The sequence below is a fragment of the Peribacillus sp. RS7 genome (assembly GCF_041956845.1).
Taxonomy (GTDB): domain Bacteria; phylum Bacillota; class Bacilli; order Bacillales; family DSM-1321; genus Peribacillus.
Genome location: NZ_CP168135.1, coordinates 4,612,393 through 4,727,735 on the forward strand (window position 1 = coordinate 4,612,393; position 115,343 = coordinate 4,727,735).

The 115,343-nt window shown below is 37.7% G+C and carries 106 protein-coding genes, 15 pseudogenes and 1 riboswitch (1 of these 122 running past the window's edge); of the genes and pseudogenes, 91 read left to right on the plus strand and 30 right to left on the minus strand.

What is annotated here, in order from left to right:
* From ACDZ29_RS22955 to ACDZ29_RS22985, 7 genes and pseudogenes are all read left to right on the plus strand, one after another.
* Window positions 1-321: the 3' portion of an aldehyde dehydrogenase family protein gene (locus ACDZ29_RS22955; RefSeq protein ID WP_375088780.1), read on the plus strand. The gene continues 1,122 nt to the left of window position 1, outside the view; only the last 321 of its 1,443 coding nucleotides appear in the window; the start codon falls outside the window, past its left edge; its stop codon occupies window positions 319-321.
* A gap of 18 nt (window positions 322-339) precedes the next feature.
* Window positions 340-1,545: a hydroxyacid-oxoacid transhydrogenase gene (locus ACDZ29_RS22960; RefSeq protein ID WP_375088781.1), complete on the plus strand. Its 1,206-nt coding sequence runs from the start codon at window positions 340-342 to the stop codon at window positions 1,543-1,545.
* A gap of 103 nt (window positions 1,546-1,648) precedes the next feature.
* Window positions 1,649-2,905, plus strand: coding sequence for an iron-containing alcohol dehydrogenase (locus ACDZ29_RS22965; RefSeq protein ID WP_375088783.1), 1,257 nt, complete (start codon window positions 1,649-1,651; stop codon window positions 2,903-2,905).
* Between the two features lie 132 nt (window positions 2,906-3,037).
* Window positions 3,038-4,333 (plus strand): MFS transporter, encoded by a 1,296-nt coding sequence (locus ACDZ29_RS22970; protein ID WP_375088784.1) that lies wholly within the window; start codon window positions 3,038-3,040, stop codon window positions 4,331-4,333.
* A 58-nt stretch (window positions 4,334-4,391) separates the two neighbouring features.
* On the plus strand, window positions 4,392-5,855 hold the full coding sequence (locus ACDZ29_RS22975; RefSeq protein WP_375088785.1) for an NAD-dependent succinate-semialdehyde dehydrogenase: 1,464 nt from the start codon (window positions 4,392-4,394) through the stop codon (window positions 5,853-5,855).
* A 233-nt stretch (window positions 5,856-6,088) separates the two neighbouring features.
* Window positions 6,089-6,325 carry a hypothetical protein gene (locus ACDZ29_RS22980; RefSeq protein WP_375088786.1) on the plus strand — a complete coding sequence of 79 codons (237 nt, stop codon included), beginning with the start codon at window positions 6,089-6,091 and terminating at the stop codon, window positions 6,323-6,325.
* 111 nt (window positions 6,326-6,436) lie between these two features.
* Window positions 6,437-7,093: pseudogene (locus tag ACDZ29_RS22985) on the plus strand (GntP family permease); the annotation flags it as partial.
* 204 nt (window positions 7,094-7,297) lie between these two features.
* On the opposite strand, the gene moaA reads toward ACDZ29_RS22985, so the two are convergent.
* Both moaA and ACDZ29_RS22995 read right to left on the minus strand, forming a co-directional pair.
* The gene (gene moaA / locus ACDZ29_RS22990; protein WP_375088788.1) at window positions 7,298-8,311 is read right to left on the minus strand and encodes a GTP 3',8-cyclase MoaA; all 1,014 of its coding nucleotides are present in this window, start codon (window positions 8,309-8,311) and stop codon (window positions 7,298-7,300) included.
* Window positions 8,312-8,743: 432 nt separating this feature from the next.
* Window positions 8,744-8,962 (minus strand): hypothetical protein, encoded by a 219-nt coding sequence (locus ACDZ29_RS22995; RefSeq protein ID WP_048683094.1) that lies wholly within the window; start codon window positions 8,960-8,962, stop codon window positions 8,744-8,746.
* Window positions 8,963-9,232: 270 nt separating this feature from the next.
* Between ACDZ29_RS22995 and fdhF the strand changes: the two genes are divergently transcribed.
* Genes fdhF through ACDZ29_RS23015 form a run of 4 tightly spaced genes read left to right on the plus strand, consistent with a single transcriptional unit; the run spans window position 9,233 to window position 13,173 of the window.
* Window positions 9,233-12,214, plus strand: coding sequence for a formate dehydrogenase subunit alpha (gene fdhF, locus ACDZ29_RS23000; protein ID WP_289324954.1), 2,982 nt, complete (start codon window positions 9,233-9,235; stop codon window positions 12,212-12,214).
* Window positions 12,189-12,707, plus strand: coding sequence for a DUF1641 domain-containing protein (locus ACDZ29_RS23005; RefSeq protein WP_057219147.1), 519 nt, complete (start codon window positions 12,189-12,191; stop codon window positions 12,705-12,707). The genes fdhF and ACDZ29_RS23005 overlap by 26 nt, the downstream gene beginning before the upstream one ends.
* Complete coding sequence (locus tag ACDZ29_RS23010) at window positions 12,707-12,940, plus strand: heavy-metal-associated domain-containing protein (protein ID WP_048683086.1); 234 nt, start codon at window positions 12,707-12,709, stop codon at window positions 12,938-12,940. Before ACDZ29_RS23005 ends, ACDZ29_RS23010 begins: the two co-directional genes overlap by 1 nt.
* Before the next feature lie 38 nt (window positions 12,941-12,978).
* Window positions 12,979-13,173 (plus strand): hypothetical protein, encoded by a 195-nt coding sequence (locus ACDZ29_RS23015; protein ID WP_375088789.1) that lies wholly within the window; start codon window positions 12,979-12,981, stop codon window positions 13,171-13,173.
* Between the two features lie 247 nt (window positions 13,174-13,420).
* Here ACDZ29_RS23015 and ACDZ29_RS23020 read toward each other — a convergent pair whose 3' ends face one another.
* The gene (locus ACDZ29_RS23020) at window positions 13,421-14,476 is read right to left on the minus strand and encodes a P-loop NTPase (protein WP_375088790.1); all 1,056 of its coding nucleotides are present in this window, start codon (window positions 14,474-14,476) and stop codon (window positions 13,421-13,423) included.
* Between the two features lie 469 nt (window positions 14,477-14,945).
* On the opposite strand from ACDZ29_RS23020, the pseudogene ACDZ29_RS23025 reads away from it, so the two are divergent.
* From ACDZ29_RS23025 to ACDZ29_RS23035, 3 genes and pseudogenes are all read left to right on the plus strand, one after another.
* A pseudogene (locus ACDZ29_RS23025) lies at window positions 14,946-15,038 on the plus strand (glyoxalase); the annotation flags it as partial.
* A 135-nt stretch (window positions 15,039-15,173) separates the two neighbouring features.
* Window positions 15,174-15,506 (plus strand): DDE-type integrase/transposase/recombinase, encoded by a 333-nt coding sequence (locus ACDZ29_RS23030; RefSeq protein ID WP_191930425.1) that lies wholly within the window; start codon window positions 15,174-15,176, stop codon window positions 15,504-15,506.
* Window positions 15,507-15,555: 49 nt separating this feature from the next.
* Entirely contained in the window at window positions 15,556-15,732 is a 177-nt protein-coding gene (locus tag ACDZ29_RS23035) for an IS3 family transposase (RefSeq protein WP_375088791.1), read from the plus strand.
* Between the two features lie 172 nt (window positions 15,733-15,904).
* Here ACDZ29_RS23035 and ACDZ29_RS23040 read toward each other — a convergent pair whose 3' ends face one another.
* The 3 genes from ACDZ29_RS23040 to hxlA all read right to left on the minus strand — a co-directional run bounded on the left by ACDZ29_RS23040 (window position 15,905) and on the right by hxlA (window position 17,971).
* Window positions 15,905-16,621, minus strand: coding sequence for a 3-ketoacyl-ACP reductase (locus tag ACDZ29_RS23040; protein WP_375088792.1), 717 nt, complete (start codon window positions 16,619-16,621; stop codon window positions 15,905-15,907).
* 137 nt (window positions 16,622-16,758) lie between these two features.
* Window positions 16,759-17,316, minus strand: a complete 558-nt coding sequence (gene hxlB, locus ACDZ29_RS23045) for a 6-phospho-3-hexuloisomerase (RefSeq protein ID WP_375088793.1) — start codon at window positions 17,314-17,316, stop codon at window positions 16,759-16,761.
* Between the two features lie 7 nt (window positions 17,317-17,323).
* Window positions 17,324-17,971, minus strand: coding sequence for a 3-hexulose-6-phosphate synthase (gene hxlA, locus ACDZ29_RS23050; protein WP_048686234.1), 648 nt, complete (start codon window positions 17,969-17,971; stop codon window positions 17,324-17,326).
* A gap of 222 nt (window positions 17,972-18,193) precedes the next feature.
* Between hxlA and ACDZ29_RS23055 the strand changes: the two genes are divergently transcribed.
* The 4 genes and pseudogenes from ACDZ29_RS23055 (at window position 18,194) to ACDZ29_RS23070 (ending at window position 21,497) form a co-directional block, all read left to right on the plus strand.
* Complete coding sequence (locus ACDZ29_RS23055; protein WP_063593816.1) at window positions 18,194-18,559, plus strand: helix-turn-helix domain-containing protein; 366 nt, start codon at window positions 18,194-18,196, stop codon at window positions 18,557-18,559.
* A gap of 474 nt (window positions 18,560-19,033) precedes the next feature.
* A pseudogene (locus ACDZ29_RS23060) lies at window positions 19,034-19,542 on the plus strand (type 1 glutamine amidotransferase domain-containing protein).
* Window positions 19,543-19,638: 96 nt separating this feature from the next.
* Window positions 19,639-20,355 carry an SDR family oxidoreductase gene (locus tag ACDZ29_RS23065; RefSeq protein ID WP_375088794.1) on the plus strand — a complete coding sequence of 239 codons (717 nt, stop codon included), beginning with the start codon at window positions 19,639-19,641 and terminating at the stop codon, window positions 20,353-20,355.
* A 251-nt stretch (window positions 20,356-20,606) separates the two neighbouring features.
* Complete coding sequence (locus ACDZ29_RS23070; protein ID WP_289324962.1) at window positions 20,607-21,497, plus strand: aldo/keto reductase; 891 nt, start codon at window positions 20,607-20,609, stop codon at window positions 21,495-21,497.
* Between the two features lie 188 nt (window positions 21,498-21,685).
* On the opposite strand, the pseudogene ACDZ29_RS23075 reads toward ACDZ29_RS23070, so the two are convergent.
* A pseudogene (locus ACDZ29_RS23075) lies at window positions 21,686-22,267 on the minus strand (recombinase family protein); the annotation flags it as partial.
* A gap of 126 nt (window positions 22,268-22,393) precedes the next feature.
* Between ACDZ29_RS23075 and ACDZ29_RS23080 the strand changes: the two are divergent.
* Window positions 22,394-22,828 (plus strand): OsmC family protein, encoded by a 435-nt coding sequence (locus ACDZ29_RS23080; RefSeq protein ID WP_289324963.1) that lies wholly within the window; start codon window positions 22,394-22,396, stop codon window positions 22,826-22,828.
* Window positions 22,829-23,090: 262 nt separating this feature from the next.
* Here ACDZ29_RS23080 and ACDZ29_RS23085 read toward each other — a convergent pair.
* Window positions 23,091-23,204 (minus strand): annotated as a pseudogene (locus ACDZ29_RS23085) (6-phospho-3-hexuloisomerase); the annotation flags it as partial.
* Between the two features lie 595 nt (window positions 23,205-23,799).
* Here ACDZ29_RS23085 and ACDZ29_RS23090 point away from each other — a divergent pair.
* From ACDZ29_RS23090 to ACDZ29_RS23120, 7 genes and pseudogenes are all read left to right on the plus strand, one after another.
* On the plus strand, window positions 23,800-24,123 hold the full coding sequence (locus ACDZ29_RS23090; RefSeq protein WP_289318621.1) for a helix-turn-helix transcriptional regulator: 324 nt from the start codon (window positions 23,800-23,802) through the stop codon (window positions 24,121-24,123).
* Window positions 24,124-24,143: 20 nt separating this feature from the next.
* A complete protein-coding gene (locus ACDZ29_RS23095; protein ID WP_289324964.1) occupies window positions 24,144-25,109 on the plus strand; it encodes a TIGR03571 family LLM class oxidoreductase in 966 nt (321 codons plus the stop codon).
* A gap of 31 nt (window positions 25,110-25,140) precedes the next feature.
* Window positions 25,141-26,146: pseudogene (locus tag ACDZ29_RS23100) on the plus strand (LLM class flavin-dependent oxidoreductase).
* A 156-nt stretch (window positions 26,147-26,302) separates the two neighbouring features.
* A complete protein-coding gene (locus ACDZ29_RS23105; protein ID WP_375088795.1) occupies window positions 26,303-27,328 on the plus strand; it encodes an LLM class flavin-dependent oxidoreductase in 1,026 nt (341 codons plus the stop codon).
* A gap of 211 nt (window positions 27,329-27,539) precedes the next feature.
* On the plus strand, window positions 27,540-27,728 hold the full coding sequence (locus ACDZ29_RS23110) for a hypothetical protein (RefSeq protein WP_375088796.1): 189 nt from the start codon (window positions 27,540-27,542) through the stop codon (window positions 27,726-27,728).
* A gap of 89 nt (window positions 27,729-27,817) precedes the next feature.
* A pseudogene (locus ACDZ29_RS23115) lies at window positions 27,818-28,655 on the plus strand (alpha/beta fold hydrolase).
* Window positions 28,648-29,859 (plus strand): SpoIIE family protein phosphatase, encoded by a 1,212-nt coding sequence (locus ACDZ29_RS23120; protein ID WP_289324969.1) that lies wholly within the window; start codon window positions 28,648-28,650, stop codon window positions 29,857-29,859. The pseudogene ACDZ29_RS23115 and the gene ACDZ29_RS23120 overlap by 8 nt, the downstream one beginning before the upstream one ends.
* Window positions 29,860-30,160: 301 nt before the next feature.
* Here ACDZ29_RS23120 and ACDZ29_RS23125 read toward each other — a convergent pair whose 3' ends face one another.
* Window positions 30,161-31,399: an IS110 family transposase gene (locus tag ACDZ29_RS23125; RefSeq protein WP_289324650.1), complete on the minus strand. Its 1,239-nt coding sequence runs from the start codon at window positions 31,397-31,399 to the stop codon at window positions 30,161-30,163.
* Window positions 31,400-31,769: 370 nt separating this feature from the next.
* Between ACDZ29_RS23125 and ACDZ29_RS23130 the strand changes: the two genes are divergently transcribed.
* Window positions 31,770-33,044, plus strand: coding sequence for an IS110 family transposase (locus ACDZ29_RS23130; protein WP_375088797.1), 1,275 nt, complete (start codon window positions 31,770-31,772; stop codon window positions 33,042-33,044).
* Window positions 33,045-33,647: 603 nt separating this feature from the next.
* Here the strand turns inward: ACDZ29_RS23130 and ACDZ29_RS23135 are convergent.
* Window positions 33,648-34,067, minus strand: a complete 420-nt coding sequence (locus ACDZ29_RS23135) for a MarR family winged helix-turn-helix transcriptional regulator (RefSeq protein WP_144554001.1) — start codon at window positions 34,065-34,067, stop codon at window positions 33,648-33,650.
* A gap of 103 nt (window positions 34,068-34,170) precedes the next feature.
* On the opposite strand from ACDZ29_RS23135, the gene ACDZ29_RS23140 reads away from it, so the two are divergent.
* On the plus strand, window positions 34,171-35,157 hold the full coding sequence (locus ACDZ29_RS23140) for a YhdH/YhfP family quinone oxidoreductase (RefSeq protein WP_375088798.1): 987 nt from the start codon (window positions 34,171-34,173) through the stop codon (window positions 35,155-35,157).
* A 315-nt stretch (window positions 35,158-35,472) separates the two neighbouring features.
* Window positions 35,473-35,887 (plus strand): annotated as a pseudogene (locus ACDZ29_RS23145) (LURP-one-related/scramblase family protein); the annotation flags it as partial.
* A 187-nt stretch (window positions 35,888-36,074) separates the two neighbouring features.
* On the opposite strand, the gene ACDZ29_RS23150 reads toward ACDZ29_RS23145, so the two are convergent.
* A complete protein-coding gene (locus tag ACDZ29_RS23150; protein ID WP_375088799.1) occupies window positions 36,075-37,337 on the minus strand; it encodes a benzoate/H(+) symporter BenE family transporter in 1,263 nt (420 codons plus the stop codon).
* A 122-nt stretch (window positions 37,338-37,459) separates the two neighbouring features.
* On the opposite strand from ACDZ29_RS23150, the gene ACDZ29_RS23155 reads away from it, so the two are divergent.
* The 3 genes and pseudogenes from ACDZ29_RS23155 to ACDZ29_RS23165 all read left to right on the plus strand — a co-directional run.
* Complete coding sequence (locus tag ACDZ29_RS23155; protein ID WP_375088800.1) at window positions 37,460-38,329, plus strand: LysR family transcriptional regulator; 870 nt, start codon at window positions 37,460-37,462, stop codon at window positions 38,327-38,329.
* Window positions 38,330-38,906: 577 nt separating this feature from the next.
* Window positions 38,907-40,004: an L-dopachrome tautomerase-related protein gene (locus ACDZ29_RS23160; RefSeq protein WP_370014932.1), complete on the plus strand. Its 1,098-nt coding sequence runs from the start codon at window positions 38,907-38,909 to the stop codon at window positions 40,002-40,004.
* A gap of 216 nt (window positions 40,005-40,220) precedes the next feature.
* Window positions 40,221-40,471, plus strand: a pseudogene (locus tag ACDZ29_RS23165) (VOC family protein); the annotation flags it as partial.
* A gap of 180 nt (window positions 40,472-40,651) precedes the next feature.
* Here the strand turns inward: ACDZ29_RS23165 and ACDZ29_RS23170 are convergent.
* A complete protein-coding gene (locus ACDZ29_RS23170) occupies window positions 40,652-41,476 on the minus strand; it encodes an FAD-binding oxidoreductase (RefSeq protein WP_375088801.1) in 825 nt (274 codons plus the stop codon).
* Between the two features lie 39 nt (window positions 41,477-41,515).
* Window positions 41,516-41,685: pseudogene (locus ACDZ29_RS23175) on the minus strand (IS6 family transposase); the annotation flags it as partial.
* A gap of 598 nt (window positions 41,686-42,283) precedes the next feature.
* On the opposite strand from ACDZ29_RS23175, the gene ACDZ29_RS23180 reads away from it, so the two are divergent.
* From ACDZ29_RS23180 to ACDZ29_RS23210, 7 genes are all read left to right on the plus strand, one after another.
* A complete protein-coding gene (locus tag ACDZ29_RS23180) occupies window positions 42,284-43,048 on the plus strand; it encodes an NUDIX domain-containing protein (RefSeq protein WP_375088802.1) in 765 nt (254 codons plus the stop codon).
* 14 nt (window positions 43,049-43,062) lie between these two features.
* A complete protein-coding gene (locus tag ACDZ29_RS23185) occupies window positions 43,063-43,614 on the plus strand; it encodes a cysteine hydrolase family protein (RefSeq protein ID WP_289324974.1) in 552 nt (183 codons plus the stop codon).
* A gap of 61 nt (window positions 43,615-43,675) precedes the next feature.
* A complete protein-coding gene (locus ACDZ29_RS23190) occupies window positions 43,676-45,145 on the plus strand; it encodes a nicotinate phosphoribosyltransferase (protein ID WP_289324975.1) in 1,470 nt (489 codons plus the stop codon).
* A gap of 34 nt (window positions 45,146-45,179) precedes the next feature.
* Window positions 45,180-46,010, plus strand: coding sequence for an ammonia-dependent NAD(+) synthetase (gene nadE / locus ACDZ29_RS23195; RefSeq protein WP_289324976.1), 831 nt, complete (start codon window positions 45,180-45,182; stop codon window positions 46,008-46,010).
* Window positions 46,011-46,151: 141 nt separating this feature from the next.
* Window positions 46,152-47,177, plus strand: a complete 1,026-nt coding sequence (locus ACDZ29_RS23200; RefSeq protein WP_375088803.1) for a serine hydrolase domain-containing protein — start codon at window positions 46,152-46,154, stop codon at window positions 47,175-47,177.
* Window positions 47,178-47,425: 248 nt separating this feature from the next.
* Window positions 47,426-47,641 carry a hypothetical protein gene (locus ACDZ29_RS23205; protein WP_375088804.1) on the plus strand — a complete coding sequence of 72 codons (216 nt, stop codon included), beginning with the start codon at window positions 47,426-47,428 and terminating at the stop codon, window positions 47,639-47,641.
* 373 nt (window positions 47,642-48,014) lie between these two features.
* Window positions 48,015-48,284: a hypothetical protein gene (locus tag ACDZ29_RS23210; RefSeq protein WP_375088805.1), complete on the plus strand. Its 270-nt coding sequence runs from the start codon at window positions 48,015-48,017 to the stop codon at window positions 48,282-48,284.
* Window positions 48,285-48,456: 172 nt separating this feature from the next.
* Here ACDZ29_RS23210 and ACDZ29_RS23215 read toward each other — a convergent pair whose 3' ends face one another.
* Window positions 48,457-48,867: a hypothetical protein gene (locus ACDZ29_RS23215; RefSeq protein WP_207439889.1), complete on the minus strand. Its 411-nt coding sequence runs from the start codon at window positions 48,865-48,867 to the stop codon at window positions 48,457-48,459.
* Between the two features lie 453 nt (window positions 48,868-49,320).
* Here ACDZ29_RS23215 and ACDZ29_RS23220 point away from each other — a divergent pair, with 453 nt between their 5' ends.
* From ACDZ29_RS23220 to ACDZ29_RS23295, 16 genes and pseudogenes are all read left to right on the plus strand, one after another.
* Window positions 49,321-49,569, plus strand: a complete 249-nt coding sequence (locus ACDZ29_RS23220; protein WP_370014936.1) for a hypothetical protein — start codon at window positions 49,321-49,323, stop codon at window positions 49,567-49,569.
* A gap of 259 nt (window positions 49,570-49,828) precedes the next feature.
* Window positions 49,829-50,239 carry a DUF5082 domain-containing protein gene (locus ACDZ29_RS23225; protein ID WP_375088806.1) on the plus strand — a complete coding sequence of 137 codons (411 nt, stop codon included), beginning with the start codon at window positions 49,829-49,831 and terminating at the stop codon, window positions 50,237-50,239.
* Window positions 50,239-50,529, plus strand: a complete 291-nt coding sequence (locus tag ACDZ29_RS23230; RefSeq protein WP_053344261.1) for a YwqI/YxiC family protein — start codon at window positions 50,239-50,241, stop codon at window positions 50,527-50,529. The genes ACDZ29_RS23225 and ACDZ29_RS23230 overlap by 1 nt, the downstream gene beginning before the upstream one ends.
* On the plus strand, window positions 50,526-52,502 hold the full coding sequence (locus tag ACDZ29_RS23235; RefSeq protein ID WP_375088807.1) for a T7SS effector LXG polymorphic toxin: 1,977 nt from the start codon (window positions 50,526-50,528) through the stop codon (window positions 52,500-52,502). The genes ACDZ29_RS23230 and ACDZ29_RS23235 overlap by 4 nt, the downstream gene beginning before the upstream one ends.
* A complete protein-coding gene (locus tag ACDZ29_RS23240) occupies window positions 52,493-52,930 on the plus strand; it encodes an SMI1/KNR4 family protein (protein WP_370014946.1) in 438 nt (145 codons plus the stop codon). Before ACDZ29_RS23235 ends, ACDZ29_RS23240 begins: the two co-directional genes overlap by 10 nt.
* A 19-nt stretch (window positions 52,931-52,949) precedes the next feature.
* Window positions 52,950-53,408 carry an SMI1/KNR4 family protein gene (locus ACDZ29_RS23245; protein ID WP_289321968.1) on the plus strand — a complete coding sequence of 153 codons (459 nt, stop codon included), beginning with the start codon at window positions 52,950-52,952 and terminating at the stop codon, window positions 53,406-53,408.
* Between the two features lie 230 nt (window positions 53,409-53,638).
* Window positions 53,639-53,854 (plus strand): immunity protein YezG family protein, encoded by a 216-nt coding sequence (locus ACDZ29_RS23250; RefSeq protein ID WP_289316537.1) that lies wholly within the window; start codon window positions 53,639-53,641, stop codon window positions 53,852-53,854.
* Window positions 53,824-54,090, plus strand: a complete 267-nt coding sequence (locus ACDZ29_RS23255; RefSeq protein ID WP_375088808.1) for an immunity protein YezG family protein — start codon at window positions 53,824-53,826, stop codon at window positions 54,088-54,090. The genes ACDZ29_RS23250 and ACDZ29_RS23255 overlap by 31 nt, the downstream gene beginning before the upstream one ends.
* Before the next feature lie 694 nt (window positions 54,091-54,784).
* Window positions 54,785-55,039, plus strand: a complete 255-nt coding sequence (locus ACDZ29_RS23260; RefSeq protein ID WP_289324984.1) for a hypothetical protein — start codon at window positions 54,785-54,787, stop codon at window positions 55,037-55,039.
* Window positions 55,036-55,434: a polymorphic toxin type 15 domain-containing protein gene (locus tag ACDZ29_RS23265; protein ID WP_375088809.1), complete on the plus strand. Its 399-nt coding sequence runs from the start codon at window positions 55,036-55,038 to the stop codon at window positions 55,432-55,434. Before ACDZ29_RS23260 ends, ACDZ29_RS23265 begins: the two co-directional genes overlap by 4 nt.
* A 19-nt stretch (window positions 55,435-55,453) precedes the next feature.
* Entirely contained in the window at window positions 55,454-56,002 is a 549-nt protein-coding gene (locus ACDZ29_RS23270) for a T6SS immunity protein Tdi1 domain-containing protein (protein ID WP_375088810.1), read from the plus strand.
* A gap of 80 nt (window positions 56,003-56,082) precedes the next feature.
* Window positions 56,083-56,199 carry a hypothetical protein gene (locus ACDZ29_RS23275; RefSeq protein ID WP_375091207.1) on the plus strand — a complete coding sequence of 39 codons (117 nt, stop codon included), beginning with the start codon at window positions 56,083-56,085 and terminating at the stop codon, window positions 56,197-56,199.
* 358 nt (window positions 56,200-56,557) lie between these two features.
* Window positions 56,558-56,728: a toxin gene (locus ACDZ29_RS23280; protein ID WP_289324987.1), complete on the plus strand. Its 171-nt coding sequence runs from the start codon at window positions 56,558-56,560 to the stop codon at window positions 56,726-56,728.
* Entirely contained in the window at window positions 56,718-57,149 is a 432-nt protein-coding gene (locus ACDZ29_RS23285) for a DNA/RNA non-specific endonuclease (protein ID WP_375088811.1), read from the plus strand. The genes ACDZ29_RS23280 and ACDZ29_RS23285 overlap by 11 nt, the downstream gene beginning before the upstream one ends.
* A 21-nt stretch (window positions 57,150-57,170) precedes the next feature.
* Window positions 57,171-57,625 (plus strand): annotated as a pseudogene (locus tag ACDZ29_RS23290) (DUF600 domain-containing protein).
* Window positions 57,626-58,344: 719 nt separating this feature from the next.
* On the plus strand, window positions 58,345-59,733 hold the full coding sequence (locus ACDZ29_RS23295; protein WP_375088812.1) for a M28 family peptidase: 1,389 nt from the start codon (window positions 58,345-58,347) through the stop codon (window positions 59,731-59,733).
* 553 nt (window positions 59,734-60,286) lie between these two features.
* Here the strand turns inward: ACDZ29_RS23295 and ACDZ29_RS23300 are convergent.
* A pseudogene (locus ACDZ29_RS23300) lies at window positions 60,287-60,877 on the minus strand (transposase); the annotation flags it as partial.
* Between the two features lie 109 nt (window positions 60,878-60,986).
* Here ACDZ29_RS23300 and ACDZ29_RS23305 point away from each other — a divergent pair.
* The 4 genes from ACDZ29_RS23305 to ACDZ29_RS23320 all read left to right on the plus strand — a co-directional run bounded on the left by ACDZ29_RS23305 (window position 60,987) and on the right by ACDZ29_RS23320 (window position 62,310).
* Window positions 60,987-61,154, plus strand: a complete 168-nt coding sequence (locus tag ACDZ29_RS23305; RefSeq protein WP_375091208.1) for a hypothetical protein — start codon at window positions 60,987-60,989, stop codon at window positions 61,152-61,154.
* Between the two features lie 5 nt (window positions 61,155-61,159).
* Window positions 61,160-61,363: a DNA/RNA non-specific endonuclease gene (locus tag ACDZ29_RS23310; RefSeq protein ID WP_375088813.1), complete on the plus strand. Its 204-nt coding sequence runs from the start codon at window positions 61,160-61,162 to the stop codon at window positions 61,361-61,363.
* Complete coding sequence (locus ACDZ29_RS23315) at window positions 61,364-61,723, plus strand: immunity protein YezG family protein (RefSeq protein WP_375088814.1); 360 nt, start codon at window positions 61,364-61,366, stop codon at window positions 61,721-61,723.
* 317 nt (window positions 61,724-62,040) lie between these two features.
* Window positions 62,041-62,310, plus strand: a complete 270-nt coding sequence (locus ACDZ29_RS23320; RefSeq protein WP_375088815.1) for a hypothetical protein — start codon at window positions 62,041-62,043, stop codon at window positions 62,308-62,310.
* Between the two features lie 129 nt (window positions 62,311-62,439).
* Here the strand turns inward: ACDZ29_RS23320 and araA are convergent, their stop codons facing one another.
* The 3 genes from araA to ACDZ29_RS23335 are packed head-to-tail and all read right to left on the minus strand — an operon-like array spanning window position 62,440 to window position 66,270.
* Window positions 62,440-63,864, minus strand: a complete 1,425-nt coding sequence (gene araA / locus ACDZ29_RS23325; protein ID WP_375088816.1) for an L-arabinose isomerase — start codon at window positions 63,862-63,864, stop codon at window positions 62,440-62,442.
* Window positions 63,851-64,585, minus strand: coding sequence for an L-ribulose-5-phosphate 4-epimerase (locus tag ACDZ29_RS23330; protein WP_375088817.1), 735 nt, complete (start codon window positions 64,583-64,585; stop codon window positions 63,851-63,853). Before ACDZ29_RS23330 ends, araA begins: the two co-directional genes overlap by 14 nt.
* Window positions 64,579-66,270, minus strand: coding sequence for a ribulokinase (locus ACDZ29_RS23335; RefSeq protein ID WP_375088818.1), 1,692 nt, complete (start codon window positions 66,268-66,270; stop codon window positions 64,579-64,581). The genes ACDZ29_RS23330 and ACDZ29_RS23335 overlap by 7 nt, the downstream gene beginning before the upstream one ends.
* Window positions 66,271-66,439: 169 nt before the next feature.
* On the opposite strand from ACDZ29_RS23335, the gene ACDZ29_RS23340 reads away from it, so the two are divergent.
* The 3 genes from ACDZ29_RS23340 to bla all read left to right on the plus strand — a co-directional run bounded on the left by ACDZ29_RS23340 (window position 66,440) and on the right by bla (window position 70,084).
* Entirely contained in the window at window positions 66,440-67,528 is a 1,089-nt protein-coding gene (locus ACDZ29_RS23340) for a substrate-binding domain-containing protein (protein WP_375088819.1), read from the plus strand.
* Between the two features lie 234 nt (window positions 67,529-67,762).
* Entirely contained in the window at window positions 67,763-69,166 is a 1,404-nt protein-coding gene (locus ACDZ29_RS23345; RefSeq protein ID WP_289324995.1) for a sugar porter family MFS transporter, read from the plus strand.
* A gap of 267 nt (window positions 69,167-69,433) precedes the next feature.
* Window positions 69,434-70,084 (plus strand): subclass B1 metallo-beta-lactamase, encoded by a 651-nt coding sequence (gene bla, locus ACDZ29_RS23350; RefSeq protein ID WP_375088820.1) that lies wholly within the window; start codon window positions 69,434-69,436, stop codon window positions 70,082-70,084.
* Window positions 70,085-70,460: 376 nt separating this feature from the next.
* Here bla and ACDZ29_RS23355 read toward each other — a convergent pair whose 3' ends face one another.
* Window positions 70,461-70,706, minus strand: a complete 246-nt coding sequence (locus ACDZ29_RS23355; protein WP_375088821.1) for a hypothetical protein — start codon at window positions 70,704-70,706, stop codon at window positions 70,461-70,463.
* Window positions 70,707-70,765: 59 nt separating this feature from the next.
* Here ACDZ29_RS23355 and ACDZ29_RS23360 point away from each other — a divergent pair, with 59 nt between their 5' ends.
* Complete coding sequence (locus ACDZ29_RS23360; RefSeq protein ID WP_375088822.1) at window positions 70,766-70,903, plus strand: hypothetical protein; 138 nt, start codon at window positions 70,766-70,768, stop codon at window positions 70,901-70,903.
* A gap of 75 nt (window positions 70,904-70,978) precedes the next feature.
* On the opposite strand, the gene ACDZ29_RS23365 is transcribed toward ACDZ29_RS23360, so the two are convergent.
* Both ACDZ29_RS23365 and ACDZ29_RS23370 read right to left on the minus strand, forming a co-directional pair.
* Window positions 70,979-72,190, minus strand: a complete 1,212-nt coding sequence (locus ACDZ29_RS23365; protein WP_375088823.1) for a PP2C family protein-serine/threonine phosphatase — start codon at window positions 72,188-72,190, stop codon at window positions 70,979-70,981.
* On the minus strand, window positions 72,183-73,034 hold the full coding sequence (locus tag ACDZ29_RS23370) for an alpha/beta fold hydrolase (protein WP_375088824.1): 852 nt from the start codon (window positions 73,032-73,034) through the stop codon (window positions 72,183-72,185). Before ACDZ29_RS23370 ends, ACDZ29_RS23365 begins: the two co-directional genes overlap by 8 nt.
* A 1,458-nt stretch (window positions 73,035-74,492) precedes the next feature.
* Between ACDZ29_RS23370 and ACDZ29_RS23375 the strand changes: the two genes are divergently transcribed.
* Both ACDZ29_RS23375 and ACDZ29_RS23380 read left to right on the plus strand, forming a co-directional pair.
* Complete coding sequence (locus ACDZ29_RS23375) at window positions 74,493-74,702, plus strand: hypothetical protein (RefSeq protein WP_370014963.1); 210 nt, start codon at window positions 74,493-74,495, stop codon at window positions 74,700-74,702.
* Window positions 74,703-74,870: 168 nt separating this feature from the next.
* Window positions 74,871-75,833 carry a peptidoglycan-binding protein gene (locus tag ACDZ29_RS23380; RefSeq protein WP_375088825.1) on the plus strand — a complete coding sequence of 321 codons (963 nt, stop codon included), beginning with the start codon at window positions 74,871-74,873 and terminating at the stop codon, window positions 75,831-75,833.
* Between the two features lie 135 nt (window positions 75,834-75,968).
* Here the strand turns inward: ACDZ29_RS23380 and ACDZ29_RS23385 are convergent, their stop codons facing one another.
* The gene (locus tag ACDZ29_RS23385) at window positions 75,969-76,259 is read right to left on the minus strand and encodes a hypothetical protein (RefSeq protein WP_375088826.1); all 291 of its coding nucleotides are present in this window, start codon (window positions 76,257-76,259) and stop codon (window positions 75,969-75,971) included.
* Window positions 76,260-76,538: 279 nt separating this feature from the next.
* On the opposite strand from ACDZ29_RS23385, the gene ACDZ29_RS23390 reads away from it, so the two are divergent.
* Window positions 76,539-78,143 (plus strand): phosphodiester glycosidase family protein, encoded by a 1,605-nt coding sequence (locus ACDZ29_RS23390; RefSeq protein WP_375088827.1) that lies wholly within the window; start codon window positions 76,539-76,541, stop codon window positions 78,141-78,143.
* A gap of 248 nt (window positions 78,144-78,391) precedes the next feature.
* Here ACDZ29_RS23390 and ACDZ29_RS23395 read toward each other — a convergent pair whose 3' ends face one another.
* On the minus strand, window positions 78,392-79,126 hold the full coding sequence (locus tag ACDZ29_RS23395; RefSeq protein ID WP_375088828.1) for an IclR family transcriptional regulator: 735 nt from the start codon (window positions 79,124-79,126) through the stop codon (window positions 78,392-78,394).
* A 470-nt stretch (window positions 79,127-79,596) separates the two neighbouring features.
* Here ACDZ29_RS23395 and ACDZ29_RS23400 point away from each other — a divergent pair, with 470 nt between their 5' ends.
* The 17 genes and pseudogenes from ACDZ29_RS23400 (at window position 79,597) to ACDZ29_RS23480 (ending at window position 98,410) form a co-directional block, all read left to right on the plus strand.
* Complete coding sequence (locus tag ACDZ29_RS23400) at window positions 79,597-81,396, plus strand: acyl-CoA dehydrogenase family protein (RefSeq protein ID WP_375088829.1); 1,800 nt, start codon at window positions 79,597-79,599, stop codon at window positions 81,394-81,396.
* A gap of 56 nt (window positions 81,397-81,452) precedes the next feature.
* Window positions 81,453-82,640 carry a CaiB/BaiF CoA transferase family protein gene (locus ACDZ29_RS23405; protein WP_375088830.1) on the plus strand — a complete coding sequence of 396 codons (1,188 nt, stop codon included), beginning with the start codon at window positions 81,453-81,455 and terminating at the stop codon, window positions 82,638-82,640.
* A gap of 587 nt (window positions 82,641-83,227) precedes the next feature.
* A complete protein-coding gene (locus ACDZ29_RS23410; protein ID WP_375088831.1) occupies window positions 83,228-84,403 on the plus strand; it encodes an acyl-CoA dehydrogenase family protein in 1,176 nt (391 codons plus the stop codon).
* A 226-nt stretch (window positions 84,404-84,629) separates the two neighbouring features.
* Window positions 84,630-85,436: an MFS transporter gene (locus tag ACDZ29_RS23415; protein WP_375088832.1), complete on the plus strand. Its 807-nt coding sequence runs from the start codon at window positions 84,630-84,632 to the stop codon at window positions 85,434-85,436.
* Window positions 85,421-85,945 carry an MFS transporter gene (locus ACDZ29_RS23420; RefSeq protein WP_375088833.1) on the plus strand — a complete coding sequence of 175 codons (525 nt, stop codon included), beginning with the start codon at window positions 85,421-85,423 and terminating at the stop codon, window positions 85,943-85,945. The genes ACDZ29_RS23415 and ACDZ29_RS23420 overlap by 16 nt, the downstream gene beginning before the upstream one ends.
* 139 nt (window positions 85,946-86,084) lie before the next feature.
* The gene (locus ACDZ29_RS23425; RefSeq protein WP_375088834.1) at window positions 86,085-87,710 is read left to right on the plus strand and encodes a long-chain fatty acid--CoA ligase; all 1,626 of its coding nucleotides are present in this window, start codon (window positions 86,085-86,087) and stop codon (window positions 87,708-87,710) included.
* Window positions 87,700-88,563 carry a 3-hydroxyacyl-CoA dehydrogenase family protein gene (locus tag ACDZ29_RS23430; protein ID WP_375088835.1) on the plus strand — a complete coding sequence of 288 codons (864 nt, stop codon included), beginning with the start codon at window positions 87,700-87,702 and terminating at the stop codon, window positions 88,561-88,563. Before ACDZ29_RS23425 ends, ACDZ29_RS23430 begins: the two co-directional genes overlap by 11 nt.
* 324 nt (window positions 88,564-88,887) lie before the next feature.
* A complete protein-coding gene (locus ACDZ29_RS23435; protein ID WP_375088836.1) occupies window positions 88,888-90,072 on the plus strand; it encodes a thiolase family protein in 1,185 nt (394 codons plus the stop codon).
* Between the two features lie 134 nt (window positions 90,073-90,206).
* Entirely contained in the window at window positions 90,207-90,989 is a 783-nt protein-coding gene (locus ACDZ29_RS23440; RefSeq protein WP_375088837.1) for an enoyl-CoA hydratase/isomerase family protein, read from the plus strand.
* Between the two features lie 96 nt (window positions 90,990-91,085).
* Complete coding sequence (locus tag ACDZ29_RS23445; RefSeq protein ID WP_375088838.1) at window positions 91,086-91,517, plus strand: PaaI family thioesterase; 432 nt, start codon at window positions 91,086-91,088, stop codon at window positions 91,515-91,517.
* Between the two features lie 1,512 nt (window positions 91,518-93,029).
* The gene (locus ACDZ29_RS23450; protein ID WP_375088839.1) at window positions 93,030-93,884 is read left to right on the plus strand and encodes a hypothetical protein; all 855 of its coding nucleotides are present in this window, start codon (window positions 93,030-93,032) and stop codon (window positions 93,882-93,884) included.
* A gap of 43 nt (window positions 93,885-93,927) precedes the next feature.
* Complete coding sequence (locus ACDZ29_RS23455) at window positions 93,928-94,839, plus strand: VanW family protein (RefSeq protein WP_375088840.1); 912 nt, start codon at window positions 93,928-93,930, stop codon at window positions 94,837-94,839.
* A 526-nt stretch (window positions 94,840-95,365) separates the two neighbouring features.
* Window positions 95,366-96,418, plus strand: a pseudogene (locus ACDZ29_RS23460) (helix-turn-helix domain-containing protein).
* A 46-nt stretch (window positions 96,419-96,464) separates the two neighbouring features.
* Window positions 96,465-97,471 (plus strand): annotated as a pseudogene (locus tag ACDZ29_RS23465) (PEP/pyruvate-binding domain-containing protein); the annotation flags it as partial.
* A gap of 1 nt (window position 97,472) precedes the next feature.
* The gene (locus tag ACDZ29_RS23470) at window positions 97,473-97,694 is read left to right on the plus strand and encodes a peptidoglycan-binding protein (RefSeq protein WP_375088841.1); all 222 of its coding nucleotides are present in this window, start codon (window positions 97,473-97,475) and stop codon (window positions 97,692-97,694) included.
* Window positions 97,695-97,704: 10 nt separating this feature from the next.
* Window positions 97,705-97,890 carry a hypothetical protein gene (locus tag ACDZ29_RS23475; protein WP_375088842.1) on the plus strand — a complete coding sequence of 62 codons (186 nt, stop codon included), beginning with the start codon at window positions 97,705-97,707 and terminating at the stop codon, window positions 97,888-97,890.
* Window positions 97,891-97,990: 100 nt separating this feature from the next.
* Window positions 97,991-98,410, plus strand: a complete 420-nt coding sequence (locus ACDZ29_RS23480; protein ID WP_375088843.1) for a hypothetical protein — start codon at window positions 97,991-97,993, stop codon at window positions 98,408-98,410.
* A gap of 315 nt (window positions 98,411-98,725) precedes the next feature.
* On the opposite strand, the pseudogene ACDZ29_RS23485 reads toward ACDZ29_RS23480, so the two are convergent.
* A pseudogene (locus tag ACDZ29_RS23485) lies at window positions 98,726-99,271 on the minus strand (DUF3898 domain-containing protein); the annotation flags it as partial.
* Window positions 99,272-99,321: 50 nt separating this feature from the next.
* Window positions 99,322-100,452, minus strand: a complete 1,131-nt coding sequence (locus ACDZ29_RS23490) for a tyrosine-type recombinase/integrase (protein ID WP_375088844.1) — start codon at window positions 100,450-100,452, stop codon at window positions 99,322-99,324.
* Between the two features lie 505 nt (window positions 100,453-100,957).
* Here ACDZ29_RS23490 and ACDZ29_RS23495 point away from each other — a divergent pair.
* Window positions 100,958-101,662 (plus strand): DUF308 domain-containing protein, encoded by a 705-nt coding sequence (locus tag ACDZ29_RS23495; RefSeq protein ID WP_375088845.1) that lies wholly within the window; start codon window positions 100,958-100,960, stop codon window positions 101,660-101,662.
* Between the two features lie 427 nt (window positions 101,663-102,089).
* On the opposite strand, the gene ACDZ29_RS23500 is transcribed toward ACDZ29_RS23495, so the two are convergent.
* Window positions 102,090-102,617 (minus strand): hypothetical protein, encoded by a 528-nt coding sequence (locus ACDZ29_RS23500; protein WP_375088846.1) that lies wholly within the window; start codon window positions 102,615-102,617, stop codon window positions 102,090-102,092.
* Between the two features lie 869 nt (window positions 102,618-103,486).
* Between ACDZ29_RS23500 and ACDZ29_RS23505 the strand changes: the two genes are divergently transcribed.
* From ACDZ29_RS23505 to ACDZ29_RS23515, 3 genes are all read left to right on the plus strand, one after another.
* On the plus strand, window positions 103,487-104,722 hold the full coding sequence (locus ACDZ29_RS23505; RefSeq protein WP_375088847.1) for a hypothetical protein: 1,236 nt from the start codon (window positions 103,487-103,489) through the stop codon (window positions 104,720-104,722).
* Window positions 104,723-105,072: 350 nt separating this feature from the next.
* Window positions 105,073-105,726 (plus strand): hypothetical protein, encoded by a 654-nt coding sequence (locus ACDZ29_RS23510; protein WP_375088848.1) that lies wholly within the window; start codon window positions 105,073-105,075, stop codon window positions 105,724-105,726.
* Window positions 105,727-106,005: 279 nt separating this feature from the next.
* On the plus strand, window positions 106,006-106,317 hold the full coding sequence (locus tag ACDZ29_RS23515; protein ID WP_375088849.1) for a hypothetical protein: 312 nt from the start codon (window positions 106,006-106,008) through the stop codon (window positions 106,315-106,317).
* Between the two features lie 279 nt (window positions 106,318-106,596).
* Here ACDZ29_RS23515 and ACDZ29_RS23520 read toward each other — a convergent pair whose 3' ends face one another.
* A complete protein-coding gene (locus tag ACDZ29_RS23520; protein ID WP_375088850.1) occupies window positions 106,597-107,382 on the minus strand; it encodes an endonuclease NucS domain-containing protein in 786 nt (261 codons plus the stop codon).
* A 738-nt stretch (window positions 107,383-108,120) separates the two neighbouring features.
* Here ACDZ29_RS23520 and ACDZ29_RS23525 point away from each other — a divergent pair.
* The gene (locus tag ACDZ29_RS23525) at window positions 108,121-109,278 is read left to right on the plus strand and encodes a type I restriction endonuclease (RefSeq protein ID WP_375088851.1); all 1,158 of its coding nucleotides are present in this window, start codon (window positions 108,121-108,123) and stop codon (window positions 109,276-109,278) included.
* 313 nt (window positions 109,279-109,591) lie between these two features.
* On the opposite strand, the gene ACDZ29_RS23530 is transcribed toward ACDZ29_RS23525, so the two are convergent.
* The 3 genes from ACDZ29_RS23530 to ACDZ29_RS23540 all read right to left on the minus strand — a co-directional run bounded on the left by ACDZ29_RS23530 (window position 109,592) and on the right by ACDZ29_RS23540 (window position 111,556).
* The gene (locus ACDZ29_RS23530) at window positions 109,592-109,813 is read right to left on the minus strand and encodes a zinc-ribbon domain-containing protein (protein WP_375091209.1); all 222 of its coding nucleotides are present in this window, start codon (window positions 109,811-109,813) and stop codon (window positions 109,592-109,594) included.
* A gap of 54 nt (window positions 109,814-109,867) precedes the next feature.
* A complete protein-coding gene (locus ACDZ29_RS23535; protein WP_375088852.1) occupies window positions 109,868-110,494 on the minus strand; it encodes a zinc-ribbon domain-containing protein in 627 nt (208 codons plus the stop codon).
* 75 nt (window positions 110,495-110,569) lie between these two features.
* On the minus strand, window positions 110,570-111,556 hold the full coding sequence (locus ACDZ29_RS23540) for a zinc-ribbon domain-containing protein (RefSeq protein WP_375088853.1): 987 nt from the start codon (window positions 111,554-111,556) through the stop codon (window positions 110,570-110,572).
* A 439-nt stretch (window positions 111,557-111,995) separates the two neighbouring features.
* On the opposite strand from ACDZ29_RS23540, the gene ACDZ29_RS23545 reads away from it, so the two are divergent.
* From ACDZ29_RS23545 to ACDZ29_RS23555, 3 genes are all read left to right on the plus strand, one after another.
* Complete coding sequence (locus ACDZ29_RS23545) at window positions 111,996-112,871, plus strand: hypothetical protein (RefSeq protein ID WP_241635984.1); 876 nt, start codon at window positions 111,996-111,998, stop codon at window positions 112,869-112,871.
* A gap of 394 nt (window positions 112,872-113,265) precedes the next feature.
* Window positions 113,266-113,454, plus strand: coding sequence for a hypothetical protein (locus tag ACDZ29_RS23550; protein WP_375088854.1), 189 nt, complete (start codon window positions 113,266-113,268; stop codon window positions 113,452-113,454).
* A 226-nt stretch (window positions 113,455-113,680) separates the two neighbouring features.
* A riboswitch (cyclic di-GMP riboswitch) is annotated at window positions 113,681-113,764 on the plus strand.
* A 206-nt stretch (window positions 113,765-113,970) separates the two neighbouring features.
* Window positions 113,971-114,774: a hypothetical protein gene (locus tag ACDZ29_RS23555; protein ID WP_375088855.1), complete on the plus strand. Its 804-nt coding sequence runs from the start codon at window positions 113,971-113,973 to the stop codon at window positions 114,772-114,774.
* Window positions 114,775-115,343 lie beyond the last annotated feature (569 nt).

Consider the following 115,343-nt stretch of genomic DNA (forward strand, 5'->3'; position numbering starts at 1 on the left):
CCGGAAATGAAGGTAGTCTGCCAGGAAGTGTTCGCACCGGTGATCAGCATCATTCCTTTCGATAGCATCGAGGAGGCTTTCTGTCAGGCCAATGATACGAAGTTCGGCTTACAAGTTGGTTTATTTACATCCGATATCACTTTAGCGATGCGGGCAACACAGGAACTTCATTTTGGCGGTGTGATCATCAATGATGTTTCTACATACCGTGCCGACATCATGCCGTATGGCGGCGTGAAGGACAGCGGAATTGGCAAAGAAGGACCGCATTATGCCGTGCAAGAGATGACAGACGAAAAACTTGTCGTCATCAATCTATAGACTTTGGAGGTAAGGGATATGAGAAACACATGGGATTTTTATTCTACCGAAAGAATCGTTTTTGGAAACGGGGCGATCGGGCAATTGGATTCAATCCTGCAAAGGTTAAAGGCGAAAAACATTTTGCTCGTTACTGACCCAGGGATCAAAAACGCTGGTATCGTGGACAGAATTTCATCGTTGTTGGAGCAAGAAAATTACGAAACAGTTATCTATGACCAGGTCGTACCGGAGCCGCCTGTAGATTCGGCAATGGACTGCTATAAGTTTGCTAAATCTCAAATGGATATTGATGCAGTAATTGGCCTTGGCGGAGGAAGCAGCATTGATATGGCCAAGATCGTCGCCCTGTTGGTCGCCCATGGTGGACATCCCCTGGACTATTATGGCGGGGAAAACCAGGTTCCCGGACCAATCGCCCCTCTTGTAGCGATTCCGACGACGGCTGGAACCGGTTCAGAAGTGACATCAGTAGCGGTATTGACCGATGTGGAAAATAACCTGAAAGTTGGTATCTCGGATAACTACCTAAGACCAACCGTTGCCCTGCTTGATCCAGAATTAACGTTAGGGCTTCCCGCTTATGTAACAGCTTGTTCCGGAATTGATGCTTTATCACATGCGATAGAGGCATACACAGCCAAACCTTCTGCATATATCCAGGCAGAAGGAAACATTTTATTCCAAGGTTCAATCCCCATAAGCGATGCACTCGCCTACAGAGCTATTGAATTGATTGCAAAAAACCTGCCGCTTGCGGTGCAGCAAGGGAGCAATCTCGAGGCCCGTTCCAATATGCTAATGGGCAGCCTGCTTGCTGGAATGTCCTTTTCAAATGCAGGTACAGCAGCAGCCCATGCATTGGCTTACCCAATCGGAGGGCTTGTGAAGTCACCGCATGGAGAGGTGACCGGGCTCTTGCTTCCATATGTCATGGAATATAATGCAACTGTAGAAACAGAAAAAATGGTGAGGATTTCCCAGGCATTCAATGTGAACTCGGATGGCCTCTCCGATAAGGAAGCCGCTTTGGCTGCTTCAAAAGCTGTGCTTACCCTGCTGGGGGAAATTGGACTGCCTACAAAGCTGACGAAGATTGGGATCAAAGAAGAGGATATTCCCGAAATTGCTGAGAAGACCCTCCAGATCGATCGCCTGATTCGGAATAACCCAAGAGTGCCAACCCAGCGTAGTTTAGAAGAATTACTTAGAAAAGCTTTATAGATTGCTTGAAGGAATGGTGTCCCTGGAAGTTTAAGCATCATAACCATTCATGATGGATCTGCAGACCGGGGCGGAAAGGGTTTCACTATCTAATAGAATATAAATGGAGAGGAAGATGAAAATGTCTCTTATGCCTTTTACATATAGTATGCCGACACGGGTGGAATGCGGTAACGGAATATCTGGAAAAACAGGGGAACTAATTAAGGATTTAGGTGTATCGAGTGTGCTGATCGTAACAGATAAAGGGGTTAGAGGAGCCGGTCTCTTACAAGGCATTGAAAAATCCCTTGCCTCGGCAAACCTTTATTTTGAGATTTACGATGAGGTAGAGCCTAATCCATCAGCTCAAACAATCCAACAGGGGACAGTGTATCTTAAGCAACAAAAGATGGAGGCGGTTCTGGCTGTAGGCGGAGGAAGCAGCATTGACACAGCCAAGGGCATCGCGGCAATGGCTACTAATCCCGGCAATATCCTGGATTATGAAGGAGTTGGAAAGATTTCCAATCCTCCGCTCCCGATCATAGCAATCCCGACTACGGCTGGAACTGGCAGTGAAGCTACTAATTCGACGGTGGTAACGAATAAGGACACCTCTTTTAAATTAGGAGTACTTAGTTCACTTTTGTTTCCAAAGCTAGCTATATTGGATCCTGCTCTTACATTAAATTTGCCTCAAGAGATTACTGCAGCTACTGGTATGGATGCACTGACTCATGCAATTGAATCTTACACCTCCAAATCTGCCAACCCTGTCAGCAAGGCTTTCGCGATGCATGCCATTAAGATGATCGGTGAAAATTTAACACGATCGTACTTTGTGGGAACGGATATGGAAAGCAGGGAAAACATGCTTGTAGCCTCCTTGTTAGCTGGTGCAGCCTTTTCACAATCCCGACTGGGTAATGTACACGCCATTTCTCATACATTTGGAGGAGTCTTTAATATCCCGCATGGCATCGCAAATGCAGCACTATTGCCATTCGTCATGAGATTCAATTTGCCGGCATGTGAGGATCAGTATAGAGAAATTGCAATAGCTTTAGGAAGGGATGTAAGCGGTTTATCCAATACACAAGCAGCCGAAAAAGCAATCGAAATCATCATCGAAATGAATCGGAGCATGAATATTCCTCTAAATATTAAAGAGCTTGGAGTCTCATTGGACGTTTTACCGAAATTAGTGGAAGATTCCATGCGAAGCGGTAACGTGGTCGTTAATCCAAGGCTGACGAAGGCATCGGATATCCAACTGATTATAGAGAAGGCTTATGAGGGGGATTTTGAATGTTTTAATAATGGTAATCGAAATGCAAGCAGTGCCAAAAGTTCAGAAACGGCCATCGTGAATGTATAAAAACCATTCAATTTGAAAATCACCTGGGATTTCAGGGGATTTGGAATCAGTTTCCCCTTTTAACTTTTTTCGGACATATGGATTTCCCGCAGCATTTTTCTACCTGAATATAATTATCTAATGAGGTGACGTATGAAAAAGACCAATGGAAGATGGCTTGTAGTGGTACTCCTTTTCGTCGCAACAACAATCAATTATATGGATAGGGCAATTCTTGGCATTGCAGGACCCTCGATGATGAAGGATCTTTCGCTTTCGGCAGTCGAATTCGGGATATTGGGGTCAGCGTTCTTTTGGTCGTATGCCTTAATGCAGATCCCGGTCGGGGTAATCGTTGATAAATTGGGGGCACGCTTAACGTATTCGATTGCCATCGTTTGGTGGTCGCTCTGTACGGTGTTTACTGGAATGGGACGTTCACTTGGCGGACTGATCGGTATCCGCGTTTTAATGGGAATCGGAGAGGCGCCAGCGTTTCCAACCAATACGCGCGTTATTTCAGACTGGATGCCGTCACACGAACGGGGCATTGCAAACGGGATTTTTAATTCTGGTACAGCTATCGGGATTGGCATAACGACACCCATTTTAGCATGGATCATCCAGACTTGGGGATGGCAAGCATCCTTTGTGGTAATTGGATCCATCGGTTTTGTATGGCTGGCATTCTGGTTATTCTTTTTCAAAAACCATCCAGAGCAAAGTAAGATTGCAAACGAGGCCGAAGTAGCCTATATCAAAGGGGAGCAAACTCAAACCGAAAAAGCGACGACACTAAACATCTCGCCATTTAAATTCTTCAAATTCAGAAGTGTTTACCCTATGTTATATGGCTTGTTTGCCCATAACTATCTTACTTATTTAATGATGACCTGGCTTCCCACTTATCTTGTAGTCGAAAGGCAAATGACTCTTTTAAAAGCCGGATTTTTCACGATGCTGCCTTGGATCATGTCCTTTCTGGGAAATATTCTAGGAGGTGTGTTGTCGGATTTCTTAATTAAAAAAGGCTGGAATTCCATCAAAGCAAGAAAAACTGTTTTAACCATAGGCATGCTTTTTCCATTAGCCATAATCCCGACTATCTATACAGACAGCGCCATAATGGCACTTACGTACATCTCAATAGCAATCGGCGGTGAAGGATTGGCTGCGGGCATTCTCTGGGCCACTGTTTCGGATGTTGCTCCAAAGGGTGCGGAAGGAAAGCTTGCCGGGCTGCAAAACTTCGTGGGGAACCTCGCTGGCTGGATTGCTCCAGTCGCAACAGGGATCTTAGTAGCGAAGTTCAATAATTTCAATATAGCCCTGATCATACCTGTAGTCATTTGCCTAATTGCCGCTGTGGGGTATACCTTCGTTCTTAAAAATGAAAGGATTTCCATTAACACGGACATTGACGGGGGAACTAAAGTTTCAGGGCTCTAATCTTTTTGTGTATATAATGAAGTGCTTTGCAAATCCAACAAAAAAAGGAGACTTATTCATGCTTAAAACTAGTGGATTAATCAATTTATCTGAACTGAAAATGTATGTAAACGGTAAATGGACTGCAGCACATAACGGAGAAACTTTACCAGTAACAAATCCATCAACAGGGAAAGTGGTGGCAAAGATTCCAAATGGAGGCCGCCAAGAAACGCATGCCGCAATTGCAGCTGCTGAGGAAGCGTTTAAAACCTGGTCAAAACTGACGGCACAAGAACGCAGTAAATATCTTAAGAAATTGCATGACCTTATGCATGAATATAAAGATGAATTAGCAGAAATCATGAGTATGGAAATGGGCAAGCCCTTAACGGAAGCCCGGGGTGAAGTGGATTTTGCTGCAAGCTACCTGGAATGGTTTGCTGAAGAGGGCCGCCGGATTTATGGGGAAATGATCCCTGCTTCTGCCGCAAATAAAAGGCTATCGGTGATCCGCCAGCCGATTGGAGTGGTTGCTTCCATTACCCCTTGGAATTTCCCGTTGGCCATGATGACGCGGAAAGTAGGACCTGCCATGGCCGCTGGATGTACAGTCATTGTCAAGCCTGCAAAACAATCTCCTATTAGTGCGTTAGCGTTTGGTAAATTGGTGGAAATGGCGGGAGTGCCTGCTGGAGTGGTCAGTATCGTAACAGGGAGTGCCGGACCTATCTCGGATGAAATTTTTGAAAATCCGGTAGTAAGGAAAATTTCTTTTACAGGATCTACTGAAGTAGGCAAATTGCTGGTTACCAAGTCAGCCCCGCAGCTCAAGAGACTTTCCCTTGAGCTTGGAGGACACGCGCCGTTCATCGTCTTTGAGGATGCTGATTTGGAAGCCGCAGCAGCTGGTGCCGTTGCAAGCAAGTTCAGGAACACCGGACAAACGTGCGTATGCGCAAATCGAATTTACGTCCACCGTTCTGTCATCAATAAATTCTCTGCACTTTTTGTTGAAAAGGTACAAGCTCTAAAAGTCGGAAATAGCATCGATCCAACCGTTGAAGTCGGGCCTCTTGTCAGCAGTGATGGCCTGGAAAAGGTAGAGGAGCATGTACAAGATGCCTTGGAAAAAGGTGCCAGCCTTCTTTGTGGCGGACAAAGAGTTGAAGGGGAATTGGCTGATGGATTATTCTATGAACCGACCGTTCTGGGTGGAGTGAACAAGGATATGCTCATCACATACCAGGAAACATTTGGACCGGTCGCACCAATCATCCCGTTTGATACAGAAGAAGAGGTGATCGAGCTTGCCAACAATACAGAGTACGGGCTGGCCGCTTATTTTTACACACAGAATATAAGCAGGGGAGTCAGGGTATCCGAAGCTCTGGAGTTCGGCATCATCGGCTACAACGACGCCATTCCCACCGTTGCACAAGCCCCATTTGGCGGCATGAAAGAAAGCGGCATGGGGAGGGAAGGCGGCCATCAAGGCCTTGAAGAATATTTAGAAGAAAAATATATATCGATGGGTTTTTAAAATAGGGCAAGAAAAGGCTTAAGGTGAAGTCGAATCCTTAAGCCTTTCCTTATTTACCTCATAAAAAGTCTTAATTCAACACACGCTCCCCATTGATTAACAAACCTCAGTTACAGAACCTAAGGCCAGGTTGCTTTACATCCATAAGACAAATAAAAAATATCCTGAATTTTTGAATTGGTAACATGCAAATTCGCTTATAGACAAAATTGTGACACAAGGAAGGTGCAAAGATGAATGTTTCAGAAGCTAAATATAAAATGGACAAGTTTACCGACGAGTTTATAGATAAAGGTAATGTTAGAAAAGACTATATAGCAATAATTGGCATAGCACCAGAACTTGATTCAAATGGTAATGTCACTTATTTTACTAAAGTCAGATTCGAATGTATTAACGGAGAAAGAGGATTTTACTATGATGCAGAAGAAGAGAAAATATTAGACACATATGGATGCCATCATCCCTAACTTGATAAGACTTTCCTGTTTACTATAATTACCCTGTTCGTAAAAGTACACTTAACGGCAGTTGCTGCAGAAACAGTAATTCCATTACCGGTTCCTTTAGCTGTTAATACAAGTCCAGTACGACAAATATTTGCATTTATACCGCTAGTTTTAGTGGGTGTGGCGAATAAATTTTTTACTATTTCTATTCCGAAATGGTATCCAGAGGGATTTGACTTTTCAAAGATAGGATTAGATTTGTTTGGGAAAGTAGATCTTGCGACAGTAACAGGTATTTGGTCTGTCGAACTAGTTCTAGTATTAGGTATTATTGCAACAGTTGCTTACGATTGGGGACGTGTTACAACGGGGTTTCAACAGGGCATTAATGCCAGTATTGGTGGAGCGTAACTAGCAGCTATGAATACTGCTTCTGAATTTGGTGGGGTCATTGCTTCATTACCAGGATTCGCAACTGTACGTGATGGTATTTCACACACTTTTACGAATCCACTTGTAAATGGGGCCGTTACAACAAACGAGTTATCTGGTATTACTGGTTCTTCGTCTGGTGGAATGGGAATTGCGCTTAGTGCGATGGGAGATAAGTATATACAAGCTATTAATCAATATAATATTCCTCCCGATGTAATGCACCGTGTCATAGCGATGGCATCAAGCGGGATGGATTCGTTACCTCATAACGGCGCTGTTATTACCTTACTTGCGGTTACAGGCTTAACACACAAACAATCATATGGAGATATCTTTGTGATTACAAGTCTATAGCTTAACTGGATTAGTCTAATAATAAAAAGGAATTAGAAGATCATGATAAATTGCACTTAAAGTAACGATTCTTTACTTCAATACCAGGAGCTGATTAGCCGCTCTTTTTTTATGAAAACAAATAAGCCCTCCATAATCAAGTTTCTGAATTAGGGATGGAAACGTTGCCATCCCCCTTTATGATTGATGAGAACTTGCTGTTTGTCATCCGCCTATGAATGACATTTCGATTTTTTCCTGTTTTTTCACTGTTCCCGCTGACCGATCATCCGAATAGCGGTCGTCCCTCTGGTTCCAAAGTGAAATGATGAAGCAAGTCAATTCTTCATCTGAAATCTTGGAACGGAGCAATGACTTTAAGTCATGCCCCTTTCCATTAAACAGGCATGTATATAAACTTCCGTTAGCAGAAAGACGAGCACGGGTGCAACTGGAACAAAAAGACTCTGAGACGGATGTTATAAAACCCACTTCGGTTGTAGTTCCCTTATACCGGAAGCGTTGTGCCACTTCTCCAAAATAATCTTCTTCAACTGGTTCAAGATCAAATTTTGCTTGGAGGATTTCGAGTAACTCTTTTTTTGTAAATACATTCTTCATCTGCCAACCATTTGTATGTCCGACGTCCATGAATTCTATATAACGTAATTGAATGCCCTCTTCTTTACAAAACCGTGCCATCGGCAGAATTTGAGATTCATTGTTTTCTTTTTTCACTACCATGTTCACTTTAACTCCAAGGCCTGCTTCTTTGGCAGCAGCTATACCTTCTATGACAGGCTTTATCCCTATACCCCTGCCGTTCATCTGCTTAAAAAGTTCATCATCCAGGCTATCTAAACTGATATTCACCCTCTTTAATCCCGCTGATTTCAAATTCCCGGCTTGTTTTTTCAGAAAAACACCATTTGTAGTCAAACCGATATCTTCTATACCTTCAATTTTGACGAGCTTTGAAATAAGAGTTGTAAGGTCTTTCCGCAGTAAAGGTTCCCCGCCTGTCAATCTTAGTTTTATAACTCCCAAGCTTGCAAATATTTTAGAAAGCCTTACGATTTCCTTAAATGACAAGAGCTCACTTTTAGGCAAAAATTGAAAATTATCATGAAAAATTTCAGCAGGCATACAATACTGGCAGCGAAAGTTACACCGATCAATGACGGAAATCCTTAAATCCCTTAGTGGTCTGTCCAATGAATCTTTTATATGCCGGTTCACTTAACCACTCCCATCCCCAAGTATTAGAAAAAACAGATCATAAAAAGTGGCGCCACGGTCTAAAGCTTTTTGGCGTTCACTTTCAGTTAAAGAGCTGATGAATAGTTTTCTACTTTCAAAAAGGTTATTAATGTATATGCATCTAACATCAAATAATTAAGAGTATCAGTAAAACTTCTTACAAACTCCTCAAACTCTTTGCTTCTTTGCTTATTCTTAACCCTTTCAAAATCCTCATTACCTTCAATTTGTAGATTGGTTTAGGTTTTCTGACAGACGACTTGAAAGTTAACCGGACTACCTTAAGGTAATCCGGTTATTGTTAAAGATACAAGAAGGACCCCATCAAGATGGGGCCATTTTACTGTTTAAAAGGGCGAAAAAAAAAACTTTACTCTGGGAAATAATTCGGGAAGTGGGGACGGTCCCCTATTATGGCAGCATGTAAATGGTGTTGTGCGGTGGCTGTTCCAGTTTTGATTGTCGGAGGCGTCCTTCTTGTACAAGTTCCTGCAATCCTTTTTCGATATGGGAGATGGAGGTTTCTAGGAGGTCTGCAACTTTCACCGTAGAGATGCTCATGTATTTTGGTTTCTTTGATGAGGACATGATCATTGATTGAACTAGCTGCAAAAGAATTTCTTTTTCCATAGCTTCGGTTCGCCTGCCTTCAGTTAAATTTCTTTATATATGTAGACTCGATTCGCTATCAACAAATCATCTCCTATAAACTTGCCAAAAAAGAAAGGTTTAATACACTGTGGTTTTAGAATAATTTTTAAGGGCTGTAAAAATATATTTTATTTTATTTTATTCATATCCTTTTTGGGAATACTAGGATGAATCAACAGCATTTGCTGGTGTATGGCTTAATTATTAAAATAATTCAGCTTAACGGCAGCGAAGATAGGAGGGAATCACATGTCTGACCATTCTTTTTCCATCCGAATCAACGAAAAGGAATTAACAGCACAGCCAGGTCAAACGATATTGCAAGTCGCCCAAAGTCATGAATTGTACATTCCAAGCATTTGTTATCATCCCGATCTGGGGACGATCCAAACCTGTGATACATGTTTTGTGCAGGTGGGTGGGGAATTGGTCCGTGCTTGCTCGACAAAGGCTGTTCCAGGTTTAACGGTTGATACAATGTCAAAGTCTGTTAAGGATGCCCAGTATGAAGCGATGTCACGGATCCTAGAAAATCATGAACTGTATTGTACTGTTTGTGATAATAATAACGGCAATTGTACCGTCCATAATACTGCCGAATACTTAGAGATTGAGCATCAGAAATATGAATTTAGAGAAAAACCCTACCCTCCGGATAATTCCCATCCTTTCTATAGGTATGAACCGGATCAGTGTATTTTGTGCGGCCGGTGTGTTGAGGCCTGTCAGGATTTACAGGTCAATGAAACCTTAACTATTGACTGGGGAAGAGAAAGACCAAGGGTTATCTGGGATAATGATGTTCCAATTGATGAGTCTTCTTGTGTATCCTGTGGACACTGTGTGAACGTGTGTCCATGTAATGCTTTAATGGAAACATCCATGCTAGGTGAAGCAGGATTCTTAACAAACCTACCGGCTCCAATTTTAGAGCCTATGGTTGATTTAATTAAAGAAGTGGAGCCTGGATATAAAGAAATTTTTGCGATATCAGAAGTGGAAGCTGCCATGAGGAAAGCACGGATTAAGAGGACTAAGACGGTTTGTACATACTGCGGTGTAGGCTGCAGCTTTGAAGTATGGACAAAGGACAGGCAGATTTTAAAAATTCAGCCTACCCATGAAGCTCCCGTTAACGGTATTTCCACCTGTGTAAAAGGGAAATGGGGCTGGGATTTTGTTAACAGTGACCAGCGCTTAACCAAGCCTTTGATTCGTAAAAACGGAGAGTTTGAAGAAGCGACCTGGGATGAAGCGTTAGATCTGATTTCAAGTAAGCTTACGGAAATAAAAGAAGAGTATGGACCTGAATCCATTGGAGTGATCGCTTCTTCCAAGTGCTCCAATGAAGAAAACTTCGTGGCGCAAAAATTTGCACGTGCGGTTATCGGAACAAACAATATCGACAACTGCTCTAGATACTGCCAATCTCCGGCTACTGCAGGACTCTTAAGGACAGTAGGATTGGGGGGAGATTCTGGAACTATCCAGGATATTGAAACTGCAGACTTGGTTATTGTAATTGGTGCAAATCCAGCAGAATCTCATCCCGTCCTCGCTACACGTGTAAAACGGGCTCATAAGCTATTTGGACAAAAATTATTAGTAGCTGATATTAGAGAGCATGAGCTAGCACAACGTGCGGATTTCCTCTTGCATCCTAAGCCAAGTTCTGATTTAATCTGGATTTCTGCCGTAACGAAGTACATTATCGATCAAGGTTGGCATGATAAAGAATTTCTGGCGAATCGTGTATCAGGCGTAGAAGAATATATTAAAACACTGGATAAATTCACCATAAGCTACGCAGAAGAGATGACCGGACTTTCGCAGGAGGAATTAATCAAGGCAGCTACAATGATTCATGAAGCTAATTCTGTCTGTATCCTTTGGGCTATGGGGATTACCCAGCATTCCGGCGCAACTGACGCAAGCACTGCCATTTCAAATTTATTGCTGATTACGGGAAATTATGGCCGTCCAGGTACAGGTGCCTATCCCTTAAGAGGCCACAATAACGTACAGGGAGCCTGTGATTTCGGTACAATGCCATCATGGTTTCCTGGTTATGAGCCAGTCGGAAATGCCGAGGTTAGAGAAAAGTATGAAAAAGCATGGGGCGTTGAAATTCCAAAAGATCCTGGAATGGACAACCACCACATGGTAGAGGCAATCCACAAAGGAAAATTAAAATCCCTTTATCTATTTGGAGAAGAAATGGGGCTTGTGGATGCAAACTCGAACCATGTTCAAAGTGCATTTGAAAAATTAGACTTCTTTGTCGTACAGGATATTTTCTTCTCGAAAACGGCACAATTTGCCGATGTTGTTTTACCGGCATCACCTTCACTTGAAAAAGATGGGACATTTGTAAATACGGAAAGGCGCATTCAAAGGTTCTATAAGGTGTTTGATCCGCTAGGCGATTCGAAACCGGACTGGCAGATCTTCCAGGAAGTAGCGAACCGTATGGGTGCGAATTGGAATTATTCGCACCCAAGTGAAATTATGGATGAAGCAGCCAGTCTTGCTGTCCTATTTGCAGGTGTGAGCTATGACCGTCTTGAAGGCTTTAACAGCCAAGTTTGGCCGGTTCACAAAGATGGAACGGATACACCTCTATTATATGAAGACAAATTTGCCTTTAAGGATGGAAAGGCAAGGCTATTCGCTGTTGACTGGACTCCTCCATATATGGCAGGAGAAGAATATGATCTCCATTTAAACAATGGACGTTTGCTTGAGCACTTCCATGAAGGAAATATGACGTACCGGACAGAAGGACTTATCCATAAGGTACCTGGCACATGGCTGGAGGTATCGCACGAATTGGCGGAGGAACGCAATCTCAGTGACGGTACATTAGTTAGATTAAGTTCACCATATGGACAGGTTAAAGTAAGGACGCTTGTTACGGACCGGGTGAAAGGCAAGGAAATTTATCTCACGATGAACAGCTTTGAGGACGATGAAGCTGTCAATTACCTGACAAGTAGCTATCATGATCTAGTTACACATACTCCTGCATATAAGGAAATCGGTGTTAAAATGGAGATTTTAGAAGCAACAGGTGAACCGCCATTGCCTAAGCATAACCACCGGTTTGGTAACAGGAATCCGCAGATCAGCGTTCGGGTTGAGGAAAAGTGGCAGCGTGACGATTTTCAAGCGATAGAAGAGTTATTTGGAAATGGGGGGGAAGCATATGGCGAAAGCAATCAGGCAAATTAATAAACAGGTTCCAAATGCGATGGAAGAACAAGCTCAGTCAATCGGGGAAATATTAAAAGCTCTTGCTGATAACAAAGAAGGGATTCTTTCTGCACTCGCCATATTAAAGAATCTACAGGAAATTGGGATTCTCGATGCGCTTCATGCCATTTTGGAAAATCGTACAGACGTCGGCGTTATAGCGATGCAGCAAGTTAACCAGCCTGGTATGCATAACACCATCAAAAATGCCATTTACCTTTTCAATTTCATGGGCACCTTAAAGCCTGACCAGCTACAATCTATGCTGGGCGGTGTTACAAAAGGCCTTGACCATATGGGCGAAAGCATCAAAAACCATGAAAAACACAGCTTATGGAAATTAGGTAAAAGCTTGAGAGATCCAGAAATCAAAGCGGCGATGACAACCATGGTTGAATTCCTGCATGGTATGGGTGAATCATTTACACAGCATCCTTCACAGGAACTTCATCCAGAAGGAGGACAAGGGTGATGGAAGAACAAGGTGTTATTAAGATTCATGGACCGCTATCGGAAAAAGATTCCGACGAAATCATTCGGTCATTAAACGGTGTATGGGGCATCCTCCAGGCTGATGTAAATAAAGAAAGTGGAGAAGCAAGAATTGGCTATGACAAAAATGCCGCTTCATTCCAGGATTTTCAACAGGCCATCAGAGACTCAGGCTACGATATAAAAACGGAAAATCAAAATTCACCTCACTAAGAGGAGGAAGATTATGCAGATTTGTGAATTATGCGGCAGTGAGCAGGAAATGGAAACAGAAGAAACAGAATCAGAAAGAACCAGAATTCTTCATGTCTGTGAAAACTGTCAGAACGACAGAGCTTTCAACTATTTTGACAACTAAAAGAAGACGTGAGAAAAGGGAATCCGATTGTGGAATTCCCTTTTTTATTGGCAAGGCGGTAAGAGCAGCTGCCAGTTTGGCTGTATAAAGCTGTGAGTTAATCCAAATAGCAGTCCACATATGAGCGAGAGTACTTGAAGCTGTGACTCAGTCAGCATAAACCAGCTCAGATTGCGATATAAAGAAGTTTTAGTCACTAAAATTGCCGTATGGCCACTAAAAAATTCATTTAGAGTTATACTTTAGTCTTACCGGGTTTAACTTTACGTTCCATACCCTAAGAAACCAGAACCTTCATAAAAAAAGCGATATAAAAATCTATATCGCCTTCCATTTTATTGAGCATCCTTATATAACACATCTTCTGCCAGGGATCGGAATAGCTCTCCTACCAGTGAGTCTTCGTCATATACAGAAGTACCTGCTGCTTGTACAGGACTCGCAAAGGGGACTCGTGCGATTACATCTGTTTGAAGCCGTTCAGCCAGGCGTTCTCCGCCGCCTCTTCCAAAAAGGTAATTCCGTGTGCCATCGCTTTCTTCATAGTAGGCCATATTTTCAATTACGCCTAATATGTCATGTTTCGTATGACGCGCCATGACCCCAGCTCTTGAGGCAACATGCGACGCTACATTATGAGGAGTAGTCACAATCACTTCCTTTGCCTGCGGAATCATGGCAGCCACATCAATTGCCACATCTCCTGTACCTGGAGGCAGGTCGAGAAGCAGATAATCCAGTTCGCCCCAATGGGTATTGGCAAGGAAGTTTTGAATCCATTTATTCAGCATCGGCCCCCGCCACATAACCGGGTTATTATCCTCTGCAAAAAAACCTATGCTCATTACCTTCACATCATGACTGAGAACTGGTATTGCAGTTTTGCCGATCATAGTCGGCTTTTCATTAATCTGCATCATGGACGGGATGCTGAATCCATAAATATCCGCGTCCAAAATTCCTACCTTTTTCCCCATTCTGGCGAGGGCAGCAGCCAGGTTGATGGTAACGGTCGATTTCCCAACGCCGCCTTTGCCGCTGGTTATCGCGATAAAGCGTACCCCGGAATCATGGCGCAGCATCGACGGCATCCCGCTTTCCGTTGTTGAATTCTTCTTCAATACTTGAGTTAATGAAGCTCTTTCTTCAGGACTCATGGCCCCAAAGCTTACATACACATTTTCAGCACCAATGCCTCGAAGAGCATTTTGAACATCTTCTTTAATCTTCGCTTTTAAGGGACAGCCCTGAATGGTTAATACAACCTCAAGACTAACATCTGATTCTTCTATTTTTACGTTTCTAACCATTTTTAACTCAACAAGGCTTCTGTGAAGTTCTGGATCCTGCACACCACTTAAAACTTGCATCACTTGTTCCTGTGTAATCATTTTATAACATCCTCTAATGTTTTTATCCTCAGTATGGTCATTTTTTATAAAAAAAAGACTGAAAAGATTAGGTGTCCTTTAATCTTTCATCAAAAATTGTGTAATGTCTTTAAGGCAGCTTTTTCTTTATGCAACTAAAGGGTCAGCATTCCTGTAATAACTGAAAATGAGGTTTGAACGAAAAAAGACATCTTGATAAGATGAATGTTTCCTAAGCTGGCCAGCTAAAAAAGGACAAAACACATCTATTTGGAGGTCTACAATGAATAATAACCAAAATCATAAAACCACTCAAATGACTTCTGAAACCCTAATTGTCGGAGTAAATCCTAGCCAAGCACAATCATGTCGCGAGAGCACAGGATTTTAGAGGATTGGAACGGGGTAAAACGTGTTTCTTTGAAAATACGAAAGCAGGATTTCATTCGTTTCTAGATTGGATTAACCAACTTGTTAAAGAGTTGACCATATTCAGCTCGCTGCTCCTAAAGGTAGTGAGGACAATGCAAGAAAATTTTTAAATAATATTTTAGGTTTTGCCGAAGTTGAAAAACCTGAAGAAGGGGTCCTACCAACAAAATGCGGAAAACATACGTTAAGGAACATTTCCATCGTAATTATAGCTTTCGGTGGCATCCGTTTACTTAGACACTTTACAAATGCCAGATTGGAAGTTGCTACCACAATTGAAGGAGATTTGAAAAATATTACTAATCATAAAGAAGCATATGTCATTTCAAAAAACCTTCTTAATAGGGATTTTCATGCATCCAGATCTAATGAGAAATGGGTAACTGACATTACATATTTGATTTTTAATAGACAGAAACTTTTCCTATCCGCCATAAAAGACCTCTATAACAATGAAATCATTTCTTATCAAGTCAGCCGGAGAAACGACTTAACACTTGTAATAGTAACAATAAAAAAAGCAAAGAAAAAACGGGATGTTAAAGGAATTCTTCTGCATTGCGACCAGGGGTACCAATACACTTCCCACCAATACAATAACCTATTTGAAAAAATATAAAATGCAATCCAGTATGTCAAGAAAGGGAAACTGCTGGGATAACGCTTGTATGGAGAATTTCTTCAGCCACTTTAAATCGGAGTGTTTCTATATGAACTCCTTCGGTACCTCTGAAGAGGTTCGAGGTGCTGTAAGTATGTATATTCGATTCTATAACCATCATCATCGCTTCCAGAAAAAATTAAACAACCTGAGTCCATATCAATATAGAACTCAGGTTGCTTAATTAGTCTTTTTTATTTCTGTCTATTTGACAGGGGGCACTCCAAAATACAGAGATCATCTTCTTCAGGCTGCCTAATACCTTTTTTTAAAATGTCCTTTACAAAGGGTACACTTTACAACTAGGTTCCTGCTTCTTATCCAATATAGACAAGAAGAGTCGATCGCTTCTCAAATTAAGGATTAGTTGACCATAATCCTGAAGTCTTTACTAGGACTCTTGGATGAAGCTTTAACCCGGCTACAAGCAGCTCTGCTAAATCCTCTGATTGCATAACATTTTCAGGATTTCCACTGATAAGATTGGTTTCAATGGCCAAATCAGTTGCAACTGTACTTGGTGTTAATGCCGTTACACGGATATTATGCTTTCTTACCTCTAGCATGAGTGATTCCGTTAGTCCTAAAACAGCAAATTTAGAAGCGCTATAAGCACTTGTAACAGGTGCTCCTTTTTGGCCCGCAGTTGAGGAGATATTCACAATATCTCCTGATTTTCTTTCAATCATATCAGGTAAAACGGCTCTTGTTACATTATATACACCCATCAAGTTTACTCGGATGATCTTTTCCCATTCTTCAGGAGTTAAATCAAGAAAACCGCCAAATTTAGCTATACCTGCATTGTTGATTAAAATATCAATAGAACCTAGGTCTGATTTGATGTGTTCAACAGCATGATGAACTGCTTCAAGATCGGCTACATCTGCAGTTGCTGCTGAAACGTTCACATCATATTGCTCTAGTTCCGCGGTTACCTTTTCAAGATTTGACATCGTTAATCCAATCAATCCTAAATGAACTCCTTCTTTTGCTAAAGCAATCGCAGTAGCACGCCCGATTCCTCTGCCTGACCCAGTAATTAAAGCAGTTTTTCCTTTTAATGAAATCATGCTATCATTCCTTTTTAAAAAAATTTAGAATAATTGTTAATAATAACAAAATAATGTTTTAAAGACTAACCAAAAGACCGCAAAGTTTCTTTAGTATGTCTGCGGTCTTTTGGTTATTACATTCTTATGACTATGTTTTATTCAAGATTGGCATGTCTGCCATACATCTTATTGGTATCTAATCCCTTTTTCTCCATGAATCTCAAGATGACGGCATCATAAAAAAGTAAAAGGGTCTGCTCAAATAGTGAGCCCATTGGTTGGATGGTTTTATAATCGCCCTCTGATTGGTCTTTCGGGGATCCAGGCAATTTAATGGTGATATCTGCTAACTGTCCAATAGTGGAATCAGAGAATATCGTGACAGTTGCAATTTTACCACCAATGCTTTTTGCTTTTTCAGCCATGGAGACTAAGCTTTTCGTTTCCCCGGATCCGGATCCGATGATTAAGATATCCTCTTTTTCAAAGTTGGGAGTTACAGTTTCACCGATTACATAAGAATCAATTCCCATATGCATCATCCGCATGGCGAAGGATTTGGCCATGAATCCTGATCTGCCTGCACCGGCGACAAAAACCTTTTTCGATTCAAGTATCCCGTTGACGAGTTTTTCAGCTTCTTCATCTGCGATTAAGTCAGCTGAATGATTAAGCTCTTTTAAGATTTCTGCTACATATTGAGTCGTCTGCATCTTAGGATTAACCTGCTGTAACTGTTTGTTCTTTAATCATTTGTTGCATTTTGGCAGCAGCAGCTTTTTTATCAGCTTGTCCAGTAATCCCGCCGCCTACAATGACAAGGTCCGGATTTACTTTTATGACTTCTGGAAGTGTTTCTAATTTAATGCCGCCTGCGATGGCCGTTTTAGCATTTTTAACCACACTTTTGATGGTTTGTAGATCTTCAAAAGAATTTTTTCCGACTGCTTGAAGATCGTAGCCCGTGTGAACACAAATATAATCCACGCCCATAGTATCCACTTCTTTAGCACGTCCAGCAAGGTCTTTTACCGCAATCATATCGACAAGGATTTTTTTACCTTGTTTTTTCGCTTCTTCTACAGCACCTTTAATCGACATATCTTCAGCCGTTCCAAGAATAGTGATGATATCAGCACCTGCTTCGGAAGCTTTCATCACTTCATATCCAGCAGCATCCATAATTTTCAGGTCTGCTAATACTTTTAAGTTAGGGAATGCTTCTTTTACTGCCTTTACAGCATGGAGACCTTCGTTGATCACAACCGGTGTTCCGATTTCTACGATATCTATATGCTCCTCTACTTCTTTTACCAATTCGATTGCTTCTGGAATGTTGACTAAATCTAATGCTAATTGTAATTCCATCTATGTTTCACTCCTCATAATTTTTTAAGCTTGTTGCACAGTAGTAATAATGTCCATTGTTCACTTTCATTTCTCCGGGCAGCCGTAACCAATGCTCTTGTTAACAATGGTACAGTGTTAGTATAATGTGTATATTAAAAGTGTGGAAGTACGCACTTTATTGTTACATAGTGTTAAAAAGTATACTATGTGTTATTCTATATAGAAGTGGAGGTGAAACAAATGTCACGTATGCAGGAAAAAATGTTTAACTGTGAAAAAGAATTAACGCTTTATGTTATTGGCGGTAAATGGAAAATGCTGATTTTGTGGCATTTAGGAAAAGAGGGAACGAAGCGATTTGGTGAGCTGAAGGCTCTTATGCCGGGCATTACCCAACGAATGCTTGTTAACCAATTACGCGAGCTAGAAGAAGACCTCATTGTTGAACGAAAAGTCTATCCTGTTGTTCCGCCAAAAGTAGAATATTCATTGACCGAACAAGGAAAAAGCTTAATGCCAATACTCGATTCCATGTATGAATGGGGTAAAAACTATATGGAGAATGTGATGGATACTCCTGCCAATAAAAGTGCACCTATTAAATAGCAATCATTCTAAAAAGAGGGGATTAAAAACCACAAGTAGACTTTTAATAAGTCAAGACTTGTGGTCTTTTTATTTGCAATGATCCAGTTCATAAAGGAAATAAAGGAGTACATTCTGGAAAAAGGTAAATAATATTCCTGTGTTGTAAAGGATTTTAGCTGAACTGTTTTATAGTAAGGAATCAAGAATAATACATATTTTCAGGTGAGATGATGAAAAAATGCCAATAACAATAAAGGAATTTGGTGTGGGATAAGCAGAATTTGAAAAACACCTGAACCAGATGGCAGCAGGAGCTTTTGAGGATCCTTGTACTCCGTCCAATCCACGAGAAGTATCGGTGGAGGATATGAAAAAAATCTATATTGCGGCTTACAACGGAGATAAAATCAACTTCTAATGAAGATAATCAGAACATGGTACGAAAATGAATATTTTTACTTCTGTTCTATGATTTTAAGGAGGTTAATGAACATGAGCAAAAAAATCGCTACGCTTATAACAAACCTATTTGAAGATGTGGAGTACACTGAACCAGTACAAGCCTTTAAAGAAGCTGGTCATGAAGTTATCACGATTGACAAACAATCAGGTAACGAAGTAGTAAAAAAGGCACAACCGTAAAAATTGATAAATCCATTGATGAAGTTCATCCTGCAGACTTTGATGCGTTGCTTATCCCTGGTGGATTCTCTCCCGATTTATTGCGTGAAGACGATCGTTTTGGTGAATTTGCAAAAGCATTTATCCAAGATGGAAAACCTGTTTTTGCCATTTGTCATGGACCACAAGTGTTAATCGATACACACCTTTTAAAGGGTGTCGACATCACTGGCTATAAATCCATTCGCAACGATTTGAAAAATGCTGGTGCAAATTTTAAAGACGAAGAAGTTGTCATCAGCAAAAATATTGTAACAAGTCGAGAACCAAAAGATATTCCAGCATTTAATCGTGAATCACTTAAACTTTTAGCTAAATAATGCTGATGTAAAAACGTAAATATTTCTAACTTGCGGATTCATTAATCAGGATCCACAAGTTGGTTAAACAAACGTATGAATAAAGGAGGAATTGCGTTGTCATTAAAAGGAAAACGAGTGGTTGTTTTAGGAGGTACATCTGGTATTGGTTTAGCCGCTGCTAAGGCGTTTATCGATGAATCCGCTCAAGTTATTATTGCTGGCCGTTCTGCTTCAAAATTATCTGACGCAAAAGTGAAGCTTGGTGGTAACGTAGAGGGCTATGAAATCGACTTTCGCAGCGAGGAAAAGGTTGCAGACTTTTTCAAGAAGGTTGGGAAATTTGATCACCTGGTGGTTACAGCAGGTGAAGGCGTTATGGGTCACTTTAGCGAACTGCCTGTTGCAACCGTAAGAGAGGCTTTTGATAGTAAGTTCTGGGGGCAGTATATTTCGGTTCGCGCTGCTCTTCCATACTTGAATAATGAAAGTTCTATTACATTAACTTCTGGTGTATATGGTGTGCGTCCTCCTCAAGGTGCAACGACTCTAGCTTCCATTAATTCAGCAATCGATGGATTAGTACGAGGACTTTCAGTAGACCTGGCACCCATCAGAGTAAACGTGGTATCACCTGGTATCGTTGACACTCCTCTTTACGGCGGAATGCCAGAAGATCAAAGACAAGATATGTACCATGGGATTGCTAAGCAATTACCTGTCGGACGTGTTGCTCAACCTAAAGATATTGCTGAAACCTATGTTTACCTAGTGAAAAATGGGTTTACAACTGGCACATCGGTTCTTATCGATGGAGGAGCTCATCTGATCTAATCCATTTGATATCAAAGTCGATTGATAAATTTATTTAGAATAGATGAGGATGACTCAAAGTGTCAGACACTTATAGGCCATCCTCACTTCTTTGTTTTTTTTGCACAGACGGAAGCAGAAATGGCCATATCATGCAACAAAGAAGGATTTTTTTGGTTGCGGAAATTTTAAATATATGCGTAATTATACGAAGAGACGTTAACATTCTACTTCTATGATACCCAAATACATAAAAGAAAGGGTCGAGCCTAATGGAAGAAAAGAAAAGAGCGGAAATTAAAAATGCTTTAGCCAAACACGTGGTAACCCTGCCTGACGGCACTTCTTTACCTAGTCTAGGACAAGGAACATGGTACATGGGGGAAAATCCCCAAGTGAGAGACAAAGAAATAAAAGCCTTGCAGCTCGGCTTAGAATTGGGTATGAAACTTATTGACACTGCTGAAATGTATGGAAATGGAGACTCTGAACGCTTAGTTGGCAAAGCCATTAAAGGGCGCAGAAATGAAGTCTTTTTAGTCTCAAAAGTGTATCCCCATCATGCAGGTTTAGATAAGATTTCAAAAGCATGTGAAAACAGCTTAAAACGACTAGGAACAGACCACTTGGACTTATATCTTCTCCACTGGAGAGGACGTGTTCCTTTAGAGGATACAATTGAAGGAATGGAAAAACTACGTGAAGAAGGGAAAATTTTAAGATGGGGCGTCTCTAATTTTGACACGATTGATATGGAAGAGCTATGGAACACTAAGCATGGAAAAAATTGTGTGACGAACCAAGTGCTATACCATTTAGGTTCAAGAGGAATCGACTTCGATCTCTTACCATGGCAGCGTGAACATAACATGCCAATCATGGCCTATAGTCCCCTTGCTCAAGGAGGCTCTTTAAGAAGACAGCTTTTAAACGATTCAGCTATTCATGATATTGCTGACAAATACAATGTCCAACCATTACAAATCGCTCTTGCTTGGACCATCCGTTCGAATAACGTCATCTCTATTCCAAAAGCGGTTCAAGATGAACATGTTTTAGCAAATGCTGAAGCAGCAGCAATTGAGTTTACTGAAGAAGATCTCAGTAGAATAGATCAAGTATTTCCTAAACCTACTAGGAAAATGCCATTGGATATTATTTGAAAATTCACTTTAAAGAGGGAATATTTTTGGAGTTGCTGACAATCTAATAGGAATTTCAAAAAAACTGTGTAGAATTTATTCCATACAGTTTTTTTATCGGGGAAGTTTAATACCCTTTTCGAATTATTCCCGCATAACGTAGTAGTGCTAATTGGACGGCAAAGCCTAATCGATTGTAGTCCCGCGATGACTCGTCGATAAAAGGTATTTGGCTTTAAATCAAGACGCTTCATTCCTTCTGTCGAAGTAATAAATCCAGATTTCCACTCATCATACACCTGAATGAAATCAGCATTGATCTTGTACTTACGTCGCCCGAATTTCACTCCCTTATTCTTTGCTACTTCAATTCCTTCAGCCTGCCGTTGTCTATTTTTTTTACGTTCTTGCTCAGCGGCATAAGAAAGTAGACTTAAAAATTGGTCCTCCATTAACTTCCCAAGATCACCCATTCCCCGGAATTTCCGGCTATCAAAAGGCGTCTCATTCTCTAATACCACAATAGCTGGGTTTAACTTTCGAGTAATATACTTCCACTCTCGAATAATACCATCATAATCCCGACCTAATCGATCTAGTGCATCAAGGTATATCAAATCCCCTTCGCGAATGATTAGGAGCATCGCCTGATACTGCGGACGATTGAAATCTTTTCCACTTTGTTTATCAATGAAGATATAACGTTCTTCAATTCTAAGTTCACGAAATTTCTTAAGCTGTCGTTCTGTATTTTGATCCTTAGCTGAATCACGAACGTACCCAAATTCCAAAAATAGCCACGCCCTCCAAAATGTTCTTCTTGTCTTTTAACGAAGTGTTTGCGATACCCATCGAGTAAAAACATACGTGAATAGGCAAGATATATATGCATTTAATATATTGAAGGAGTGTTAATTATGGCTGATATGAAAATAAATGTGAATGCAATTTGGGATGGTGGGGTAACAGGGAATGGAACCCTTAAAGCGGAGTATCTGGATACAAAAATCGCTATTCCAACATCATTAGGAGGTAGTGGTAACGGAGCAAATCCAAAAGAGGTTCTCGTTGCTTCTGTAACAACTTGTTATGCAGCAACACTAACATTTGTGCTTGAAAGCAGAAAACTTCCTGTGGAAGAACTTACAGTGAACTCTGAGGCAAGTATATCTGATAATGAGTTTAAAATTATCCATTATCCTCACATCGTTTTATCTGCTGGCGCGACAGAAGAACAAATTCAATCTGCACAAAGAGCGACAGAAGCAGCAGATAAAGGGTGCGATGTCGGAAATATATTGAAAAAAGCAGATGTTAAAATTGAAGTTCAAGGTAAAGTTTCTGTGAAATGATATGATTCACCCAAAGATGTAGAAATAATCACTTTTTTGTTCAAATTTATCAATCTTCCACAATCGAGGCATTATCTAAAGTATGGAAAAAAGCCCAATTTCTCAATTTAATGCTGAGAAATTGGGCATTTTAATATTAGTATTTCCTTAACGTTGTAAATTTGCGTTTTGCTGGTGGTCCCCTTTATAAAAAATAAAAAGGAGCTAGTGTTATGCAGTTACCTGAAGACTTTAAAAATTTTTTAGGCATAAACCCATCTACTATCCCCATGTGCATCATTCGCATGGCAAAGGATTTACCCATAAGCCCGGATCTTCCTGCACCCGCTACAAAAACAATCCCATTAACCAGTTTTTCAGCTTCTTCGTTAGCTATTAAGTCTACTGAACGATAGTTTTGTACAGAAAGTCAATACTTTTTGAACATTGAATGTCTTCCTGCCCTGTTCCAGCACATAATTTATGTGGAATCTCATCACTTTCCTCTATAAATTCCTGTGCACTTCTACACTTGTTAATCCATTTTACAATATCATCCTGAGAGGGTTTACTCTTTGACTCAATAAAGACTGCTTCAAAACGTTGTTTACAAGGATCCCAAACGAAGCAACAGAATCCATAGACATTGTATCGTCATCTATAACATCATTTTCATCAGAAGTTTCTTCACCTATCCTTTTAAAGTCTTGATTTTCAAAGCTATATACCAACCCAAACCATTTAAAAGATGGGCAAAATAATCCTCATCTCTTTGCCACCTGTTCTCTAAGCTAATTTGTGTAGTTCCTTTATAAAGCCGTTTCCTAGCCCTGTCTAAAGCATAAAATTTGATTTTGGGTATAAAGGAAAATAATATAGAGATATCGCAAATTATCAATTTCCTTTTGTTCGATTAGTTTATACGCATTCCAAGCAAAATAGATTTTAATAAGATCAGAAAGGGGCGGGCACCGTTGAATCGGGAATCAAATATGATAAATGACGAACAGGCAGTTGAAATTTTCAAGGCTCTGTCAAATCAAATAAGAGTAAATATTCTGCAAATGTTGAAAGAACCTGATAATAACTTTTCCCCGCAGGCCCATGTCATCAAAGAAAAAAGCTTTGATGGCGGGGTTTGTGTTAGTGATATTCGCAGCAAAGTAGGACTATCACAGTCCACTACCTCCCAGTATTTATCTATCCTATTGCAAAGCGGTCTGGTGGAAATGAAACGAATCGGACAATGGACTTATTATCGACGCAATGAGGAAACCATTAAACAGTTTGAAAAGTATATAGGCTTAAAAATATAACCTTTTAAGGAGGACCAAGAGTGAGTTTTCAAAATCATCGTGCCTATAACAGCATGTACCAGAAAGACAAAATGACACTCGGATTTATCCTCCCGACTGCCAGGATGTCTAAAAATCCGATTATGGAGAATCAGCTGGAGCTTGCCCGTAAAATTGAGGAATATGGCTTTGCTTCATTATGGCTCCGTGATATTACGATGCAGAATTTGAATATTGATGATAACGGCCAAAAGTTCGATTTATGGATTTATTTGACGTATCTTGCTGCCTATACGAAGCACATTGCGTTAGTGACAGGAAGTGTAGTTCTCCCTTTGCGCCACCCCGTCAGGGTAGCCAAGGAAGCTGCATCAATCGATCAATTGTTTCCAGGTCGATTGATTATGGGAGTGGCATCAGGGGACAGGGAAAAAGACTTTACAGCTTTAGGGATATCTAAGCAAGAAAGCGGTCCGTTATTTAAAGAAAATTTCGAAATTCTCGACCGGCTGTTAAAAGAGGATCAGCCGACAATCCACAGCAACGCCGGGCTGATCGATGGTACAGATATGAGGTTAATCCCAAAGCCTGTATCTCCGATTCCGACCATGGTGACTGGATTTAGCAATCAGTCTATCAATTGGATAGCCAGGAATGGGGATGGGTGGCTTCAATACCCAAGAAGCATTATTCAACAGGCGCAGCTTATCCAGGATTATCGTGCTTTAACTGAAGTTCATGCTCCAGGAGATTTTAAACCCTTCTCTCAAAGCTTGTTCATCAATTTATTGGAAAATCCCGATGAAATGTCTGTACCCATACCCTTAGGCTATTCCGTGGGAAGAAACCGTTTAGTTGATCTACTTCATCAATTTCAAGCGATTGGTGTCAACCATTTGGCGTTTGTTCTGTATTTTTCCAAGCGCCCTCCAGAGGAAGTAATCCAGGAACTTGGAGAATTTGTTTTACCTTACTTTCCAACCCATAAAGGTACAGGCCAGCTTTAAAAAATTTAATTGTATAAAAGGAGGAAGAATTATGACAAAGAAAATAGAACTTTCAGTGCTAGATCCCTCCCCAATTGTCGAGGGAGGATCAGCCGAACTTTCCCTTCAAAACACGCTTGATCTAGCAAAGAAAACAGAGCAGTGGGGATATAAACGGTTTTGGCTTGCTGAACATCATAATTGGGCAGGAATGGCGAGTTCAGCATCCCCGATCGTAATTGGACGAGTAGCCTCTGTCACGGAAAAAATGCGTATTGGATCAGGCGCAATGCTGCTTTCCCATTATTCTCCTCTTTCCGTGGTGAGCAATTTGGAACATTAGAAACCTTCTTCCCTGGCCGAATCGACCTTGGATTGGGGCGGGCACCTGGCACCGACCAATATACAGCAAATGTATTGCGGCAGCGGGTTGCTGGTGAACCTGAATTTGATGCTCGGCTTGAGGAGCTTATCGCATATCTTTATGGTACAGGAACAGCCACTAAGAATGGTTCATTTAGCATTCACGCCATTCCCGGCGAAAAAAAAATGTGCCAATTTGGCTGTTAGGTTCAGGGTTTTATAGTGCACAATTGTCTGGAATACTTGGGTTACCATTCTCTTTCGCGGGACATTTTGCTCCAGGTAACATGATGGAGGCCATAAAACTGTACCGGGATTATTTTCGTCCGTCTCAATTTTTGGAGGAGCCTTATGTACTGTTAGCCGTACAAGTGGTGGCTGCTGATGAGAAACAGGAGGCACAAAGGCTTGCCACTTCGATGTATCAAAAGTTTCTTTTGTTAACCCGCGGACAGCCTTCGCCCATTTTGCCACCAGTTGATAATATGGACAAGCTTTGGAACGATAATGAACGCAGGGCGGTTGAAGAACAGCTTTTCACTTCCATCATCGGGGACCCTGCAGGTGTGAAGCAGCAGCTCCATGAGTTAATAGAAAAGACTGACGCTGATGAAATTATGGCTCATACAGAGATTTTTGATCATAAGGCACGGCTGCGCTCTTATGAAATTTTGGCTCAGGCTGCAGTAAATTAAACATTGTCTAGTCTAATAAAGGATGTATTTTCTGCAGATATTAAATCAGTTAAATTAATGTGATTTAGATTGAAGCAGTAAAAGAAGACAAAGAATACAACCTGTAAATTCTTTTATAGGTTTGAAACGAAATTTTTAAAGAAAGAAGATGAGCATATGCCTGAAAATAATACAAAACAAATTACGGATATTCCATTCTCGGTCCTGGATCTCTCTCCAATTGCAGATGGAAGGACGCCGGCTGATTCTTTTCGCAATACTTTGGAGCTGGCCCGGCTCGCTGAAAAGCTGGGGTATAACCGATATTGGCTCGCTGAGCATCATAATATGCCATTTATCGCCAGCTCTGCAACATCGGTAGTCATTTCCCATGTTGCAGCAGGTACATCAAAAATCCGGGTAGGTTCAGGCGGCATTATGCTGCCGAATCATGCACCTCTTGTTATTGCTGAGCAATTTGGTACTCTGGAATCATTATATCCAGGACGTATTGATCTTGGCTTGGGCCGTGCACCAGGCACTGATCAGCTTACCGCACGTGCATTAAGACGTGACTTGAGAAGTTCAGGAGAAGATTTCCCTGAGCAGCTGGCTGAGCTCCGGAATTACTTTGACCCTTCCCTGGCACAAGGATATAGTCATGTTAAAGCAATTCCGGGTGAGGGATTAAACATACCTATTTGGCTGTTAGGTTCGAGCGGATACAGTGCCCAGCTGGCAGGAGAGCTTGGACTGCCGTTTGCATTTGCGAGCCATTTCTCGCCGCATAACACACTGCCGGCTATCCAGCTGTACCGCCGTTCCTTTAAGCCTTCTAAAGTACTGGACAAGCCGCATGCAATTGTAGGGCTAAACATCATTGCGGCCGATACAGATCAAGAAGCTGAGCGGCTCGCTACAACATTGCAGCAGCAGTTCTTGAATTTGATGCGCGGGAAGGAAGTCCCATTGCAGCCGCCAGTGGATAATATTAATGATATAGCGAGCGACTATGAAATAGCCGCCCTTGAGAATCAATTAGGAACTTCGATTGTCGGCAGTCCTCAAATCGTAAAAGAAAAGCTGGAAAAGGTTCTGGATGAAAGTCAAGCCGATGAAATTATGGCAATCGCCCAGGTTTACGATCATAAGGCCCGCCTCCATTCCTATGAAATATTGGCAGAAATTACTCAGCTAAAATAGGTCAAAACTGGCAACACCATGGAAGAAACGTTGCAATTAGTGGACTAGTTAGCGGACCAGGACCTGGATTATCTCCATATTTCTGTCGGCGGCTTTTGGAACGGATCAATCTGTGATGATAACAATCAGACATCCCGAGTTGTTATGATCCATGAGCGTGTCGGCGATCGTGTTCCTGTGATTGGTGTTGGGATGCTGCGGACACCATGAGATGAAAGCATTTGAAACAGGTGTACCTTTATTCGCTTTAGGGAGGGAATTGATTTTTTCATTTCTTCCCTCTTCTATTTCTTTAAAACCACGTTTAAACATACAAGGCGATTTTACTGTATGGGAGAAGTTGCTTGATAGTCGAGATAATGAGGTTTTAAGTAATATAAGTAATCCTGATAAAAAGTGATAAGTGAGGAAGAGTATAATATGAGGATGGATTAGACAGTTTGAAAAATGTTATATTTTTTACAGTTATGATAAGAAAGGGGCTTTATTATGAACCCAAATATCCTAAACCGAAATAATGTAAATATCAAAGGTAATGGAGAACAAACTATGATATTCGCACCAGGTTTTGGATGTGACCAAACGGTATGGAAATCTGTATCTGAATCATTTGAAAGTGATAATCAAATTATTTTATTTGATTATGTTGGGATGGGTAAATCAGATGTAAAGGCATTTGATCCGAATAAATACAGCAAACTTTCCGGTTATGTCCAAGATGTGATAGATGTTTGTTCAGCCTTAAATCTTAAAAATGCAATATTTGTTGGTCATTCCGTTTCAGGAATGATTGGTTTACTCGCATCACTACAACATCCAGAGTACTTTTCCCGTCTTATTTTGATCGGTCCATCCCCTTGTTACCTTAATGACCTCCCTGAATTTTGGAGGTTTTGAGAAAGAAGATTTGATAGGCTTAATTGATATGATGGATAAAAATTATATCGGCTGGGCAACTTTTTTTGCTTCAACCGTTACAAATAATCCCGGTCGGCCAGATGTTGCAAACGAGCTGGAAAATCGCTTTTGTTCTACTGATCCCGTCATTGCTCGTAAATTTGCAGAGGCTTGTTTCTTTGCAGATAACCGTGAGGACTTGCCAAAAGTTACCGTACCTTCTCTGATCATGCAATGTTCTGAAGATGTAATTGCTCCTACCGTAGTAGGTGAGTATCTGAGTCAACATGTACCCAAAAGTACGATTACATATATGAAAGCAGCAGGACACTGCCCGCATATGAGTCATCCTGAAGAGACGGTTCAATTAATCCGTGATTATTTGGGGGAATTTCCTAGTAAAGTTGTTTTGAGCCCGGCTTATGAATGAGCAATTAAACCATGCTCCTTGTGGTTTCGTTACACTTTCAAAGGAGGGCATTCTTTTATCTATTAATCAGACATTAGTACAATTGCTTGGATATAGTTCAGAGCAACTGGTTGGACATCACATCAATGTAATTCTTGCTAAATCTGCCCGGTTATTTATTCAACTTTATTTCTTTCCATTAGTAACCGTTCAACATCGAATAGAGGAAATGTATCTCTCGCTTACAAATGTAAGTGGAGAGGAAATACCAGTTCTGATTAACGCCACCCTCAGCCAAGATACGGATAACCAAGTTATAACGTGTGTCGTTATACCTATGCAAAGAAGAATCGAATACGTAAACCAGTTAATTATATCAAAAAAACTCGCTGAGGATGCTCTAAAGGAAACAAGTGAAGCTAATTCTAAATTGGAGAAAGCCCTTAAGGACTTGGAGGAAAATCAGCAGAAACTTTTGGAGGTTAATAAACAGAACGAAAAATTCAAAAGAGATACTCATAATGAATTGAAACTAGCGAAGAAAATACAAGAAAGGTCACTACCTGAAACTATTTCTGATGATCACATTGAGATTGAATCATATTATTTTGCATCGAGGGAATTGTCAGGTGATATTTATGGTTGCTATCAAATAAATAAACATCGGTATGGAATTATTTTATTAGATGTAATGGGACATGGTATTTCTTCCGCACTTATAACCATGTCTCTTCAATCTTTATTCCAAAGGTTGATTACAAAAGGAGCTGCTACTAATGTAGTTATAAAAGAATTAGATGATCATTTACATACTTTGTTCCATAACAATCAAGATTCCTGGCATTATTGCACGGCTATTTATCTTATTATTGATACCGACAAACAAACTATTGAATATACGAATTCTGGTCATCCACCAGCTATTTTTCAGAATTCTGCAGGGAATCAGCTAGAACTACGAGCAACCTCGCCCCCAATAGGAACATTTGAGGGAATACAGTTTAAAATAGAAACATTTAATTATGATAAAGGTAGCAAGATCCTTCTATACACAGATGGTGTCTCGGAGCCTCTTGGCTTCCACCGGTTGGGTTCCTTGTTAATGGAGCACTCATCTGATTCTTTGATTGGGTTAAAAGAAAAAATTTTGCAATCACTTCAGAATGAAGGAGAAGAGAAATTTAAAAATGATGATCAGTGTTTTATTTTGATTGATTTAAAATAAAATATTAACACAATATTTAAAGTAGACCAAAACTTATTTAATACCCATGATATTAGATTCATGGGTTTATTTTCTTTCCAATGTTTTTTCGCCTTGAATTATACAATTCACTTTTGCATTGGCTGAAGAAGATCGGAGCTGCCTTTAAGGCAGCTTTTTGTTATGCAACTAAACCAGCCAATAGTTTGTCAATATTTTTCAATAAAACCTTAAAATATTTCATGCTATACTAAATTTGTGCATACCAAATAACCTTCCAAGTTTCTGTGTTTGGAAAGTTCTGGGTGGTTTAGTTATACTTTCAAACTAGCCTATCTTGGAAAGGTGAGTTGCTTTTTAAAAGTGCATAAATCCAATGTAAGAGTTTATTGGCACATGCTATCACAGCTACTTTAAAGGGCTTTCCTTCTTCACGTTTCTTATCATAAAACTCTCGTAATCGCTTGTTACGAGGGATGATTTCATCTGTCGTTTTCTTCTTGCGACAATCACGAATGGCACATTTAACAGCCATATACAAGGCGTGTCTTAGTCTGCCAGAACCTCTTTTGGTAATCCGATTTACTGTGCCTTTAAATTTACCTGATTCAAAGATACTTGGATCAATTCCGGCAAATGCCACTAGTTTTTTAGGGTGATTAAACCGTTCAATCTCTCCAATTTCAGAAATAATCGTTGCAGCGATTTTTTCACCGATTCCAGGGATGGATTGGATAATCTTATATTCTTCAATTTCTTTTGCCAAAGCATCTATCTCGTCTTCAAATTTGGATAGGTGCTTTTGGTATTCTAGAAGCATTTTTATATACATTTCAAGGCTTAAAATGTGACTCTGATATAAGGTTCTCTGAAAAGGGTTTCGAGCTGAGGCAGCCGTAAGTTTCTCTGCCTGTGTATTCGCCCACTTTTTAGAACGACTTGGACAAAGTTCATTAATCCTATTTGCTACAGTTTCTTCACCGACTGCTAATATGTCTTCAGAAGTAGGGAATTCTAATAGAGTAAGCAAAGAAACAACCGAATACAAATCTCCAAAAACCCCTCTATATTCAGGAAATACTTGATCAAGAACAGCCTGGAACTGTAGTTTTGTTTGTACATAGATACCTGTTATATTTTCGTGTTGTCTTGAAAGATTACGAAGATTTAAGAGTTGTATCCCTCGTTTTTTATAAGGCTCTAAATCCTCTTTATAGTACAGCTCGCAGAGGTGACGTGCATCGATTATATCTGTCTTTACTTTGCGTAAACTTGAGCTCTTCGCACGATAAGAAATGAGTGGGTTAACGACAATTAATAAGTAGCCTCTCTCCTCAAAATACTGTACAACTGGCGTATGATAATGCCCCGTGGATTCCAATACAATCGGAGGTTTGATTCCTGTTTTATTTTCTATTTTTCTCAGAAACTGAAATAGCGTTTCTAATCCTTCAATGGTATGTGTAACTTTGAAACTGCCTTGATAAGGCTTCTTCTTTTCCAAGAATGCTTGAACCTGACTTTCACCTTTAGCTACATCCAGACCAACCACTGGATTCATTTTTTATCTCCTCCAAAAACATAATATTTGCCGGTAACCCCTAATCCTTCTTGCAGTATCATAGCTTCGCTTGTTATACGAGATCTTGGTCCCAACCAGCCAAATCATGTTTAAGCAAGTAGGGGGCGAACTGTTTAGTTGACGGGATCTTAAGCCCCACGGGCAGGTACGTTCTACCCCGGCTACCGTTATAATAAAACTATATAAAAATTGGTCAACCAGAAATATCTGGCTGACCTAATAATACGAATGGGGCAGGTTAGCATTCCTGTAGATCGTTAAATATCAGGTTTTAAAAAAATAGAGCCCCTCAGTAAGATATGAGTATAGAGTCCAATCTAACTCAGAATCTTAAGGAGGAAGCCCTACTATGAATTTTAAAATGCAAGACAAACAAAATCAACTAATAGAAAGAATTTCCGATACACACCTTATTGTTGGTGTGGATATCGCTCAACAACTACACGTTGCAAGAGCAGTTAACTTCCGTGGAATTGTAGTTGGAGACCCTCTTACATTTGAAAATAATGAAGAGGGGTTCCTTAAACTATTAAAATGGATTCATGATTTAAAAAGATTAAAAAACTTAGATGCAGCAATAGTAGGTATGGAGCCTACAGGCCATTACTGGATTAACCTTTCAAAATGGTTATATAACCAAAACATTGAGGTTGTAACAGTCAATCCCCACTTAGTAAAAAGGAATAAAGGGAATCGTGATAATACCCAATCTAAGAGTGATAAAAAAGATGCGCTCGTTATCGCGGATATGATCAAAAACGGCTACTATTCCTTTATTCGCCCATCATCAGAATCATTTGAGAAGCTTAGAGTTCTAATGTCTAATCGTGATGTGATTGTTAAACGTCTCGTGATGTCTATTAATCAAGTAAATCGATGGGTGGATGTGGTCTTTCCTGAACTCAGACAAGTGTTTAAAGATGTAACGTGCAAAGGGGCGATCGCAACCCTTCGTTTATTTCCTACACCGGATGAAATATCTTCACTAGAAACACTAGATGTCATGAGGGGTTGGAAGTCTTTAATGAAACGACAACCAGGACCCAAGAAGGCTCAATTACTAATCAATCTAGCAAAATCCTCTATTGGGACCGGACAAGCTCTTGATGCTTATAAATTCCATTTAGAACAATTATTAGAGGAATATGACCTCGCTGTCAAACTACTCGAAAGAGTTGAACAACAAGTTAAAGAAGTTCTCTACAAAATACCATTTGCAAAAAAACTACTTATGATTAAAGGAATAAGTGAAATTTCATTAGCCGGGATACTGGGTGAATCAGGAGATCTAAGTGGTTTCTCTCACGGAAACTCTCTATTGCGGCATGCGGGATTACATCTAGCAGAAGCAAGTTCAGGCAAATGGAAAGGTCAGATTGTCATTTCAAAGCGTGGAAGGTCAAGACTACGACGATTCCTCTACTTAGCAACTATGAGCCTTGTGATGAATAACCCTGAGTTTAAGGCCGTCCATTCCCATAATGTGAAGGTAAAGAAGATAAAGAAAATGAAATCAATCATGAAACTCATAGGTAAACTAGCAAGGATTTTTGTAGGAATAGCACGACGAAACGAGTCTTATTGTCCAAATAAAGTCCAAGTATTGATCCCATTAGCAGCATAGAAATAAAACATTAGTTATATAGAATGTATCATTCAAAATAGTTAACTTTAATTTTGAATGTTGTCTTATTCGTAGGATTTCAAATATGTACGAGTACCAGGTTTCTTAAACAAAAGGGCACTGTGACCCATCAGGTTAGCATAACTGGCCTCCACCCCTTGGATAGGCATGACGAAGGAATGAGAGGGCAATTGACCCGTTGAGACATGGGAGGGAAAGCCTCCAGGGGCGGCGTGGAGATGTGCATTATATGGTAAAATGTGGAGTGGTAGCTGACTCCTTTATTTAACTATGCCTTCACGAAGCCTAACTTATCTGAACTCATTTCATTTACCCGTAAGTCTAATTACAGGGGGTATGAAATCCTGCGAATAAGTGAGCATTCGAGAGATATTCGCATCAAACTGAGGGAGTTTAACAATGGGATTTAGTCTTACATTATACAACGTAGTCAGGCCCCCCCATCAACCATTATGAAGGGGGGGGCTAATTTAATTTATATTAACAAACTAGGTAGAGCTAATCTGTAAATTTACACTCCAACCAAGTACTGTTCCAACCGTAGGTTAAGAAAATAAGTGTTATTATATTGGCTACATATCGTTAAAAATCAGACTTTATTATTGTATCTAATGCTTTTTTTAGTACTACTTTATCATTATCCGACAAGTTTTGAAGAACCTTATTATTCAACTTAATTGTTGCAGCTTCAACTTCATCTCTGATTTCTTTAGATTTTTGAGTAGCCATCACTAAAACATTTCTACGATTTTTTGGATCTACCGAACGTTTTATTAATTCAGCTTTTTGCATTTTATCTAATATCCCCGAGACAGTAGGAGCTTCTAAATATACCATTTCTCCAATTTGTTTAGGAGATAATTGTCCTTCTCTCCACAAACAATTCAACACACCATATTGAGCTGGTGTTACTCCATATTCCTCTAAAAGCTTGCTGAAATATTTAAAAACTTTATTCTGACTAGCACTTAGTAAAAAGTTCATGCAATCTTTTAATTCCATAGTATCTCCTCCATATTGACATTACCTATAATATCATGTTAGTTTTTGTAATGAAACATTTTTGATGCAAAAATGTTTTGCATCAAAAGGGAGGTAGATATCTATGAATACATTCAAGGCAATAATTGTAAAAGAAAAACATGATCAAGTAATTTATGGTTTGGAAGATGTTAATCTTGACAGTCTTTCGGACGGCGAGGTTTTAATTAAGGTGTCATATTCTTCAATAAACTATAAGGATATGCTAGCTGTTCAAAAAAATGGAGGAGTTATTCGGAATTACCCAATGATCCCCGGAATTGATTTAAGTGGAACCATTGTTCATACAACAGATAATCGTTACACAGAGGGACAGAAAGTTGTTGTTACAGGTTTTGCTATGGGGATGAGCCATACAGGAGGATTTGCAGAATATGCTAGAGTCCCTGGAGATTGGATTGTTCCTATGCCAGTCAACTTATCCTTAAAAGATGCTATGGTTTTTGGAACAGCAGGGTTTACGGCTACCCTTTCTATCATAGCTTTAGAGGAGAAAGGTATGAATATAATTAAAAACCCTAGGATTCTAGTCACTGGTTCAACTGGTGGAGTAGGTAGTATTGCTTTACAAATTTTATCTAAAATTGGTTACAAAAATATTGCTGCTTTAGTTCGAAAAGAACACCAAATAGAGGTAGCTATATCTTTAGGAGCTACCGATGTCATTTTTGTAAATGAATTAGGAGTGCAAAATAAACCATTAAATAAGCAAAAGTTTGACTTTGTCCTAGATACTGTTGGTGGGGAAATTGCTTCTGTATTAATTCCTCAAATTTCTTATGGTGGAAGTATGAGTATGTGTGGGAATGCAGGTGGTATAAAACTAACATCAACAGTATTGCCGTTTATACTTAGAGGAATTAACCTTTTGGGAATTGATTCTGTAAATGTACCAATCAAAGATCGTGGTTATATTTGGGAGGAAATAGCGAATGAATGGAATATTTCTCAAACTACTCTAATAAGTGAAATTTCACTTGAAGAATTACCTCAAACGATTGAAGCGATTAAAAATGGTCACCATTTGGGAAGAACAATTATTAAATATTAAAAAACATTTAACTTTTTCAAGAAGTAAACAACGCTTATCTTACTATAATCGATAGATATACCAAATTTTTAATAGTACTGCATGTATCTGCAGTTGTTTTCCACCCTATACCATCACTGGTATAGGGTGGAAAAGGGGAGTTTGTGAAGGATTACACTTAGGAAGAATTGCTGACTTTACAAAAGGTAAATTAGTAAGGATAAATAGTGGTGAACCGAAAAGAAGGTGATTTTGAGTGAAACTATTATTTGGAATTTAATGCATAAGATTGGAACCAATGCCCATTTCAAACGTAAGTAATGTAAAAGACTTAAATATTACGTGGAGGGAAGTTTTATGCAAGTTCCAAAGACTTTCTCCATTATGAATACAGCAAGAGATGAAGTAGCACTCATTACGAAAAAGGTGTTCAGCATTTTACCAAAGTTTTTGGTTGAGGTGAATGGTTGAGAGGTATTAACAATAAAGAAGGAATTTCCTTCTTAAAAGCACGATATACAATTGATGCGGCAGGCATTGAAGTACATGGTAATTGGTTGGATATGGATTTTCAAGTTTTACAGCATGGTAAAATCGTAGATGAAGTGGGCAAGGAGTGGTTCACTTGGGGCGATAGCTACAGGTTCAAATAATAGATGAAGAGATGGAAAGCATTATTATTTCACTCGTTGTTGAAATTGATTGTGTAAAGGCTGATCAAGCAGCTGCTTCATCAGCAGCGTCGATTTAAAGTAGAAGTGTAAAATAAAAAGGCTGACAGTTTTTAAAAAATCACTGCTTGAATATGTGCGGTGAATCGTATCATAAGTATATGAGGTTTTTATTCTATACAAAGAAATAAATGACACCTAGACTGCACTATGTCTAGGTGTCATTTATTTTGTCATGAGATGTATCCGAGGTCTAAAGAAACGGTGTTAGGAAATTTTGTCCTTGTAAAGAGCTTCACTCAAGTTAGTTTCATTGTTTTGGTCACTTGATTCGGATTTATAAAAATCTTGTTTATCCAAGAATACGGTGGCCAAGGTACCCCCAACCAGACCCCAGAATGGTGCTCCAATATGGAGAATAGAGATCCCAGAGATTGTGATTATAAAGGAAAAGAGGGCGCCTGATTTGAATGGACCAGAGAAACTCATTTTCAAAGAGTCAACCAGTACACTAATCATGGCGACGCCACCTAGTAATTGAATTAATGAGGCAGGAATGACATATGGAATTTGCGAAGCTATAGGAGAGAATAGAGCTAATAGACAGGATAATACTCCTAATACAATAGCAGCGACATACCTATGTTCAAGTTTGCCTGATTCTTTATTAACAAGTAAGCCCGTCATGGGACCTGCAATACAGGCTGGGTGGCCCCCAAAAAAAGCATTTATAATGGTACCGATTCCGCTCCAATTTGTCATGGCATTGATCGGTGGACGATAGCCATGGATCTCTAACATAGCAATCCCTTGGGCATTTTGAATGGCAATAACCGTTAAGAGTAATGGAATGACAAGTTCCCCTACAACGGAAAAACTAAATGATGGAATGATAAAATGGGGAATGCCCATTGTTATATGGATAGGCTGTACAGAAACGTTCGGCAAAAATTTAAGACAAAGAATTGCTGCAATGATCGCCCCTAATATAGGCGGAAACTTTTTTGAAAATCGTAAGAAAAAAGAAAGAGCAAGAAAGACAAGTAAAGGGATTCCGTTGAGTAAAGGATTTTTTACAACCGAGCCGATCATTTCAGTTCCGAAAGGGAGTAAGACGCCTGACACCATCCCCATCATAACTGGCATAGGCAAAACCTTCATCAATTTTGTAACAAGGCCAGATAATCCTAAAAGAATAATAAGGATCCCGGTTATAATATAGGCACCAACCACTTGGTTGAAAGAATAATGGGTTAAGCTTGAGCCGACAAGAATGGCTCCAGGTATTGAAAAGGCATAGCCTATGGGTTGCCCATAATATAAGGAGACGATGAGCGTTAGGAGTCCCCCCATTCCATAAATGGCGAAAATCCATGAGCTGGTTATGCTACCAGACAAATGACCTTTTGCAGCAGCTTGTAAAACAATTAATAATGGTCCTGCTGAACCAAAAAGCCAGGCCACAAATCCATTCGATATATTCCCAACTGATAAAAGCTTTGGAAATTGTATGGTATTTTTTTTGAACAACAAAGTCACTCCCCTTCAACTTATGAATTACACTACATCTTAGTGTATACTTAATTTATCAATACTTAAAATATCTGTTTTATCTTTTTACTATATCTTTTAGGTATGATGGAGGTTTCATCTTGGATATTCGACAGTTAAAATACTTTGTCACTATAGCAGAAGAAGGTAAGATTACGACAGCTGCAAAGAAATTAAATATTGCTCAACCCCCTTTGAGCAGACAACTCAAACAAATGGAAGAAGAGCTAGGCGTCATTTTATTTGATCGAGATAATAAAAGTCTTAATTTAACCTTGGAGGGGGAAATATTACTTCTTCGAGCAAAAGAACTTTTAAATAAACTTGATGAAACAATGGTAGAAGTTCAAGAATTGAGGAAAGACGCCAGTGGGATTTTATCTGTTGGATCCAATCTTTATTGTGCATCTTTAATTCTTTCCAAGGTGGTAGATATTCGTGAGAAAAATCCTGGTCTTACTTTCAAAGTATGGGAAGGTGAAACGATTCATCTCATAAAAATGTTATCTAAACGTCAGATTGAGATTGCGATAACAAATAGTCCAATAACAGAAAAAAGTATCTCTCAAATGACATTGGAAAGTGACCCATATGTGCTTGTTTTGCCTGAAAAATGGACGTGGAGTGGATCAGAACAATGCAGGTTAGAGGAAATCATCGATTTGCCATTGATTCTTCTGCGACCAAACTATGGTTTAGGTGCGTATGGACAAATTGTCAATGAATTTCAACGGTTAGATTTAGAACCAAACATACTGTGCGAATGTCAGGATTTAATTATGTTACTTGGTCTCGTTTCATCGGGGTTTGGTGCAACGATCTTACCGCTCTCGTTATTATCCCTCCATTCATTGGGAGGATTGAGAGTCATTCAGCTAAAGGATCAGACCTTAATATCTGAACCCAAAGTAATTTGGAGGAAGAATAGTTATTTATCAAAAGCAGCAAAAGAATTTTTAAAACTTTTTTAGACACCAAAATTATTTACTCAAAAGTAAAAGACTTCAACGTTGAAAAATGGAAAATAAAATGAAACAGGTATTAGTTTTGACTGTGGTAAAGTAGATCTTTAAATGAAAAATAAAATATATCATGGTTTTATAACCTCATTTAGATTCGTTACGGGGAACCGTATCATAAGAAAATGAGGTTCTTAAATAATCTATATTAAATGAGTATCCGCCCACTTTATAGGCTTCTAAAAATTCTTACTTATGCTCAGGATGAAAAAGTTACACTAAACTTAAAAATACTCCCCTTTAAAGGAGACAGATTTATTTTCTAACCAGGCTGCTGGACGGGAGCAAATCATAATAGTTTTTATGTTAGTTCTAAAATTGACTGCAAACGTAAATTCAAATGCTCTCATTCCCCGTCTTTGGAGAGCCAGTGGAAGTTTGAATCACTTTATCGAAACTCCCATGTTTCTCCTGGACTAATAAACCTACAGCATCCATCACGATAGAAAAATTTATCAAGAAACAGGCACTACAAAAAAATTTCATCATATATAGGTGATATCCGTTCGGATTTGATGAGGAGGATATCATGCAACCTATGTTACCTATGGAAAAATATTTTGGGCAGTTTGAACTGGTGCATGCTTTTTATGGGGCTATGCCTACAGGTGTCAGCGTTTCCGAAACCGGTCGTATTTTTGTATGCTTTCCGAAATGGGGAGACGATGTTCAATTTACTGTGGCGGAAATTGTTGAGGGTGCATTACAGCCTTATCCCAGTGTAGAAACCAATTTAGTTAATACTGGAAATATTACGATGTCTTTCGTCAGTGTCCAAAGTATCGTTGCTGATGGAAGAGGAACACTTTGGGTACTAGATACAGGGGCACCAAATTTTTCTGAACCTATTCAAGGGGGAGCAAAATTAGTTGCTGTTGATTTAAGCACGAATACAATAAGGAGAGTATATACCTTTACAGAAGATGTTGTCTTGCCAACAACTTATCTGAATGATGTCCGTTTGGATTTTCGGGTTGGAAGAGCAGGCTATGCATATATAACAGATTCTTCTTCCAGTGGGCCAGGGGCTATTATCGTCGTAGATTTAGAAAATGGGAACGCGTTTAGACGGTTAAATGGGGCAATATCAACTTCACCTGATCCCTATTTTTTACCGAAAGTAGAAGGTGGAATTTTGATGAATCGAAACCCGGACGGCGCAACTTTCCCATTTAGATTGGCTTCCGATAGTTTAGCGATTTCTCCTGATGGAAAGGTTTTATTTTATGCTCCGCTAACCAGCCGTCAGCTGTTCTCGATCTCAACAGAAGCCCTAAGAGACAGAAGAATACAGGACCTGAATTTATCCCAATATGTGCAGTATTGGGGGGAAAAAGGTGCGTCTGATGGAATGATCACCGGCGCAAAAGGAACCGTTTATGCGGGAGACTATGAAAACAATAGTATCCGGAAGATATTGCCGAATGGCGCAATGGAAACCATCGCACATGACCCCAGAATTTTATGGCCGGATACTTTTTCGATTGGCCCCGATCAATACTTATATGTCATTGTGAATCAATTACATCGGCAGGCGAGATTTCATTATGGAAGAGACCTGCGGGAAAAACCATATAGTTTACTTCGTATGAGAATTGATGAATTCCCTGCTCCTACCTTTTCATAGTAATCGTAAACGAAGGTAGCTATCCCCCATCAGGGAGCTGCCTTTTTTGTCAGATATTCCCGCAACTGTCCTATAATAAAGAGGTGACTTAACTCAAATTGAAAAGCCTGCTTCATCTTAGACTTTAAAATATAAATAAAGCACCATAGGCATGAAGCTATATAAGTATCAACTTACGGTAAGAGGAAAAATTTTGAACAAAACTAGGAGGTAATCATGGGAAGAGTAGTTCACCTCGAAATTCATGTGGATGACATGGAATGGGCAAAGAAATTTTATGGTGAGGTATTTGGATGGTCATTTCAAGATTGGAGTGATTTCGCAGGAATGCCTTACTTGGGAGCGGTGACTGGCGATGAGAATGAACCTGGGATAATGGTGCTTTGATGCAGCGTCAAAGTCCTCCGCCGGAAGTTGGCCAAGCTCTTAATGGGTACTTGGCCAATCGAACCACCATAGGAGTCAAACGCGATCACATTAGCTGTGCCGGGGGCGGTTTGCAAGTTATGGATCAATACGCCAAGTGCCGCATCTGACAGAGGTTCGTAGGCATAGGCGGAAGAATGTTTAAATTTGTCTTGCTTTACCTGTCGTCCTGCAAACAGGCGGGCTGCTTCAATCCAAGTAGTGGAGTGGAACTCAGCGGTCTAGGGCCGAGTCGCCTCTTGCAGAGGACGCATAATCTGCCTGAGCTCTTGTTCCGAGCCGACAAATACGCCGCTGGAACGGAGATCGCCCTGGTTTTGCGCAGGAACCAATAGCAGGGATGTCAGACGTGCATCGGTATGGGGAGCCCACGTCTGCCAATAACGCACCACTTTTTCGAGAACGGCAAAGTCCCATGTTATTCTGTAACGAGCGACATACTCGATCGGATGCACACGAAAGGTAAAGGATGTGATCACGCCAAAGCTGCCGTCTCCCCCACCACGGCAAGCCCAAAACAGGTTGCTGTGCTGACTGTCATTGGCACGGATAATCTTGCCTTGTGCTGTAACCATTTCCACCTCGAGTACGTTATCGCAGGTCATTCCCAATTGCCTGGACAACAACCCGTATCCTCCTCCGAGAGTTATTCCGGATACACCGATCGTCGGACACGTCCCGGATGGGATGGTTAATCTTTGTTTCCAAAGCGCTTCGTACAAAGGTAGCAAACGGAACCCCGCGCCGATCTGCTCCGTGCCGCCCTCTTTATTGATTTGCAGCTTTAGCAGCCCGCTGATATCAATGACGAGACCACCGTCGACGAGGGAAAATGCTTCATAGCTATGTCCGCCGCTGCGTACGCGAAAAGGAAGCTGCTGCTTACGTGCCCATAGGATCGCGTTGACAACGTCCTGTGTGACCTCACAGTAAACGATCACCTTTGGGAATTTATTAAAGCGGCCGTTATAATTTTGTCTTGCTTCGTCATAGCGGGGTGAGCCTTGCAGGATTACACGCCCGGTTAGTCCTCCTATGCTTACCATGGGACGATACCTCCTTAAAAACGTAAGATGCGGAAAGCCTTATACAATCCATATGTAAAACGAGAAGAAACAGAACTGATGGACGAATTCTTTCTGATTATGGACAGATGATTCCATAAATCAACCTGTTCTTTTTTGATCATTTGCATGGCCTCTACTCCAAAATGAATGGATGTAGCTGTGTCAAAAGACTTGAATCCTAACATAGACTATATTCCTTCAATTAATCGATGTTTTCAATTCCGGTTTACCAGGAATTATTTAGGCTTTGAGTATGAAATGCTTGTTGATTAGAATTTTTAACTTTTCAAAAACTAGAAAATATAGTGGTTCTTAAACTGCGTTAGTTGAACTAGAAATAAGGGGTTCTTAGTAACGAGGATAAATGTAAGTTATTCCATTAAAGGGCGCTTTTCTTTTATAAGAAGGCGTCTTTTTATAATATACTTATAAATTTCAGGGATTGGATTTTTTTAGGTAAAGAAATGATTGTGAAGCTTTCTACTTAAACTAAAGGGTGCGTTCGTATTATACGGTCGACCAGTAAAAATGAACTGCACCTCCAATTGTTAGACACAACAAACAATTGGAGGTGCAGTTTTTTAATAGAATCTATTATATCAGTAGCCAGGGTAAGACGTACGGGTGGGGCTATTTACATGTGTTAAAATAAATGATTTTTAAAAAAATTAGAAAATTTTTCTGATTTTGAGTTGCTAAATCTTACAAGGAAGAGTACTATAATTAGTAATTAATGATTTACTAATTACTCAATCCCATACTTAGTGAAAGAAAGTGAGAGTTGCCATGGCTCAGCAGGAAAAAAAGAAATACATTACTCCAGATGGATATACGGCAGATATTGCGATTTTTACTATCACTACTAAGAAAACGGCAGAGAAAGCCCCGCCTGAAATGTTTTTGAAGCTATTATTAATCAAACGCGCAACAAAAGATAAAGAAGGACGCCCAAATGTCGAAGGAGATAAATGGGCTTTGCCCGGAGGCTTTGTCAATGCTTTCGAGACTGCCTATGAAGCAGCTAAACGAGAATTAAAAGAAGAAACGGGCGTAGCTGGATTCCATGTCAAGCATTTCGGGGTCTATGACCGGCCAGGACGCGATCCCAGGGGATGGATCATATCCAATGCTTTTTATGCAATTGTCCAGGAAGAGTATCTTCATCAAAGAAAAGCGAATGACGATGCAGCCGAGGTTGAATTGTTCACGATACAGGAAGCCTTACGATTAGAGCTTGCATTTGATCATCATACAATCATTAACGATGCGATGAACTTAATGAAAAAAGAAATGGTGCAAACGACGATAGCCCAAAAATTCCTGCCGGATGAATTTACTCTTTCTGAACTGCAACGGGTTTTGCTGACAGCTAGAGATGATGCAAAAATCAGCGCAGACTCACTTTTTTATGCTAAAGCCCCTAAACTCCCGTTCTTGGAGAAAGTCTTGGATGAAAAGGGTATGCAGAAGAAAACGAAACGTAATTCATATCGGCCTTCACAACTTTACCGATTTAATGCAGAGGTTGTCATGGACTCTATTTATTACTAAGGGGGAATAGTGAAATGGGTAAAAAGGCATTGATCAATATCGATTATACGTATGACTTTGTGGCAGACGGGGGTTCATTGACCTGCGGGAAGCCAGGCCAGGATATCGAGAAGGCACTTGTCAGCATAACAAAGGAATTTATCAAACAAGGCGAATACACAGTCTTTGCGATTGACTTGCATGAAGAAGGAGACCGCTTACATCCTGAATCGAATTTGTTTCCACCGCATAATATTAGCGGTACAATGGGTAGAGACCTATATGGGGCGTTAAAAGAAGAGTATGAAACAAATAAAAATCAAAAGAATGTTCATTATATAGATAAAACGCGTTATTCGGCATTTGCAGGAACGGACCTAGATATCCGCCTAAGGGAACGCCACATTACTGATGTATATTTAGTCGGGGTTTGTACAGATATCTGCATTTTGCATACGGCAATCGACGCTTATAATCTAGGCTATAAAATCTTTGTATATGAAAATGCAGTGGCCTCGTTCAATGATGCCGGTCACCATTGGGCGCTTGGACATTTTAAAGGATCTCTTGGAGCCACCATTCTATAATAACGATTCACGCAACAGAATAGAAGGGAAGCGAATGCTTCTCTTTTGGGAGGAACTATCCATGGAAAAAAAGTACAACGACGACAGTTACGCATTACACACTGACCTTTACCAAATCAATATGGCCCAAACTTATTGGCAGGACAAAACACATGACCGAAAGGCAGTTTTCGAGATATTTTTCAGAAAGCTTCCATTTAATAGCGGATATGCGATTTTTGCGGGACTTGAAAAAATTGTCCATTATCTTCAAAACTTTTCCTTCTCGGAAAGTGATATCGACTATTTGAAAACGGACCTGCACTACGATGAAGAATTTTTGAAATATTTGCAGAACATCCGTTTCACGGGAGCGATCCGTTGCATGAAAGAGGGAGAGCTCGTCTTCGGCAATGAACCGATTTTACGGGTGGAGGCACCACTTGGCGAGGCTCAACTAATAGAAACGGCGTTGCTCAACATTGTGAACTATCACACACTCGTGGCAACAAAAGCTTCGCGCATCAAACAGGTCATCGGTGAAGAATCTGCCCTTGAATTCGGTTCAAGACGGGCGCAAGAAATGGATGCTGCAATTTGGGGAGCGAGAGCGGCCTATATTGCCGGCTTTGATTCCACTAGTAATGTACGTGCTGGAAAGCTGTTCGGCATTCCGGTTTCAGGAACGCATGCCCATTCCATGATCCAAGCTTATAAAGATGAATATACGGCTTTCCATAAATACGCTGTTTCCCATAAAGACTGTGTATTCTTGGTTGATACCTATGATACTTTGCGTTCAGGCATCCCGAATGCAATCCGTGTTGCCAAGGAACTGGGCGATAAAATCAATTTCATTGGCGTCCGTCTTGACAGCGGTGATTTAGCTTACTTATCTAAAGAAGCACGACGTATGCTTGATGCTGCAGGCTTCCATGATGCGAAGATTGTCGCTTCCAATGACCTGGATGAATATACGATCATCAACCTTAAGCAACAAGGAGCAAGAATTGACATTTGGGGCATCGGAACCAAATTGATTACGGCTTATGACCAGCCAGCGCTCGGTGCTGTTTATAAAATGGTTTCAATAGAGGGCGAAGATGGGAATATGAGAGATACCATCAAAATTTCTTCTAACCCTGAAAAGGTTACGACACCTGGCTTAAAACGAGTATATCGAATCATCAATAAAGTGAACCATCATGCTGAAGGTGATTATTTGGCGATGGAATATGAGAAGCCGCAGGAACAGGAAAAATTAAAAATGTTTCATCCTGTCCATACCTTCCTAAGTAAATTCGTCACGGATTTCGATGCGGTTGATCTGCATGTGGATATTTTCAAGGATGGCAGCTTGATTTATGAATTGCCAACAATAGATGAAATCAAGGCCTTCACGCAAAAAAATCTCCAAGTATTATGGCCGGAGTACCTTCGTGCACTTAATCCAGAGGAATACCCGGTAGATCTCAGCCAGGATTGTTGGGATAATAAAATGAGGAATATAGATGAAGTTAAAGCCAATGTAGAAAGAATGCTAACGAAATGACCAATCTATTTTATTAGAAAGCGGGGCTATGCCAATGCGTCCATTACAAAAAGAAATCGTAAAAAAATTACTTGTCCAACCAACGATCGATCCTGAAGTCGAATTCAGGAAAAGTGTTGATCTATTAAAAGGGTATATGAAGAAAAATACGTTTCTGAAAAGCTTTGTACTTGGAATATCTGGTGGTCAAGATTCAACACTGGCGGGGTATATTGCCCAAACCGCTGTCAATGAATTGAATGAAGAAACGAATGGCAGCGACTATAAGTTTGTTGCTGTAAGCTTGCCATATGGAGTACAGGCTGATGAAGATGACAGGCAGCTGGCTTTAAAATTCATCAAGCCCAGCCAAACGGTTACAGTCAACATCAAGGAAGCGGTGGATGCATCAGTAAAAGCTGTGGAAGAAGCAGTTTCTGAAAAGCTATCGAATTTCTTAAGGGGAAATGTCAAAGCACGTGAACGAATGAAGGTACAATATGATTTAGCCGGACTTTATAAAGGCGTCGTGCTTGGTACGGACCATGCAGCTGAAGCGATCACAGGTTTCTTTACGAAACATGGTGACGGTGCAGCGGATATCATTCCATTATTCCGCTTAAATAAAAGGCAAGGAAAAGAAATCCTGAAATTCGTCGGTGCTCCTGAGCGTCTTTATACGAAAATACCAACGGCCGATTTAGAAGATGACAAACCGTTACTTCCTGATGAAGTCGCTTTAGGCGTTAGCTACGATGAAATCGATGATTACCTTGAAGGCAAGGAAATCAGGACGGAAGCTGCCGAAATCATCGAAGGATGGTATACAAAAACCGAACATAAACGCAATGAAGCCATAAACGTTTATGATACTTGGTGGAAATAAAAGAACGTGTGAAGCCGAGACTAGTTAAAGAAATTTAACACCTGCATCTCTTAAGGTGCGGGTGTTTTTTACAAGACCACTACTATCACCTTTGCTAACACATCAGTAATTAAAAATTTTACCAGCAAAGGGGAAAACTAAATGTCGACTCTACATATGGATTTATCCAGGCTTATTAAAGAAACAAGCAAGGAAATTGATTTCTCGGGTGTAGTTGGTGTGAAAGTGGGAGATGATCTGATCCATAGCTCAGCACATGGCTATTCCAATCGATCGGATGAGATTATGAATACGACTGAAACAAGGTTCGGAATTGCTTCTGGATGTAAACTGTTTACCGCGATCGCCATTTGCCAGTTAATACAAAAAGGGAAACTTAGCGTTGAGTCTAAACTTCAAGACTGTCTTCCGAGGGTGTTTCCTAATTTCCATCAAAATGTAACCATACATCACCTCTTAACACACACTTCGGGCATTCCTGATTACTTTGATGAAGAAGTGATGGAGGATTTTGAAGAGCTATGGCAGAAAAATCCGATGTACCATATAAAAAGATTAAAAGATTTCCTGCCAATGTTTCAAGATGGCGTGATGATGTTCCAACCCGGGGGAAGATTTCATTATAATAATGCTGCCTATATTGTATTGGGATTGATTGTTGAGGAACTAACCGGACTCGAATTTTCTGAATATATCAATAAAAATATCTTTCTACCTTGTGAAATGAAGAATTCCGGTTATTTTTCCATGGACCAGCTTCCTAAAAATACTGCATTAGGGTACATTGACGAAGAAAATGGAGCATGGAGAACGAATGTTTATTCCCTTCCGATCAAAGGTGGAGCGGATGGAGGGGCGTATATTTCCACAACAGATATGTTCAGGTTTTGGGAAGGGTTATTTTCCAATCAGTTACTGAATCAAGAATATACCAATCTTTTATTGGAACCCCATATTTCTACGGGAGATGAAGGGGAATACTATGGGTATGGTATATGGATTAGTAAAAAAAATGATGGGATATTCAAATATCATATTATGGGATATGACCCCGGTGTAAGTTTCCATTCTGCGGTATATCCGGCAAATCGGATGAAAACGGTCATTGTTTCAAATGAAAGCATGGGTCCATACGATATTGCCCGCGCAATCGAGAAAGAATTATAAACAAATGAAACCATTTCGATAGGGAAAGGTTCCATCCTTCATTTAAATACCTAGTTAAAAAGCGCTATCCTAATTACTTGAATCAAATACAGAACAGTGCAAAAAATAGCCCCTAATCGTTGTAAATATAGGTTTTCTACAAATCGACAAAATAGTGCTGAAAGAGAAATGGAAGGAATACGATAGTGAAATTGCCCCTCATGCCTTATGTTATAATATGGTATTAAGATAATTTGAGGGGGATATGTATGGTTTCTTCTTTATTTATAATAATAATAGTTGGCATTATAGTCCTGATTGGTTACAGAGTAATTTTTAAAAAGAAAACGCCTCCTAACATGTATACACCATACGATGACATGTTAATGGGGAAAAAAGAAGATGTTAAAAGAGAACACCCGGCACAAGATACAAAACATAATTTTGAATATGAAGAAAAATGCGATGAAGACAAGACCGTTTAAACGGTCTTGTCTTATATAAGGAGGGAGTTATAACTAATGAAAATAACATTTTACAATTTTATACTTTTGTGGATATAGTTCTCGTGCAAGCCAGCTGACCGGAATGGCACAAAACAAATTAAAGAGAAATATTTGGACAGAAAGACTCATCGCATACCTTTGTGGCGTGAGAGATGACCCTTTTTTAAAACTATAGTCTGAAACGTCATTCCGTATATAGGGAAAGAAGCTTTTATAGACCTAAAATATCAAACAAAGGATTTGTATATTTAGATATCTTGAAGTAGAGTATATTTAATATACAATATTCTAACCGGTATTTTCCGATGGAGGTTCTTTTTACGTTATGAAGGCAAGATATGAACTCGCGAACATGAACTTAACAGTAAGCAATGTGACTTTACGTAATGCAGCGGATAGTTATGTCCTCTTGAAAGCTGCAGATGATCAAAATAATAATGAAATTACGATCAAGCTTTCCCATGGTCAAGCGGAGTTTCTGGAAACGGAATTACGTGAAGTAAATCGCCGTCGCAGGGAAAATAGTTCTGAAATATCCGGAAATGATCAAGAACGAATTAATGACGACGATTCTTTTAATCTGTTTAGCATTGATTTATTCAATGAAAGTGAACCGAAGTAAATGATAGCATATGTTTATTTTACCCCGCCTCATATCCGCTTCTCTGTAACCTTTCCAATCTGATTTAAGATGATGCTACAGAGAGTTTATCATTCCCGATGCAAAATCCGAATTTCAAAGATCATCCTGATTGAATGTCCATAAGGAAAATCTTAAGTAAGGTGACCTATCGTTACCTTTTTTTTGATTGCTTGAAAAAATTCTTCACTAAAAGGAATATGGATGATAGTACAGCAAAAACCATGAAAAATACGATGAACCCCCAAAGACCTATAGCCGCATCTTGAAATTCCATATTCCCTCTGCTGGTAAGGGCCTGCTGTATTTCAATGGCAAATACTAAAACAACCATGACAGTAAAGGTATAAAGGAAAGAGAGTATCGTAATCCCAAAACGCATCCGGGAAATTAAATTAGATAAAAATAACACGAACAAAAATATGATGATACCGATGATTCCCATTATCCAAAAATGCAAGTCTTTGTCCGTTGCATTTGAATTTAATGTGTCACTCACAAAGAATAGGATGAAATCGTGAAGATTATTGACGATTTCAGCTAATATCTGGATGATTTCTTTCATTTTTCACACCTCCAATTCTTAGATTATAGCAGGTTATAAATCTATATAGAAGAGGGTTGGTTTTCGGGGGTGTAAATGCTGACCTTAGATTAACGTAATATGCAAACATAAACATGCTAAGGCGAGTATATCTTCTACTATATAAGTGTTTCATTCTTTCGCGTTTTATTGGGAAACATAAGAAAAGCATAAGTGATGACTTGGAAAGTCAAGACATGCAATGACTGCAAAATAAAGGTATAGTTAATGGTGAATAGATCAGTCAAAATACATAGAAAAATAAAGAATAAGTTTTTTCATGGGAAGTAGGTGTACCTATGTCCAATATTTTAATGCCTTTAGCGATCTTAGCGATGATTGTTTTGATCGGTTTCTTTATTTATAAGGTTAGTAAAGAATAATTTGTATAATCTTATCCTTACTCAAGATTTTCATGGTTGGAGGTTAAAAAGAATGAATGATGTACATAATCATGTGTTAACGGTAATTGATTTTATGAAAACCGGACACAAAACTTGCTTTGTGAAAGTAATCGGTTTTGATGCTGAATCCGGACAGAATTTTGAAGGCGAAGTTAAATTTGTCGGTGATTTGCCTTTTGGAGATCTAATACATCCTCAACGGTCACATCTATCTTCCACTTGCAGGGAGTTTGTTCAGGGTGATTTGATGAACAGATATAGTCTGGGGCAGTTTGAATAAAGTGGTTGAAATATTTATAGGGGATCTAACGAGGTGACATTTTTTACTTATTGTTTAAAATTGGTAAAATTCAGGGTATAAAGAATATGGTATGTATGAACTTTTGTATGCCAAACTTCTCTTTTAACTGATAAAATAGCATATTTTTCCCTATTTAACTCTCGGACTATAATCCTTATAATGATAAATAAGAAAAATATGACAGTTAGTGTAGGAATATACTGTTTTTGAGGTGAGTTTCATGGTATATGCAGATATATTGAGTAATATACACTCTGCTATCTCCGGTAAAAAAGCTGATTTAAATGTGAAAATTGAACGTTTGGTAAATGCGAAAAACGATATTATAAGAGAACAGAGTATGTGCCTTAACGAGATCAGGAAAATAAAAGACCCTGAGCTAGGTGGCAGCTGGACAGGGCAGCGCTCAGATCATTTTCAGGAAGCCCGTCATGATGCCTATAATGTGATGTTCAGTATCATTCATGACGATTATGACGATTACCAATGGAAAATCGAAGCGATGATTACAAAGTTAAATGCCGAGAATACGCTTCTGAGCATAGCGGGGAATATAGCCCAAGAAGCCGACCACCTTTTAAGTAAAGGCGAAGAGGCATTTGAGCAGCTGGAAAGCAAAATATCAGATTTAAAAAGGCGGTTGTTTTAATGACGACAATCAAACTGAATCATCCTGCCGTAACGAAGCAAGTCGATCAGGTGAAGACGGCACTTGGTACAGTCACGCTCGGAAATCTGCCGGCAGGCGAACTTGGCAACAATAAATTGGAATTCACCTCGAAGTGGATCGATCGGGAAACGAACCTGGAGAAGGTCTTTGAGCAATATATCAAAATCGTCCAGAAAAATGTGGAAGATACCCGTGCCAACATTGACTTATTAAAAGAACAAGATGAAGCCATCGCCCATACGTCTTCACATGGGTATCAGCCGCGATGAAAATATATGAAGCCAAGACATTGACGGCCGCAACCAAGTCGCGTGCCAAGCAATATGAAGAATTAAAGAAAGAAGTCGCAGCCCTGAAAAAGGAATTTCAGGGCATCGTTGGCTTGGATAATGAGTTTCAAGGTGCTGGTGCCACCGCCATCAAAAGCTTCTATGAAGCGCAAATCGAGGTGGCGGACGCCTGGATGGAACTTTTCACTACCCAGATCAGTTTTTTGGAAGGCATTCCAGCCAGCCTGGAAGAGGCGGATCTATCCGGAAATACGGTGGTCGAGGTTCCCTTTTTAGATGGCGAAGTCTCGACCGGCATTAACCAAGCGAAGTCGCTTGTCGATGAACAAGCGAGCGATCTTCAAAGAATCCTGAACAGCATTGACGATATCCTTCCTCTTGATATGTTCAACCAAAATGACTTTAATGAAAAAATCACGCTGGCCGGACAGAGACTGGATGACACCGTGACAAAGGTCGAGAATGTCGACCGGCAATTGGTCGAGGAATATGATGTGTCCGTCGGGCAGGAAAACGTGGCCGTTGGCCTCTTCCGCGCCTTGCTTGATGCCACCAAACAGGACGGCAACGTTTCGCCGATGACGTTCAACCAATCGGCATTCAAGAATAGTGACGTCTATCAAGTGAAGGATGAAGTCGCCGGTCAGATGAAAGACTATCAGACCTTCAAAAAGCAACAAGCCGAAGCCCAGAAAATCGAACATGAAATGGAAGAACTCGAAAACCGCCCATGGTATGAAAAAGCCTGGGATACGACAAAAACCTTTACAGGGGAATTCACGGGATATTATGATTCAATCAGGGCCTCAACCGGAGTCGATCCAGTAACGGGCCGCAAGCTGTCCGATGCCGAACGAATCGCCGCCGGCGCCATGGCCGCCGCTGGATTCATCCCCGTCGTCGGCTGGGCTGGCCGGGCCATCAAAGGCGGCAGCGCCCTATACAAAACGGCCAAAGGACTCAACGCAGCGAACCACGCACTCGATGCCTATAAAACGACAAAAGGCTTTAGCCTCCTCCAGAAAACCGAATACGGGATATACGGACTCCTCGCAGCCAACGGCCTCGGCGAAGCGGTCACCGGCAAAGACATGTTCGGTAACCAACTAACCGAGGAACAGCGCCAGAATGGGCTGTTGATGGCACTCGGAATCGGCGGTGTGGCTGGTGCGGCGAAGGTCGCAGATAAGGTAGCGAGTGGAACAAAGTTCGTCCCTTACAGTAAAGAATTTGCGCAAAAGCAGGTTCAGAAGGCAAAAGCATTCGGCCGGCAAATCGGTAATGTGGAAGTACCTCTTCGTATCAGGGTCGAAGAGTTAGCCACGGCGTATGGAAACAACTACAAGCATGTCACTTTTGATAAAACGACGATTAAGGATATCGTACAGAAGTTTGCGGTGAAGAGACTGTCTACTGTAAACCAGGCAAAGGCTGACGATGCGATGGTTGAAGCAGTTAGAAATCTACCAGCATATACAAGAAGACCTAACCAACCAAGAAATTATAAATATAAAGAACGTAATGAAGACGGAACTACACTGTACACTTTTATTTCAAACAAAAATGGAAAAGAATATCAAGTAATTTATGACAAAGATGGATACCCAATTTTTCAATCAAAATTTGAAATTTACTTACCAGAAAAATATTTTTTAGAAACAGATGCTGCACAATTTGAATATTTATCTAAAACCTTATCTGAAGAAATTATAAGCAATCCAGAACTAGCTGAAAAGTTCACAGCGAAAGAATATGAAGTGTTAAAAGAAGGTAGAGTTCCTAAAACACTTACTTGGCATCATCATCAGGAAACAGGTAGAATGCAAATTGTGGATTATTTTGAACACCAAGCAGCCGGACATACTGGTGGAAGAGCTATATGGGGCGGTGGTGAATCGGGTAGAAAAGGTATTATAAAAAAAGAAATTCTGGAGATGGTAACATGGGATTAAAAAAGTGGCTATTTGTAGAGGAAGAAAAACCCGATGAGGGTGTAATTGCTTCGATTGAAAGAGTGTTTGAGATTGAATATCCTGATGACTACAAAATGTGTGTTATGAGATATAACGGAGGTTTTCCAGAGCCTAATATCTTTAATTTTGGTGAAGGGCAACAGGGAGTATTTAATGATTTAATTAGCTTTACTGATAATGATATAAATATAGGGATGTTTTATGAGCTATTTTCTAGTCCAACGTTAAAAGGGATTGTGCCTTTTGCCAGAGATCCATTTGGAAACTACTTATGTTTTGATTATCGAAATAATTATCCTTCTCCCAAAATAATTTTCTTCAATCATGAAGAAGAAGCGTTATCATTAGTGTGTGATACATTTAGTGATTTGCTAGAGCAAATGTATTCTTTAGAAGATACAAAGTAGATGGGGGAGCAAAAATAAAATGGAATATAAATTTGAATATACATTTAAAAATATTACAGTAAGTGAACTTGAAAATTTCGAGAAAAAATTTAATTTAGTACTACCGGAAGATTTCAGTAAATTTTTATTATCTAATAATGGTGGAAAAGCGGTAAATAGAAGATTTCAAACAGAAGATCGAACAATAACTTCCTCGATTATACTATTTTTCCCTTTATCTAGTGAAATAGAAGAAAATTTAGAAAGTAATTTCATTAAGTATAATGAAAGCAGGATTGTACCGAAAGATTTTCTCCCTATAGGATTAGATCCGGCTAATAGTTTAATCTGTTTATCTTTAGATAGAGAACAAAAAGGTAAAGTTTATTTTTGTGACATGGACTACTTTGAGGAGGATAATGAATTAAGGAAAGAATTTATTAAACCGATATCTGGAAATTTTAAAGAGTTCATGGACAATTTATTTGTCGCAAAGTAAATAAAGTCTGAATATTGGGTGCGAAAATACAACAATTAATATATAGAACCCGGTGGATTCCAAGCACTATCATCAACGCTTTCTGATGCTATTCTTCAATTTTTTCGTTTTTATGAATGATATTAAAAGCTATTAGCCATGGTTATAATTCTTTTGACCTTTTATACAAAATAAACCAAAACTTTACTCTTATCAGGTAGCGTCTTTTTTAGAGCAGGAGAGTAAAAGAATTGAATGAATCAAACTACCAAAAAATAGCTCAAACTGTAAATGAGATAATTCCAGGAGAGTGGAGTAAAGTAATTTTGTATGGAGAAATTACTGTGGGGACAGGGACAGCGTTCATTTTCTATCACTTAATTTTAATGATAACCTCATATATATCCATGATATACCTTAATTACATATTAGTTGAATGGAGCATAGAGAAACATGGCGGAGGTTAATAAAGATCTTAAAAGACTTATCAGAAGAATTTAAACAGAATAATCAAGAACAATGTACCAATTTAACTTTTACTTTAGAAAGTACAGGAAAATTTAAGGTTGATTATGATTATGTAGATCTATCAGATGCAGATGACCACGAAAGAAGTGTTATTTGGGAATATACTCATTTGGGTATTTTACCTGAATCTGAATATGATAAAAGTATTTTAGAAGAATACCTTAAGAAAGAATAATGAAGGACAAGAAAAGCTTGTTCTTTTGTATGACCTTAACGCAAAAGTTAAGGTCTTTTCATTGTTGATATGAATATGTATCATCTTAAGCCATATCGGTTCCTCAGATAAAAGGCCGTGAGGACTTAAAATCATATAGAATTACTTCAGGCAAGATGGCTAAGAAAAAAATAGCGAGTGGTATAAAGTTCGTCCCTTACAGCAAGAATTTGCGCAAAAGCAGGTTCAGTATGTAAAAGCTACAATAACAGACATAGAGAGATCGAGGAAAAACAACATTAAAAAATATAGGTGAAGAACTAGGTAAAAAAGAAATTCCTAAACGGATAAGTGTGGAACAAGTTTCCCTCGCAGGAGGACCTAGCCTTCCCCAAGTTGTGGGCTTTATGGGAAAGTAGAAAAGAAAATTAATCCTCAGCTAACATATCATCCAAAAGACCAAATGCGATTTGTACGGACTCCTCGCAGCTAACGGCCTCGGCGAAGCGGCCACCGGCAAAGACATGTTCGGCAACCAGCTAACCGAGGAACAGCGCCAGAACGGGCTGTTGATGGCACTCGGAATCGGCGGTGTGCAGGTGCGGCGAAGGTCGCAGATAAAGTAGCGAGTGGTACAAAGTTAATTCCTTACAGTAAGGAATTTGCGCAAAAGCAGGTTCAGAAGGCAAAAGCATTCGGCCGGCAAATCGGTAATGTGGAAGTACCTCTTCGTATCAGGGTCGAAGAGTTAGCCACGGCGTATGGAAACAACTACAAGCATGTCACTTTTGATAAAACGACTATTAAGGATATAGTACAGAAGTTTGCGGTGAAGAGTGATGGTGGTAAGGGTACAGGCATGTTATACCATGTCCAAAGAATCTCAGAAATAGAGGTTATGTTCAAGCAAAATCCAAAACACAATGCAGAAGAATTTGCAAGACAGTTAAAGACCAAGAAAAAGGGTTGAATGATTTAACTATTGAAGAGTATTTAAAGAATAGAGAAAGATATATAGAAGAAGGAAGAGCTTTAGAAGGTAATGCAGCTCAAAAACTTGCTAGAAAAGAAGCTTTAAAAGAAAAAGTTTTAGAATTACGTAAACAAGGATTGTCTAGACAAGACGCAAACAAAAAAGCAAATGAATGGTTAGAAACTCAAGCTGCTCTCCATAACCCGGATCAAATTGCGGGAGGAAATCCTATTAATATAGGTGGGATGGGGGATAAAAAAGTTAATTCTTCTATTGGTTCTCAATGGAAATACAGAATAGATGTATTAGATGAACAAATAAGAGAGCTATCAAAAACCATGGTTGAATCAGAAAGAAAATCAACATATTTAAATGTTAAATTAATGAATTAATTATTGGAGGGAGAATAATTTGTCAAATAATGTATTTGAAGGATTTATATTAGAAGAAAAAATTGATAAAGAAGTCATCGATAAATATAAAGAGAAGATACCAGAACAAATAACAGAAATATGGAGGCAATACGGGTTTGGGAGTATATTAAAAGGTTATTTAAAATTGGTAAACCCTGATGTATTTGAAGAACTTTTAAAAGATGTATATATAAGAAGCGAAGATGCTATTCCGTTATTTGCTACATCTATGGGCGATATAATTGTTTGGGAAAAAGGAAGATATTTAAACTTGCTAAATTTTAGAAAAGGGAATGTAAATGTTATTTCAGCTGGTTTTGACTTTTTTCTAGATGATTTAAATGATAATAGCTTTATTGTTGAAGAATTAGATTGGAATCCTTATCCTGAAGCAGTTGATAAATATGGAGAACCAAATTTTGATGAATGTTTTGGTTATACCCCTCTCCTTGGATTAGGTGGACCAGATAAAGTGGAAAACCTGAAAAAGGTGAAACTTATTGAACATATTTATCTGAGTACTCAATTCATGGGACCAATCGAATAAGGGAGAACCAATCAAGTTGAAAAGATTATGATTATAATTATGAAGATCTATCAGATTCAGATAATCACGAAAGAAGGGTTATTTGGGAATATACTTCCTTGGGTCTTTTACATGAATCTGAATATGATAAGAATATTTTAGAAGAATACCTTAAGAATGAATATTGGAGGACAAGAAGAGCTTGTTCTTTTGAATGACCTTAACGCAAAAGTTAAGGTCTTTTGTCTTTTCATTGTTGAAATATGAAAATGGATCATCTTACGCCATATCGGGCTCCTCCGATAATAGGCCGTAAGGACTTAAAATCATACAGATTTACTTCAAGGCAAGGTTGCTTAGAAAAAAGTAGCGAGTGGTACAAAGTTCATTCCTTACAGTAAGGAGTTTGCGCAAAAGCAGGTTCAGAAGGTTCAAGCTACAATAACAGATATAGCGAGATCAGGAAAAACCACGTTAAAAAATATAGGTGAAGAACTAGGTAAAAAGGAAATTCCTAAACGTATAAGTGTGGAACAAGTTTCCCTCGCAGGAGGACCAAACCTTCCCCAAGTTGTAATGGAAAAGCAGACAATTAAGGAAGCCTATCAGAAATTTACGGTTAAGGATAGCAAAGTAGAGGCTGTTTCAGGGGAGATTATTCCTAAGGGTACGCGTAAAGATAATTCTGGAGTAAGTGAAGTCAAAACATTTATCGACAAAGGGCAACAGTTTACAAATGGTAGATAGGTTAAAGCCTGATATTAGGTATAAAACTGGAGAGTATGATTACTTATATGCAGATAATTTAGGTAGGATTACAAAATTTGAAACAGAAAATTTACAATTAACAGAAAGAAAAGACAGATTGTCACACAGCAAAAATACACCAGGTAAAGTAAAAGGTCAAGACTATGCAGGGCATTTGGCAGGTGGTAGGTTTGGAGGCTCACCTAAAATTGATAATTTGGTTTCGCAATTATCTGATGTTAATTTGAAGCAATATAAGAAACTTGAAGAAATATGGGCTGCAACTCTAAAAGAAACACCTCCCAAAAAAGTAACAGTTGATGTTAATATAATTTACTCTGGGAACGATATGCGTCCAGAGAAATTTATAGTCAGTTACACTATTGATTGTGAGTTTGGTTCTGCAAATCTTAAAAATTAATCAAAGGAGTGAAAAAGTAGTATGAGAGAATTTGAAGATATATTTAGTGAATTGCAAGCAGATATGATATCCATATGTATGGAATATGTTGAAGATAGAGCTGATAAAGTATATGTTTATGCTTCATGTGAAGAAGGAATTATTTCGAGCAGTTTCTTTTATTTGATTAACAATAAGTATGTAAAGTCTCATAAATTGAATGATGCATTGGAAAATGGGGAAGAAAGATATGATGTGTCTGCAGGACGAGGGTTTATGGTACTTGATATTATCAATGAAAATACTGAAATAATAAAAGTATTGTGCAAAGAATATGAAAGAGATATGCCCACTGAGATGAAATTAATATATGATGTTAGAGTGGGAACTTTAAAGCTGAATACAAGTATGATTTAGTATATACTAATGACGATATTAAAACGGCCCATCATATTGCTAATGAGTGGTTTGAGGAGTTAAAAAATAACAACCTTTAAATTGTTTCCAGTTAAAGATATGCTCTAATTTGAATTCATGACTCATCTAGGTTGTACCTTCAAGGAGTGTCAATGTAATTTTAATATTAGGCAATAAGAACGAGAATAGGGCGGGATAACATTTTAATAGATAGGACCCCTCATAGATGTCATACTGTCACCATAAAAACATGAAACTTAATGTTTTATTTAGAAAATGAACTTAAAGCGCTTGATTGTCTACTAAAGGCAACGAGTGCTTTTTAGCGTTAAAAATTAAAAGAGCACTATAATTTTTATAATACACTAAGTGTTAAATTCTTATTGTCCTGTAAATAGACTGTAATGACTGTGAACAGTGTATTACGAGAGTAGAGGAAAGAAGGGAACTATCTTTAACAATGGTTTCAGGGTAAGGTGAAATAGAAAATTAATCCAATAATAGTATGCGTTTAATGATACTGAAGAAGTACAAGCAAAAGTTAATAATGATGGACAATTTGCATTTAATGATGAACAAATGGAACATGAAACCGGTATTGATATTATGGAAGGAAAAAACCTACGTTTTTTCTTGATTATAAGGCAGGCATCGAGCCTGCCAACGGATGCTGAAGCATCCTAAAACAAGAGCGGGTGTCAGACATCAATTGATAGTAGGAATTTAAAGACTAATGACTCATTTACAAAATATTCAGTTAAATACATAATTAGGAAGATTATGAAGAAGGAGGGATTATATGTATAGAAAATCACTAACAGTACTATTAGCTGCGGGTATGGTTCTATCAACTGGTACAGTATTCGCACAAACAAACGGGGCAACAAATGCCCAGTCTGACACAGCTTTTGATAACAAAGTTATCAAAAAAATTAGTGCGGACAATATGTATAATACGATTGCCTATCTATCAGAGCAACCGAGGGCTGCTGGTACAGAAGGGGAGCTCCGTGCAGTCAAATACATAGAAAGTCAGTTTAAGAGTCTTGGTTTTGAAACAAAGGTTCAGCCTTTTCCCATCTATGATACGGTGCAAAATGTAAAAGTGAAAATTGGTGACAGTGATTTAGGAGGAACACCGCGTGCCATTAGCGGCAGTATCAGCGGGAAGGTAACGGCCGAACTTGTTAATGTTGGAAAAGCAAAGCCAGAGGAAGTTGGAGAAAATGTATCTGGGAAAATTGCACTAGTTGAACGTGGGGACATTACCTTTGTTGAAAAGGTTCAGAATGTCCTAAATAAAGGAGCGGTTGGCGTTTTAATGTACAACAACTCACCATCAGGAAATAATTTTGGACAAGTATCAGCGGGGCAAAATATACCTGCTGTAGCCATTACAAAAGCCCAAGGGGTAGAGTTGGTCGAACAGCTTAAAACTAAACAAATCACGTCCACTCTGGAAGTGGGAAAAGCTGAAAGAATCGAAAAGACATCCTACAATGTCATCGCTTCCCTAAAACCAAAAGCCAATAAGGATAATGGTCAAATCGTGACTGTTGGAGCCCATCATGATTCTGTCCCGGGCGGCCCTGGTGCAAACGATGATGCTTCGGGTGTATCAGCTGTGCTGGAACTGGCAAGGATCCTGGCCAAAACGCCAATTGACACTGAAATTCGCTTCCTCACGTTCGGATCTGAGGAAAGAGGGCTCGTTGGATCATCCTTCTATGCAGATTCCCTTCCCAAAGAGGATGTAGACCGCATGGTGGCTCACTTCCAAATGGATATGATAGGCGGACGTGATGCTGGCGAGGATAATCCTGCAGGTGGTTTGATTATGTATACCATTGATGGAATGAAAAACCTTGTGACGGACCTGGGTTCCTCAGCGGGGGCCAGAACGATGGATGTTGCGATTCCTTATGGACAGCTGGGCAGGAGTGACCACCAACCATTCCATGAGCTTGGCATTCCATCCGCCTTGTTTATCCATTCCCCTGTAGAGCCTTGGTATCACCAGCCTACAGATACACTGGATAAGATATCGAAAGAAAAATTGCAGCAAGCAGCTGAAATTGTCGGTGCCAGTGTGTATCAAATTGCCCGTCCGGAAACTCCGGCATTAACAAATGCACGTGTAGCTCCTGGCACGGTAGACTATGATTTTGATGACCGTCCGGTAGATTAAATACTTCATTGTACAGAATTACGAGATTATTAATGGATCTTGGAGAAAATCAGGAGGGCAGCTGTGTAGTTTACAGATGCTCTCTTCTTTTTATCGGCCAGCGCCTCGTGCTTAATTTTTTCACTATTTCTAAGCTCTAAGTCTAGTGAAAATCCTATATGAAATATGTAATAAAACATACATGCTTATCCAACTCCAATACCATTCCCACTGTAAATACTCAATATTAAGTGTACCTCTCCAATACTACTTCACAGAAATAATTTCAACAATCAATAGATAGAAATCCAAAAACAGCTCAAACATTAAAGGATGAGCTGTTTTTTGAAATTTTAGGTTACAAACTAAATCCATAACGCTTTCTAAGTCGCAAGTAATATAGCCATGTTCTAACTGTGAATGAACCAAAGATAAAATGAGAAATACAAACATAACCGTGTTAAGTAAACTCAAATTCGATGTATTGTTATTAATCAGCTGTCCAACAGCTGACTCCATAAGAAAGTGAACGTCAAGTAGCCCCCAAATACTACATGGGTGGTGTATTTCGGGACTATGTTTTGTTTGCTTCACTTTTTATCGGTACTCTGCATGCCGAGGGTAAACTAGATGACCACGGCAAGACTTTATCTATTTCTATTTTATTCGTTAGATCCATATTTGGCAGCGTCTCAAACAAATAGCGAAGATAATGATAGGGACTCAAATCGTTCTCTTTTGCCGTTTCAACCACACTATACATGATGGCACTCCCTCTAACACCTCGCGGTGTATTAGAAAACATCCAATTTTTTCTCCCAATCACAAACGGCTTAATGGAACGTTCACTTCTGTTGTTGTCGATTTCTAAATGCCCGTCCAATAAAAAAGTTTCAAGATGCTTCCATTGATACAAACAATAAGTGATTGCTTTTCCTAGCGCACTTTTTAGTTGAACGAGATCTTTTTGTTCATAAAGCCATGCTGAAAAAAGGTCCAGAATGGGCCTGCTTTTTTCCAGTCGCTGCTCATGTCGTTCTGTAGGGTCGACATGTTTTAGCTTTCTTTCGATAGAATAGAGTTGATTACAGAAATACAACCCTTCTCTCGCCTTCACCTTTTTTCCTTTCTGTGAATCAGGTAAAGCCTTTAAGGCTTCATCAAACGATGATGTAATTAAAGACGGTAGTCATTTTTTAGATGAGTTTAAATTAAAGCCAAATGTTAAATATGAAACAAATGGATATCGATATCAAACAGACGATTTAGGAAGAATTGAGAAGGCTTCAGGAGAGATAACTTTGGAAATGGGTGTTCGTGATACCAAACATCAGTTAGCTGCTGGAGGAGATGAGAGAATTATAGCTCCTAGTACTAAAGGTGATCATGGAGGACATTTAATCGGTATTCAATTTAATGGTTCTCCTCTTATCGATATATAGTTGCAATGAATGGCAATGTAAATGTAAGTGCTTATAAAAAACTTGAATATGCTTGGGCAAAAGCTTTAAGAGAAGGTCAACAAGTTTCGATAGATATAAAACCAATATATGAAGGGCAGTCTTTACGACCAAGTAGATTTGGAATAAAGTATAAAATTGATGGTAAAAAATCTGTGGAAGTCTTGGAAAACATATATGGAGGTAAATAAATGAATAAAGAAAAAATGGAGCAACTATATCAAAAAATAGGACGTCAATTAAATTTTATTATTCCTGAATCTTGGGATAAAGTATTATTATATACCGAAGTAACAGAGTGGAGCAATCGAACCTATTTCTACTATTATCCTCATAATAGAAAGACACCTATTTATAGTTTAGATATTGAAGATATGGATAATGTTAATGAGGACGAAGTTAATAGGCAATTACACCATTTATATGAATATCTAAGAGAATTATGGGATGAATTTAAAAATCAAAAACAAGAACAGTGGACTAATTTAACATATGAATTGACATCAAATGAAAAAATTGATATTGACTATATTAAAAAAATATGTACATAATCTGGAAATAGTAATATTTTATTAGTCTACCAATCACAAAGTAATCTTACTAAGGTTAGTTTTTTAATGAGATAATAAGGCTTTGGACAACAATTTGTTACTTCTACTAGTTATATATAATAGTAATTTTAAAAATTATAAAAATAAGGTAAGTAACTGTGAATTAAAAAGTTAGTATCTTCCTTAAAGAGTTACTTTATAATTCAATACTATATAATCAGTCAGTTGACGAATATAGTCCACCCACTCTTTATTACTACATTACTTTGCAGCGAATTCAAAAACAAAATCTATTTTAAACATGTAGGGTGGATTTAATGGATAAGCGAGAGCAGTTAATCGAACAAATAGAATTGGTGATAAATAAGCTTGAAAAAGATTATTGTAGTGAAATAAATAGTGGTGTTTTACAACTAATATATAAAAGATATAAGAATGCATTGGAAGTATTAGAGAATAATGAAGATATAAAAGAAATAAATATTATCGGAAGTATAAGGGCTTATATGGATAGTTATAGTGACTATCAAAATTCATTACTTGTAGAATTACATAAATCTGAAAAATTAAATAAAGAAATGTTATGAAAAATGTGTTGAAAAATTTAGGATATATAAAAATGAGAAACTTTTTAATAGTCTATCCTATAAAACGAAGATAATTTATTTATATGAATTAAAGGCGCATAATTGATCTATGCGCCTCATTTGCTTACATTATTGAATGATTACAGTTTCCAGCTCGACCATCTTACTCCAATCAGCGATTTGATTAACTGAAAGGGAGAGGGATAGTACGGTATGATGGCCTCCGCCAGCTTGGATCCAAGATTTAATGCCGTCTTTGAAGTTGGGTTTCGGTTCCCATATCACTTTGGCGACTGGTAAATGAGGTGTTTCATTTTCCGATGTGACTGTACTTATGGCATTGACAAGGAGACGGTAATGGGTTCCTAAATCCAGCATCGAGACCACGATGCCTTCTCCGGCGGCTCCATCAAAAATAAGTCGTGCTGGATCTTCTTTATTACCGATGCCCAGAGGGTGTACGACGATTTTTGGTTTATTTGCAGCAAGTGTGGGATCCACTTCAAGCATATGTGAACCAATTATCCGTTCTGCTCCTGTAGTTAGGTCATAGGTGTAGTCTTCCATGAAGCCCGTCTGTTCGTTGTTCGCCATCACTTTCATCAAGCGGTCGAGGGCAGCGGTCTTCCAGTCTCCTTCTCCAGCAAACCCATAGCCTTCTGCATTCAAACGCTGAACCGCCAACCCGGGTAATTGCTTCATACCATGCAAGTCTTCAAAGTTGGTCGTAAAAGCTGTGTAACCGCCATTTTCCAGGAAACGCCGTAGACCAATTTCAATTTTTGCTTGTTCTTTGACATGTTCTTCGAAGTAGTTGGGATCATTATTCCCGATCTCAAAATCGTATAACGTTTGATATTCTTGATAGGTTCGATTGATTTCATCTTCTGTGACGCCATTCATCACTGCCACTAGATCACCGATGCCATAATAATCAACTGTCCAGCCAAATTGAATCTGGGCTTCTACCTTGTCACCTTCCGTTACGGCAACATGCCTCATATTATCACCAAACCGAGCTACTTTTAGCTGTGAACTGTAGCAAAACCCGATAGCGACATTCATCCAGTCACTTATTTCTTGTTGGATGTCCTCATTTTTCCAGTAACCGACAACGGTCTTGTTGTTTTTCTTTAGTCGCGCATTGATAAAACCATATTCACGATCTCCGTGTGCGCTTTGATTTAAATTCATGAAATCCATGTCGATCGTAGACCAAGGAACCTCTTGATTGTATTGAGTTACCAGGTGTAGCAGTGGTTTTTGAAGCAATTTTGTTCCGGTTATCCACATTTTTGCTGGAGAAAATGTATGCATCCAAGTAATTACACCTGCGACCTTATCTTGGTAGTTGATTTCTTTCATGATGGCAGTGATTTCATCGGCTGATGTGACCAGGGATTTGAACTGGATTGGGTAAGCTAGATTGCCGGATTGATTGAGTTTTTCTGCCATTTCCATTGCATGGTTTTCCACTTCTTTTAATGCTTCCTCACCATATAGACTTTGACTGCCTACAATGAACCAGAATACTTTTTGTTTAATTTTTAACATAATCATTCACTCCGTCCTTTTTGGATTTACCTTGGCCATAGTAAGCGTGAGCTCCATGCTTTCTATTAAAATGCTTGTTTAATAAATTTTGGTCCATGCGAATATCGTGCGGATTAAGCTGAAGGGAATGGTAAGTCATTTTTGCCACTTCTTCCAGCACTACAGCATTATGTACAGCATTCTTTGCATCGGTTCCCCACGTGAAAGGACCATGATCATTCACTAAGACGCCTGGTACACGGTTGGGGTCAATATGATTCTCGGTGAATGTTTCGATAATCACATCACCGGTTTGTATTTCATAGTCTTGCTGGATTTCAGCCTGTGTCATGGCTCTGGTTACAGGGATATCCCCATAAAAATAATCGGCTTGAGTCGTCCCGGCAGCGGGAATGCCGCAGCCAGCCTGCGCGAAGGAAACTGCCCAAGGAGAATGGGTATGAACGATACCGCCAATATCCTTAAACGCTTGATAAAGCCTGATATGTGTATCCGTATCGCTGGAAGGTTTATAGGTTCCCTCAATTATTTTTCCTTCCAAGTCCACGATCACCATATCTTCAGGCTGAAGTTTGTCATATTCAATGCCGCTGGGTTTGATGGCAATCAGTCCGCTTTCCCGGTCGATAGCACTTACGTTTCCCCAGGTAAAGGTAATGAGTTGATGTTGCGGAAGCAGCATGTTTGCTTGATATACCTGCAGTTTTAATTGTTCTAGCATATTAACGATTCCTCTTTTCCACTATTGGATTTTAGAGTTTTCAGCACTTTCATTACATCGTTTGCACCTCTGCCGAAATAATCATGCAGCTTAACGTATTCCTGATATAAAGCATTGTATTTCTTCATGTTTTCAGGAATCGGCTTCACTTTTTCTTCTTGGATACGGGCAATCCTTGCTGCGGCTTCTTCGATATTAGTAAAGCCTCCGGCATCCTGTCCGGCAGCTACCGCAGCAAACATCGCTGCACCTATGGCGGGGGCCTGAAGGTGAGTGGCAATGGATATTTCTTTCTGGGTAATGTCTGCATATATTTGGTTGAGCATTTGATTTTTATGAGGCAATCCACCGCAAACCATCAATTGGTTGATGTCAACGCCAGAGGCTTTGAACGTATCAATGACCAATCTTTTTCCAAAGGCGGTTGCCTCAATCAAGGCTCGATAAATTTCTTCAGGTTTTGTGCTGAGGGTCATTCCAAGAATTAAGCCCGTTAGATCTGTATCTACAAGCACAGATCGATTACCATTCCACCAATCAAGCGCAAGCAGACCGCTTTCGCCTATGGCCAATTCATTTGCTTTTTCTTCTAATAATTGATGAATATTGATGTTCCTTTGATCGGCTTCTTTAAAATAAGAAGGGGGAACTTGATTATCGACAAACCATGCAAAGATATCCCCGACTGCATTTTGCCCGGATTCGTAAGCATAATAACCAGGAACGGCACCATTTTTCACGACCCCACACATTCCAGGCACAAGCACTTCTTTATCGGAAAGTGTAATGTCACAAGTTGAAGTGCCCATTATGTTAAGCATGGTGCCGCTAGTGATCACTCCGGTTGGAGCAACGGAAACGTGTGCATCGACATTTCCCACACATACAGAGATTCCAGGTAAAAGTCCCATTTCGTGAGCCATTTCAACAGTCAATTCACCAGCTTTCGAACCAACAGGAAGAAGTTCCTCACTTAATTTTTCAGAAACGACATGTTCAAGGCGAGGGTCTAAAGCGCTGAAAAAAGATGAATCCGGGTATCCGGTATGTTCATTCCACATAGCTTTATAACCGGCAGTACAGGAATTACGTGTTTCTTTTCCTGTCATTTGCCAAGTGATCCAATCAGCAGCTTCAATAAAACGATCCATAGCTTGATAGATTTCCGGATCTTCATCAACGATTTGCATCAGTTTCGGGAAAAGCCATTCAGAGGAGATCTTGCCGCCATATCGGGCCAAAAACGGTTCGTTCCGTTCTTGGGCAATGCGATTCAATTTATCTGCAGCGTATTGTGCTGCATGATGCTTCCACAGTTTCACCCATGCATGCGGACGATTCCTGAACTCTGGGATTTCACATAAAGGAGTGCCATCATTTTTCACAGGCAATACTGTGCATGCAGTGAAATCCACCCCAATGGAAATGATATCTTCTTTAGATATATGACTTAGGGAGACCGCTTCCTTGACTGTATCAATCAAGCAAATTACATAATCCCTAGGATTTTGAAGGGCCCAATCTTTTCCTAATTGAATAGTTGTACCAGGTAAATGATTGCATATTACCGCGTCAGGATAGTCTTTAAAGGTTGAGTTTATAACATCCCCGTTGTCAAGATTGACAATTACGGCTCGAGCTGACAAGGTACCGAAATCCACCCCAATTGAGTATTTACCACGCATTTTATCCTCCCTTTCGAGTAAGCGTTTTCTATGAAGCTAATATAATATTTATACGTACAAATGTCAATTAAGTTTTTTTGTACTAATGAATATAAAGCGTTTCAATGGTTATCTTGTAATCAATGAAGTAAATAGGTATGATATTAGTAATGATTTACGGAGGGATACCATGTTACCGAAATATAAAATTGTAATAGAAGAGATTAAGTCCTGGCTTTTCAAGGAACAGTTTCTTCCTCATGATAAATTACCGACTGAAACGCAATTAATGGATAAATTTAATGTCAGCAGACACACGATCAGACGGGCAATTGGAGATTTGGAAGTGGCGAATTATCTGTATCGCATTCAAGGCGGGGGGATATTCGTTGCGGATTGGGAGGATAAACGGATCAATCAGGCACCAACGAAAACCATTGCCGTTTTAACGACCCATATCGCTGACTATATTTTTCCCAACATCATCGTCGGCATTGAAAAGGTCTTATCGGAGCATTCATTTTCACTCGTTCTTGCCAGTACGCACAATGATGTAGCAATAGAACGGAAGAGCTTGGAAAATCTATTATCCCAATCGATCGATGGCATGATAATCGAACCGACAAAAAGTTCCTTTCCCAGCCAGAATATTGGAATGTACAAAAATATAAAGAAAAATGATATCCCATGTTTAATGATTAATTCCACTTATCAGGATATGGATTTCCCGTTTCTCGTCGTTGATGATTTTAAAGGGGGGTATATGGCCACGGAACACCTTCTAACGCTTGGCCATGTGAAAATATTAGGGATATTTAAAACGGATGATAAGCAAGGGGTAAACCGTATGAATGGATTTATTGCAGCTTATCAGCAGCAGCCCTCACTTGCTTCTCCCGGCCAATTCATCACCTTCCAAACAAATGAAGAGAAAAAGGAATTAACCGACCGTATCAGGACCGTCCTGACACAATCCAATCGGCCAACTGGAATTGTTTGTTACAACGATCAAATCGCTTTCCTGGTGATTTCCATTGCGAAAGAATTAGGAATCGCCGTTCCAGATGAACTATCCGTCATAGGATATGATGATTCACCGATCGCCAAAATGCTTGATATCAAATTAACGACGATCAAACATCCGAAAGAACAGATGGGCACAGATGCGGGAAACATGATTCTTAAGTTAATCGGATCGCAGACAAGTAAGGACATCGAATCGATTGTCTACGAACCTGAACTAGTAAAGCGGGATTCTACGAAAAAAGCAAAAAAATGATACCAATCGGTGATTGGTATCATTTTTTTGCAGACTAATTTTTAGTGTTGACATTTATACGTATAAATTATAAACTCGATTAAAGAAAGCGCTTCCTGAAAATAGTTATTCAAGTTAGCTTCTTACTATCTGCGGGAGAAGGAAAGTAACAGGTTCCATTGTCAATGGTTATAGTTTCAGTATTCAGAATATTACATAAAAACTGGAAGCATAAAAGACTGGGAGGAACTAAAAATGGGGAATCGCAAGGTAAGGGACAAAAATTCATTTTGGTATATTGTTATAATCTCTGCAGCGGCAGGGATGGCAGGTTTACTCTATGGTTATGATACCGCAGTCATTTCGGGAGCCATCGGTTTTTTACAAGAGTTATACGATCTGTCACCGGCCATGGAAGGATTCGTCATATCCAGTATCATGGTAGGCGGTATTTTAGGGGTCAGTGTATCAGGGTATTTAAGCGATGCCTTCGGAAGACGGAAAATATTAATGTTGGCGGCCTTGTTTTTTGCCATATCCGCCATTGCATCCGCTTTCACGATTTCGGTCGAGATGTTAATTGGTGCCAGGATATTTGGCGGTGTAGGAATTGGACTTGCTTCAGCCTTAGCTGTCACGTACATTACCGAATGTGCCCCGGCTGCCATTCGTGGAAGATTATCCTCCATGTACCAACTATTCACGATTATCGGGATATCAGCCACATTCTTCGTTAATCTAATGGTTGCCGGTTCCGGTACACATGAATGGGGAGTGGAAACTGGATGGCGGTGGATGCTGGGGTATGGAGTGATACCAGCCCTCATCTTTTTTGTAACGTTGATTTTTGTTCCAGAAAGTCCCCGGTATTTGGTTCAAAAGGGTAAAGACCAAGAAGCACTGTTTGTGCTATCTAAGATTAACGGGAAAAAATTAGGCCAAGAAGAGCTTAAGGCCATTAAAAAATCGATTGATTCCGAAACGAATCTATCGATGATGCAATTGTTCAAGCCAGGTTTAAGGAAAGCACTTGGAGTGGGGATTTTTCTTGCTCTTTTCAATCAAGTGATAGGAATGAATGCGATTACATACTATGGGCCGGAAATTTTCAGAATGGGAGGATTCGAGAATAACACAGAATTCGTTGCGACTAGTTTGGTCGGACTCATGCAAGTGGCTGCCACGGTAGCGGCAGTGATCTTCATCGATAAAATCGGTCGTAAGAAGCTCATGGCAATCGGTTCTGCCTTCATGGCTCTTTTCATGCTGCTGATTGGAGGCGTTTTCTTTTTCGATATAAACAATGGTCCCTTGTTAATTATCTTAATAATGGGTTTCACAGGTGCATTTTGCGTATCGATGGGTCCTATACCATGGATCATGATACCCGAAATTTTTCCAAACCATTTAAGGGCGCGTGCAGTAGGGCTGACTACGATGTTCTTATGGGGAGCGAATTGGGCAATTGGGCAATTCACGCCGATATTACTTAATGGGCTAGGCGGCGCGATAACTTTCTGGATATTCGCTGCGATTAACGTCATTTGCTTCATCTTCGTCGTGAAAATCATCCCTGAGACCAAAAACAAAACGCTCGAGGAAATCGAAGAATTTTGGAAACCGGCAAAAAAACAGAAAATCCATGAAGCACAAGCCTAAAAGCAAATTCGCAACAGCTCCTCCGTGTAGCAGAGGAGCTGTTGTTTTGCGATTAATAGAACGTCATGTATCTTTAAACTAAAATTTGGAAGTGTATATAATTCTATAAATATAGTAGAGAAAGGAAGAATTATATGAAAAAGTTAAAAAAAGGATTTTTAATCGTTTTAGCAAGTGTTTGTTTTTTAACTCTTAAACATTTCGACACCGGTTTCAGCTCATAAATCCAAATCAAAACAAACGGTTATAACCAGTGAAGATGGAACAGTGGTTTTAACTAAAATAAAAAAAGATGTATGGGTTCATACAACCTATACGGAAATCAGTGGTAATAAGATTGGTGCGAATGGTTTGGTTCTTAATACATCAGAAGGAATCGTCTTAGTCGATGCAACATGGGACGATACGCTGGCAAAGCAATTATTGGATATGATTAAAAAGGAATTCAAAAAACCTGTAAAGCTGGCTATAATTACGCACCACAAATACGATAGAATTGGGGGTATACAGACATTATTGGATCAAAAAATAAAAACAATAAGTACTCCTGAAACTGCAAAATTGGCAAAAGAGTTCAACTATCCTATGCTCGATCCTTCCCTGGATTCAATGGCATCAACTTTAAAAGTTGGAAATATGAAAATCGAAACATACTTCCTGGGAAAAGCCCATACTTCTGATAACATGACAATATGGCTTCCAAAGTATAACTTATTATTTGGTGATATGATTTTCGCGCTGGAACAAAAAAATTCCGGGATCATTGATGAAGCTAACATGGAAGCATGGCCAAATACGATGAAGAATTTAATGTATGTATATAATGATGCGAAAATCGTGATTCCAGGCCATAAAACTTGGGGGGGATTTCAGTTTGCTTCCACATACTTGGAAATTGTCCAGAAACATGGAAAATAAAAATAATTCGCATTCACTTCTAAACTTTTAGCAACTTGTCCACACCTTCCATTGGTCCATGCATATACAATAGTAAGGAGGGTGTTAGGATGGAGATAAATTGTTGTTATGTAGAAAAATGTTTTGAGAACAATGACCCCAGTACAATATGGTTTCCTGGAAAGCGTTGTAAATGTAAAAAATGCAAAAAAAACAAGCACCGTTTTTATTAATCACTAAAAGAATGAAGCAACTGTAAGGCAGTTGTTCTATAGGGCAGTCCTAGTGGCTGCCTTTTTTATTTGGACACGCAGATAATGTTGATAGATGTGAGCCTGATTTATACAATCATATAAAGATGAAAAACACTTAACCGTGATGGCTAAGTGTTCATCAGTTAATCTTTCTTAAGGATTTGCCTGCTTTGCTGAATGATTTCATTATTTTTATTAATGGCTTCCACATTGTTTAACTTAACATGGTCATTGATTAATTCATTGTCTTCCATATATTCTAGTAACAATTCGACCGATTTATCCAACAATCTTTCCAGTGGGATACCCCTTTCATCTGCTAAACGAGTGAGCCGTATGTTTAAATGAGAAGCGAGTGAAGAAACGAATGGATCTCTACCATCGTTCATTTGCATTCCCCCATCAGCTTTAATAGCTCCATTATATGATGGAAAGGATTGGAAGGCAAATGGAACAAAGTGAATGGGGATTAATGGAAAGTTGGTTGTGGATTGGCGAAGTGTGCTGGGAGCTGGATGATTTTTTTGAATCGGAAGCTGTCATTTTATTATTTATATTACGTGATTTTAATAATTATTTTGCGTAAAAAATAGAAGCTACCCATAATAAGTTAACTGCAACCTGTATTGGTTTATGTAACGGATAGCACAACCCCAATGTCTTATTTTAGGTTAACTAAAATAAGACATTGGTCATCTTTACGTTGGTCAGTGCCCTCTTCATTTCTAAGCGAATGTATAATTTCCTCTTTAAGTGTAGATATAGGGGCAGCCGAATAGGTCTTTAACAATGAGCATAAACGGTCTGAACCTAGAGGTTCTTCAACTCCATCTGTATAAAGGCACAGCTTACTGTCCTTATTGTATGTAAGGGTATTTGTTTTAAAAGTTATATCTTCAAACATCCCGAGTGGAGGCCGATTAGAACGCAAGTGATATTGTTTTCCGTTTATATCCTGTAAAAGAACGGAAGGATGGCCTGCATTGATATATTTAATTTCTCTCTTATCAGTATCGATTAAAAGGTAGACAGCTGTGCAATAATGAGAAGTTTCACTTGTGTTTTTGAATAAAGAATGAAGATGATCATCTAATTCCTTCATCACAGTTCTTACTTCAGAACCTTTTAAAATTAATCTCTGAAATATGGAATGAAGTGACATGGTTATTAGAGCTGAAGAAAGCCCGTGCCCCATCACATCAAGTAGGATAAGGCCATACCGTCGGGCGTCCATTTGGTAAAATCCATAAATATCACCTGATAATTGATTGGCGCCTTTATAATACGCTTGAATTTCAAGATGTTCATTAATAATGGGAACAGTTAATAGTGTCTCTTGGATTTTTTTGGCAAACTCCATTTCTCTTTCTGTATCTACTTTGTATTTTTCGTTTGTTTCGTTCAATTCAATAAGTTTATCCTTTTGCATTTTCATCGTTTCATGAGCATTCTCTAAATCAGAATAAGCCTTATTCCTAGCATTTAGAGCTGTCACTGCCTCTTTTTTCGCTAGTAGAAGCTCATTTTCTAATTCGTTTCTTTTTCGCATGGGAATCACCACACACTCAATAATAGTTCTTCCATCTCGCTCTCTTCGAACAGCGTTGAGTAACACAGGTATTTCTTCATCATCTACAGACTTTAAGGATATATATATTTCCTCAATGTGATTTTCTAACCTGATCAGAGGAACCAGATAAAGCTGATGAAAGAGTATAGCAGAAGCCGAAAGGATAAAATTAATATGCTGCTCTTTCAATTGATCGAGATTATACCCCAATATTTTAAGTAAGGTTTGGTTAACGGATAAAATAGTATCTTCTTCTGATAAAGTCAAATATCCGCAGGGTGCCTCATTTAATTGTTCATTCACAAAAGTTCACACCCATTCCTTTCTGTAAATCGTTTGTCGGAAATTCATCCAAATACTGACGGATTAGGTATATCGTCTCTTCATGATGACTCATATGTGGACAGTGTCCTGTTGCTTTCATCAATTTCAATGTACTATGAGGAAGATGCTTATGAATATAATCACCTACCGCTGACGGAGCAATAACATCATTAGAACATTGCAAAATGAGTGATGGTACTTTAACTTTTGCTAAGTCTTTACGGTTGTCTGCAAAAAAGGTAACCTCCGCAAATTGTCGAGCGATAATAGGATCAGTAGAACAAAAACGATTCTCTAGCTCCCGTTTAAGCTCTGGGCGATCTGGATTATTCATTACCGTTCCCGCAAAGGCGGTTGCCCAGCCTATATAATTTTTGTCCATCATATCAATCAATCCTAAAAGCTGTTCTTTCTCAAATCCTCCGTAATAATCATTAGGGAGATTCAGGTAGCAAGGGGAAGGACCAACCAGAACAAGTTTAGAAAAATATTCAGGATGTTTAATTGATGCCAGCATACCAATCACACATCCAACAGAGTGTCCAACAAATATAGCATCTTTTAGGTCTAAAGCCGAACATACATCAAGTACGTCTTGTGCATACCCTTCAAGAGTACTGTATCTTTCCACGTTGTATGCATTTATATCTGAATTACCTGACCCAACATAGTCAAATAGGATAATTTGGTATTCATCTTCGAAGTCTTTTGCAACTAATTGCCAGACATTTTGATCACAACCAAAACCTGGGGCAAATATCATTGGTCGTGTACCACTACCTTTAATCTTTACATTATTACGTAATAAAATATTGGGATTCATAATTGGCTCCTTCATTAGAAGATATACATACTATATGTTAACACTAACCTTATTCGAATTAAAGAATTGCACTTTAGTACTAAATCGCCACTAATGAGATCAGACTTTTTTTAATATCATCTACTAGTATTATAAAAAAAGTATAAGTTGGTGTAATTATGTACAAATATCCAATAAGTCAATATTTGAGGAACATATCTTAAACATTATCAGGATTTTCTTGAACAGAAAATTGTCTTAGCACCTATTTACCTTAAAAGTTCTGTCACCCCTAATATACTCGATGAAAATGGATTGGTTGTATATTCTAAATCGGGAATAGAGTAGCCTTTAATCCAGGATCTTGGAGAGGTATTACTTATCCTGGCTGCTTTAACGAATTAAGTAATATGAAGAAGCCCCTGGTTAGTAATGATAGGTTTTCAAAGTCTCAGATTTGCTGGTCAGGACGTACGAGGAACCTCAATATCCCCTAAACAATCATCTAAGATCTATTAATAAAAATGAATAAACATCAATCTAATGATTTACAAAGACAGTAGGATAAAATTAATTGCTTTAAAATGAACTGGATTATACTAAGAATTATTGAATTTTGAAAAGAATCAATTATGATTCACTTGTTGTGAATTAAGGGTATATTTTTCAACATTTTGGGCATAAAATCGACTCGAAGCGGAGTCTTAAAATCATCTCCTCTTACATCAATGCTTATAATAAAGGCGGAATTGATGGTTTGAAAATGGGACACTCTCCTGGTGCACCACACAAGCTAACAGACAAACAGAAGTAAGAACTTATTCAAATAGTCACTTATCAAACTCCCAATGATCTTGGAATTTCTACAACTTACAATTGTACCCTTTCTTTAGTGTCGAAGTATATTGAACAGGAATGGGGGGAGAGGTATACACTTCGTGGAGTTTCAAGACTTTAGGAAACTCTTAGTCTTACGTTTACAAGAACCTCTTATACCCGGAAAAGGTCGACAACGTTCCTTGATCATTAGCCTTTTGAAAGTCTAATCTGTTCTAGAGTGTAAACTCTTTTTAGAAAACATATTGTAGAGAGCAGAGAAATGAGGGATTTAGAAGAGTATTGACTGATTATGTGGTTGTTTAATTCAATTTATCTATTTTATAATCATGTTAGAAACGCAACAAAAAATATATAACCCCTATTTTATGTCTATATTTGAATAGATAAAATAGGGGTTTTTATAATGTGTAATTTAAACTTCTCCCTTCTTCTGACTCATATCCTTCAATATTGTTTTACCCTATCTTTAAGAAATTTTCTGATGACTAATTGGAGCTTTTAAAATGTTGCTAGTTTCAGGTTTTTTGCGCAAAATAATTATCATATTGCTCAATTTAAATAATAAATTGATATCGGACGAAACATCTTTTGTTTTTCCTGTATAATAATACTATATTTTACATTTGGGAGGAATTATTTATGGACCAAGCCAGCAGTTTAATAGGGCTTTTTGCAATCATACCGATATTGTTTTATCTGGGACTTATTGTATTAAGTGTTTATTTCATAATTAAGATAATTAAATTCATCAATGCAAAGACAAGATTAGATCAAGAAAGAAATGAAAAGCTGGATGAGTTGATAAGAGTTATTGGTAAAGATAAAGAAAATCAAAATAAGCCTTTATAATAGAACAAAAGCACAATCCCATTAAGGGTTGTGCTTTTGTTATTTTACCGGAATTATATGAATGATGAACCCAACTAGGTCAACATAAAAGGGCATTTTTTTGTAACGTCAAGGTAGGTGTACAAGCATTTCCTAATAAGTACCGTAACATATTAGGAGGTGGTTAAATTGACAGTTAAATTAGAAACTTTATTGGATCGTTCGGAAAAGAATATGGGCAGCGGTATTCATCCAGTCGTAAAAGAATCAGCATTGGAAATGGTTAAACGGGCATACCAAGAAGGTATTTTCGTTCAAATCAGCGCAGGTTATCGGTCTATGGAAGAGCAAGCAAAGCTATATGGTCAAGGTCGCCTAGGTTATAACTACGATGGTATAAACTATAGTGATTTATCGAAACCGAGAGTGACCAACGCGATGCCAGGTCAATCTTACCATAATTATGGACTAGCCATAGATTATTTCATAGTCAGCGATGATGGAAAGAATGCCATATGGACAGTTGATTCAAAATGGAAACGGGTAGCAGCAATTGGTAAATCCTTGGGCTTTGCATGGGGAGGGGATTGGTCAAGCTTTAAAGATTATCCTCACTTGGATATGACGGGTGGACTAACTTATTCTCAGTTAAAAGCGGGAGCAAAGCCTAGACTGATATCAAAAGTAAATGGAACCACTCCACCAGCTACACAAGTCGAATCGGAAGTCATTGTAAAGGATACGCCTGCAAAGGACAGCGGCAATCAGACTATCAAGTACATTCAAAGGACATTAAATAGCCGTTATAATGCAAAAATAGATGTTGATGGTTATTATGGTCCTAATACTAAAAAAGCGCTGATCAAGGGTTTTCAAACCGAATTGAATAAACAATATGGTGCAAAGATTAATGTGGATGGAATATGGGGACCCCAAACAAAAGCGGCTTCACCTAATGTTAGGGAAGGTGCGAAAGGGAATATCACCTATATCCTACAAGCAGCACTTTATATGGAAGGACATAATCCGCATGGCATAGATGGTATCTTTGGAAGCGGAACGGAAATAGCGGTCAAGGCATTTCAAAGGGCCACGGGAATACCTGCAGACGGGATCGCCGGTGAAAATACCTTTGCAAAATTATTTGGATGATATATGAAATGGAATAGAACTATAATGCTTGAAGCAATTACCTTAGCAAAAAGCCCTAAAAATGAGGGCTTTTTTTGTATGAATGAAAAAGGATTTTTATAATAGCAGTTTTTTAAAAGTAAATATCCCAATCGTTTAAGAATCGAAGTATAAGAAAATAAGAATACATATCGGGACAAGAAATGTAACCGCATTTACGATATGAAAGTACTTAACTGCGTTGTGCTTTATTCCCTTGACTTTAATCATTAAATAAAAGAATGATAGGGTTGAGATAAATGGGCAAAGCAAGCCAAGGTCCGTTAAGATCCTTGAAATTGGATAGTTCATAGAACTAAGTCCAATGAGGAACGAAGCAAAGCAAATCACATTGATAACCGACAAAGTGGTTGGTATCAACAACACGTTCTTTTTTACTGTCTCCATAAATTTCACCTCCAAATTGTTAATCTCATTTTATAATATCCACTGATCAAGTAGCAAAGCAAGGTGAAGGCTTTGTTAAAAGTAAAGGTTGATTTACTATGTACAAAGAGAAAATATCCAAAATTCTGTCCTCTCACAAATGTGAATTGTAATATTTATCGAGTATTTATACTCATTTTTATTCACTTAAAATTGACTGAAATATAATAGTTCTTTTGAATTTCCGTAATATTTAAACAATAAAGTTAAAGGATGACATAACTTTATTGGAGGGAAAAAATGAAGAATTTATGGAATAAGGCTATTTTGCCTATCGCTTCTATTAGTTTAGCTTCTGTGATGGTCGTAAATACCATTCCGGAAACTCTAGTTCAAGCAAATTCGAATGTTCAATCACAAGTGCAAATGAAAAATCATGTGCTTCCGCTGGGAGCACCTAATTTACAAGAGCAAAGAACTTCAATGAATCCAGCACCAGGAGTTACGTATACCAAAATCAATCGTGGTGAAACATCTTCAAAAGACTTTTTCACAGTGGATGTGGCATTTGTAGAAACACATGAACAGGCAAAAAGCTTGTTGGCAAATTTAAAGAAGGATGGTTTCAAAAATGCTCGTATCATTAGAGAACAGAATCGGGCCATGGATGATCGCGAAAAGGATCCACTTGGATACATAGTTCGCGTCGGCCAATATCAGCTGGAAGCTGATGCAGCCGAAATGAGAAAAAGGTTATCGGAAAAGGGATATACGGGTCTCCGGAATGTGTATACGGGTGAGGACGGAGAGAAAACGACAGGACCATGGGTAGTAAACGTCCTTGAAGTGGATCAGGATCAATTTCAAGGGCAATTGGTGCCTGAATTAGCAAATGATGCTGTGACAGGGAAAGAAACATTGACCCAAATGGCTGACAGAAATGATGGCATTGCTGGAGTTAATGCGGGTTACTTTGTTGTAGGAGAAAAGGATGGAACACCAGGCGATCTTGCCGGTATATTTGCCAGCAATGGACAGCTTGTCAGTGAAGCGATTAATGGCCGTTCAGCTCTGATTTTATCTTCTGTTGAAAAGAAGGCAGACATTGCTTCCGTTTCCACGTCGATTCAGGCCACTTCATCTGATGGTGCGGTTAGAGAAGTGGATGGATTAAACCGGAAGCCAGGATTAATCCGCAATTGTGGCGGTGTTGGAGGGGATACCACTACAGAACGGCCGAAACATGATTTTACTTGTAAGGATGAAAGTGAACTTATCCAATATACTTCCGTATTTGGAGAAAAGTCAGAATCGGGCAACGGTGTGGAAGTGGTAGTAAATCATGCCGGAAAAGTGGTGGAAATTCGTAACCATCGTGGGGGAGACATTCCAAGCAGCGGTTCTGTTCTTGCGGGAACGGGGGAAACAGCAGAGTGGCTTCGTGAGCATGCCCAACAAGGGATGAAGATTCAGGTGAAGAGTGAAATCGTTGGTGATGGAAAGCTAATGGAATTAGACCAAACCACCAGCATGATTAATGGAGGTCCTCGATTATTGGAAAACGGAAAAATTTCCATTAATGCCGTAGAGGAAGGTTTTCACTGGGAAGAAGATCCTGGGTTTTATTATCGTTTTGGGGAACGTCGTAATCCTAGAACGCTTGCAGGAATCAAGGAAAATGGCAATCTATTATTTGTCACCATCGATGGACGCGCACCCGGATGGAGTGTGGGGGCAAATTTTGAAGAAAGTGCGAAAATCATGAAGTCATTAGGAGCCGTAGATGCCATCAATCTTGATGGCGGCGGATCGACGACCATGACAGTTGGGGATGATCGAGTCACAAGACCATCTGATGCAACAGGTGAACGTCCAATTGCCGACGGAATATTGTTAGTAGAATAACAGGGGCAAGTTAAAGAGTTTATTTTAGAAGGGTGAATAGTGATATTATTCAGTTCAAACCTTTGTCAAAATAAACATAAAATCTCTTCAGTTTTTTTCTGAAGAGATTTTTTAGTTATGGGATCACCCGATTAAGATCTTCAAAGAATTCAGCTATTAATTGTTTGAGCTTGCGGCATAATATATGTCCTCGATAGGTATTGATGAAGCTTGTTTCTGTAGTGTTTTTCCGCACCGGAAATATTACATTATTGCAATGATTTTGAAATGTTTTCAGCAGTTTTTAACAATAAAGAGATATGTTGTTCCATCGATTCTTTATTCCATCGAAAGACGGGGCCTGAAATGGAAATAGCACCAATGACTTTTCCTTTAGCGCCGAATACAGGTGCTGATAATGCAGCTACATTCTTCGTGATTTCTTCCTCGTTTATTGAGTAACGGGTATTTACAATAGTTTCTAGTTGTTGCTGAAGTATTTCCCTTTCTTCCTCTGGAAGGAGGTTTAATACTTGTGCCTGTAACCCTTCGCTAAGAAATGCCAAAATTACCCGTCCGCTTGAGCCAAGATGTAGCGGAATCCTATTGCCAACTCCTGCTCTTCTGCTTATTTCCTGATTACTTACATGTTCAATTACACACATCCTAATCATGTTGTTTGTTAACATATAAAACCCTACAGTTTCCTGTGTTTCGTCTCTTAAGTTAATTAATTGTGGATCAATTATAGAGACAAAAGGCACATCGGTGACTATTTTATTTGCATAATCGATAAAAATCGTTCCAAGTGAATATTTTTTAGAATCTGCATCTTGGAATACCAAACCGTCCATTTTCAAAGTAGTAAGCAGACGATGAGTAATAGGGGGAGAAATATTTAGGTTATCGCTAATATTTTTAATTCCTTGTGGACCGGTTGTTTCATTTAAATAATTGATAATTTTGATTGCACGCTGCACCGTAGACGAAATCTTAGTGTTCATAAATAAATCCTCCAAATAAAATTCCAAATTAATTTAATTATTAAAAATATTATATCATAGTAAGATAATGGGCCAATTAGTAGCTAGAATAGTTTCCTTTTCATTACTATAATTTGGAAGGGTTGTTAAAAAGTTCACGAAAAGTGAACTTTTTGGACATCCTTTCTTTTTTTAAAATTATATTTATATAAGTTTTGAAGAAGATAATTTCAATATTTTTGCAAGTTGAGGACTTGGTTAATAAATTGACTTTTCCGAAAATTAATTTTATATTCATAATATAGGAATTATGATTCCTGTATTGTGAATAATGATTTCGTGAAATATTGAAAGGAAGTGAAATAATAACCTGAAAAACGAATAACTTGTACAGCTCCTGACTCGGTAAACAGTATAAAAGATTAAAAGTAGGAATAACGAATAATTCATTATTAATAATTAAAATGAAACATTAAACAAGGGGGAATAATATGTGCGTGAAATTATTGAATTCTAATTCTAGAAAAGTCTATTCTGGTGCGATGCCCGACACGAAAGGATTAAACTTTTTTGAAGAAGATCAAAACTTGTCCTTTATACTTAAACATTATCTTTCCACTGAAAATTATGAACGTGCCCTTCCTCACTTAAAGGAGCTGGGGAAAATAGTCGGAACACGGCTAGATGAATTATCCCGATTGGCGGATAAGAATACTCCCGAGTTAATAAATTACGATGCAAAAGGGGAACGAGTAGACGAAGTTGCATATCATCCTTCCTATAAGGAAATGGAATCATTAGGATATGGAAAGTTTGCTCTTGTCGCTATGTCGCATAAACCGGTGCTAGGGTTTCCTACAAAATTACCGCACGTACTAAAGTACGGATTTTGGTATTTATTTGTCCAATCCGAGTTTGGTTTAGCTTGCCCGATGAGCATGACTGATTCCGCTGCACGGGTTTTAAGAAAATTTGGTGATCAAGGATTAAAAGAAACCTATTTGTCCCGTATGACTAGTACAGATATAAATACATTATGGACAGGTGCCCAATTTATGACAGAAAAACAAGGCGGGTCTGACGTAGGTGCTAATACGGTAACAGCAAAGAAAGTTGATGATCATTGGGAGATTTGGGGCGATAAATGGTTTTGTTCCAATGTTTCAGCAGATGTAGCATTAGTTTTGGCTCGCCCTGAAGGGGCCCCCGATGGTACGAAAGGTCTTGGAATGTTTTTAATGCCAAGAAAACTACCAGATGGATCTCTTAATAACTACAAAGTTAATCGTCTTAAAGATAAGTTTGGAACCCGCGATATGGCTTCTGGTGAGGTGACTTTTGAAGGAGCAGTTGCGTATGTTGTCGGAGATATTACAAAGGGTTTTAAACAAATGATGTCGATGGTAAATTCTTCGCGGTTATCGAACGCCGTACGTTCTAGCGCGATGATGCGGAGAGGCTTTTTAGAAGCACTCGTTTCAGCTCGCGGTCGTGTCGCATTCGGTAGCTCATTGTCTGAAAAACCCCTTATGAAAGAAACGCTTTTTGAACTATTGCTAGATTGCGAAGCAGCTGCGTCCATCACGTTTTACACAGCATCCGTTTATGATAAATCTGATCAAGGGAACCGGAAAGACGAAAGGCTATTACGAATTTTGACGCCATTGTTAAAAGGATACATTTGTAAACGTGCAAGATATTCTACCTCTGAAGGAATGGAAGCCAGAGGAGGAAATGGATATATCGAGGATTGGATAGATTCAAAACTTGTACGGGATGCTCACGTGGGTTCCATTTGGGAAGGTACTACGAATATTGTTGCATTGGACGTTGTTAGAGCGTTAGTGAAAGACGAAGCAGGAGAAATCTTTTTTAACGACCTATACAATCGATTGGATGGCATTACGAATTCTTTGACTAAACAGATTGGGAAGCTTCTTCTGCAAATATCCAAAAAAGTCGAATTGCAATCAAACAGGATAATGAGTCTGAATGGACCAGAAAGGGAATTGCCTGCTAAACAATTAATGAACCGGATGTATCATATATTCACTGCAAGTCTTTTACTAAATGAAGCAGAAATACAAATTACAGCCCAAGAAAACTATCGAAAATTATACATGGCTTTGCAGTATATCTATCGTTATTTGCTTTCAAGTGGCTTGGATGAACTTAATTACATTGATTCATCATTATTGCAATGGTTTGATGCTATTGTTGACTTTGACCAAGTATCAAAGGGGGCGGTAGAAGGTTTGTTGGAAAACATGAAACAGACCGTGAAACTTTAAACAATCAATATGTACGAAAAGTTGTAGGATAACGTTAAAGGATAGAGGTGAGAACAATGAATGGAGCATTAAGCCGGATAAAAGTTCTTGATTTAAGTCGAGTCGTGGCTGGTCCTGTTTGCACAAGCATTTTAGGAGATTTAGGTGCAGATATCATTAAAGTGGAAGGGCCGGATTTCTTGGATGAAACACGAACATGGTTTCCTCCTGACATTGAAGATATTAGTTTGTATTATATGGCAGTTAATCGAAATAAACGTGCTATAACGGTGAATTTAAAGACAAAAGAAGGAATTCAAATCATAAAAAAACTCATCCAGGAATCTGATGTTATAGTAGAAAATTTTAAGACAGGAACGATGGAGCGGTTAGGACTGGGTTATGAAGACTTGAAAGCGTTAAACCCTAAAATAATTCACTGTTCCATTACAGGGTTTGGGCATACAGGGCCGTATAAACAATTGCCTGGATATGACTTTCTTGCTCAGGCAATGAGTGGTTTTATGAGTGTGAATGGCACATCCGATGGTGAACCTGTAAAAGCAGGGATCGCAATGGCCGATTTATATACAGGTCTATATGCAATCATTAGCATATTGGCTGCTCTGGAGGCAAGGAATCATACCGGTCGTGGTCAGCATTGTGACATCTCTCTTATGGACTCAATGGTTGCTTCTTTGCTAAATATAGGAACAGGTTTTTTAAACACAGGAAATCTACCTAAGCGATATGGTAATCAGCATCCGACCCTCGTTCCCTATCAGAATTTCAAAACAAAAGATAAAGAGATAATAATTGCAGTAGGCAACGACATGCAATTCCATCGTCTTTGTTCATTAATAAATGTAGGGGAATTACCACAGGATGAACGTTTTGCAACAGCTAATACAAGAATCATATATAGGGAAGAGTTAATTCCTAAAGTACAAGAAGCGATATTAACAAAAACAGCAGATGAATGGCTTACTATCTTCCAAGAAAACAATATTCCTTGTGGTCCTATCAATACTTTAGAAAAAGTCTTTACAAATGAACAGGTACTTGAAAGGCAAATGATTCAGGAAGTTGAACATCCCACAGTTGGAATTGTTAAACTTTTGGGATCACCTATAAAACTTTCGGATACACCTGTCACAATCGAGAGGCATCCCCCTTTACATGGTGAGCATACCGAAGAAATATTGTTAGAATTAGGGTACGATAAACAAGAAATTGAAACGTTCATGAAGGAGAAGGTCATTTGAAAATTCTGGGTTCGACTGCTAGAGTCGACCAATATGTGCTTGTTTTTAGGTCTAATATAATTGTTTCCCTTCTTGCAATGTACTTATTTTAGTGTTGGGATCCTGGCAGATAAATTCTGGCGCCGTTCTGTTAAAGTTAATCTGCTGCAATTCTTTTAGTGATGGCTTACCTTAATGATTTACTTCTTTATTGGGATTTCACTATGAAAGGCCATATGTGGTATTGATACATACATGAGTGAAAGTTTACACATATTCCTGATAAAGCTGTTGTATGGAGGCATAAAACGTGGTACAAATTTAGATGGAAATGGATCTATTTGTAAGCGGTGTTAATATATAACACAAATCAACCGGATAAGGCCTAGCTAGTATAAGTACTACCTATGTCTTAGGTGTAGGTATTTATACACTGTATATCCGGAAAAAAACTAAAGATTCCATTCGGAATTAAGAAAATAATACTACTTTAAAAAAAGATAGCGCTTTCTATGTCCGTTTCAGTCAACGATAAGATGACATCAACCTAGATAAAATGATGGGCAATCAATCTTAATAACCGTGCATTAGAAATGGAGTGGGTTTTTATGTATTTACGCTTAACAGATGAACAAAAAATGGTTCAACAAACCATTCGGAAATTCGTGGAGAATGAGCTAATCCCTCTTGAAAATGATGTATTAAAAAATGAGAGGGAAGGAAGGCCGGGCATTTCTCCAAAAAAATTGATGGAGCTACAGTTAAAGGCAAGGGAATTCGGATTTTGGGGAATCAATACACCGGAAGAGTATGGCGGAGCGGATATTGGGCAAGTGATGATGGCCATAGTAACGATGGAGGTAGCCAAAACATTTGTGCCCTTTAAGTTTGGTGGTTATGCCGATAATATTCTGTATTACGGGAATGAAGAACAAAAGAACAAATATTTAATTCCAACGATTAATGGTGAGAAAAAATCATGTTTTGCTATAACGGAACCTAATGCCGGTTCGGATACAAGAAACATTAAAATGATTGCTGTTAAAGAGGGAAATGAATGGGTGTTAGACGGTGAAAAAACATTTATTACCGGAGGCAATGACGCCGACTTCGCGTTGGTCATTGCGATTACCGATAAGGAAAAGCACGAAGCTAACGGCAGAGATGGTGTCACTTGCTTTATCGTTGATAGGGAAATGGGATGGAAATCAGAGTATATTCATACGATGGGGGAATGGGGTCCGGCCGCCTTAGTATTTGACAATGTTCGTGTTCCAGAAGAAAACATTTTAGGCGAGATTAACGGGGGCTATAATCTTGGCCTGGAGTGGATTGGCTTTCAGAGGTGGCTCGTGGGCGCCCGCGCAGTCGGAATGGGAGAGCGATTGTTGCAAATGGCGATTGAGTATGCAAAGGAGCGGGAAACATTTGGCCGACCACTCGCGGATAGACAAGCCATTCAGTGGCAAATCGCCGATTCAGCGGTTGAAATAGAATCTGCGAAATGGCTTGTGTTGAATGCTGCTTTTACCCTTGATCAAGGGGAAGATAATCGCTACTTAGCTTCCATGGCTAAATTGTATGGAGCAAACATCGGGAACCGGGTAGTGGACCGTGTTATGCAAATTCATGGAGGAATGGGTTATACGAGGGAACTGCCGATCGAACGTTGGTACCGCGAAGCCAGACTGTGGAGAATCTATGATGGAACAGATGAAATTCAGCGTATGATCATTTCCAGAAGCTTGCTGAAAGGGCATGCTAAAGTGGGGCAATTTCTTTAAGGGAATGTACAGACAAAATATTATGGGAAACCGGTAAATCGGAAAAGACGTCTAGAAAATCACGGATGCTAGAGTGGGAATGAAAGCGGTGAGTTCGGAATCAAACAAAGAGGAGACACTTGATGACTTCTATGTTATAGAATAGGCCCTTTAGTAGAGGGAGAAATATGATCTTACCTCGCAAGTTGAGTTAAACGGTGTGACTTTATTTCAGGATGCATTTTAGATGGAAATTAAAATGAGAGAAAATAAAAAGAAATGGGGAACGCTTATGCGCTGGACTGTACTTCTTCTGTTATTTCTCGGAATGATTATCAATTTTGCCGATAAATCAATCGTTGGACTTGCCGCTGTACCTATCATGAAAGAGTTTGATCTCTCCTATGCGGATTGGGGGCTGGTAGGAAGCAGTTATTATTGGCTTTATCCAGTGACTGGAGTTATTGGAGCAGCATGGGCTGATCGAGCCGGAGCTAAAAAAGTGCTTGGATTTTTAATGATAATGTGGACTGTTTTGCAATTTGGTGTTTTGGCCATTACAGCTTTACCTCTTTTGATCCTATATAGAATTTTATTAGGGGCATTTGAGGGGCCGTTTAGTCCTGTTTCTTATAGTCATGTGAATAAGTGGTTTCCGCCGAAACAGAGGGCATTCGCCACTTCCATCGTGGTGTCCGGAGGAACTGTCGGTGCAATGATTGTGGCGCCGCTCCTTGTATTCTTAATTGCCACTATGGGATGGAAGATAGCTTTCGCCTGCCTTGGGGCGGCAAGCCTTGTATGGTTCTTCCTGTTCCAATTCACTAAGGAAAATCCAAATGAAGTATATGAAGAAGAACACAAGAAAAAGAAAGAAAAACTAAAGAAATTAAACTTGAAAGATTTTGTCGTGCTCCTCGCATCGCCTTCTGCATTATTTACAACACTAGCATATTGTTCAACCTATCTTCTTGTCGTTTGGTTTTCGGTTTGGCTACCAATTTATTTGGTCGAGGCGGTGAACATGTCATCTGCCAAATGGGGTATAGTGTAGCCATCATAGGTGTAGCATCTATCGTTATTTATATGGGTGTGTCAGTGCTATCCGATCATTTATTCAAAAATAATCAAAATTGGAGAGTTTCTCGAGTATTTGTCGTAGCTGGAGCAATGATCATGGGTGCATTATTTATGGCATCCAATACGTTTTTTCAAAATCCATTTTGGGTTGTCATGGCAATGTGTTTTGCAAAAGGGCTGACATATGCAATTATTCCGATCGGACCCACGATAATGATAAATGAGCTTCCTGAACGCGGCGGTTTGATGACCAGCATTTTAACATCATCGGGCAATATCGCAGGCATTATAGCACCACTTTTAACAGGGTACATCATCAGTTTAGCTGGAGGAGACAAAATTGTAGGCTATAACTTATCTATTTGGTTCATGGCAATTCTCGTCTTTGTATTTGCTATACTATTTGCGATTTTTGTTAGACCTTCTTCGGTCAAAGGGAATATTGATGTCCAGCAAAATGAACTACCTGAAAATGTTAATTAATTTTAGCCGAAAACACCCTGAAACATATTAAAACTAAATCCAACATGAAAAATATTAACGAATTGGTAATAAGCCATATTTTAATAGTAGCCGGAGGAATCGTATCGTGAAAATAAGGATGAGAGAGAGGAAGAACTTTATGAATCATTTAATAAATAGGCCTTGGTATAAGTTTTATAAGGAACCTAAAGAACTGAAAGTGCCTGAAACTTCTTTGTATTCCATTTTGAAAGAAACAGTCAAACTATATGGTGAGCGGGTTGCAATCATTTATGAACATACAAATACAACTTACAGTGAGTTAAAAGATAAAGTTGACCGCGTAGCTGCTGCGTGGAAAGAATTAGGTATCCAAAAAGGTGAGAGAATTGGATTGATGGTTGCCAATCATCCTGACTATATTATTTCATATTATGCTGCACAAGCACTTGGATTAATAGTCGTACAAATTAATCCAATGTATACACCACGGGAACTTTTGTACATTTTAAAAGACTGTCAAGTTTCTTATCTTGTGGTGGACCCGGACGCATTAAAAGCGGTACGTCAAATATGCAATTTATACACATTCGAAAATATTTTCGTTTCCCAAATGAGAAATGATGATCGAAATAGCAAGTTTATAGATTTTGATGAGCTAAAAAAATATTCGCATCATTTGGAAAAGCAAGCATCTATTTCAACTACAAATGATGTTGCAGTTATTCAGTATACAGGTGGAACTACCGGGAAAATGAAAGGTGCGATGTTGACTCATTACAATTTAATCGCCAATTTGATGCAAGGTTATAGCTTACTTAAGGACAAAATGGTACCTGGACAGGAAGTGATCTTAACTGCTGTTCCTCTATACCACGTTTATGGGATGAATTCTATAATGAATTTAGGGGTGTACATCGGGGCAACGTTGCTATTATTCAAGAAGTTCCAAGTAGAAGAAGTATTGGAGAATATTAAAGAATATCGTCCTACTTTCCTCCCAGGTGTTCCAAAAATGTACAATGCTTTTGTCAACCATCCAAATGTCGAGAGGTTCGGGTTGGATTGCTTTAAATTATGTTCGTGCGGATCATCACCGCTTCCTGTCCAAGTAATTAAACGTTTTGAGCAATTAACAGGAGCTGAAATTTTAGAAGCGTTCGGTCTATCTGAAGCCTCACCGTTAACGCACCGAAATCCACCTATAGGAATGAGAAAGGTCGGAAGTATCGGGATACCGGTTCCTGGTACAGATTGTATAATCGTCGATGATAACAATCAAGAACTGCCCTCGAAGTGCATTGGGGAATTATTAATAAAAGGGCCACAAGTAATGAAAGGTTATTGGAACAATGAGCAAGAAACATATAGCTCTTTACAAAATGGATGGCTTTATACCGGCGATTTAGCCATGATGGACGAAGATGGTTATTTTTACATTGTCGGACGAAAAAAAGAAATGATCATTGTGGGGGGCTTTAATATATATCCTCAGGAAGTCGAGGGTGTCCTATATGAGCATCCAGATGTAAAAGAGGCAGCAGTAGTTGGCATTCCAAACCTAGTGAACGGAGAAACTGTAAAAGCGTATGTTGTTCCAAAAGATGGATGTCAGATCGATTTAGAGGAATTAAGAGGTCAATGCTACCTTAAGCTAACCCGTTATAAAGTCCCAAAGGAGTTTGAAATACGAGACTCATTACCTCGGAACACAGTCGGGAAGTTACTTAAAAGATTACTAGTTAAAGAGGAACAAGAGAAGGGAGCTAGCGAGAATGCGAATTGAAGATATCTCTAAAATAGCGGTAATCGGCTCAGGAACGATGGGATCGCAAATCGCCATGATATGCGCATTGAGGGGATATTCGGTTGTTTTATATGATATTAGCGATGAGAATCTAATACAGGCCAAGAAGTCACTCCAAGGCCATATGGATAGAAGAGTAAAAAAAGGAAGATTAATAGAGGAAGAAGTAAGTGATGCATTTAGCAAAATGACTTTTTCTTCTAAGTTTGAGGAGATGAAGGATGTAGATTTTGTAATCGAAGCAATTGTGGAGAAACTTGATGCCAAACGTGAATTATTTACAAAGCTAGATAAGGTGACGCCGGAACATGCTGTTCTGGCAACGAATAGTTCGACAATTGTAAGTTCGAAAATTGCAGACGCAACGAATCGCCCTGATAAGGTTTGCAATGTTCACTTTTTTAATCCGCCACTTGTCATGGAGCTCGTAGAAGTGGTGCTTGGCCCGCATACTTCGGAGGAGACGGCTCAAATAGCTATAGAGCTTATAAAGCGCATTCGAAAAATTCCTGTCTTGCTTAAAAAAGAAATTTCCGGCTTTATTGCAAACCGAATTTTAGGAAAGTTAACGGACGAAGCGGTGTATTTACTAGAAAATGGGTATGCCGACCATGAAGAAATTGACCTTGTTTGTACGAAAGCGTTAAACCATCCGATCGGGCCTTTTGCACTTATGGATTTGACTGGCATTGATGTCAACAATTTCGTTCGCATGCAACGCTACCAGGAAAGTGGCAATGAAGCAGATATGCCGGCTAAAATTGTACAAGAAAAAGTTCGTAAAGGAGAACTTGGCCGAAAAACAGGAATAGGATTTTACACATATGATTAACCAAAGCATAATTCTTCATCAGGTGGCCTTCATCCTTAGCGGATAAGAAGAGGAATTTCCTATCCATATGCAGCTGCCGAAATATGGTTTCTGTACAAAAAAATCCATTCCTAAGCTTTTGGAGGTTGCAAAAATTTTTATATATATAACTGACTTAAAGGATTAAATCCGCCAATAAACTTTTTTATGGGATTAGAGATATTTCCAATTATTTAGGATGCGGGAATTAAGAGAGTTATTTGAAAGTATATCTGAAGTCTAGAATAAATTGTTTCAAATTAGCTGAAAAAAGAATACAGCTAAATATAGAGAGGAGTAAATGAGATGGGAGAAGATATTGTTATTGTTAGTGCAGTTCGAACGCCAATTGGAAGTTACGGCGGTTATTTTAAAGACATCAGTTCGGGTCATTTGGCGAGTATTGTAATTCAAGAAGCTGTTAAAAGGGCTAGAATAATTCCCGAACAAGTGGATGAGGTCATTTTAGGCGAAGTCAGACAATCGACTGAATCATCCAATGTGGCGAGGGTTGCTGCATTAAGGGCAGGGATTCCGGATACTGCACCTGCCTTCACAGTCAACCGATTATGTGCATCGGGGATGCAAGCTATTGCTTCGGCCGTACAACAACTCACCTCTAATCAAGCTAATATCGTCGTTGCAGGTGGTACGGAAAATATGAGCCGAGGTCCAATCTATTTAAGAAATACACGTTTCGGTGGTGACCGAGTTATCTTAATAGACTCTAATATAGAAGTCGGACAGCAGCCGCAAGAAATATACGGAAAACATTTAGGTATGGGAATCACAGCTGAGAATGTAGCGGAACGCTACAATATTTCTAGGGAAGATCAGGACGCTTTTTCGATAGAAAGTCAACGAAGAACTGCAAAAGCAATAGAAGCAGGAACGTTTAAAGATGAAATCATACCTGTCGGGGTCGTGGTCGGGAAGAAAGCGCTTACTATTACAACGGATGAGCATCCTCGTCCTGAAACAACAAAGGAAAAGCTTTCGAACCTAAAGCCAGCGTTTAAAGAAAATGGGACTGTCACAGCTGGTAATGCCTGTGGCCGGAATGATGGAGCTTCAGCATTGGTGTTAATGAAAGCAGGTGAGGCTTCACGCTTAGGCATGAAGCCGCTCGCCAAGATTGTAGACTGGTCCACGGCAGGAGTTTCTCCTGAAATAATGGGAATCGGACCGGTACCAGCCGTTGAAAAATTGTTAAAGCGTACGGAAAAAAAACAGGAAGATATCGGGCTTATTGAACTAAATGAAGCATTTGCTTCTCAAACATTAGCGGTTATTAGAGAACTCCGTCTTGATTCAAACAAGGTCAATGTGAACGGAGGAGCAATTGCTCTTGGTCATCCAGTAGGTATGACTGGTGCCCGCATCGTAACAACCTTAATACATGAAATGATTCGAAGACAAGAACGGTATGGAATTGCGACCCTCTGTGTAGGAGGCGGCCAGGGCATGGCCATTATGTTTGAAACAATATAACAAAAAATTCGGTAGCATACGAGTCTTGTATTTTATGGTACTAAAATATTGAAACCCCACCTATTTTTAAAGTTATATTCCTATTAAGCGAGAAATCTTGATTCCTTAAGAAAAATTAAGAAGGAGTGTTATAAATGGGAACATGCACAAATATAGAAGTTTATAAAAAAGGACAAATTGTTTTTGTTATGATTAATCGTCAGAAGCAGAGGAATGCCTTAAATAAAGAGACTTTAGACGAGATAACAGAGGCTTTAGAAGAATTAAGACAAGATGAATCTGTAGAATGTGTGGTGTTTACTGGAAAGGGAGTTGAATCGTTCGCAGCAGGAGCTGACATTAGTCAATTAAGGGAAAAGACCATGGGTGATGCGCTAAAACCTGGCGGTATGCAGCATGTATATAATTTAATAGAAGCTTATGAGAAGCCTACAATTGCGATGATAAACGGGTTTGCGCTTGGAGGAGGATGTGAATTAGCCATGTCATGTGACATTCGGATTGCTTCTACCAATGCAAAAATCGGTCTTCCAGAACTAAACTTGTCAATTATTCCAGGTGCTGGAGGGACACAGCGGTTAGCGAGAATCGTCGGAAAAGGAAAAGCGCTGGAAATGATTTTAATGGGGAAAATTATTGATGCAAATGAAGCGTTTCGTATTGGACTCATATCTGAAGTGACAAGTCCCGAAGACCTTCCGGCAAAGGTAGAAGAAGTTGCCTCTCAAATCCTTGCAAAAGGGCCATTGGCCGTTAAATTGGCTAAAATTGCTGTGAATTTAGGCTCTGATGTCGACCTGAAAACAGGATTGATGATAGAAAAATTAGCTCAGGCCGTTCTCTTTTCATCAGAAGATAAAAAAGAGGGAACAACTGCATTTTTGGAAAAAAGGAAGCCGCATTTTCAAGGGAAATAAGAGATATAACTAAATATTAACTTAACATTGATACATAAAAAGTGGTTGAAATAATAGAAGTTAAGCTGAATTTTAATCACTTAAAGACAAATAATCATGAAACAAGAGAGGATGGACAAGACCTTGACAATAACATTGGAAGATATTCAGAAAGATTTTGAAAGCAATCCATTTCTTTCGCATATCGGATTTCAAATTATTTACTTTGAAGAAGGGAATGTCAAGGTAAAGTTACAAATTGAAGAATATTTGCTTAATACAAATGGAACTTTACATGGAGGTGTTTATGCTACGATGCTTGATTTTATCCTTGGAATGGTTCTTCGATCCGTTACAAAGACTAGATGTGTGACAACAAATCTAACCATACATTATCTAGCGAGTATGTCAGCAGGAGAATTATATGCTGAAGCAACAATCCTTCAGCAAGGATATAAGCTTGCTTTTGCTGAGGGAGAAATAAAGGACAGGAAAGGAAATGTTATTACAAAGGGCATTGGAACATTTAAGCTTATTCGAAATGAATAATAAAAACGGTGATTAATTAGAGGAAACCTGTAAAGCATAAAGGAATAGTAATCTTTATACATCGAGTATTTCCATCTATTGTCGCAGGTAGAGATAAAAGCTTAAAAGCTAGCATAACCCTTTTAATTATAACTATAAGGAATTTAAAAGGGTATGGTTATAGATAGACATCTATGCGACGAACTACTAATAGAGGTGACCATATAAATAAGGCTATTGCAGAACGGTTGAATAAAAAAGCCATTTTAATTGGGTCCAGATTAAACTATAGAAATTAATAATCTCCAACAGGCACTTATTGAAATTTCTTCAGATGATTTAAATGAAATTGAAAGCGCAACAGAATTATTAGAGAAGGAAATAAAACTAACAGCTCACCTATTGGTAGACATGCTGCACCGCCTTCAGGATTTGAAAAACTTTAAAACTTGTATTTGGAGCTGTTGTTGGGATTACTGCTGCTACTTTAATAGTTCAAGACTTGTATAAATTAGGTGCTTATTCTGCTTGCCACAAGTGGGGTAAAAAGAAACCTAAAGTTAATAAGGCATGTAAAGCACTAGGATACTGGCAAAATATCCGAAACTAAGGAGGAAACACAATGTTTGACATACCTGACTTTTCGAGAGTGAAAATGCTGAAATTAACGATACATTCTTTGGTTTTATGCATTTTATTAAGCCTAGTTAGTTTAATTATTAACGATGTTTTTTCAATTATCGTTGATGAAAGAACTAATTTAAATTTATTTTTCATTCCAATAATCATGGTTTTTTGGGTTTTGTTAGTAATTAAAAAACCAACATACCAAAAGTAATTTCTGGATAGGAGTCTGGGCACAATGCTCAGGCTTTTTTTTTGCCCTAATTGTGATGACATAAGTCAGAAAGACATACTGAGTATAAGAAGTATCTTTTGCTTGTTTCTAAGATACCAAGTCCATTTTGAATTATTCAGTTCATCACTGTTCTCTTCGAATTGTTCATGGCAAATGTGAATGGTTTTTATGATTTCTGGAATTGATCACCATATTCGACGAATTTCAGGAAACCCCTAAGCGGGATACTCTCCACTTGGTAAGGATATTCTGTCCATCTTCTATAACTTGTTCTCATAAAGACCACCCCCTATAAATGTTCTCTTTGTTCCTTATGATTAAGAGTAATGAAATTTGACCATTTAACTTTTTGCTCCCTGGTTAGAACAGATGTAGTCGGTTTCTTTTTTTCAAATGTGAGGTTAAACACTTAAATTAAGATGTACTAGCTTATAGAAACAGTTTAACAAAGAGAGATAGAGGTTAAATTTACCACGAGAAATATCAATGCATTCCACTTTCAAAATGAACTTTTTGATTGAGCCATTTTATGCCTTTATAGCTGATTCCCCCAAACCCAGTGTTTTAGAACATAAATTAACAGGGAGGAGTTTAATTTGAAAAATTCCCAAGTATTTGAAGGTGTTCAACTGATCATGTCCTGAAATAATAAGAAAAAGTGTAGGAGAAAACAAATGAAAAACAAAAAAATTTATCAGGTATTTATCGCTATTTTTATAATTGTCTTAATGGTCGATCACTCAGTCTATGCAATTGAATGGGAAGATGAAGAAGTACCCATTAGCTTTAAAATTGAGATGTTACCTTGGGAGATTGTAAACAACATTATTCCTAATAAAACAAATTTCACCATTATTGATATTGAAACTGGTTTATCATTTAAGGTACAACGAAGAGCAGGTAGCCATCATGCCGACGTACAGCCACTAACCAAAGAAGATACTCAAATCATGAAGAAAATTTATAATAATAAATGGAGTTGGAATAGAAGAGCCATTATTGTATTAATCAATAATCAAATGATTGCTGCATCAATGCACGGAATGCCACATGGTGCTGGTGCACTTCAAAATGGTTTTTCAGGTCATTTCTGTGTTCATTTCTCTGGAAGCATTACGCATCGTTTGAAAAACGAAGACCTTTCTCATAAATTAATGGTATTGAAAGCGGCTGGTAAGCTTGATGATTATATTCAAACGGTAAGTCCCTATGAACTTATACGTATTTTTACCATTGCCATTAATCAAGGAAATCAGAAATTATTAGCAATGACCTTATCAAATCCGAGTCATCCTAATCGAGTCAATAAACTTGTTAAAGATATTACATATTTTGGAGTAGTTGACCCTTTAAGACAACCTCCTGAACTACTAAATGGGCTATTTCTCGTGGATGTACCCGTTCAAGTAGCTTTTTATAAGAAGAGAGAAGGTAAAGAAATAAAGGTTATGCATTTTATGATCCGAAGGGAGAGTTTGACTGATCGTTGGTTCATTGATCAAGATGCGATCTATGAAGACTTAAAATAAGATTTGTAAAAATAAATTCCAATCCAGTATGGGGGTGAATTCTATGCGATTATCATGGATTGCCGGACTTTTACTATTCGTTCAACCAGTGAATATTTCTGAAAGCATAGCTGTAACCCACCAAGGACAAACGATTGCTAGTGTCAACCATGCTGATATTACTATGCCCTTACTAGATGTTCCTATCATGGACGTGGATAAATACAATCAATTTGTCGAAAAAATAGACCGACAAGTTTACCAAAAACCTGTAAATGCCACAATAGACAAACAAGGTAATATTCTTCCTGGGCGGGTAGGTTACAAGCTATACCATCAAGCATTTAAAGAGCAATTTTATTCCTTTTTGTACAGTAGTAGAGCCTATAAACTAGAAGTACCTTTGCTTGCTATTCATCCAAAAGTAGATAGCGAATTACTTGCGGAGATTCGTGAAAAAAAGATAGGTGAATATAGAACTTATTTTAATGTGAACAACAAAAATCGTACAAATAATATCTTGCTTGCTACAGAAGCCATTAATAATTATGTCGTGTTTCCAGGAGAGGTGTTTTCTTTTAATCAATCCGTTGGCAAGAGATCAGTAAATAAAGGATATATGCTCGCTCGAGTTATCGTTAAAGGAGAGTTTTCTGAAGGAATTGGTGGAGGGATATGTCAGGTGTCATCCACCCTGTTTAATGCTATCGACAATGCAGGGTTGCAAACTATTCAACGCTATTCCCATACTAGGAGCGTTCCGTATGTTCCATCTGGCCGCGATGCTACAGTAAGTTGGTATGGTCCTGATTTTAGTTTTAAAAACAAGTACAATCAACCTATCCTAATCCGAGCTACAACGCAAGGAGGAATGGTAAGTATCAGGGTTTACTCTTCAGATATGGTAAATTATAAGACACGAAAAGTTCCCGCTGCTTCAAATCAGATATCAAAAGAACAGATTTACCGTTCGTAAAAGTACACTTTTACGAGCGGATTGTTTTTTTATAAAATCACCTACTTTTCTGAAAAATTTCATTTTTAATCCAACAATATGGACGGAATACGCAATAGCCCCGCCGTTGTATAATTTCTGAACCTTACCTTGTACCTAATCTTCGGATCAATATAAATGAATTTCACCAACAATTAAATCCTGATACTGGCTATAGAATTGTTTCCTGGCTGCAGGAGTAACAAACTCCACCGGCTGGCTTTATCCGGTTATTACTGCATCGGTATATTGATAATTAATAACCTTAAGCCAATCACATGATCGTTTTCTAATTTGTAAGGTAGATTATGTAAATGAAAAGCCGAAACTATACTTTAATAGTGTTTTTATTGTAGCTTTAATATAAAGTTAGATAATTTTAAACAATATTTGGGGATTTTTGTGTAGGTTTAATTTTATATATCACAAGAAATATCAAACTAAAAGAAATTGATACCTCATATAATTTTTTAAAGGAGTGAGATAAAAGAATGAACAGATACAGCTTATGATTGATTGGATTGAAGACAATTTAAAAAATCAATTTTCACTAGATGAACTATCTAATTATATGGGATAGTCCCCTTATTATTGTTCGTTTAAATTTCACCAAGTAACAGGTATAAGTATTAGGCGCTATATTCTTCTTAGAAGATTGTATTTATCCACGGAAGATTTAGCAAATAACAGGAAGATAATTGACGTAGCCTTTGATTACGATTATTCTACGCAAGAAGCATATAGCAGAGCCTTTAAAACTGTTTTTGGTATCAATCCTAGAGAATATCAACTTAACAAGTTGCCTGTACAGTCCCTTGTTAAGCTCACTATTAATAAAGGCGGGGAATGGTGTAGAATGAACGTTTCTAGAAAAATTGAGGTTGAACAGTTACAAAACGAGAAGAGTGAATTGTTTGACAAAGGTGTACTCAACATATTGAATGGTCAAGTTATGTATGAGGAGTTTAAAGATAACAGACTAATGGGAGATTCTGATTACGCTCCATTTAATGAAGCGATGTGTGTAAACGCGACTACTAAACAAGTTTTTGATAAAGAATTTATAAACACACGAGCTTCTGGACATCATGAGTCGGTAGAGAATTATATCAAAAAGGTCATTGTTCCATTAGACAATCTTTTTAATAAAGAGTATAAATGTATCGTTTTATGGTTTGGTGAAGACATGTTTTGTCAAATGAACCTACTTACCATACTTTCCTATCTTGAACAGTCCGGATATGAAGGCAAAGTGTTCTTAAATTGCTTCAGAGAGGATGAATTTAAAGTTAATCAAGCTGAACTTAAATTAGGTCATTATTATTCTGTATACGAGGAAGTATTGGTCAATCATAATAAACCATCAAATGAACTACTTCCGGTCATGTATCAGGCAATAGACATATATTTGGATATGCTAAAAGAAGATAATGCAGTAGTAAAGTATATTTCCAAAAATAAAGATTTAGCAACATCAGAATTAATTAATAGGTTATTTGCTCTGTTCCCAACAGTAGGCTATGGAGATTTACAATATATAGAGCTTATTAATAAAAATTAAAATTGGAAGTGGGAACAAGAATTTTTAAAGACAATCAATGAAGGGGTTTCCACAAGCTTCAGGGATTGTAATTACCGCTGATCCGATTACTTCTAACCGAAAGCTGCTATCAATCGATGCCAGTTTTGGACTTGGAGAAGCACTAGTCTCTGGCTTGGTATCTGCCGATTGTTATAAAGTACAGGAAGAGGAAATCGTCGATAAGATGATAGCAACCAAAAAATTGGCTATCTATGGACTAAAAGAAGGCGGAACAGAGATACAAATGATCGACCCTGATCAGCAAAAGACTCAAACACTTACTGAACAACAAATTTTACAACTAGTACGCACATGAAGACAGATCGAAGCTTATTTTGGTTACCCACAAGATATCGAATGGTGTATGGTTGATGATACATTTTATATTGTTCAGAGTCGACCAATCACTACTTTATACCCGATCCCTGAAGCGAATGATCAAGAAAATCACGTTTATGTATCTGTCGGTCATCAACAAATGATGACCGCCCCCATGAAACCATTGGGAATGTCTTTATTCCAGTTAACCTCTTTTGGAACCCGGTTTAAAGCTGGTGGAAGGTTATTTGTTGATGTGTTGATGTCACGCATAATCAGGCTTCGCCTGTCAGCAGAAAAACGATAATAGATACCTTGGGACAATCCGATCCGCTCATAAAGGACGCACTCATGACCATAGTAGAGCGAGGAGATTTTATTAAATCGTTACCAAATGATAAAAAAGAACTGAGTCCCAGTAAAAGCAATAAAGGTATGTCGTCTGCGGGTTTTTAAGCACAAATCGAAAACGATCCGACAATCGTTTCTGATTTGATTAAGAGTAGTCAAACATCGATAGAAGAGTTAAAACAAAACATCCAAACGAAATCAGGATCAGATTTATTTGATTTTATTCTAGAAGATATCCAGCAATTAAAGAAGATTTTATTTGACCCACAAAGTTTGGGTGTGATTATGGCTGCTATGGATGCTTCATCATGGATCAATGAAAAAATGAACATGTGGTTAGGTGAAAAAAACGTAGCAGAAACCCGTGGCTAAACCTGCGACGAAACCAACAGCCTCTATCGTCAAGTATCCGGGGAAGGTTATCGAAATCGGCTCGAAAGGTAAGGACGTTGAGCGGATCCAGCGTACGGTCGGCATTAAGCCTGACGGTATTTACGGAAAAGGGACGTCGGCAGCGGTCAAGGCGTATCAGAAACGCAAGAAGCTTTCGGCTGACGGTATCGTTGGCGGAAGACTTGGGCGGTGATGTTCTAATGATGACTATTATCAAGCGGATTAAATTCCAATACCTCTTTTCCTTCGGACTGCTGATCGTTTTGTCGGCGGCCTTATTTGTGTTTTACGGCGACGAGCAGACGCGGAATCTTATTATCGGCGCGCTAGTTATGAACTTCGGTCAGATTACGGGATCATTCTTTCCGAAGAAACACGAAGACATTTAACGGTTAACGAAATAAATGCGAAGCCTACGAGGAATGAACCCATTCGTAGGCGGATGCGTACATATAATTATAAGACAAAAGGAAAAGGGACGGTGCTTTTATGGGATTTTGGAAACAGGTCATTAAACCGCGGATTCAAATCAGCGTATTGGCAGGCGGTCACGTATTAACTGATAATGTCGAAGGTAAAGAAAGCGTTAACAGAATGACTATAATGAAGAGGAGGCAGCCAGGCGAGGTCAAGGTTACAACTGCATTTGGACAAAAACACTTCAAACTTTCACGGATTGAGTGGGAACATGGTGAAAGTCGAAACGTCGGTAAACCTAAAAGCAGCACGATTTTAAGTACTGCTCTTGTGGGTTCAGTCGGTGTAATTACTGATGTAGCATTCCGAGCAATGAAAAAAGAAACTTCAAACGCTTACATTTATTTAATCGACGAAGAAGGCGAGGAGCACAAAATCCTTATTCAGTGTACAAAGGAACAATTTACGCAAATATCGCGCATAGTTTACTAACCTCGGCCAATAATGTTCCATGCAATGCTTGCGAGCAATAGGATTGCGCTCATATACATTAACTCTTATAGTTTTACGCTTTCCTTCTTCTATCCATTGAATTGAAGTATAAATATAAAAAGAGAATGCTATTTCATAATGCATTCTCTCTTTATGTTAGTAATCCTTTAGGAAACCTTTAAACAGGAATAAGAGCCATTTTTGTCAATTTAGCGGCACACTTTCGGTCACTAATATTGCCGAGAAAACCTTTGTATCGCTGTTTTCTGTTATATTAGTGGTCACACAATGCTCAAAATACACGTATAAAATCCCTCAAACCTTCCTACTAATCTTCTCCACAATCTCCATCAAATCATCCGGCCTGTGAAATTCAATCGGCGAAACGCCTTTATCGAACTCTATTGTATCGGATTCAATCATTAATACATACTTGCCGTTAATCTTCCCTAAATGGATGCTGTCGCCAAAATCAGCAAGCAATCCTTTAACAGATGTACTGCCTAGCTTCATTCGCAGTTCAGCTTCAGGTGTATGCTCGACAATCTGGGCAGTGGCTTCGACGACCTGGTGGGTTTCAAGACGTTCCTGGATTTCCCGCTTATCGCTTGTTTCCCAGATTTCCAGGTCCTGTTCGAATTTGTGCAGTTCATCACTGTTTTCTTCGAATTGAGCGGATACATGCTCATGGACCATATGGATGACCTGGTTTTTCATGATTTCAGGCATCGATTCGCCATATTCGACGAATTTCAAAAAGTCCTCGAAGTAGCGGGCATGTGAGGCCTGGTGGATTTTCAGTTCGCCTTCTTCGACCATTCCTTCTTCGGGCATGTAGGGATAGGAGGTAGCTGAAACATTGATATGACTACATTTAAGGCACTGTAAATGTGTAGTGGTCACTAATTCGGTCACATTCCTATAATTTTGTCCAATTTATCCGAGACAGATTTCTGCATATCGGGCAGGACATGACTATAAGTATTGAGCGTTGTTTCAATATCTGCATGACCTAATCGTTCTGAAATAAGCTTTACATTTACATTTTGTTGAATCAAGATAGTAGCATGTGTATGTCTAAGGTCATGAAATCGAATCTTAGGTAACCCGACCTTCTCTACTAGATTAAAGAACTCTTTACGGAAGTTTCTCGGTATCATGGGTTTACCATCCCTTGTGCAAACAATTAAATCGTTGTCATGGTAATTTTGCCCATGAGTCAGCTTTTCCTGTAAGACCTGTTTCCTGTAGGTCCTTAATTCGTTCACTAACTTACTAGGGATGTGAATGGAACGGACGCTCGCTTTATTCTTTGCACCAGATTTTATTTCAGCATTTTGTGTTAATGTTTGCCGAACAAATATTGTTTGTGTCTCAAAATCGATATCTTTCCAACGCAGTCCTAAAATCTCTCCTTGTCTCATTCCTGTAAAGATAGAAATTAGAAATCCAATGTAACAGCGAGTCAATCTATTAATATTACTAGCATCGCTGATGAAGTGATTGACTTGTTTAAGCGACCAAATACTCATTTCTCTTTTCTTAATCTTTGGAAGAGTGATTCCATCAGCAGGGTTATGCTTTATAAGTTTCAAAACTTTTGCTTTTTTTAATGAAGCACTAACAATTCGGAAAATTAGATGGATGGTATGTGCTGAATAGCTAGTGCAGTTTACTAATTCATTGATAAACTTTTGAATTTGTATTGGAGCAATCTGCTGTACCTTTAACTGACCCAGTTTTGGTTTTATGACATTTCGATAATAGATAGAATGTATTTCAAAAGTAGTTTTTTGTAGTGTATTCTCCCTTTCTTGAAACCACTCCTCCATATAGCGTTCGTAAGTCATCTTTTTCAGGTCTAGGAACTCGTCTTCTAAAACTTCTGATCTTAGCTTTGTCATTTCATCTAGAGCATGGCGTTTTGATTCAAAGCCTCTTCTTCTAATTTGTTTACGTTTACCAGTCATGGGGTCAATACCGCTGTTAAATATGAAATCCCATTTTCCTGTTTGTTTATTTTTATTGATACTACCTGTCACAGTAAGAAAAACCTCCTTGGAAGTTACCCTTGTCTGTGAAAGTTTCCTTAGCTATATTTTACCATAAAAAGTGAGATTGTTGACCATTCGCATATGGAGATAGAACATATAAATAAGCAACATAACAAATATTCTCCGGTGAGGAATTTTTATCAAAATAATGTTAAGAGACAAAGTTTTTTTTCACCCAAGAAACACGCTCACTATAAAATGGGTGTGTTTCTTGGGTGCCGGTGCCTTATCACCAGTGCAAGGGAAAGGTTATTCAATAAGGGTAGTAGCACTGCAATCCCTGCAATCTAACCTATTTCTCATCGATAGATTTTACTTTTCTTACGTTTACAAATCCATTCAAATGTGTTCGTTGGGATTCATTCCTCCATTTCAGTGTTTAAGGTGTGAGTTATTTTAGTTTTCAAAAAAATATATTTATTGTTTGAAAATTATGGTATTTTTGAATTAGACAATAGGTAGGATTTTTATAAATATGAAGGGGAGCGGTTGCATGGAAATGGGGATATTATTTATTGTTATTGGAGTTTTATTGCTTTTTGGGGGTGTTGCACTTGGACTTATTATTTTTTTTATTCTGGGTATAGTATTTACTGGAATTGGTATAATAATGGTCAAATTTTCAACAAAGGGCTCTAGTAGAAAAAAGGAAATTAGTAACCCTAACACGGTGGAAGAAGAATTTCAAAAATGGATTTCTAAGAGTTTAAGTCAATATAATGTTTCAAGAAATGATATGAAACGCTTATATGGAAACAAATATTATGTTATAAAGCCAAAACTGAAGAAATTTATTTATATTGATTATAGTGCATATTATAAAAGTGCTAATACAAAAAAAATTGTAGATTTAAATAACGTTAAAAAGATTTCTTTAAAAATAAATAACAAAATAGTTGGTGAGATGACAAAAGAAAATGCTATTGGAAGAGCGTTAGTTGGTGGGGCATTGTTTGGAACAGCTGGTGCAATTGTAGGTGGTGCATCTGCAAAAGAAACACAAACTCAATATAATCAAATAACAAGCATACGGTTGGAGATTATTACCAATGATGTGAAAAACCCCTACTCTACCATAACGCTATATCAAGAAAAAGATGAAAAACAAATTAATTTTATAGCAATGGAACAAAATATCAATAACTTGTATTGGTCTTTAGAGAATTGCTTACAAGAAAATAAAGAAGCATTGAATTAGATTATTTTTTTAATTACTAAGGGATACTATTATCATTAATGACTTTTCACGACTTGCTAGGTTGAAAGAATGAATATGCTTGAAAGACAGCGTGAAGGAATTGCTATAGCTAAGGCAAAAGGTAAATACAAGGGTAGAAAGGCTATTAAAATAGATAAAAATTCAAGGGATTGTATGAGAAATATATGACACGTGAAATCAACAAAACCAAGTTTGCCAATGAATTAGGTGTGAGCAGAATAACCTTGTATAAAGTTGATTGAGGAATACGAAGCAAGTTAAAAAAATTTTCCTTACGAATGTATATTTATTTAAAAATAGAAAAGGATAGCAGAGAATCTATCCTTTTCTATGACTATTTATATCTTCATTGGCAGAAATATATGCACATAATTAATATAGACATAAGTGTATTATCCAATCAACTTTATCCTCTCTTGTTTTGATTGTTTATTAATACCCCTGCCAATCCACCTAGTATTAATAATGCAAAACCACCGAGTTTCATTAAAATATTTTGCTGACCACGTCCTACTTCTTGTATTTTATCTGATAAATCAGCTATTTGCTCATAAATTCTCTTTACTTCATAGGGATTGTCATTTTCATTTAATTTATTTAACCGTGCATCTAATCTAGCTAAAGTTTCCTTATGTGCTTGGATGGTTTCACTACTTATACTTTTGCTATTTTCAATCAATTTTCCGAACACTAAGACCAATCCTTGGGCAATTTCTACTTTATCATTTCTATTAAGAAGTGTTTCAACGTAAACTTTTTTCTCATCTCCCTTCAACTTCATTAAATTATTTGCAACATCAAGGATTTCAGCTTCAATTTCATCGGGTTTTGGTTCTGTATTGTCGTTTTTATGTTTATATTTCTTGGAGTTCATATTTCTAATTACTCGTTCGTTATTCTTATTCCTTTTTTTCTGTTCTTTACTATTATCCATTTTTTCTCCCTCCTTTTATATGTAAATAATACCATTTTTGGTAAGCGTTGATGATTTACTTTGTATAAAATTCTTCTTTTATCAAGGAACCACAAAAACCGTTCTAAAGACATAGTTTTTATTGGTCTAACAATTGAGAAGGTCAATAAGAAAAAGTGAAGTATATATCATTAATATAGCGATTTCTGTATAACCATTCTAATTCCATAAACAACTAGAAAGTAATAGAAAAATATATTGAAATTCAGTTCTCTCGTTCAAACAGATAATATATTGGAAATTGCATCAAGAACAAGCCCGTTAATGCATTTGTAAACACTTGCAGATGCTACTCCGTAGCACTGCTTAACCTCACTACGTTCGGTGGCTTCGCCCTGCTTTTACACAATCAATGTATGAAGTAAATAGATAGAAGCGGGCGAAATCTATATAACACTTTTCACTTTAGATGTCAACAGTTATATAGCGTGTTTTTTGACTTTTTTTAATATTTATGGTATAATAGTATTGTAGTCATGTTTGAGTGACTACAATACAAACACATAACATTATAATAACTAAATAAAAACATTAAAATATACAAACCAAACACAAATTTTCCTCTTTTATTGATGAGGTTTTTTGTGTTTTTTTGTTTTCCAGAACGTACAGAGAGATTGATGTTAAGGGAGTGAAAATAGAAATCTAGATTTTAACGAGCCGTTTTGGTACTTTTCGGCTAGGCTTTGGGAAACGATAGTTTTACAAAGGATGGTGATAAAAAGTATTTAAGCGTACAGGAAAAAAGTAATACATAATCGCCTTATATATTTATTAATTATTATAACCCGATTTTGTATCAAAATTTTATATCAAAAAGGAGAATGAATATGTTAACAGAATTTAGTCAAGAAGAAATTGTAGAGCTTGTGGGTGATGAGGTGGTTAAAAATCATTTTCATAAAAATGGAAGGTTAATGACAAATATGTTTGAACGCTTTTTGAGAGATTTAGAGCAAAGGTACACTCAAGTGAAAGTAGATGGAAAAGGTGGGAAAAAGACTAGGTACTTAATAGGTGAGAGAAGAGAGTTTCTTGCAGAGCGTAAAGACAAAAGAAGATATAATGGTGAGGGGCAACTTCCAGAGAACTATGAACAAGGTTTTCCAATAATGATATTAGAACATTTAATTCGCTCAAGTGTCAGTGAACCAACAACGACAAATAACTTACTAAAAGATATGGGATTCATAACAGATGACTTGTTTGAAGCAAGTAAAGGTAAATATAGTCAAAACGTATTAAATAGTCAAATTGCAAAATTGAAAGTAGATAATATTATTGCAAATAACACAGAAAGTGCTGTTTATGATTATGTAGACCGAGAAATAAATAGATTAACTCAACATTTTATGGGGTATATACAGAAATTGGAGGTTGCAAAACTAATAATACATAACAAACATACAATGGGTTTAATTTCTGTAACAGAGCCAATTGATATATACGATAAGTTTAGTGGAAGAATGAAAACAGTTTTAGAGGAACAAGAGAGATATATTGAATTATCACCATTTGTAATTGATAAAGTTGCAAAGATGAGAAGGGGTTTACAAAATAAACCAAAATATAAACATTTAACCTCTAAAGAAATTTACCGTTATCGCAATAAAACGGACGTTAAGGAATATTGGAAAGAACATGATATATTACTTTATCAAATTATTGATGAAAATGGTATCCAATTAAAATTACTAAGAACGTTTGAAGCACACACATTATTTTTACAGGCAGGAGATAATCCAATAAAAAGATGGTTAGAGAAAAAGCAGAATCGAGGAGCGATTGATTTATACAACAACGATGAACTGCAATATTATTTAAAAAATCGTGAACAGTTTCATGAAGCGAGAGAGAAATATGTTGTTAAATTAGCTACTGATAGACAAGACAATGCCCAAAAAGAAAACACTAAATTATTAGATGAGTTTGGTGGAAAACAGAAAAAAGTTGAAATTAATTTAGATGATACTGAATGGGTTAAAAATAAGAAATTGATGTTTCTAGGTTTATATGTAGAAGCTTATGAAAAGCTTCAAGAACATTATGGGTATAAATTTAATTAAAAGGAATCATCGAGGATATAAGGGAATTTGGAATTTTTGATTAACGGTATATAAAAACACAAATAACATATAAATTTAATCAAGCATTTCAACGTAAAGTAATAAGATTGAAACCCCATTCCATATGGGGTTTTTCTGTATTTTCCCACACTTTGTTAAAATATTTATCCTTATGATTATTAATTAAAACTTGTCTATTGACATGGTTTTACGTTTGAAAAGAGTAAAAGTTGAATCCTCTTAATAAAGGGAATTTTTTTGTTTGAATTGTGATTCAAAATAATTTTGTCAGTCCTTTTTGATATAATAGATTTTATAGTAAAATATATATCTGTATGGGAGAGTTTCATGTGAAGACTTTTCTTGGCTTAACGGTAGGTATTATCTGTAGTTTGATTGCAATTATAGGGCTTTCATCAGACATAGCTGGATTAACAGGTTATAACATAGTTTACACAATAAAGAAAAATGCCCCTAATTCTTACATTATATTAGTTTTGATAATAGTTATTATGTACCTACTTGCATATATTAGGGAGATTAGAAATCAAATAGTTAAAAAGCCAGATGAATCAAATTTGGATAACAGTCCTCCAGATAATGTTTTGTCTGCTTCAGATATATCTGTTCTTGATAATCTATTCGATACTTTTTCTGGTTGCACTATGTATGATTTCTTTGATACCCTAGCAGACACACGTTCCGTTAATATTAATCAAGCTGTGCATTTTGATGAAGCTATCAAGTTATTTTTATCACCCCACAAGAGATTAAGAAGTCAAACTTTGGAAAAAGCTAAAGGTGAATTTCTGAATGCTTTTGGGGAGTTTCTATTATACTCAACTTCATTTGAATCCAACAATGGGGTAATAGCTAGGTTCAAGTCGAAATCAGATGAGGAAGAAGATAGGTATTTGGAGATTGTTAGAAGAACATATAAACAATGGTCTGATTTTTTGGTAACTGTGGCAAAGGAAGTACCTAATTATCAAATAAAGGATTAACCATAGAATAGTACCAACTAAAACCCCTTAAAAAAGGGGTTATTCCTGTATAAAATTCGATTTTTATCAAAATAAATAATTGTAGTGGAAAAAAGAAGTATTTTGCTCCCGTGATTGGTATTAAATTTTAACCTGAGTGAATTTTTAACAAAACCTGCAAATACAATATTTTTCCCCTATGAAATATCGTATAATTAATCCAACAATTGGAGCAGGTAATTTTATAAAGAACTAAAATCTTATATTTATTAGTTAGATGGTGAGGGAGTGACAGAAAGTATGAATAAGAAACTTATATCTATGATTATTGCTATTTTACTTATGTTTTGTACACTTGGTTCGTTAGGCATCTTTTATATCCAGTATAAAAAGGATGTGGGGGTAGCGGAAGTAAATACGAATGAACGGTATAAAACAGATGAATCATTATGGGATGAATCTCCCGATGATGTGGTATTAGATGCTATTAATCCTATTAAACAAGATTTTTCAGGAAAGCTAATTATCCATTCTGTTATTTTAGGGTTCATTATTTTATCAGAAATAGGATTGTTAGTTGTATTACCTAATGAAAAAGGTAACCTGAGTTAAATTGTTCAATAAAAGAGAGAATTTAAACTGTTAAGGTGTTCAACTCAATAAGTATTAAAAACTCTAGGTATAGATGTTCATTTAGCCTGTGTATTCTCATTCCAAGTAGGATAAACGTAATGCTAATCAGAATTTCAAACACTAAGTAAAAAGTTTAAAACCCCATTTGATTATGGGGTTTTTTCATTATAAAAGACAAGTTTTATACATTAGGACAAAGATTTTTACAATAATGCTCACGAGCGAATAGAGTTATGATTTTATTTTACGAAGTGAGATTTAGCGATTCATTACAGCATGTTTAAATGCTTCATCAATAAGAGGTTTGATATAATCTAAGTTTTTAATGTACTTTAGATTAATATCAATCTGATTGGGTTCTTTATCCTTGGAATTTTTAATATTTATCTTTGAAACGTCTAACTCAGGAATTATCAATTTATATCTGTCGTACAAACTATCACGATTTCCATAAGGAAAATGAAATAGCAAGCGGTCTCCAATAGTTGAAATTGATAAAAATTTCTTGTTACTTTGCACTAATTGAAACATAATTCCATCTGAGATATTACAGATAATCGGTGTATCTATTGTATGTAGATAGTTCCCTATATAATCGTATATTTCATTTGCGATGGTACCTTGTTTATTTAATCTATTGAAAATATTGGCTTTATTAAGGTAAGCAGAATTTCCTTTAAGTATTTCGACTACATTTTCTAAATGTATTTTGATGTCCTTTTTATTTTTACTCATATACTCTATTTGTAGTTCTTTTAATTTCGAGCGGAAAATCTCATTTGTTGGGTAGTTTGAGATTAGCATAAATCTTGCATCTTCATCTCCAACCAATGTTCTATATTCTAAAATTTGTTCAATAGCCTTATTATCTACTACCTCTTTTACTTCAATATAGAGATTTCTTCCATTTCTATCTTTTAATAAAATATCGCATCTCTTCCGTTGGATGACCGATTCTCTTTCAATTAAGGTTAGTCCATCTTCAATTAAATCATGTCTTATTAACAATTTATTTTGTAAAACAATTTCTTCATTTCGTTTCATGTCATCACTCCTGGATTATTAAGGATAATTTTTTTAACATCAGGACACTGAGAATAAAATAAGGCTTCATTAACTCCAAAGCATCTTTTAAAAGACCTTTCCTGAAATGAATGCAGACTCCTCATTGAATATGAGTCTAGTCAGAGTGTGGCCTAGAAATGTCACAAACCCCCAATCATGTTAATATTTCGCTCCGTGTGAATAGTTAGATTATATCCTCTAATAACATGATTTTCACGTGTGAAAAAGTAAGGTGTAACTATCGGATACTTATTACCATTTTCAATACTTCAATTAGGGAGGAAGGTCTAAGCTCTACGCTCCCACACGATGCCTTAGATTTAGAGTAACTATTAAGTATAACCGCTCACTTTTTATTCTGCTTTTGACTTTCCTTGATGTAACTAAAAGGTAAAGTTAATAAAAAACGATTTTCATCAAGCAAATGTACATAACTTAAAGGATAGGTTAGCTATAATATTATCTACCTACTCCGATAATTTGAATATACGATAAAATTATCATGCTACTAATCAGCCGATTTACCTTAGGAGGAACACATGAAAAAAAATCAATTCTGATTATTAATCGTTAGCACATACTTACTCCTAGCCCCTTTTCTCAATTCTAAGTGACATTCTTAGCTCCAAAAACAAATAATGGGTATATAGTAATCCTTTCTATTTTTTCGTAATAATTGTAAAATTAAAATTATTACTTATTAATTAGGAGGACGTCATGGATTTTAAACAGGAACTTGAAAAATTATCACTACAACTTATAGAAAGAAAGTCCCATATTATTAATGAGGAATCCACCAAGCAATCTCTTATAATTCCATTTATTCAAAAATTAGGATACGATGTTTTTAACCCTCTTGAAGTAGAGCCTGAATATGTTTCCGACTTTGGAAGTAAAAAGGGTGAAAAGGTTGATTATGCAATTAAAAAGGATAGAAAGCCTATTATATTTATTGAAGCAAAGTCAGTAAATGAAAAGTTACATAAACATAGTGCACAAATATTTCGCTATTTTAATGCATCACCTCAAGTTAGATTTTCAATCTTAACGAATGGAACTGATTACAAACTTTTTACTGATTTAAATGAAGATAATATTATGGATAATGAACCCTTTTATCAATTTAATATTGAATCTCTTACTAATTTAGATGTAGAAGTAATTAGCAATTTCACCAAAGAAAACTTTAGTTTAGAAGAAAATTTAAAGTTTTCACAAGAATTAGTTTATACCCATAATATCCACTCTACACTAAAAGACTTGTTTAAAAATCCTACTGATGATTTTGTGCGATTTCTTATAAAAGATCTAAATAATCAGAGAGTAACTGCGGTAGTATTAGAAAAATTCAGACCAATTATTAAAAAGGCGATTAATCATACTTTATTAGAGATTATTGGAGAGGGATTATCATTTACTAACGAAGTAGATATAGTTCAACCACAAGAGGACTTACTTGTTTCTAATAAAACCTTAGTGACCGATGAAGACCGCTTTAAAGATGAAATTGAGGAAGAAAACAAACCCAAAGCTAATACAACAGAAGAAGAACTTCGTGCTTTTTCAATAGTGAAAGAAATTTTACAAGCAAGTGAAAGAAATGTTGATAACTTAAAATATAAAGATAACTCTAGTTATTTTGGTATCATAAATCGTGTAATTACTAAATGGTTTATTCGTTTTTATTCTGATAGAGATAATAGAAGTTTAATAATTCGTTTAGAATTAGAAACTGTAAAGAAACTTTGTCCTAGTTTTAGAGTTGAGGACGCCCCAAAAAGTAATGGTGTAAGTAGGATTTATATTAATTCGGTAGAAGATTTATTAGAATTAAAAAGTTTAATAATAGCTTGTTACGATGAAGTTAAAGAATAAACTCCTGACAAGAAAACAACAACTCCTTTAATAAAAGTAATTAACAAACATTGTATAGGCACTCTTTAAGGGTGTCTTTTTGTGTTATTAACGAGGTAGAAATTTACAAATAATGGTGATTTATATTAGGGAAATATAATAACTCTACCGCTTGTTTTTAGTACTGTGTTTTATAGGTAGGACTTACTGCAAGAGACGGATTAGAAATTATGAAGGTGACCTAATTTTGCATGGCTAATATACACCCATATAAAAAACACTCTATAAAGAGTGTCTTATAGTCGTATTTGTGATTCTGAATGAACTTGATAATTCAACACTTACTTCTTTTTCTTGCACATTTAGGACAACCACTACCTTTATTTCTGTTTTTTACGGGGATATTCCATTCGTGACCACAAACTGAACAGAGCCACCAGACTCTTTTATTTGAACCTTTTGTAACATCAGTTGGTTTTAAGTCACCGTTTTTTTCTGGGTGCCACTCATTTGCAAGTTGTGGATTAGCAGTTAATAAATCATTATACCCAACAATTACGGCGTTTTTACCTCTACAGGCAGGGCATCCTTGACCACGTTTTACCCTTTTTTATACAGTAGTTTGCCATTCAAAATGACATTTACTACATTGCCACCATAACTTTTTTTCATAAATATTTAGAGTAGGTTCGTCCAGTGTAATATCTTCATTCTTTGTAGAATGAAATTCCTTTACTAACAAAGCATATTTTTCATCTATCCTTCCTTCAGTAAGAAGGATATTTGATACTTTTTTTCTTAATTTTTTATCCTTATTACACAAAGGGCAACCATCGGTTTTAAGTTGATAATAAATAGTCTTTTGCCATTCATATTTGCAGGTAGGACACTGCCAACACACTTTTTTTTCGCTACCAACGGTTATATCCTTTGGTAGTAATGGTAAGTTATTAGTAGGATGCCAATACTCTAAAAGTTGTGGATGCTCAATTTCCAAACTATCGTGATTTACTTGAGACGTTTTATTAGCACATTTTGGGCATCCATTTCCTCCACGATTTCTACTTGCTACTGTCGCAATCCATTCATGCCCCTTCTTGCATACCCACCATACCTCTTTATGGCTATTAGCCGTTACTACAGACGGCTGTAATCCACCATTTTTTTCATGATTCCACTCTAATGCCAATTGTGAATTTGCTTGTACTAATGAATTTTCTTTTGTCTGCAAGTCCATTACTTTATAAATTAAAATTCTATCTCTATTGATGTCTACATTAATTTCAAAACTAAAATTATAGGTTTTATGTATCTAGTCAAAGATAAACTTGATAGCTGACTCCAAATCTGCTTCATTTCGGTTGGCAACCACATAATCTATAGATATATCATTTAATTCAGGAAGTCTACTGTCTCTAATTCTAATTAGTGTTACATTGTTATCTTTACAAAGTATATTCTTTTTAAAATCTTTTTCCATCTTGTGCCAAGCTCCATCATATTCTACTCCCAATTTTAACTCTGGTATGTAAACATCTATGGACATCTTACCCAACCAACTAAAATAGTTCTTATCTATATTTTCCAAAACATTTTCAAAGTTTTGTTTCAAGTAAAAGTATATGGCTTTTTCAGGAAAAGAAATTCGTAACTCATTACTGCATTGAGGACAACCACTACCAGTATTTCCATCGTCTCTTGTTCTATTGGATACTAATGTCGTCCATTCATCACCACACTTTTTACACTTCCACCATACTTTATTACTTGATTTTGCTGAAATTTGAGAAGGGTTTTTCCCTATATTTTTCTCAAAGTGCCATTCCTTTGCTATCTCAGGAAATAATGCCTCTAAATCTGTTTGACCTTTTATTGCCAATCTACCGCTAAAGTAGGGGCAATGGTGGTCCGCAATTTTACTATTTATCGTTGATTCCCATTCATGCCCTTTTTCACACTTCCACCAAACTTTTTTACGTCCACCTGCTAAAACCTTATCAGGTGTTAAAGTATTTTTTTGGTAGTTCCAAAATTTTGCTACCTCTGGATACTTAGTTAATAAATCATTGTACCCTTTTTTGAACTTTTGGTGTTTACAATAAGGGCATCCACTTCCATTTCTGCGAATGTTAGTCGTAGTATCATAACTATGACCCTTCTCACATATCCACCATACCTTTTTTTGACTGCCGTACCCTATATCCTTTGGTGTTGTAAGTATATTCTTTTCATAATCCCATTCACCTAACAAATCTTGCTTGTTATTCTCAATACACCAATCATAAAAACTTTTCCCCATAAATCACACCTATTTTTTCAAAAAGAGATAATTAACAAAGGACAGTACATATTAGTCCTGTGTCTAATATAAACTATTCCTTTATTATAATTTTTTTCAGTATAAAACGAACAACCTTGCACTATTTAAATCATACACGGTAAAACTAGTTTAAAAAGGTTGGATTTGAGTCAATATTTTGGACAAGTGGGCGATTATAGTGGCATTAATTGTCTACGCAAGGGTTTCAACTGTTGACGTATTTTTTTTGAAAAGATAACAGGAACAAATACTACTAAATACTAAAAGAAATGAATTAAAAGAAGCTATTCAGTTTATAGATAAAGTAGATACCAAAAAAAATATAGAAAAATATATAAATATACAAATTTGTTGAAAATAGTAAAAATTTGTAATATTATATATATATAAATATAGATTGAAAGAGCGGAGGATATGAATGGCAATAGAATTAGTTTTGTATAAGAATGGAAATGAATATGAGGAAATAATTGTAGATGATATTATAAATAGAAGCGACTTTGACACAGTTAAGAAGAATTTGTATTGTGCCTTTGAAGGTTGCCCTGCAAAAATCGAGTATGTGCCAAGGGGTAAGAGGATTGCACACTTTAAGACATGGCCGATGAGCGACCATTCAACTGATTGTAAAGATTTTTTTGAAAGAGAAAAGCAAAAGGCTGGAAAAAAGAGTTTAGCTAGTAGTTCTGTTGGTTTAACCGATAAGCACATTAATAACGTTTTAAGAAATTTAATTAATTCTATTGATGAAACAGAGGAAGAAAAACAATTAAGACTTGAACAACAAAGAACCAGAAATAAAAATAAAAAAATAAATAAAGTTACTGATGAATCTCAGAACTCAGAACTTACTGAAAATATCAGACCTACTACTGACAATAATGCAGACACAACAGTAGAAGGTTTAAGAGCACCAAGTGTAAAAAGACGTTATAATTTAGCTTTGTTAAGTGAAGATGATATTAATACGGCAACGGCTTTGTATGAAGAAGTTGATACTATCAGTATTGAAGAGAATCGAGTAATATTTAAATTGAAAAGAAATAATAAGGAAGCAAACATCTATTTTGAAGAAAACTTCTTTAACAACTCAGCTAGAAATATAGATTCAATGTTTGCAATAGTAAAAAAATATTTTGATGATGGAAATACAGTAGAATTATATTGTGTAGGTAATGTGGAAAGAAGAAATGGTAATATATGTTTAGTCATTAATAAACAAAGTCATATTCGAATTAATAAAATGACTATTGAAAGATTTACTTTTAATATTACAAATCCTGATTTATTTTAGATTATTTGTTTAAATGACCACTTTATTAGAAAAGTGGCCTTTTTTATTTGTTAAATTTTTCCCTTTTCATAGTTAGGCTCGTGCGATTCGATTATAAAAAGTTACTGTGTAAAACTTAAGAAAATATACTTATTTTATCTTTCTATACACATTAGTATAAGTTAAATACATAACTAAGGAAGCGTTTTTAATTTTATATAGAAATGAGTGTATTTCCATATTCCCGATAGACTACACTTTAACGGTAATTGACAGGTGCTAAACGAAACATAGTCAATGATTTCAAAGCTTAAATTTATTAGCTTTTAACCATTATTGAAATCTTACAGAGTAAAAGGAGCAGGATTGAAATCTATAAATGATAAGTGGTTAGACCCTCTCTGACGACAATCTTGTGAGTGAGATACTTTTTGCTATTTTTTCAGGCTTAGCACAGTTTGAACGTAAAATGATAAAGCAAAGTCAAAAGAAAGGTATATCTAAAAGTAAAGGGAAATTCAAAGGACGCAAGACGAAGTTAATTGAAGGAGGTAAAGAAGAACAGCGAATGATAATAGAAGCCTATAAAAAGGTAAGTCTATAAGAGATATTCGTATTACTTTTAAAGTAGGTACAGGAACGATCTATGGGTTATTGGATAGAGAAGTTATTAGATAAGAATACAAGAAAACAATGTAGGCACTCATCTCAATATGAGTGTCTTTTCCATTTGGATACACAAATCCTCTTTATTATAGTCGAAATTTTTAGAAAAGTATGAGGATTTAGTCATGTACATTCATAATATAAATGGTAAAATTAAGTAATTAACTTGCAAAAGGCAAACTTATTCAAAAATAAGGACGCAAATCTACAGGTCAAAAAGTATTTTGCTATGATGCTGAGTTTTCGCAAGAAAGATGAATTAAACTAGATGAATGAGCTGAATGTTTTGGATGAAGAATGGACTAGATTAAATTTAGAAGCTAAAGATATAGGATTTTCTATTCGGGAGATTCCAGATTTTATTCAAATTAGTGGAATTAAATAACATTAAGTGGGTAAATAGTATTTAAGAGTATTTCATAAAAATATATAGATGGAACCATGAGGTGATATTATGTTAGAACAAATATTAGCGGAACGATTACGTGAAGAGCCACCAGAAAATTGTACAGTTGTAAAGGGAAGTATTCCGATTATTGCATTTGGAAGATTTAGAAGTGCCAAAGTAGCTTCTGTTAGTTTAAATCAGAGTTGGGCAGAGTTCGAACCAGTAAAGGATAACTACCGTTTTCATACTTTGAAAACTTTAGGTGTAGATAGTTACTCTAATATTACAGACAAGCATGTAAACCAAATAGTGGATTATTGTGAGAGATATTTTGAAAGATATTATACTACAGGCATAAGAAAGATTAAAAAAAATCCACTATACTATAAGTCATGGTTTAATCCTATGGAGAAAATGATGAATGATATTTATGGAGTTAGTTATCTCGATGGAAGTGCCTGTCACCTGGATATAAGCCAATGGGCTACTAATAATACATGGGGTAAATTAACAGAAACCCAGAGAAAAGCAATCGTGGGAAAAAGGGATTTAGAATTATTAAGACAACAAGTGTTAAATAATAATTATGAAATTATCTTATTAAATGGTGCTACAACCTCTGAAGTGTTTTTAAATCAATGCTTTAATATAGATAATTATGAGACTGTTACTCTTCAAAAAACAACCAGGAGTAAAGGTGAGAAAACAATTACTAAAGTTGAAGGATATTACATAAAGGTTAATAAGCTCTTAGGTGAGATACTTAAAAAGCCAATTAAAATTTTTGGCTGGAATGATTATATACAAAAAAAACCAACAAATATTGAAATGATTAAAAGTTGGGTGAAAAGCACAATAACACTACCTTAGAACTGAAAAATTCAAATGATATGAATCTGTTTTTTTTCGAACGCGAGTTCAAGAAGATTAATTGATGATAACATGTTGAAAGTTAAATCTATATCAATGCTTTGATAAAGACCTCCCTGGAACGATACATATAGATTGTTGATAGTTGGAAAATATAAAACAATTATATTAAAAGAATAAATATAGAGGAAAATAACTATGAAGGGTTTTCCTTCATAGTTATTTTGTTAGAGCATCCTTCAATTGTAAAATGAATTACTCAAGGTTTCTTGTTCAACTAACATTAACGTTAAAAATTTTAAACATAGGCTTATTTAATAATAAGGAATTAGTTGTTTTCGCAGTTGTAGTGTTAAACAGCTTCAAATTATGTTGAATTTATAATGAAAAGGATTAGACATAATGAATAATGGGGAAATTTTTATTAAGGGGAAATATGGATAAAAGATTGGTTTTAAACATTTATTTAGAGTGATATAACCACGCAATCATGTTAAGAATATGCGTCGTGTGATTAGTTAGATTTTCCTCTCTATTAACATGATTTTTACGTGTGAAATAAAAAGGAA

Bases quoted from the DNA above. Each gene is read 5' to 3' on its own strand.
- ACDZ29_RS22960 (WP_375088781.1), top strand. From the start codon at position 340: ATGAGAAACACATGGGATTTTTATTCTACCGAAAGAATCGTTTTTGGA.
- ACDZ29_RS22965 (WP_375088783.1), top strand. From the start codon at position 1,649: ATGGAGAGGAAGATGAAAATGTCTCTTATGCCTTTTACATATAGTATG.
- ACDZ29_RS22970 (WP_375088784.1), top strand. From the start codon at position 3,038: ATGAAAAAGACCAATGGAAGATGGCTTGTAGTGGTACTCCTTTTCGTC.
- ACDZ29_RS22975 (WP_375088785.1), top strand. From the start codon at position 4,392: ATGCTTAAAACTAGTGGATTAATCAATTTATCTGAACTGAAAATGTAT.
- ACDZ29_RS22980 (WP_375088786.1), top strand. From the start codon at position 6,089: ATGAATGTTTCAGAAGCTAAATATAAAATGGACAAGTTTACCGACGAG.
- ACDZ29_RS22995 (WP_048683094.1), bottom strand. From the start codon at position 8,962: ATGGAAAAAGAAATTCTTTTGCAGCTAGTTCAATCAATGATCATGTCC.
- fdhF (WP_289324954.1), top strand. From the start codon at position 9,233: ATGTCTGACCATTCTTTTTCCATCCGAATCAACGAAAAGGAATTAACA.
- ACDZ29_RS23005 (WP_057219147.1), top strand. From the start codon at position 12,189: ATGGCGAAAGCAATCAGGCAAATTAATAAACAGGTTCCAAATGCGATG.
- ACDZ29_RS23010 (WP_048683086.1), top strand. From the start codon at position 12,707: ATGGAAGAACAAGGTGTTATTAAGATTCATGGACCGCTATCGGAAAAA.
- ACDZ29_RS23020 (WP_375088790.1), bottom strand. From the start codon at position 14,476: ATGATTACACAGGAACAAGTGATGCAAGTTTTAAGTGGTGTGCAGGAT.
- ACDZ29_RS23035 (WP_375088791.1), top strand. From the start codon at position 15,556: ATGGAGAATTTCTTCAGCCACTTTAAATCGGAGTGTTTCTATATGAAC.
- ACDZ29_RS23040 (WP_375088792.1), bottom strand. From the start codon at position 16,621: ATGATTTCATTAAAAGGAAAAACTGCTTTAATTACTGGGTCAGGCAGA.
- hxlB (WP_375088793.1), bottom strand. From the start codon at position 17,316: ATGCAGACGACTCAATATGTAGCAGAAATCTTAAAAGAGCTTAATCAT.
- hxlA (WP_048686234.1), bottom strand. From the start codon at position 17,971: ATGGAATTACAATTAGCATTAGATTTAGTCAACATTCCAGAAGCAATC.
- ACDZ29_RS23055 (WP_063593816.1), top strand. From the start codon at position 18,194: ATGTCACGTATGCAGGAAAAAATGTTTAACTGTGAAAAAGAATTAACG.
- ACDZ29_RS23070 (WP_289324962.1), top strand. From the start codon at position 20,607: ATGGAAGAAAAGAAAAGAGCGGAAATTAAAAATGCTTTAGCCAAACAC.
- ACDZ29_RS23080 (WP_289324963.1), top strand. From the start codon at position 22,394: ATGGCTGATATGAAAATAAATGTGAATGCAATTTGGGATGGTGGGGTA.
- ACDZ29_RS23090 (WP_289318621.1), top strand. From the start codon at position 23,800: ATGATAAATGACGAACAGGCAGTTGAAATTTTCAAGGCTCTGTCAAAT.
- ACDZ29_RS23105 (WP_375088795.1), top strand. From the start codon at position 26,303: ATGCCTGAAAATAATACAAAACAAATTACGGATATTCCATTCTCGGTC.
- ACDZ29_RS23110 (WP_375088796.1), top strand. From the start codon at position 27,540: ATGAAAGCATTTGAAACAGGTGTACCTTTATTCGCTTTAGGGAGGGAA.
- ACDZ29_RS23120 (WP_289324969.1), top strand. From the start codon at position 28,648: ATGAATGAGCAATTAAACCATGCTCCTTGTGGTTTCGTTACACTTTCA.
- ACDZ29_RS23125 (WP_289324650.1), bottom strand. From the start codon at position 31,399: ATGAATCCAGTGGTTGGTCTGGATGTAGCTAAAGGTGAAAGTCAGGTT.
- ACDZ29_RS23130 (WP_375088797.1), top strand. From the start codon at position 31,770: ATGAATTTTAAAATGCAAGACAAACAAAATCAACTAATAGAAAGAATT.
- ACDZ29_RS23135 (WP_144554001.1), bottom strand. From the start codon at position 34,067: ATGGAATTAAAAGATTGCATGAACTTTTTACTAAGTGCTAGTCAGAAT.
- ACDZ29_RS23140 (WP_375088798.1), top strand. From the start codon at position 34,171: ATGAATACATTCAAGGCAATAATTGTAAAAGAAAAACATGATCAAGTA.
- ACDZ29_RS23160 (WP_370014932.1), top strand. From the start codon at position 38,907: ATGCAACCTATGTTACCTATGGAAAAATATTTTGGGCAGTTTGAACTG.
- ACDZ29_RS23170 (WP_375088801.1), bottom strand. From the start codon at position 41,476: ATGGTAAGCATAGGAGGACTAACCGGGCGTGTAATCCTGCAAGGCTCA.
- ACDZ29_RS23180 (WP_375088802.1), top strand. From the start codon at position 42,284: ATGGCTCAGCAGGAAAAAAAGAAATACATTACTCCAGATGGATATACG.
- ACDZ29_RS23185 (WP_289324974.1), top strand. From the start codon at position 43,063: ATGGGTAAAAAGGCATTGATCAATATCGATTATACGTATGACTTTGTG.
- ACDZ29_RS23190 (WP_289324975.1), top strand. From the start codon at position 43,676: ATGGAAAAAAAGTACAACGACGACAGTTACGCATTACACACTGACCTT.
- nadE (WP_289324976.1), top strand. From the start codon at position 45,180: ATGCGTCCATTACAAAAAGAAATCGTAAAAAAATTACTTGTCCAACCA.
- ACDZ29_RS23200 (WP_375088803.1), top strand. From the start codon at position 46,152: ATGTCGACTCTACATATGGATTTATCCAGGCTTATTAAAGAAACAAGC.
- ACDZ29_RS23205 (WP_375088804.1), top strand. From the start codon at position 47,426: ATGGTTTCTTCTTTATTTATAATAATAATAGTTGGCATTATAGTCCTG.
- ACDZ29_RS23210 (WP_375088805.1), top strand. From the start codon at position 48,015: ATGAACTTAACAGTAAGCAATGTGACTTTACGTAATGCAGCGGATAGT.
- ACDZ29_RS23215 (WP_207439889.1), bottom strand. From the start codon at position 48,867: ATGAAAGAAATCATCCAGATATTAGCTGAAATCGTCAATAATCTTCAC.
- ACDZ29_RS23220 (WP_370014936.1), top strand. From the start codon at position 49,321: ATGAATGATGTACATAATCATGTGTTAACGGTAATTGATTTTATGAAA.
- ACDZ29_RS23230 (WP_053344261.1), top strand. From the start codon at position 50,239: ATGACGACAATCAAACTGAATCATCCTGCCGTAACGAAGCAAGTCGAT.
- ACDZ29_RS23235 (WP_375088807.1), top strand. From the start codon at position 50,526: ATGAAAATATATGAAGCCAAGACATTGACGGCCGCAACCAAGTCGCGT.
- ACDZ29_RS23240 (WP_370014946.1), top strand. From the start codon at position 52,493: ATGGGATTAAAAAAGTGGCTATTTGTAGAGGAAGAAAAACCCGATGAG.
- ACDZ29_RS23245 (WP_289321968.1), top strand. From the start codon at position 52,950: ATGGAATATAAATTTGAATATACATTTAAAAATATTACAGTAAGTGAA.
- ACDZ29_RS23255 (WP_375088808.1), top strand. From the start codon at position 53,824: ATGGAGCATAGAGAAACATGGCGGAGGTTAATAAAGATCTTAAAAGAC.
- ACDZ29_RS23280 (WP_289324987.1), top strand. From the start codon at position 56,558: ATGGAAAAGCAGACAATTAAGGAAGCCTATCAGAAATTTACGGTTAAG.
- ACDZ29_RS23285 (WP_375088811.1), top strand. From the start codon at position 56,718: ATGGTAGATAGGTTAAAGCCTGATATTAGGTATAAAACTGGAGAGTAT.
- ACDZ29_RS23295 (WP_375088812.1), top strand. From the start codon at position 58,345: ATGTATAGAAAATCACTAACAGTACTATTAGCTGCGGGTATGGTTCTA.
- ACDZ29_RS23310 (WP_375088813.1), top strand. From the start codon at position 61,160: ATGAATGGCAATGTAAATGTAAGTGCTTATAAAAAACTTGAATATGCT.
- ACDZ29_RS23315 (WP_375088814.1), top strand. From the start codon at position 61,364: ATGAATAAAGAAAAAATGGAGCAACTATATCAAAAAATAGGACGTCAA.
- ACDZ29_RS23320 (WP_375088815.1), top strand. From the start codon at position 62,041: ATGGATAAGCGAGAGCAGTTAATCGAACAAATAGAATTGGTGATAAAT.
- araA (WP_375088816.1), bottom strand. From the start codon at position 63,864: ATGTTAAAAATTAAACAAAAAGTATTCTGGTTCATTGTAGGCAGTCAA.
- ACDZ29_RS23330 (WP_375088817.1), bottom strand. From the start codon at position 64,585: ATGCTAGAACAATTAAAACTGCAGGTATATCAAGCAAACATGCTGCTT.
- ACDZ29_RS23335 (WP_375088818.1), bottom strand. From the start codon at position 66,270: ATGCGTGGTAAATACTCAATTGGGGTGGATTTCGGTACCTTGTCAGCT.
- ACDZ29_RS23340 (WP_375088819.1), top strand. From the start codon at position 66,440: ATGTTACCGAAATATAAAATTGTAATAGAAGAGATTAAGTCCTGGCTT.
- ACDZ29_RS23345 (WP_289324995.1), top strand. From the start codon at position 67,763: ATGGGGAATCGCAAGGTAAGGGACAAAAATTCATTTTGGTATATTGTT.
- ACDZ29_RS23355 (WP_375088821.1), bottom strand. From the start codon at position 70,706: ATGAACGATGGTAGAGATCCATTCGTTTCTTCACTCGCTTCTCATTTA.
- ACDZ29_RS23360 (WP_375088822.1), top strand. From the start codon at position 70,766: ATGGAACAAAGTGAATGGGGATTAATGGAAAGTTGGTTGTGGATTGGC.
- ACDZ29_RS23370 (WP_375088824.1), bottom strand. From the start codon at position 73,034: ATGAATCCCAATATTTTATTACGTAATAATGTAAAGATTAAAGGTAGT.
- ACDZ29_RS23375 (WP_370014963.1), top strand. From the start codon at position 74,493: ATGGACCAAGCCAGCAGTTTAATAGGGCTTTTTGCAATCATACCGATA.
- ACDZ29_RS23385 (WP_375088826.1), bottom strand. From the start codon at position 76,259: ATGGAGACAGTAAAAAAGAACGTGTTGTTGATACCAACCACTTTGTCG.
- ACDZ29_RS23390 (WP_375088827.1), top strand. From the start codon at position 76,539: ATGAAGAATTTATGGAATAAGGCTATTTTGCCTATCGCTTCTATTAGT.
- ACDZ29_RS23395 (WP_375088828.1), bottom strand. From the start codon at position 79,126: ATGAACACTAAGATTTCGTCTACGGTGCAGCGTGCAATCAAAATTATC.
- ACDZ29_RS23400 (WP_375088829.1), top strand. From the start codon at position 79,597: ATGTGCGTGAAATTATTGAATTCTAATTCTAGAAAAGTCTATTCTGGT.
- ACDZ29_RS23405 (WP_375088830.1), top strand. From the start codon at position 81,453: ATGAATGGAGCATTAAGCCGGATAAAAGTTCTTGATTTAAGTCGAGTC.
- ACDZ29_RS23410 (WP_375088831.1), top strand. From the start codon at position 83,228: ATGTATTTACGCTTAACAGATGAACAAAAAATGGTTCAACAAACCATT.
- ACDZ29_RS23415 (WP_375088832.1), top strand. From the start codon at position 84,630: ATGGAAATTAAAATGAGAGAAAATAAAAAGAAATGGGGAACGCTTATG.
- ACDZ29_RS23420 (WP_375088833.1), top strand. From the start codon at position 85,421: ATGGGGTATAGTGTAGCCATCATAGGTGTAGCATCTATCGTTATTTAT.
- ACDZ29_RS23425 (WP_375088834.1), top strand. From the start codon at position 86,085: ATGAATCATTTAATAAATAGGCCTTGGTATAAGTTTTATAAGGAACCT.
- ACDZ29_RS23430 (WP_375088835.1), top strand. From the start codon at position 87,700: ATGCGAATTGAAGATATCTCTAAAATAGCGGTAATCGGCTCAGGAACG.
- ACDZ29_RS23435 (WP_375088836.1), top strand. From the start codon at position 88,888: ATGGGAGAAGATATTGTTATTGTTAGTGCAGTTCGAACGCCAATTGGA.
- ACDZ29_RS23440 (WP_375088837.1), top strand. From the start codon at position 90,207: ATGGGAACATGCACAAATATAGAAGTTTATAAAAAAGGACAAATTGTT.
- ACDZ29_RS23445 (WP_375088838.1), top strand. From the start codon at position 91,086: ATGAAACAAGAGAGGATGGACAAGACCTTGACAATAACATTGGAAGAT.
- ACDZ29_RS23450 (WP_375088839.1), top strand. From the start codon at position 93,030: ATGAAAAACAAAAAAATTTATCAGGTATTTATCGCTATTTTTATAATT.
- ACDZ29_RS23455 (WP_375088840.1), top strand. From the start codon at position 93,928: ATGCGATTATCATGGATTGCCGGACTTTTACTATTCGTTCAACCAGTG.
- ACDZ29_RS23475 (WP_375088842.1), top strand. From the start codon at position 97,705: ATGACTATTATCAAGCGGATTAAATTCCAATACCTCTTTTCCTTCGGA.
- ACDZ29_RS23480 (WP_375088843.1), top strand. From the start codon at position 97,991: ATGGGATTTTGGAAACAGGTCATTAAACCGCGGATTCAAATCAGCGTA.
- ACDZ29_RS23495 (WP_375088845.1), top strand. From the start codon at position 100,958: ATGGAAATGGGGATATTATTTATTGTTATTGGAGTTTTATTGCTTTTT.
- ACDZ29_RS23500 (WP_375088846.1), bottom strand. From the start codon at position 102,617: ATGGATAATAGTAAAGAACAGAAAAAAAGGAATAAGAATAACGAACGA.
- ACDZ29_RS23505 (WP_375088847.1), top strand. From the start codon at position 103,487: ATGTTAACAGAATTTAGTCAAGAAGAAATTGTAGAGCTTGTGGGTGAT.
- ACDZ29_RS23515 (WP_375088849.1), top strand. From the start codon at position 106,006: ATGAATAAGAAACTTATATCTATGATTATTGCTATTTTACTTATGTTT.
- ACDZ29_RS23520 (WP_375088850.1), bottom strand. From the start codon at position 107,382: ATGAAACGAAATGAAGAAATTGTTTTACAAAATAAATTGTTAATAAGA.
- ACDZ29_RS23525 (WP_375088851.1), top strand. From the start codon at position 108,121: ATGGATTTTAAACAGGAACTTGAAAAATTATCACTACAACTTATAGAA.
- ACDZ29_RS23535 (WP_375088852.1), bottom strand. From the start codon at position 110,494: ATGGACTTGCAGACAAAAGAAAATTCATTAGTACAAGCAAATTCACAA.
- ACDZ29_RS23540 (WP_375088853.1), bottom strand. From the start codon at position 111,556: ATGGGGAAAAGTTTTTATGATTGGTGTATTGAGAATAACAAGCAAGAT.
- ACDZ29_RS23545 (WP_241635984.1), top strand. From the start codon at position 111,996: ATGGCAATAGAATTAGTTTTGTATAAGAATGGAAATGAATATGAGGAA.
- ACDZ29_RS23555 (WP_375088855.1), top strand. From the start codon at position 113,971: ATGTTAGAACAAATATTAGCGGAACGATTACGTGAAGAGCCACCAGAA.